General features: G+C 59.6%; 112 protein-coding genes and 1 pseudogene (1 of these 113 cut by a window edge). 51 read left to right on the top strand and 62 right to left on the bottom strand.

Going from position 1 to position 110,200, the window contains the following annotated elements; translation table 11 throughout:
- The 6 genes from FIV39_RS21425 to arcD (FIV39_RS21400) all read right to left on the bottom strand — a co-directional run.
- On the bottom strand, positions 1 to 428 hold the beginning of the coding sequence (locus FIV39_RS21425; RefSeq protein ID WP_090400551.1) for a sigma-54-dependent transcriptional regulator. Its footprint begins 1,081 nt before the window's first position; 428 of the gene's 1,509 nt are visible here — the first part of the coding sequence; the start codon lies at positions 426 to 428; its stop codon lies beyond the left edge, outside the window.
- Positions 429 to 577: 149 nt separating this feature from the next.
- Positions 578 to 940, bottom strand: coding sequence for a DUF5064 family protein (locus tag FIV39_RS21420; protein ID WP_090400550.1), 363 nt, complete (start codon positions 938 to 940; stop codon positions 578 to 580).
- A gap of 18 nt (positions 941 to 958) precedes the next feature.
- Positions 959 to 1,888 carry a carbamate kinase gene (gene arcC / locus FIV39_RS21415; RefSeq protein ID WP_090400549.1) on the bottom strand — a complete coding sequence of 310 codons (930 nt, stop codon included), beginning with the start codon at positions 1,886 to 1,888 and terminating at the stop codon, positions 959 to 961.
- Positions 1,889 to 2,045: 157 nt separating this feature from the next.
- A complete protein-coding gene (locus FIV39_RS21410) occupies positions 2,046 to 3,056 on the bottom strand; it encodes an ornithine carbamoyltransferase (RefSeq protein ID WP_015885593.1) in 1,011 nt (336 codons plus the stop codon).
- A 69-nt stretch (positions 3,057 to 3,125) separates the two neighbouring features.
- The gene (arcA, locus tag FIV39_RS21405; RefSeq protein WP_027605560.1) at positions 3,126 to 4,382 is read right to left on the bottom strand and encodes an arginine deiminase; all 1,257 of its coding nucleotides are present in this window, start codon (positions 4,380 to 4,382) and stop codon (positions 3,126 to 3,128) included.
- Between the two features lie 24 nt (positions 4,383 to 4,406).
- Positions 4,407 to 5,834: an arginine-ornithine antiporter gene (gene arcD / locus FIV39_RS21400; protein ID WP_090400548.1), complete on the bottom strand. Its 1,428-nt coding sequence runs from the start codon at positions 5,832 to 5,834 to the stop codon at positions 4,407 to 4,409.
- Between the two features lie 442 nt (positions 5,835 to 6,276).
- Between arcD (FIV39_RS21400) and arcD (FIV39_RS21395) the strand changes: the two genes are divergently transcribed.
- Positions 6,277 to 7,704 (top strand): arginine-ornithine antiporter, encoded by a 1,428-nt coding sequence (gene arcD, locus FIV39_RS21395; protein WP_090400547.1) that lies wholly within the window; start codon positions 6,277 to 6,279, stop codon positions 7,702 to 7,704.
- 102 nt (positions 7,705 to 7,806) lie between these two features.
- Here arcD (FIV39_RS21395) and FIV39_RS21390 read toward each other — a convergent pair whose 3' ends face one another.
- The 7 genes from FIV39_RS21390 to FIV39_RS21360 all read right to left on the bottom strand — a co-directional run bounded on the left by FIV39_RS21390 (position 7,807) and on the right by FIV39_RS21360 (position 13,352).
- Positions 7,807 to 9,156 (bottom strand): CoA transferase, encoded by a 1,350-nt coding sequence (locus FIV39_RS21390; protein ID WP_090400546.1) that lies wholly within the window; start codon positions 9,154 to 9,156, stop codon positions 7,807 to 7,809.
- A gap of 40 nt (positions 9,157 to 9,196) precedes the next feature.
- Positions 9,197 to 10,540 (bottom strand): sensor histidine kinase, encoded by a 1,344-nt coding sequence (locus tag FIV39_RS21385; RefSeq protein ID WP_090400545.1) that lies wholly within the window; start codon positions 10,538 to 10,540, stop codon positions 9,197 to 9,199.
- A 68-nt stretch (positions 10,541 to 10,608) separates the two neighbouring features.
- Positions 10,609 to 11,073: an LTXXQ domain protein gene (locus tag FIV39_RS21380; protein ID WP_090400544.1), complete on the bottom strand. Its 465-nt coding sequence runs from the start codon at positions 11,071 to 11,073 to the stop codon at positions 10,609 to 10,611.
- Positions 11,074 to 11,255: 182 nt separating this feature from the next.
- Positions 11,256 to 11,933: a response regulator transcription factor gene (locus tag FIV39_RS21375; protein WP_090400543.1), complete on the bottom strand. Its 678-nt coding sequence runs from the start codon at positions 11,931 to 11,933 to the stop codon at positions 11,256 to 11,258.
- A gap of 7 nt (positions 11,934 to 11,940) precedes the next feature.
- A complete protein-coding gene (locus FIV39_RS21370) occupies positions 11,941 to 12,348 on the bottom strand; it encodes a translation initiation factor 2 (RefSeq protein ID WP_090400542.1) in 408 nt (135 codons plus the stop codon).
- Between the two features lie 106 nt (positions 12,349 to 12,454).
- Positions 12,455 to 12,754 (bottom strand): YciI family protein, encoded by a 300-nt coding sequence (locus FIV39_RS21365; protein ID WP_090400541.1) that lies wholly within the window; start codon positions 12,752 to 12,754, stop codon positions 12,455 to 12,457.
- A gap of 1 nt (position 12,755) precedes the next feature.
- Positions 12,756 to 13,352 carry a septation protein A gene (locus tag FIV39_RS21360; protein ID WP_090400540.1) on the bottom strand — a complete coding sequence of 199 codons (597 nt, stop codon included), beginning with the start codon at positions 13,350 to 13,352 and terminating at the stop codon, positions 12,756 to 12,758.
- Between the two features lie 87 nt (positions 13,353 to 13,439).
- On the opposite strand from FIV39_RS21360, the gene FIV39_RS21355 reads away from it, so the two are divergent.
- The 5 genes from FIV39_RS21355 to rluB all read left to right on the top strand — a co-directional run bounded on the left by FIV39_RS21355 (position 13,440) and on the right by rluB (position 18,161).
- Positions 13,440 to 14,303: a PHP domain-containing protein gene (locus FIV39_RS21355; RefSeq protein ID WP_090400539.1), complete on the top strand. Its 864-nt coding sequence runs from the start codon at positions 13,440 to 13,442 to the stop codon at positions 14,301 to 14,303.
- A 13-nt stretch (positions 14,304 to 14,316) separates the two neighbouring features.
- The gene (locus tag FIV39_RS21350) at positions 14,317 to 14,946 is read left to right on the top strand and encodes an L-threonylcarbamoyladenylate synthase (protein WP_090400538.1); all 630 of its coding nucleotides are present in this window, start codon (positions 14,317 to 14,319) and stop codon (positions 14,944 to 14,946) included.
- A gap of 120 nt (positions 14,947 to 15,066) precedes the next feature.
- Complete coding sequence (locus FIV39_RS21345; RefSeq protein ID WP_186731547.1) at positions 15,067 to 15,765, top strand: segregation and condensation protein A; 699 nt, start codon at positions 15,067 to 15,069, stop codon at positions 15,763 to 15,765.
- Positions 15,766 to 15,777: 12 nt separating this feature from the next.
- Complete coding sequence (gene scpB / locus FIV39_RS21340; protein ID WP_090400536.1) at positions 15,778 to 16,710, top strand: SMC-Scp complex subunit ScpB; 933 nt, start codon at positions 15,778 to 15,780, stop codon at positions 16,708 to 16,710.
- Between the two features lie 206 nt (positions 16,711 to 16,916).
- Positions 16,917 to 18,161 carry a 23S rRNA pseudouridine(2605) synthase RluB gene (rluB, locus tag FIV39_RS21335; RefSeq protein ID WP_090400535.1) on the top strand — a complete coding sequence of 415 codons (1,245 nt, stop codon included), beginning with the start codon at positions 16,917 to 16,919 and terminating at the stop codon, positions 18,159 to 18,161.
- Positions 18,162 to 18,267: 106 nt separating this feature from the next.
- Here the strand turns inward: rluB and FIV39_RS21330 are convergent, their stop codons facing one another.
- The 3 genes from FIV39_RS21330 to FIV39_RS33080 form a co-directional block, all read right to left on the bottom strand.
- The gene (locus FIV39_RS21330) at positions 18,268 to 19,227 is read right to left on the bottom strand and encodes a M29 family metallopeptidase (protein ID WP_090400534.1); all 960 of its coding nucleotides are present in this window, start codon (positions 19,225 to 19,227) and stop codon (positions 18,268 to 18,270) included.
- A gap of 73 nt (positions 19,228 to 19,300) precedes the next feature.
- Complete coding sequence (locus tag FIV39_RS33085) at positions 19,301 to 19,438, bottom strand: hypothetical protein (protein ID WP_003175756.1); 138 nt, start codon at positions 19,436 to 19,438, stop codon at positions 19,301 to 19,303.
- Positions 19,439 to 19,552: 114 nt separating this feature from the next.
- On the bottom strand, positions 19,553 to 19,723 hold the full coding sequence (locus FIV39_RS33080) for a hypothetical protein (RefSeq protein WP_159440112.1): 171 nt from the start codon (positions 19,721 to 19,723) through the stop codon (positions 19,553 to 19,555).
- 353 nt (positions 19,724 to 20,076) lie between these two features.
- Between FIV39_RS33080 and FIV39_RS21325 the strand changes: the two genes are divergently transcribed.
- The gene (locus FIV39_RS21325; protein WP_090400533.1) at positions 20,077 to 21,498 is read left to right on the top strand and encodes an amino acid permease; all 1,422 of its coding nucleotides are present in this window, start codon (positions 20,077 to 20,079) and stop codon (positions 21,496 to 21,498) included.
- A 101-nt stretch (positions 21,499 to 21,599) separates the two neighbouring features.
- Here FIV39_RS21325 and FIV39_RS21320 read toward each other — a convergent pair whose 3' ends face one another.
- Positions 21,600 to 22,022, bottom strand: coding sequence for a c-type cytochrome (locus FIV39_RS21320; RefSeq protein WP_090400532.1), 423 nt, complete (start codon positions 22,020 to 22,022; stop codon positions 21,600 to 21,602).
- 377 nt (positions 22,023 to 22,399) lie between these two features.
- Between FIV39_RS21320 and FIV39_RS21310 the strand changes: the two genes are divergently transcribed.
- Positions 22,400 to 23,842 carry a hypothetical protein gene (locus FIV39_RS21310; RefSeq protein WP_090400531.1) on the top strand — a complete coding sequence of 481 codons (1,443 nt, stop codon included), beginning with the start codon at positions 22,400 to 22,402 and terminating at the stop codon, positions 23,840 to 23,842.
- A 93-nt stretch (positions 23,843 to 23,935) separates the two neighbouring features.
- Entirely contained in the window at positions 23,936 to 24,349 is a 414-nt protein-coding gene (gene arfB / locus FIV39_RS21305) for an alternative ribosome rescue aminoacyl-tRNA hydrolase ArfB (RefSeq protein WP_017139168.1), read from the top strand.
- Here the strand turns inward: arfB and FIV39_RS21300 are convergent.
- The 3 genes from FIV39_RS21300 to FIV39_RS21295 all read right to left on the bottom strand — a co-directional run bounded on the left by FIV39_RS21300 (position 24,346) and on the right by FIV39_RS21295 (position 26,496).
- Positions 24,346 to 25,542, bottom strand: a complete 1,197-nt coding sequence (locus FIV39_RS21300; protein WP_090400530.1) for an MFS transporter — start codon at positions 25,540 to 25,542, stop codon at positions 24,346 to 24,348. The genes arfB and FIV39_RS21300 overlap by 4 nt on opposite strands.
- Positions 25,543 to 25,645: 103 nt before the next feature.
- On the bottom strand, positions 25,646 to 25,819 hold the full coding sequence (locus tag FIV39_RS33075; protein ID WP_167361087.1) for a hypothetical protein: 174 nt from the start codon (positions 25,817 to 25,819) through the stop codon (positions 25,646 to 25,648).
- 365 nt (positions 25,820 to 26,184) lie between these two features.
- Positions 26,185 to 26,496 (bottom strand): DUF962 domain-containing protein, encoded by a 312-nt coding sequence (locus tag FIV39_RS21295; RefSeq protein WP_027605580.1) that lies wholly within the window; start codon positions 26,494 to 26,496, stop codon positions 26,185 to 26,187.
- Between the two features lie 162 nt (positions 26,497 to 26,658).
- On the opposite strand from FIV39_RS21295, the gene FIV39_RS21290 reads away from it, so the two are divergent.
- Complete coding sequence (locus tag FIV39_RS21290; RefSeq protein WP_090400529.1) at positions 26,659 to 27,717, top strand: AraC family transcriptional regulator; 1,059 nt, start codon at positions 26,659 to 26,661, stop codon at positions 27,715 to 27,717.
- On the opposite strand, the gene FIV39_RS21285 is transcribed toward FIV39_RS21290, so the two are convergent.
- From FIV39_RS21285 to FIV39_RS21265, 6 genes are all read right to left on the bottom strand, one after another.
- On the bottom strand, positions 27,674 to 29,128 hold the full coding sequence (locus FIV39_RS21285) for a TrkH family potassium uptake protein (protein WP_090400528.1): 1,455 nt from the start codon (positions 29,126 to 29,128) through the stop codon (positions 27,674 to 27,676). The two genes, FIV39_RS21290 and FIV39_RS21285, sit on opposite strands and share 44 nt — an antisense overlap.
- A 234-nt stretch (positions 29,129 to 29,362) precedes the next feature.
- On the bottom strand, positions 29,363 to 30,709 hold the full coding sequence (locus FIV39_RS21280) for an imelysin family protein (RefSeq protein ID WP_090400527.1): 1,347 nt from the start codon (positions 30,707 to 30,709) through the stop codon (positions 29,363 to 29,365).
- 125 nt (positions 30,710 to 30,834) lie between these two features.
- Positions 30,835 to 32,886, bottom strand: coding sequence for a putative bifunctional diguanylate cyclase/phosphodiesterase (locus FIV39_RS21275; RefSeq protein ID WP_090400526.1), 2,052 nt, complete (start codon positions 32,884 to 32,886; stop codon positions 30,835 to 30,837).
- A 236-nt stretch (positions 32,887 to 33,122) separates the two neighbouring features.
- Positions 33,123 to 33,299 (bottom strand): hypothetical protein, encoded by a 177-nt coding sequence (locus tag FIV39_RS33070; protein ID WP_159440111.1) that lies wholly within the window; start codon positions 33,297 to 33,299, stop codon positions 33,123 to 33,125.
- Positions 33,300 to 33,455: 156 nt separating this feature from the next.
- Positions 33,456 to 34,052 carry a superoxide dismutase gene (locus FIV39_RS21270; protein ID WP_090400525.1) on the bottom strand — a complete coding sequence of 199 codons (597 nt, stop codon included), beginning with the start codon at positions 34,050 to 34,052 and terminating at the stop codon, positions 33,456 to 33,458.
- A gap of 178 nt (positions 34,053 to 34,230) precedes the next feature.
- Positions 34,231 to 34,830, bottom strand: a complete 600-nt coding sequence (locus FIV39_RS21265; RefSeq protein WP_090400524.1) for a LysE/ArgO family amino acid transporter — start codon at positions 34,828 to 34,830, stop codon at positions 34,231 to 34,233.
- A gap of 91 nt (positions 34,831 to 34,921) precedes the next feature.
- On the opposite strand from FIV39_RS21265, the gene FIV39_RS21260 reads away from it, so the two are divergent.
- The 10 genes from FIV39_RS21260 to FIV39_RS21215 all read left to right on the top strand — a co-directional run bounded on the left by FIV39_RS21260 (position 34,922) and on the right by FIV39_RS21215 (position 46,092).
- Positions 34,922 to 35,818 carry a LysR family transcriptional regulator ArgP gene (locus FIV39_RS21260; protein ID WP_090400523.1) on the top strand — a complete coding sequence of 299 codons (897 nt, stop codon included), beginning with the start codon at positions 34,922 to 34,924 and terminating at the stop codon, positions 35,816 to 35,818.
- A 97-nt stretch (positions 35,819 to 35,915) separates the two neighbouring features.
- Complete coding sequence (locus FIV39_RS21255) at positions 35,916 to 36,914, top strand: NAD-dependent epimerase/dehydratase family protein (RefSeq protein ID WP_090400522.1); 999 nt, start codon at positions 35,916 to 35,918, stop codon at positions 36,912 to 36,914.
- 127 nt (positions 36,915 to 37,041) lie between these two features.
- Positions 37,042 to 37,887: an ATPase gene (locus FIV39_RS21250; RefSeq protein ID WP_090400521.1), complete on the top strand. Its 846-nt coding sequence runs from the start codon at positions 37,042 to 37,044 to the stop codon at positions 37,885 to 37,887.
- 153 nt (positions 37,888 to 38,040) lie between these two features.
- A complete protein-coding gene (locus FIV39_RS21245; RefSeq protein WP_090400520.1) occupies positions 38,041 to 39,300 on the top strand; it encodes a D-mannose isomerase in 1,260 nt (419 codons plus the stop codon).
- A 104-nt stretch (positions 39,301 to 39,404) separates the two neighbouring features.
- The gene (locus tag FIV39_RS21240; protein WP_090400519.1) at positions 39,405 to 40,691 is read left to right on the top strand and encodes an ABC transporter substrate-binding protein; all 1,287 of its coding nucleotides are present in this window, start codon (positions 39,405 to 39,407) and stop codon (positions 40,689 to 40,691) included.
- Between the two features lie 107 nt (positions 40,692 to 40,798).
- The gene (locus FIV39_RS21235) at positions 40,799 to 41,707 is read left to right on the top strand and encodes a carbohydrate ABC transporter permease (RefSeq protein ID WP_003175732.1); all 909 of its coding nucleotides are present in this window, start codon (positions 40,799 to 40,801) and stop codon (positions 41,705 to 41,707) included.
- Positions 41,700 to 42,545: a carbohydrate ABC transporter permease gene (locus FIV39_RS21230; protein WP_065949393.1), complete on the top strand. Its 846-nt coding sequence runs from the start codon at positions 41,700 to 41,702 to the stop codon at positions 42,543 to 42,545. Before FIV39_RS21235 ends, FIV39_RS21230 begins: the two co-directional genes overlap by 8 nt.
- A gap of 2 nt (positions 42,546 to 42,547) precedes the next feature.
- Positions 42,548 to 43,708 carry an ABC transporter ATP-binding protein gene (locus FIV39_RS21225; protein WP_090400518.1) on the top strand — a complete coding sequence of 387 codons (1,161 nt, stop codon included), beginning with the start codon at positions 42,548 to 42,550 and terminating at the stop codon, positions 43,706 to 43,708.
- An 85-nt stretch (positions 43,709 to 43,793) separates the two neighbouring features.
- Positions 43,794 to 45,143, top strand: a complete 1,350-nt coding sequence (locus FIV39_RS21220; RefSeq protein ID WP_090400517.1) for a carbohydrate porin — start codon at positions 43,794 to 43,796, stop codon at positions 45,141 to 45,143.
- 103 nt (positions 45,144 to 45,246) lie between these two features.
- Positions 45,247 to 46,092 (top strand): D-hexose-6-phosphate mutarotase, encoded by an 846-nt coding sequence (locus tag FIV39_RS21215; RefSeq protein WP_090400516.1) that lies wholly within the window; start codon positions 45,247 to 45,249, stop codon positions 46,090 to 46,092.
- 326 nt (positions 46,093 to 46,418) lie between these two features.
- Here FIV39_RS21215 and FIV39_RS21210 read toward each other — a convergent pair whose 3' ends face one another.
- Positions 46,419 to 47,279 carry a MurR/RpiR family transcriptional regulator gene (locus tag FIV39_RS21210; protein WP_186731546.1) on the bottom strand — a complete coding sequence of 287 codons (861 nt, stop codon included), beginning with the start codon at positions 47,277 to 47,279 and terminating at the stop codon, positions 46,419 to 46,421.
- A 218-nt stretch (positions 47,280 to 47,497) separates the two neighbouring features.
- Between FIV39_RS21210 and zwf the strand changes: the two genes are divergently transcribed.
- The 3 genes from zwf to FIV39_RS21195 are packed head-to-tail and all read left to right on the top strand — an operon-like array spanning position 47,498 to position 50,347.
- Positions 47,498 to 48,964 carry a glucose-6-phosphate dehydrogenase gene (zwf, locus tag FIV39_RS21205; RefSeq protein ID WP_090400514.1) on the top strand — a complete coding sequence of 489 codons (1,467 nt, stop codon included), beginning with the start codon at positions 47,498 to 47,500 and terminating at the stop codon, positions 48,962 to 48,964.
- Positions 48,951 to 49,664, top strand: a complete 714-nt coding sequence (gene pgl / locus FIV39_RS21200) for a 6-phosphogluconolactonase (RefSeq protein WP_090400513.1) — start codon at positions 48,951 to 48,953, stop codon at positions 49,662 to 49,664. Before zwf ends, pgl begins: the two co-directional genes overlap by 14 nt.
- Positions 49,665 to 49,681: 17 nt before the next feature.
- Positions 49,682 to 50,347, top strand: a complete 666-nt coding sequence (locus FIV39_RS21195; RefSeq protein WP_026067364.1) for a bifunctional 4-hydroxy-2-oxoglutarate aldolase/2-dehydro-3-deoxy-phosphogluconate aldolase — start codon at positions 49,682 to 49,684, stop codon at positions 50,345 to 50,347.
- A 79-nt stretch (positions 50,348 to 50,426) separates the two neighbouring features.
- Here the strand turns inward: FIV39_RS21195 and FIV39_RS21190 are convergent, their stop codons facing one another.
- Together FIV39_RS21190 and FIV39_RS21185 are read right to left on the bottom strand one after the other, a co-directional pair.
- Positions 50,427 to 51,626 (bottom strand): aminotransferase class V-fold PLP-dependent enzyme, encoded by a 1,200-nt coding sequence (locus FIV39_RS21190; protein WP_090400512.1) that lies wholly within the window; start codon positions 51,624 to 51,626, stop codon positions 50,427 to 50,429.
- A 10-nt stretch (positions 51,627 to 51,636) separates the two neighbouring features.
- Positions 51,637 to 51,873 carry a DUF3820 family protein gene (locus FIV39_RS21185; RefSeq protein WP_017139191.1) on the bottom strand — a complete coding sequence of 79 codons (237 nt, stop codon included), beginning with the start codon at positions 51,871 to 51,873 and terminating at the stop codon, positions 51,637 to 51,639.
- A gap of 206 nt (positions 51,874 to 52,079) precedes the next feature.
- Here FIV39_RS21185 and FIV39_RS21180 point away from each other — a divergent pair, with 206 nt between their 5' ends.
- On the top strand, positions 52,080 to 52,547 hold the full coding sequence (locus tag FIV39_RS21180; RefSeq protein ID WP_032891010.1) for a ferritin-like domain-containing protein: 468 nt from the start codon (positions 52,080 to 52,082) through the stop codon (positions 52,545 to 52,547).
- 136 nt (positions 52,548 to 52,683) lie between these two features.
- Here the strand turns inward: FIV39_RS21180 and FIV39_RS21175 are convergent, their stop codons facing one another.
- Positions 52,684 to 53,154: a MaoC family dehydratase gene (locus FIV39_RS21175; protein ID WP_003175719.1), complete on the bottom strand. Its 471-nt coding sequence runs from the start codon at positions 53,152 to 53,154 to the stop codon at positions 52,684 to 52,686.
- A gap of 57 nt (positions 53,155 to 53,211) precedes the next feature.
- The gene (locus FIV39_RS21170; protein WP_090400511.1) at positions 53,212 to 54,156 is read right to left on the bottom strand and encodes an alpha/beta hydrolase; all 945 of its coding nucleotides are present in this window, start codon (positions 54,154 to 54,156) and stop codon (positions 53,212 to 53,214) included.
- Between the two features lie 224 nt (positions 54,157 to 54,380).
- Between FIV39_RS21170 and fadD2 the strand changes: the two genes are divergently transcribed.
- A complete protein-coding gene (fadD2, locus tag FIV39_RS21165) occupies positions 54,381 to 56,069 on the top strand; it encodes a long-chain-fatty-acid--CoA ligase FadD2 (protein ID WP_090400510.1) in 1,689 nt (562 codons plus the stop codon).
- A 382-nt stretch (positions 56,070 to 56,451) separates the two neighbouring features.
- Positions 56,452 to 58,143 carry a long-chain-fatty-acid--CoA ligase FadD1 gene (gene fadD1 / locus FIV39_RS21160; protein WP_090400509.1) on the top strand — a complete coding sequence of 564 codons (1,692 nt, stop codon included), beginning with the start codon at positions 56,452 to 56,454 and terminating at the stop codon, positions 58,141 to 58,143.
- Positions 58,144 to 58,195: 52 nt separating this feature from the next.
- Here the strand turns inward: fadD1 and FIV39_RS21155 are convergent, their stop codons facing one another.
- Positions 58,196 to 58,573: a hypothetical protein gene (locus FIV39_RS21155; protein WP_053139955.1), complete on the bottom strand. Its 378-nt coding sequence runs from the start codon at positions 58,571 to 58,573 to the stop codon at positions 58,196 to 58,198.
- 199 nt (positions 58,574 to 58,772) lie between these two features.
- Here FIV39_RS21155 and FIV39_RS21150 point away from each other — a divergent pair, with 199 nt between their 5' ends.
- From FIV39_RS21150 to def, 3 genes are all read left to right on the top strand, one after another.
- Entirely contained in the window at positions 58,773 to 58,958 is a 186-nt protein-coding gene (locus FIV39_RS21150; protein WP_034115689.1) for a CsbD family protein, read from the top strand.
- Positions 58,959 to 59,140: 182 nt separating this feature from the next.
- Positions 59,141 to 60,091 carry a YihY/virulence factor BrkB family protein gene (locus FIV39_RS21145; protein ID WP_090400508.1) on the top strand — a complete coding sequence of 317 codons (951 nt, stop codon included), beginning with the start codon at positions 59,141 to 59,143 and terminating at the stop codon, positions 60,089 to 60,091.
- A gap of 3 nt (positions 60,092 to 60,094) precedes the next feature.
- A complete protein-coding gene (gene def / locus FIV39_RS21140; RefSeq protein WP_090400507.1) occupies positions 60,095 to 60,634 on the top strand; it encodes a peptide deformylase in 540 nt (179 codons plus the stop codon).
- Between the two features lie 78 nt (positions 60,635 to 60,712).
- Here the strand turns inward: def and FIV39_RS21135 are convergent, their stop codons facing one another.
- From FIV39_RS21135 to gstA, 3 genes are all read right to left on the bottom strand, one after another.
- Complete coding sequence (locus FIV39_RS21135) at positions 60,713 to 61,531, bottom strand: class I SAM-dependent methyltransferase (RefSeq protein WP_090409781.1); 819 nt, start codon at positions 61,529 to 61,531, stop codon at positions 60,713 to 60,715.
- Between the two features lie 60 nt (positions 61,532 to 61,591).
- Positions 61,592 to 62,029 carry a GNAT family N-acetyltransferase gene (locus FIV39_RS21130; protein WP_090400506.1) on the bottom strand — a complete coding sequence of 146 codons (438 nt, stop codon included), beginning with the start codon at positions 62,027 to 62,029 and terminating at the stop codon, positions 61,592 to 61,594.
- A 354-nt stretch (positions 62,030 to 62,383) separates the two neighbouring features.
- Entirely contained in the window at positions 62,384 to 62,986 is a 603-nt protein-coding gene (gene gstA / locus FIV39_RS21125; protein ID WP_090400505.1) for a glutathione transferase GstA, read from the bottom strand.
- A 96-nt stretch (positions 62,987 to 63,082) separates the two neighbouring features.
- On the opposite strand from gstA, the gene FIV39_RS21120 reads away from it, so the two are divergent.
- Both FIV39_RS21120 and FIV39_RS21115 read left to right on the top strand, forming a co-directional pair.
- Complete coding sequence (locus tag FIV39_RS21120; protein WP_090400504.1) at positions 63,083 to 63,952, top strand: LysR family transcriptional regulator; 870 nt, start codon at positions 63,083 to 63,085, stop codon at positions 63,950 to 63,952.
- 167 nt (positions 63,953 to 64,119) lie between these two features.
- A pseudogene (locus FIV39_RS21115) lies at positions 64,120 to 65,042 on the top strand (PAS domain-containing protein); the annotation flags it as partial.
- Positions 65,043 to 65,165: 123 nt separating this feature from the next.
- Here FIV39_RS21115 and FIV39_RS21110 read toward each other — a convergent pair.
- The 5 genes from FIV39_RS21110 to FIV39_RS21090 all read right to left on the bottom strand — a co-directional run bounded on the left by FIV39_RS21110 (position 65,166) and on the right by FIV39_RS21090 (position 69,796).
- Positions 65,166 to 65,663: a hypothetical protein gene (locus FIV39_RS21110; protein WP_090400503.1), complete on the bottom strand. Its 498-nt coding sequence runs from the start codon at positions 65,661 to 65,663 to the stop codon at positions 65,166 to 65,168.
- Between the two features lie 133 nt (positions 65,664 to 65,796).
- Positions 65,797 to 67,206, bottom strand: a complete 1,410-nt coding sequence (locus tag FIV39_RS21105) for an MFS transporter (RefSeq protein WP_090400502.1) — start codon at positions 67,204 to 67,206, stop codon at positions 65,797 to 65,799.
- A 12-nt stretch (positions 67,207 to 67,218) separates the two neighbouring features.
- Positions 67,219 to 67,956, bottom strand: coding sequence for an NAD-dependent epimerase/dehydratase family protein (locus FIV39_RS21100; protein ID WP_090400501.1), 738 nt, complete (start codon positions 67,954 to 67,956; stop codon positions 67,219 to 67,221).
- Between the two features lie 102 nt (positions 67,957 to 68,058).
- Positions 68,059 to 68,691, bottom strand: a complete 633-nt coding sequence (locus tag FIV39_RS21095) for a glutathione S-transferase family protein (protein ID WP_090400500.1) — start codon at positions 68,689 to 68,691, stop codon at positions 68,059 to 68,061.
- A gap of 73 nt (positions 68,692 to 68,764) precedes the next feature.
- Positions 68,765 to 69,796 (bottom strand): HTH-type transcriptional regulator GntR, encoded by a 1,032-nt coding sequence (locus tag FIV39_RS21090; RefSeq protein WP_167361141.1) that lies wholly within the window; start codon positions 69,794 to 69,796, stop codon positions 68,765 to 68,767.
- 212 nt (positions 69,797 to 70,008) lie between these two features.
- Here FIV39_RS21090 and FIV39_RS21085 point away from each other — a divergent pair, with 212 nt between their 5' ends.
- Positions 70,009 to 70,542 carry a gluconokinase gene (locus FIV39_RS21085; protein ID WP_090400498.1) on the top strand — a complete coding sequence of 178 codons (534 nt, stop codon included), beginning with the start codon at positions 70,009 to 70,011 and terminating at the stop codon, positions 70,540 to 70,542.
- Between the two features lie 84 nt (positions 70,543 to 70,626).
- A complete protein-coding gene (locus tag FIV39_RS21080) occupies positions 70,627 to 71,979 on the top strand; it encodes a GntP family permease (protein WP_090400497.1) in 1,353 nt (450 codons plus the stop codon).
- Positions 71,980 to 72,075: 96 nt separating this feature from the next.
- Here FIV39_RS21080 and alaC read toward each other — a convergent pair whose 3' ends face one another.
- Complete coding sequence (alaC, locus tag FIV39_RS21075) at positions 72,076 to 73,287, bottom strand: alanine transaminase (protein WP_090400496.1); 1,212 nt, start codon at positions 73,285 to 73,287, stop codon at positions 72,076 to 72,078.
- A gap of 196 nt (positions 73,288 to 73,483) precedes the next feature.
- Between alaC and FIV39_RS21070 the strand changes: the two genes are divergently transcribed.
- Positions 73,484 to 73,963: a GyrI-like domain-containing protein gene (locus tag FIV39_RS21070; protein WP_090400495.1), complete on the top strand. Its 480-nt coding sequence runs from the start codon at positions 73,484 to 73,486 to the stop codon at positions 73,961 to 73,963.
- 147 nt (positions 73,964 to 74,110) lie between these two features.
- Here the strand turns inward: FIV39_RS21070 and FIV39_RS21065 are convergent, their stop codons facing one another.
- Positions 74,111 to 74,638 carry a GNAT family N-acetyltransferase gene (locus tag FIV39_RS21065; protein WP_090400494.1) on the bottom strand — a complete coding sequence of 176 codons (528 nt, stop codon included), beginning with the start codon at positions 74,636 to 74,638 and terminating at the stop codon, positions 74,111 to 74,113.
- 145 nt (positions 74,639 to 74,783) lie between these two features.
- Between FIV39_RS21065 and FIV39_RS21060 the strand changes: the two genes are divergently transcribed.
- The 4 genes from FIV39_RS21060 to FIV39_RS21045 are packed head-to-tail and all read left to right on the top strand — an operon-like array spanning position 74,784 to position 77,320.
- Positions 74,784 to 75,203, top strand: coding sequence for a YybH family protein (locus FIV39_RS21060; RefSeq protein ID WP_090400493.1), 420 nt, complete (start codon positions 74,784 to 74,786; stop codon positions 75,201 to 75,203).
- Positions 75,204 to 75,245: 42 nt separating this feature from the next.
- Positions 75,246 to 75,590, top strand: a complete 345-nt coding sequence (locus FIV39_RS21055) for a YciI family protein (RefSeq protein WP_065939122.1) — start codon at positions 75,246 to 75,248, stop codon at positions 75,588 to 75,590.
- Positions 75,591 to 75,623: 33 nt separating this feature from the next.
- Positions 75,624 to 76,100 carry an SRPBCC family protein gene (locus tag FIV39_RS21050; RefSeq protein ID WP_090400492.1) on the top strand — a complete coding sequence of 159 codons (477 nt, stop codon included), beginning with the start codon at positions 75,624 to 75,626 and terminating at the stop codon, positions 76,098 to 76,100.
- The gene (locus FIV39_RS21045; protein ID WP_090400491.1) at positions 76,097 to 77,320 is read left to right on the top strand and encodes an RNA polymerase sigma factor; all 1,224 of its coding nucleotides are present in this window, start codon (positions 76,097 to 76,099) and stop codon (positions 77,318 to 77,320) included. Before FIV39_RS21050 ends, FIV39_RS21045 begins: the two co-directional genes overlap by 4 nt.
- 123 nt (positions 77,321 to 77,443) lie before the next feature.
- Here FIV39_RS21045 and FIV39_RS21040 read toward each other — a convergent pair whose 3' ends face one another.
- A complete protein-coding gene (locus FIV39_RS21040) occupies positions 77,444 to 78,298 on the bottom strand; it encodes a LysR family transcriptional regulator (protein WP_090400490.1) in 855 nt (284 codons plus the stop codon).
- An 88-nt stretch (positions 78,299 to 78,386) separates the two neighbouring features.
- Between FIV39_RS21040 and FIV39_RS21035 the strand changes: the two genes are divergently transcribed.
- The gene (locus tag FIV39_RS21035) at positions 78,387 to 78,899 is read left to right on the top strand and encodes a multidrug/biocide efflux PACE transporter (RefSeq protein ID WP_090400489.1); all 513 of its coding nucleotides are present in this window, start codon (positions 78,387 to 78,389) and stop codon (positions 78,897 to 78,899) included.
- Here FIV39_RS21035 and FIV39_RS21030 read toward each other — a convergent pair.
- On the bottom strand, positions 78,798 to 79,556 hold the full coding sequence (locus FIV39_RS21030) for an SDR family NAD(P)-dependent oxidoreductase (RefSeq protein WP_090400488.1): 759 nt from the start codon (positions 79,554 to 79,556) through the stop codon (positions 78,798 to 78,800). The genes FIV39_RS21035 and FIV39_RS21030 overlap by 102 nt on opposite strands.
- Positions 79,557 to 79,662: 106 nt before the next feature.
- Between FIV39_RS21030 and FIV39_RS21025 the strand changes: the two genes are divergently transcribed.
- On the top strand, positions 79,663 to 80,559 hold the full coding sequence (locus FIV39_RS21025) for a LysR family transcriptional regulator (RefSeq protein ID WP_090400487.1): 897 nt from the start codon (positions 79,663 to 79,665) through the stop codon (positions 80,557 to 80,559).
- Here the strand turns inward: FIV39_RS21025 and FIV39_RS21020 are convergent.
- The gene (locus tag FIV39_RS21020; protein WP_090400486.1) at positions 80,556 to 81,473 is read right to left on the bottom strand and encodes a LysR family transcriptional regulator; all 918 of its coding nucleotides are present in this window, start codon (positions 81,471 to 81,473) and stop codon (positions 80,556 to 80,558) included. The genes FIV39_RS21025 and FIV39_RS21020 overlap by 4 nt on opposite strands.
- A 104-nt stretch (positions 81,474 to 81,577) precedes the next feature.
- Between FIV39_RS21020 and FIV39_RS21015 the strand changes: the two genes are divergently transcribed.
- Genes FIV39_RS21015 through FIV39_RS21005 form a run of 3 tightly spaced genes read left to right on the top strand, consistent with a single transcriptional unit; the run spans position 81,578 to position 84,241 of the window.
- On the top strand, positions 81,578 to 82,333 hold the full coding sequence (locus FIV39_RS21015; protein ID WP_027605627.1) for a 5-oxoprolinase subunit PxpA: 756 nt from the start codon (positions 81,578 to 81,580) through the stop codon (positions 82,331 to 82,333).
- Positions 82,334 to 82,391: 58 nt separating this feature from the next.
- On the top strand, positions 82,392 to 83,270 hold the full coding sequence (locus FIV39_RS21010; RefSeq protein ID WP_090400485.1) for a 5-oxoprolinase subunit B family protein: 879 nt from the start codon (positions 82,392 to 82,394) through the stop codon (positions 83,268 to 83,270).
- Entirely contained in the window at positions 83,267 to 84,241 is a 975-nt protein-coding gene (locus FIV39_RS21005) for a 5-oxoprolinase subunit C family protein (RefSeq protein ID WP_090400484.1), read from the top strand. The genes FIV39_RS21010 and FIV39_RS21005 overlap by 4 nt, the downstream gene beginning before the upstream one ends.
- A 124-nt stretch (positions 84,242 to 84,365) precedes the next feature.
- Here FIV39_RS21005 and FIV39_RS21000 read toward each other — a convergent pair whose 3' ends face one another.
- From FIV39_RS21000 to FIV39_RS20980, 5 genes are all read right to left on the bottom strand, one after another.
- Positions 84,366 to 85,982: an inorganic phosphate transporter gene (locus FIV39_RS21000; RefSeq protein WP_090400483.1), complete on the bottom strand. Its 1,617-nt coding sequence runs from the start codon at positions 85,980 to 85,982 to the stop codon at positions 84,366 to 84,368.
- 311 nt (positions 85,983 to 86,293) lie between these two features.
- Entirely contained in the window at positions 86,294 to 87,313 is a 1,020-nt protein-coding gene (locus tag FIV39_RS20995; protein WP_146371601.1) for a transporter, read from the bottom strand.
- 100 nt (positions 87,314 to 87,413) lie between these two features.
- Positions 87,414 to 88,586, bottom strand: coding sequence for a GAF domain-containing sensor histidine kinase (locus FIV39_RS20990; RefSeq protein ID WP_090400481.1), 1,173 nt, complete (start codon positions 88,584 to 88,586; stop codon positions 87,414 to 87,416).
- Positions 88,587 to 88,767: 181 nt separating this feature from the next.
- Entirely contained in the window at positions 88,768 to 89,076 is a 309-nt protein-coding gene (locus FIV39_RS20985) for a PepSY domain-containing protein (protein ID WP_053140009.1), read from the bottom strand.
- A 100-nt stretch (positions 89,077 to 89,176) separates the two neighbouring features.
- The gene (locus FIV39_RS20980) at positions 89,177 to 90,304 is read right to left on the bottom strand and encodes a glycerophosphodiester phosphodiesterase family protein (RefSeq protein WP_090400480.1); all 1,128 of its coding nucleotides are present in this window, start codon (positions 90,302 to 90,304) and stop codon (positions 89,177 to 89,179) included.
- A 231-nt stretch (positions 90,305 to 90,535) separates the two neighbouring features.
- Between FIV39_RS20980 and FIV39_RS20975 the strand changes: the two genes are divergently transcribed.
- The gene (locus FIV39_RS20975; RefSeq protein ID WP_027605634.1) at positions 90,536 to 90,859 is read left to right on the top strand and encodes a DUF2025 family protein; all 324 of its coding nucleotides are present in this window, start codon (positions 90,536 to 90,538) and stop codon (positions 90,857 to 90,859) included.
- 217 nt (positions 90,860 to 91,076) lie between these two features.
- Here FIV39_RS20975 and FIV39_RS20970 read toward each other — a convergent pair whose 3' ends face one another.
- Positions 91,077 to 91,400, bottom strand: coding sequence for an antibiotic biosynthesis monooxygenase family protein (locus FIV39_RS20970; RefSeq protein WP_090400479.1), 324 nt, complete (start codon positions 91,398 to 91,400; stop codon positions 91,077 to 91,079).
- Positions 91,397 to 92,104 carry a CTP synthase C-terminal region-related (seleno)protein gene (locus tag FIV39_RS20965; protein WP_090400478.1) on the bottom strand — a complete coding sequence of 236 codons (708 nt, stop codon included), beginning with the start codon at positions 92,102 to 92,104 and terminating at the stop codon, positions 91,397 to 91,399. The genes FIV39_RS20970 and FIV39_RS20965 overlap by 4 nt, the downstream gene beginning before the upstream one ends.
- An 80-nt stretch (positions 92,105 to 92,184) precedes the next feature.
- On the opposite strand from FIV39_RS20965, the gene FIV39_RS20960 reads away from it, so the two are divergent.
- Positions 92,185 to 93,066: a LysR family transcriptional regulator gene (locus FIV39_RS20960; RefSeq protein WP_090400477.1), complete on the top strand. Its 882-nt coding sequence runs from the start codon at positions 92,185 to 92,187 to the stop codon at positions 93,064 to 93,066.
- 30 nt (positions 93,067 to 93,096) lie between these two features.
- Here the strand turns inward: FIV39_RS20960 and FIV39_RS20955 are convergent, their stop codons facing one another.
- From FIV39_RS20955 to FIV39_RS20940, 4 genes are all read right to left on the bottom strand, one after another.
- Complete coding sequence (locus FIV39_RS20955; RefSeq protein ID WP_090400476.1) at positions 93,097 to 93,618, bottom strand: DUF1003 domain-containing protein; 522 nt, start codon at positions 93,616 to 93,618, stop codon at positions 93,097 to 93,099.
- A gap of 84 nt (positions 93,619 to 93,702) precedes the next feature.
- Positions 93,703 to 95,022: a methyl-accepting chemotaxis protein gene (locus tag FIV39_RS34125; protein ID WP_090400475.1), complete on the bottom strand. Its 1,320-nt coding sequence runs from the start codon at positions 95,020 to 95,022 to the stop codon at positions 93,703 to 93,705.
- Positions 95,023 to 95,286: 264 nt separating this feature from the next.
- Positions 95,287 to 96,345, bottom strand: coding sequence for a diguanylate cyclase (locus tag FIV39_RS20945; protein WP_090400474.1), 1,059 nt, complete (start codon positions 96,343 to 96,345; stop codon positions 95,287 to 95,289).
- A gap of 190 nt (positions 96,346 to 96,535) precedes the next feature.
- The gene (locus FIV39_RS20940; protein WP_090400473.1) at positions 96,536 to 97,162 is read right to left on the bottom strand and encodes a TetR/AcrR family transcriptional regulator; all 627 of its coding nucleotides are present in this window, start codon (positions 97,160 to 97,162) and stop codon (positions 96,536 to 96,538) included.
- A 122-nt stretch (positions 97,163 to 97,284) separates the two neighbouring features.
- On the opposite strand from FIV39_RS20940, the gene FIV39_RS20935 reads away from it, so the two are divergent.
- From FIV39_RS20935 to FIV39_RS20920, 4 genes are all read left to right on the top strand, one after another.
- A complete protein-coding gene (locus FIV39_RS20935) occupies positions 97,285 to 98,343 on the top strand; it encodes an MBL fold metallo-hydrolase (protein ID WP_090400472.1) in 1,059 nt (352 codons plus the stop codon).
- Between the two features lie 338 nt (positions 98,344 to 98,681).
- Positions 98,682 to 99,236, top strand: a complete 555-nt coding sequence (locus FIV39_RS20930; protein WP_090400471.1) for a hypothetical protein — start codon at positions 98,682 to 98,684, stop codon at positions 99,234 to 99,236.
- A 100-nt stretch (positions 99,237 to 99,336) separates the two neighbouring features.
- On the top strand, positions 99,337 to 100,836 hold the full coding sequence (locus FIV39_RS20925; RefSeq protein ID WP_146371605.1) for an amidase family protein: 1,500 nt from the start codon (positions 99,337 to 99,339) through the stop codon (positions 100,834 to 100,836).
- 86 nt (positions 100,837 to 100,922) lie between these two features.
- Entirely contained in the window at positions 100,923 to 101,480 is a 558-nt protein-coding gene (locus tag FIV39_RS20920) for an AAA family ATPase (protein WP_090400469.1), read from the top strand.
- Here the strand turns inward: FIV39_RS20920 and FIV39_RS20915 are convergent.
- The 5 genes from FIV39_RS20915 to FIV39_RS20890 form a co-directional block, all read right to left on the bottom strand.
- The gene (locus FIV39_RS20915; RefSeq protein WP_090400468.1) at positions 101,410 to 101,790 is read right to left on the bottom strand and encodes a helix-turn-helix domain-containing protein; all 381 of its coding nucleotides are present in this window, start codon (positions 101,788 to 101,790) and stop codon (positions 101,410 to 101,412) included. The genes FIV39_RS20920 and FIV39_RS20915 overlap by 71 nt on opposite strands.
- A 94-nt stretch (positions 101,791 to 101,884) precedes the next feature.
- On the bottom strand, positions 101,885 to 102,832 hold the full coding sequence (locus tag FIV39_RS20910) for a hypothetical protein (protein WP_090400467.1): 948 nt from the start codon (positions 102,830 to 102,832) through the stop codon (positions 101,885 to 101,887).
- Between the two features lie 487 nt (positions 102,833 to 103,319).
- Positions 103,320 to 103,967 (bottom strand): HAD-IB family hydrolase, encoded by a 648-nt coding sequence (locus FIV39_RS20900; protein ID WP_090400466.1) that lies wholly within the window; start codon positions 103,965 to 103,967, stop codon positions 103,320 to 103,322.
- A gap of 73 nt (positions 103,968 to 104,040) precedes the next feature.
- Positions 104,041 to 104,754 carry an HNH endonuclease gene (locus FIV39_RS20895; protein ID WP_090400465.1) on the bottom strand — a complete coding sequence of 238 codons (714 nt, stop codon included), beginning with the start codon at positions 104,752 to 104,754 and terminating at the stop codon, positions 104,041 to 104,043.
- A 99-nt stretch (positions 104,755 to 104,853) separates the two neighbouring features.
- The gene (locus FIV39_RS20890; protein WP_090400464.1) at positions 104,854 to 105,384 is read right to left on the bottom strand and encodes a BRO-N domain-containing protein; all 531 of its coding nucleotides are present in this window, start codon (positions 105,382 to 105,384) and stop codon (positions 104,854 to 104,856) included.
- Between the two features lie 547 nt (positions 105,385 to 105,931).
- On the opposite strand from FIV39_RS20890, the gene FIV39_RS20885 reads away from it, so the two are divergent.
- A complete protein-coding gene (locus tag FIV39_RS20885; RefSeq protein WP_090400463.1) occupies positions 105,932 to 107,758 on the top strand; it encodes an ATP-dependent nuclease in 1,827 nt (608 codons plus the stop codon).
- 2 nt (positions 107,759 to 107,760) lie between these two features.
- Positions 107,761 to 109,653: an ATP-dependent helicase gene (locus tag FIV39_RS20880; RefSeq protein ID WP_090400462.1), complete on the top strand. Its 1,893-nt coding sequence runs from the start codon at positions 107,761 to 107,763 to the stop codon at positions 109,651 to 109,653.
- An 80-nt stretch (positions 109,654 to 109,733) separates the two neighbouring features.
- On the opposite strand, the gene FIV39_RS20875 is transcribed toward FIV39_RS20880, so the two are convergent.
- A partial coding sequence (locus FIV39_RS20875) for a ribonucleotide-diphosphate reductase subunit beta (RefSeq protein WP_146371599.1) occupies positions 109,734 to 110,200 on the bottom strand: 467 nt, incomplete at its 5' end.

The raw sequence follows: 110,200 nt of genomic DNA, 5'->3' as shown, positions 1-110,200 counted from the left end.
AGGGGCAGGCGAAAGCCCTGTTCCAGCAAGGTGTCCAGCAACGCCGGGTCGTTGAACAGCTCGGTGATGCTTTCCCCCGCCGGTTCGCGCCCGTACAGCGCGATCAGTGCCGGGTTGGCCAGCAGGATCGTGCCCGCGCTGTCCAGCGCCAGCACCGGGTCGGTCATGGCCGCCAGCAGGGCGTCGAGTTGCAGGTGACGGCGTTGGCCAGGGAGGATGTCTACCACCGTCACCGCCTGTACACCGTGCACGCTGAACAGCGCGTCGCGCAGCTCTTCGAGCACCTCGGCGCTCAGCGTCGGGGCGTCGATGTAGACGTTGGGCGGCACCATTTCCACCGCATCCAGGTTGAGATTGCGCCCACCAAGCAAGGCCAGGACTTCCTGGGTAATGCCGACGCGGTCGATGAAGCTGACGTGGATACGCATGGGGCGGTTAGCAATTCTGGAGAGCGGGAGGCGGCAAGTATGCCTTGGAGCGGGGCACAGGTGAAATCTGACAAATAATGGAGATCAAAATGTGGGAGGGGGCAAGCCCCCTCCCACATTTTGCACAGTGTTATGTCAGTGCAAGCGCATTACGCCAAGTGTTCAGGCTTGACCGGGTCGCCGGATTTCACATCCAGTTGATGCCGCACATCCTCGAACATCTGGTCGTACTGCTTGTGCATCGAGCCATTCAACACCGCAATCTTCGGCATCCCATACTTCTGCGCGATGTTCATCGCATGCCGGGCAAAGTCGAATGCCTGGTCCTTGGGTAGAAAGAACTCTTCCTTGAGATCCTTGCCCTGCACCGAGCCGTGCAGCTTGAACAGCATGCCCTTGCCTTCCTTTGGGTCCTGGCTGACTTCGTAATCGATGCACAGGTTGTAGCTGTAGTCGTCCTTGTTAAGGGCGTGACGTTCGACGTGCAGGTGACCGGGTTCAAAGGTGGCCATAGGCGTATCTCCTCTACTTCACAGATAGGTGATGCCAGGTGTTGCCGTGCTGATGCGCGTGCCGGCGCTGCCCTGGACGATGGCTTCGATGTCGGAGAGTGAACCGATCACTGCGGTTTTGCCAGTCTGGCGGGCAAACTCGCAGGCGGCCTGCACCTTGGGGCCCATGGAGCCGGCGGCGAAGCCGAGTTTCTCCATGTCGTCGGGGTGGGCCTGGCCGATGGCTTTCTGGGTCGGCTTGCCGAAGTCGATAAAAGCAGCGTTGACGTCGGTGGCGATCACCAGCAAATCGGCGTCCAGTTGCGAGGCCAGCAACGAGGAGCACAGGTCTTTGTCGATCACCGCTTCGATGCCTTTGAGCTTGCCGTCTTCACCGTACATGGTCGGGATACCGCCACCACCGGCGCAGATCACGATGGCGCTTTTTTCCAGCAGCCACTTGATCGGGCGAATCTCAAAGATGCGTTTGGGCTGTGGGCTGGCCACGACGCGGCGATATTTATCGCCATCCGGGGCGATGGTCCAGCCTTTCTCGGCGGCGAGTTTTTCCGCTTCGGCCTTGGAGTACACCGGGCCGATGGGTTTGGTCGGGTTCTGGAAGGCCGGGTCCTTGGCGTCCACTTCCACCTGGGTGAGCAGGGTGGCGAACGGCACTTCGAAGTCCAGCAGGTTGCCCAGTTCCTGTTCGATGATGTAGCCGATCATGCCTTCGGTTTCGGCACCGAGCACGTCCAGCGGGTACGGCGAAACGCTGGTGTAGGCTGCTGCCTGCAACGACAGCAGGCCGACCTGCGGGCCATTGCCGTGGGCGATGACCAACTCGTTGCCGGCATGGATCTTGGCGATCTGTTCGGTGGCGATGCGGATATTGGCGCGTTGGTTGTCTGCGGTCATGGGTTCACCACGGCGCAGGAGGGCGTTGCCGCCCAGGGCTACGACGATGCGCATAATGCAATCCTTCTATGGGTGTGAACACAGAGGCCAATGTGGGAGGGGGCTTGCTCCCGATAGCGGTATGTCAGGCAACTTATCTGTAGCTGATCCGCCGCCATCGGGGGCAAGTCGAATCGTCGCACCGCCCCTCCCACATTTGACCGTGTAGCCTTTAGATATCCGCGAGTGCCGACACCAGGATCGCCTTGATGGTGTGCATGCGGTTTTCCGCTTGCTCAAAGGCGATGTTGGCCGGCGACTCGAAGACTTCCTCGGTCACTTCCACGCCATTGGCCAGGTTCGGATACCGCGCGGCGATGTCCTTGCCGACTTTGGTTTCGCTGTTATGGAACGCCGGCAGGCAGTGCATGAATTTCACCCGAGGGTTGCCCGAGGCTTTCATCATCTTGGCGTTGACCTGGTACGGCAGCAGTTGCTCGATGCGTTCGTCCCACGCTTCCACCGGTTCACCCATGGACACCCAGATATCGGTGTGGATGAAGTCCACGCCCTTGACTGCTTCCTTCGGGTCTTCGGTGATGGTGATGCGCGCGCCGCTTTCTTCGGCAAACGCCTGGCACTGTTTGATGAAGTCTTCGTGGGGCCACAGGGCTTTCGGCGCGCCGATGCGCACGTCCATGCCGAGCTTGGCGCCGATCATCAGCAGCGAGTTACCCATGTTGTAGCGAGCGTCGCCCAGGTAGGCGTAGCTGATGTCATGCAGCGGCTTGTCGCTGTGCTCGCGCATGGTCAGGGTGTCGGCGATCATTTGGGTCGGGTGGAATTCGGCGGTGAGGCCGTTGAACACCGGCACGCCGGCGAACTTGGCCAGCTCTTCGACGATTTCCTGCTCGAAGCCACGGTACTCAATGGCGTCGAACATGCGGCCGAGGACGCGGGCGGTGTCTTTCATGCTTTCTTTGTGGCCGATCTGCGACGACACCGGGTCGATGTAGGTGACGTGGGCACCCTGGTCGTGGGCTGCCACTTCGAAGGCGCAACGGGTGCGGGTCGAGGTTTTTTCGAAGATCAGCGCGATGTTCTTGCCTTGCAGGTGCGGACGCTCGGTGCCGGTGTATTTGGCGCGCTTGAGGTCGCGGGACAGGTCCAGCAGGTAATTCAGCTCGCGGGTGGTGTGGTGCATCAGCGAGAGCAGGCTGCGGTTGCGCATATTGAAAGCCATGATGGATCTCCTTAGGTTTCGGTTATCCCCTTGGCCACTGCTGGATAAGCAGCGGCCAAGGCCAAAAAATTAATAGTCGATTGGGTCGCGGATGATCGGGCAGGTCATGCAGTGGCCGCCGCCACGGCCACGGCCGAGTTCACCGGCGCTGATGGTGATGACTTCCACGCCGGCCTTGCGCAGCAGGGTGTTGGTATAGGTGTTGCGGTCGTAGCCGATCACTACGCCAGGCTCCACGGCCACCACGTTGTTGCCGTCGTCCCACTGCTCGCGTTCGGCGGCGAAGCTGTTGCCGCCGGTCTCGACCACGCGCAGGGCCTTGAGGTTGAGCGCTGCGGCCACGGTCTCGAGGAAGTTGGTTTTTTCGCGCTGAATGTCGATGCCGTGGGGTTTGCTTTCGTCAGGGCGCAGGGTGAAGGGCACGATCTGGTTGACCACTTCGGGGAAGATGGTCACCAGGTCGCGGTCGCAGAAGCTGAACACGGTGTCGAGGTGCATCGCTGCGCGGGATTTCGGCAGGCCGGCAACGATCACGCGCTCCACGGCTTTGTTCTTGAACAGGTTGCGCGCCAGTTGGCCGATGGCCTGGTGGGACGAACGCTCGCCCATGCCGATCAACACGACGCCATTGCCAATCGGCATGACGTCACCGCCCTCCAGCGTGGCGGCACCGTGTTCCTGGTCGGGGTCGCCGTACCAGATCTGGAAGTCCGCGTTGGTGAACTCGGGGTGGAATTTGTAGATGGCGCTGGCCAGCAGGGTTTCCTGGCGTCGCGCCGGCCAGTACATCGGGTTGAGCGTCACGCCGCCGTAGATCCAGCAGGTGGTGTCGCGGGTGAACTGGGTGTTGGGCAGCGGCGGCAGAATGAAACTGGCGTGGCCGAGGAAGTCGCGGAACATCTCGATGGTCTTGCCACCGAAGCTGCTCGGCAGGTCATCGGCCGACACGCCGCCGATCAGGAACTCGGCGATCTTGCGCGGCTCAAGGCTGCGCAGCCAGGAGCTGACTTCCTCGACCAGGCCCAGGCCCACGGTGTTGGAGGTGATCTTGCGTTCCAGGATCCAGTCCAGGGCCTCGGGGTTCGCAACGATGTCGGTCAGCAGGTTGTGCATTTCCAGCACATCAATATCCCGCTCGCGCATCTTGGTTACGAAGTCGAAATGGTCGCGCTTGGCCTGGGCCACCCACAACACGTCATCGAACAGCAGTTCATCGCAGTTATTCGGGGTCAGCCGTTGGTGGGCCAAACCTGGGGAGCACACCATGACTTTGCGCAGTTTGCCGGCTTCGGAATGAACGCCGTACTTAACTTTTTCCGTGGTCATTACAGATCCTCCAAGGAGCAACAATTACAGAGTCAGGAAGCCGTCGTAGAGGCCATAGGCAGCCACCAGGGCGCCAATGACTACCGCGGCGAAAATCAGCTTCTCGACGTTGGTGAAAATCGGTTTGCCCAGTTCATGCTTGGCCTTGGCGAACAGGATCACGCCGGGGGCATAGAGCAGGGCGGACAACAGCAGGTACTTGGTGCCGCCGGCGTAGAGCAGCCAGACCGCGTAGATCAGCGCAACCGCGCCGATGAACAGGTCTTTCCTGCGTTCCTTGAGGGCGTTTTCGTAGGTTTCGCCGCGCACCGCCAGCAGCAGGGCGTAGGCCGCCGACCACAGGTAAGGCACCAGGATCATCGAGGTGGCGAGGTAGATCAGCGACAGATAGGTACTGGCGGAAAACAGCGTGATCACCAGGAATATCTGGACCATGGCGTTGGTCAGCCACAGGGCGTTGGCCGGCACGTGGTTGGCGTTTTCGCGGCGCAAAAACTCCGGCATGGTGTGGTCCTTGGCGGCGGCGAACATGATCTCCGCACACAGCAGCACCCACGACAGCAGCGCCCCCAGCAACGAGATGATCAAGCCGACGCTGATCAGCACCGCACCCCAGTGGCCCACCACATGTTCCAGCACGGCGGCCATCGATGGGTTCTGCAACTTGGCCAATTCCGGTTGGGTCATGATGCCCAGGGACAGCACGTTCACCAGCATGAGGAACAACAGCACAGTGATAAAACCGATCACGGTGGCCTTGCCGACATCGCTGCGTTTTTCGGCGCGTGCCGAGAATATGCTCGCGCCTTCGATACCGATGAACACCCACACGGTGACCAGCATCATCTTGCGCACTTGGTTCATCACGCTGCCCAGGTCCGGGTTTTTCAGGCCCCAGATGTCAGCGGTGAAGATGTCCAGTTTGAATGCGAACACGGCGATCAACACGAAGAGCACCAGCGGCACCACTTTGGCGACGGTGGTCACCAGGTTGATGAACGCCGCTTCCTTGATCCCGCGCAGCACCAGAAAGTGCACGGCCCACAGCAACACCGACGCGCCGATTACCGCCGCAGGCGTATTGCCTTCGCCGAAGATCGGGAAGAAATAACCGAGGGTGCTGAACAGCAGTACGAAGTAACCGACGTTGCCCAGCCAGGCGCTGATCCAGTAACCCCAGGCAGACGAAAAGCCCATGTAGTCACCGAAGCCGGCCTTGGCGTAGGCGTAGACACCGCCGTCCAGATCAGGTTTGCGGTTGGCCAGGGTCTGGAAGACGAAGGCCAGGGTCAACATGCCCACGGCGGTAATTACCCAACCGATCAATACCGCGCCAACATCGGCACTGGCGGCCATGTTTTGCGGCAGAGAGAAGATCCCGCCGCCAATCATTGAGCCAACGACAAGTGCAACCAGTGCACCCAATCGAAGTTTTCCGGGAGATTCAGACATTGCATAACTCCAATGCAGGAGAAGAGAGACCACAGAATAATTCCGTGCGCTAATCAAACAGCTGACTCAGATCACTTCATTGGCACATTCCATTGTGAATTAATGACTTAAGGGGGAAAGCTGCGAGCAATACCTTCCCCCCGCAAAGTCTCGTTCCAGAGCGATTTCTGCGTTTTTGTTTATTATTTAGTTCGCGGTGTGGACGTTTGAAACTAGACCCTTTTACTGAATGCGCAAGTTTTTCCAAAAGGCGACAATAAATGACTGGGAAACGACAAAATAGTGGCCGTATTTAAATTCTAAATAAGCCTAAACTAGATAAACTGTCATGCCGTTGAGTTATGAGCGGGTGGTTTTATCGCTGTCTTTAATAAACGCTAAACTCGCTGACTTAATGAGTTGAGTTCAGGGTTGTCAGCTCAATTTTTATTTAGGAGTCTGCATGTCTCAACCGGCCCAGAAACTACGGCTTGGCGCCCTGATTGCCCTGGTGGTGGGGTCGATGATCGGCGGCGGGATCTTCTCGCTGCCGCAGAACATGGCCGCGCGTGCGGAGGTGGGCGCGGTGTTGATCGGTTGGGCGATCACAGCCGTGGGTATGCTGACCCTGGCCTTCGTCTTCCAGACCCTGGCCAATCGCAAGCCTGAACTGGATTCCGGGGTGTATGCCTACGCCAAGGCCGGTTTCGGCGACTACATGGGGTTTTCATCGGCCTGGGGCTACTGGATCAGCGCCTGGATGGGCAACGTCGGTTATTTCGTGCTGCTGTTCAGCACCCTGGGCTATTTTTTCCCGGTATTCGGCCAAGGCAACACGCCCGTCGCCATCGGCTGCGCATCGTTGCTGCTATGGGCCGTGCACTTCCTGGTACTGCGCGGGATCAAGGAAGCCGCGTTCATCAACCAGGTCACCACCGTGGCCAAGCTGGTGCCGCTGTTGATGTTCGTGGTCATCGCCGCCGTGGCGTTCAAGGCCGATATCTTCACGGCTGACATCTGGGGCCTGGGCAAGCCGCAATTCGGCAGTGTCGTGGACCAGGTGCGCAACATGATGCTGGTCACGGTGTTTGTGTTTATCGGCATTGAAGGCGCCAGCGTGTATTCGGCGCGCGCCGAGAAGCGCGCGGACGTGGGGCGGGCCACCGTGATCGGTTTTCTCGGCGTACTGGCGCTGCTGGTGTTGGTCAACCTGCTGTCCCTCGGGATCATGAGCCAGCCGGAGCTGGCCCAACTGCAAAACCCGTCCCTGGCCGGTGTGCTCGAGCATATCGTCGGGCCCTGGGGCGCGTTGCTGATCAGTATCGGCCTGGCGGTTTCATTGCTGGGCGCCTTGTTGTCCTGGGCGTTGCTGTGTGCCGAAATCCTCTACGCCACCGCCCACGACAAGACCATGCCGGCCTTCCTCAAGAAGGAAAACGCCAACCAGGTGCCGGTCAACGCCCTATGGCTGACCAACGTAATGATCCAAGTCTTCCTGGTGATCACGCTGTTTTCCCACAGCACCTACACCACGCTGATTTACCTGGCGTCGTCGATGATCCTGGTGCCGTACCTGTGGTCGGCGGCGTATGCCGTGCTGTTGAGCGGGCGCGGTGAAACCTACGAAGGTGCGCACCGTCATCGCATCAAGGACCTGCTGGTGGGGTTGATCGCCCTGGGTTACGCGGTGTGGCTGCTTTACGCCGGGGGGCTGAAATACCTGCTGCTGTCGGCGCTGTTGTATGCGCCGGGCGTGATCCTGTTCGCCCTGGCCAAGCGCGAACAGGGCCAGCCGTTGTTTACCCACGTTGAGAAGGGCATTTTCAGCTGCGTGATCGCCGGTGCAGGGCTGGCGGCGTATGGGTTGTACAGCGGGGTGTTGTCGTTGTGATGGGGTGACGGTACCGGGCTCATCGGGAGCAAGTCCCACATTCTGAATATGTTCACAAATCAAAGTGTGGGAGGGGGCTTGCTCCCGATAGCGGCAGTACAGTCACCATTGAGGCCGGTGCGAGCCCAATTCTCCAGCCGGCAAATCCCATTGCAAGGGTGTGCCACTGATGATTACCGGCGGCAACAGCCTGTGGGCCTGGCCCCAAGCTGTCTGTTCCACCACCAAACCTTGATCCTCCAACTCTTCCGTCCGCAACCCAGGCTGCTCCGGCACTTGGCCTGCCTCCACGAGTAACTTCGCGGTGCGTGCCAACGACAACCGCGACGAGCCGCCACGACCCGATCTCAACCGTTCGCTCAAGGCCTGAATCGCACTGGCCGCCATCAGGTACCCGGTCGCATGATCCAGCGCCTGCAACGGCAGCGGCAGCGGTTTATCCGCGTGTTTCCAGAGCATGCCCGCCTCGGCGATCCCGCTGCTCATCTGCACCAGGCTGTCGAAGCCCCGGCGATTACGCCAAGGGCCGCTCCAGCCGTAGGCGTTGAGGCTGACGTCGATCAGGCCGGGCGCGATGTGTTGCAGTTCCGGGACGGTGTAGCCCAGCTGCTCCAGGGCGTCAGCGCGGTAACCGTGGAACAGGATGTCGGTGTCCTTGAGCAAGCGCTCGAAAATCAGCCGACCTTCGGACGTTTTCAGGTCCAGGCGTGCGCAGCGTTTGCCCAGGGTCATTTCCGGGACCACGCCGGGTTCGTTCCAGGTGGGGGAGTCGATGCGCAGCACATCCGCGCCGAGGCCGGCAAGAAAACGACTGGCCACCGGGCCGGCCAGCACACGGGTCAAATCCAGCACCTTGAGGCCGGCCAGCGGGCGTGCCACCGAGCCGTGCCAAGGTTTATCGGTGGTGGTTTCGAAAGTCTGGCGTTGGACCAAATCCTCGGCGTTCACCGCCAACCCTTGCGGGTGTTGCTGCCAGGCCTGCCATGCACGCATCTGCGCCGCGCAGCCACCTTGGTCGACAATCGCCTGTTCCAGTTCGGCGGCGTTCCACGCCGCGACCTTGCCGGCCATCTCGGCGCGGTCGGCGACCTTGCCCAGCACCCGCTCGGCGGCGGCGCGGTGATGAGGTGCGTTGGTATGCAGGCGAATCCAGCCATCGGCGCTGGCGTAGTCGCCGGCCACCGGGTCCCACAGTGGCGGCACTTGCCAGCCTATCGGGCGGATCGAGGAAGAAAACCAGAAAGAGGCGAGGCGTCGGTCCACGGTCACGCCGGGTAAGCGTCCGGTCATCTCCAGCACAAGCTGGGCGACGGCCTGCCCGGCGGCGCCGATGCTGGTACTGGCCAGTTCGGTGACAGCGTAGGTCGAGGGCAGGGCGCCAGCCTCGGTGAAGGTCAGCGGGGTGTGGGGTAGATCGAGTGCGGCTTGGATGGAAGTCAGCAGGTCAGTCATCAAAGGCCCTCCGTAAGAGAAGGGCCACTATAGAAGATCATCACACCGGCGTGGCAACCCCCGGCTCCAACGGCAGGTCGATACTGGCGATAAAACCACCGTCTGGATGATTGGCCAGGATCAGGCTGCCACCGTGGCGTTCGGCCGCGCGTCGGGCAATCGCCAGGCCCAGGCCGTGGCCTTGGGCCGTCTGGCCGGGCGCGCGGTAGAACGGTTCACCGAGTTGGTTCAGGTGTTCGGCTTCCACACCGGGGCCATGGTCGCGCACGCTGATCAGGATACGTTCGCCGTGGCGCTGTGCATGCAACTCGATCGGTTGCCCCGGCGGGTTGAAGCGTTGGGCATTGCGCAGCAGGTTATCCACAGCCCGTTCGATCATGGTCGGCCAGCCCTTCAGGTGCAGGTCGGGGTCGGTGCGCAGTTGCACCAGTTGGTCCGGAGCGCTGAGCTGTGCATCCTTTTGCAGGGTTTTGAGCAGGGGGATGAGGTCGACGTCTTCGGCGCTGGCATTGTCGGCATCGACGCGGGCCAGTACCAGGATTTCGCTGATCAGGGCTTCCAAACGGTCGCATTCGCGGGTCAGGCGTGGCCAGAGTTTCTCCCGTTCTTCGGCGCTGGCGCGTTCGGCCAGGGCCAGGGCGATGCGCAGGCGCGCAAGGGGCGAGCGCAGTTCGTGGGACACATCGCGCAGTAACTGGCGCTGGCTGCCAATCAGGCTTTGCAGGCGCGCGCCCATGCGGTTGAAGTCGGTGGCCAGTACGCCGAACTCATCGCGGCGGTTAGCCAGTTGCGCCAGGCTGTTTTGCTGGTAGGTGGCCTGGCCGAGGTCATGCACGGCGCCGCGCAGGCGGCTTAGTGGGCGCGTGATGGACAAGGTGACGAACAGGCTGAACAAGGTCAGCACCACCAGGGCAATCGTCAGTGCGCTCAAGGGCCATGTCAGGCTGCTGCGGTGCCACTCGTCCAGCTCCGGGTGCGGGATGCGGTAGATCAACAGGTACGTGTCGCCGGTCTTGTCGCTGGTGTACTCGGCGGTCAGGCGCCGCCAGGGCAGATGGCCTTCCTTGCTGTCGTTCTGCCGGGCTTCAAAGGCGGCGGCGCGGCGAGGGAAGGTGCCGCGCACTACCGGCTCACCGCTTTCGTTGAGCACTTGCACGTCGATGTGGTACTGGCGCTTGCGTTGTTGCAGCAGGTCTTGGGCCGCATCCTCGCCCTGGGCTTCGTAGAGTTGGGTCCACTCTTGCGCCAGGTTATTGAGACCGGGGTGGCGGCTGAGAATCCAGGCATCCTGGTTAAGCATGTGCCCAAGCAGGATCGACAACCCGGCAACCAAGGCGATGGCCAGCCAGAAACTGGCCAGGATGCGCCAGAACAATGAACGCACAGGAAACCCTCAAACAGGAAAAGCCCAGTGGCGGGGGCCACTGGGCTGGGAGCGCTAACGCGGGTGCATTATTGCGCTTTTTGCGGCTGTTGCGCTTTCCAGGCTTGGAATTCCTTCCATTCGGCACGACGCTGTTCTTGCTTCTTGACGATCTCGTCGAACTTCTTCTGTTGGTCAGGCTTGAGCACGGCACGGATGTCGGCCTGGGTTTTCTGCTTGCCGGCGGCGATTTCATCCTGCATGGCTTTCTGGTCGGCGGCTGGCAGTTTGTCCAGGTACTTTTTGACCAGGTCTTTACGAGCGTGCCATTGGTCGCCCATCAGCTTGCCGATTTGCTCGCGCTGTTCGCGGCTCAGGTCCAGTTGGCTGAAGGGGCCGCCTTTGCCGCGCGGACCGTGTTCACCGCCGTGGCCCGGTCCACCCATTATGTGGCCTTCAGGGCCGCCCATCGGGCCTGGGCCTTCAGGCATTGCGGCCATGGCAACGGTCGGCAGGGCGGCGGCGAACATCAAAGCGATAAGGGTCTTGCGCATGGTGATTCTCCTGTCTCTATTCCGGTGAGTCCGGATGTGAGTAGATTACGGAGATCAAGGTCAGCGGCGGTCAGGAGAGGGTAAAGGTTTGGTAAGGGGGGCGGCAGCTGCAAGTTTTTAGCTGGAAGCGGCAAGTAACAGCTTTTCACTTGCCGCTTGTAGCTTGCAACTTATAGCTGCCTCTAGAGGCTGTAATAGTAGCCCCGGCTACGCAACGCCACGATCCGTGGCCGGCCATCCGGGTGCGGGCCGATCTTCTTGCGCAGGTTGCTGACGTGCATGTCCAGGCTGCGATCGTAAAGGGTCAGCTTGCGGCCCAGGGCGATCTGCGCCAGTTCCTGCTTGTCCAGCGGTTCGCCGGGCTGGCGCAATAACGCTTCCAGCAGGCGGCTTTCGGAGACGGTGAGGGTGAATTCCTGTTCATCGATGCTGACCACGCCACGCACCGGGCTGAAGCACAGGTCGCCCAGTTCCAGTTGGCTGGACACGGCGGTCGGGTGGCTGCGGCGTAATACCGCGCGCAGGCGAGCGGTGAGTTCGCGAGGGTCGCAGGGCTTGGCCAGGTAGTCGTCGGCGCCCAGTTCCAGGCCGAGGATGCGGTCCAGTGGTTCGCCCCGCGCCGAGAGCATCAGCACCGGCAACTCCGGGTGGTCGTTGCGCAATTGCTTGAGCAGCTCCAGGCCGCTGCCGTCGGGCAGCATCACGTCGAGCACAACCGCTGCCGGGGCGCTGTCGGCCAAGGCCTTGCGCGCGCTCAAGCCATCGTGGCAGGCGCGCACCTGGAAGCCTTCCTGGCTCAGCCAACTGGTCAGCAGCTCGCAGAGCTCCTGGTCATCATCTATCAGTAACAGCTCGCTCATGACTCACTCAATTTAGCCATTGTCGACGGCGACGGTGCCCACCGCTGGCGAAGATCCCGCACAGCAAGGCGATCAGTGCGACGGCCCCACCGGTGACGAACCATTGTTGTTGCTCGGTCAGCCATCGGGTCAAGGCGACGCCCTGTGAATCTTTGAGTTGCTGGGCCAGGCGTTGGTTCTCTTGGCGAAGGCGACTCAATTGAGCGCTTTCGCGGGCAGCATCCGCGCTCTGCAGTTGCTTGCCCAGTTCTTCACGCTGCCGCTCGCTTTCTTTCAAGCGTTGCTGCAACTCGGTGATCTGGGCGCCGGCACTCAAGGACAGGGGCGTGGAACTGCCGGTGTTCGAGGTTTCTTCAGCGTGGGCCGTAGCCCCGATCATTAACACTGCCAACAGACACAACTGACGTAAGCGCATCGGAACTCCTGATTCCACACGAATATTCAGAATGTTGTCGGCAGGTTACCGAGAATAATGAGCAATTAGGAGTGCGCCGGCCTCAATAGGTTCGGCGCAGCCAGGATCAAGGCAGGACTTGCTTGAAGGGTTTGACCGCCACATCGGCGTAGACACCGGCTGCGACATAGGGATCGGCCTTGGCCCAGGCCTGGGCATCGGCCAGTGACGCAAACTCGGCGACGATCAGGCTACCGGTAAAACCGGCGTCGCCCGGGTCGTTGCTGTCCACGGCCGGGTGCGGGCCGGCCAGCACAATGCGGCCTTCGGCTTGCAGCACCTTCAGGCGCTCCACGTGAGCCGGGCGTACAGACAGGCGTTTTTCCAACGAGTTGGCAACATCGGTGGCAATGATGGCGTAGAGCATGTCAGTCCTCGGTTTTCGGCGTAGTAGGCTCGGTGTCATGCAGGTGGCGCGACAGGTAGATGCCCTGGGCGACCAGGAACAGCACGGTCATGCCCAGGCTGCCGAACACTTTGAAGTCGACCCAGTAGTCCTGGAAGGTAAACGCCACGAACAGGTTGGCGGCGCCGCAGAAGATGAAAAACGCGATCCAGGCCACGTTCAAGCGTGTCCACACCGGTTCCGGCAGGGTCAGCGCGTGGCCCATGATCCGCTTGATCAGCAGGCGATCACCGATGAAGTGGCTGCCGATGAACGCCAGGGCGAACAGCCAGTTCACCACCGGCGCTTTCCATTTAAGGAAGGTTTCGCTGTGGAAGGCCAGGGTCAGGCTGCCGAAGACCAGGCAGGCGACCAGGGTCAGCCACTGGCTTTTTTCCAGTTTGCGCTGGGAAATGAAGATGGCGCCGTAGACCACGACAGAGCTGATGATGAGCACGGCGGTGGCACTGTAGATGCCGCCGAAGGTCAGCTCATGGCCGGCCAGATCGATGACCCTGGGGTCGAGTTTGTAAACGATGAAAAACAGCAACAGCGGGATGAAGTCGATGAATTGTTTCACAGTAAGAGCCAGAAGCTGGATGTGGCGGCATAATAACAAACATCCTTGGTTGCGATAGCGCCAGCTGACTTGAGGTTACACACCCCCGTGAATGTTGATTTGCACTGCCACAGCACGGCCTCCGACGGCGCCCTGGCGCCTGCGGTACTGGTTGCGCGTGCGTTTGAAAAAGGCGTGCGAGTCCTCTCGTTGACCGACCACGACACCCTCGAAGGCCTCGACGAAGCGCGTACAACGGCCCACGCCCTGGGCATGCAGCTGGTCAACGGTGTGGAATTGTCCTGCACCTGGGGCGGCGCCACCATTCATGTGCTCGGCTACGGTTTCGATCAAAAAGCGCCGCCGCTGGTGGAGGCTATCGCGCAATTGCACGATGGCCGCTGGCTGCGGTCCGAAGAAATAAGCCGAAAACTCAGCCTCAAAGGCATGCCTGACGCGCTCGACGGCGCTCGCGCCATCCAGCAGGAGCTGGGCGACAGCGGCAACGCGCCGGCCCGTCCGCACTTTGCCGACTGGATGGTGCGGGAGGGTTTTGTCAAAGACCGCGCCGAAGCCTTTCGCAAATGGCTGGGCGCCGGCAAGTTGGGCGATGTGAAGCAACATTGGCCGACCCTTGAAGACACCGTCGAGACCCTGCGGGCCTCCGGGGCCTGGGTCAGCCTCGCGCATCCCTGGCATTACGATTTCACCCGCAGCAAGCGCCGCAAGCTGATTGGCGACTATATTGGAGCGGGCGGCCACGCGATCGAGGTGGTCAACGGGCATCAACCCGCTGAACAGGTCGGCAGCCTGGCGATCCTTGCCCGCGAATTTGGTCTGCTGGTCAGTGCCGGCAGTGATTTTCATGGCCCTGGCGGCTGGTCCGAGATCGGCGAGTACCGCGCGGTCCCGGAAGATTTGCCGCTGTTGTGGGGGAGATTCAAGCATGACCCCATTATTGCCACCGTCTGAACAGGTAGAACCCGTGAGTCAATTCTTCCAGATTCATCCGGAAAACCCCCAGGCGCGCCTGGTCAAGCAGGCCGTAGAGATCATTCGCGCTGGCGGCGTGGTGATCTATCCAACCGATTCGTCCTACGCCATCGGTTGCCAGATCGGCGACAAGGGCGCAGTCGAACGTGTAAGACGCTTGCGTCAGCTGGATGACAAGCACAACTTCGCGCTGATCTGTAGCGACCTGTCCCAGCTGGGCCTGTTCGCCAAGGTCGACACCGGCACCTTCCGCCTGCTCAAGGCCCACACCCCAGGGCCCTACACCTTTATCCTCAATGCCACGCGTGAAGTGCCGCGCCTGCTGCTGCACCCGAAAAAGCGCACCATCGGCCTGCGGGTGCCGGAGCATCCCATCGCCCTGGCGCTGCTGGCCGAGCTGGGTGAGCCGTTGATGAGCGTGTCGTTGATCATGCCCGGGGAAACCGAGCCGCTCTACGATCCTTACGAAATGAGGCGCCTGCTGGAAAAACATGTCGACCTGATCATCGATGGTGGCTACGGCGGCAACAAGGCGTCCACCGTGATCAACCTGGCCGACGGCGAACCTGAAGTGATTCGTGTCGGTTGCGGCGATCCTGCGCCCTTTATGGCCGAGGCCTGAATGTCAGCTGTGGAAACCGTCGACAGCCAGGCGGGCGCCCAGCAGGAGCTGCCGTTTGCCATGGTGTACGGCCAGGCGGTGCTGGAAATGCCGCTGGACCTGTACATTCCGCCGGACGCCCTGGAAGTCTTCCTTGAGGCTTTCGAGGGGCCGTTGGACTTGCTGCTGTACCTGATCCGCAAACAAAACATCAACATCCTCGACATCCCGGTGGCGGAAATCACCCGCCAGTACATGGGCTATGTCGAGTTGATGCAGTCGGTACGCCTGGAACTGGCTGCCGAGTACCTGGTGATGGCCGCCATGCTTGCCGAGATCAAGTCGCGCATGCTGCTGCCGCGCGCGGAGACGGTCGAGGCCGAAGAGGACGACCCGCGCGCCGAACTGATCCGCCGCCTGCAAGAGTACGAACGCTTCAAGGCCGCCGCCGAAGGCATCGACGGCCTGAGCCGCGTGGGCCGCGACGTGGTGGTCCCCAAGCTCGACGCCCCCGAAGCCCGGGCGCGCAAGCTGCTGCCGGACGTGAGCCTGGAAGAGTTGCTGATGTCCATGGCCGAGGTGCTGCGCCGGGGCGATATGTTCGAACACCACCAGGTCAGCCGCGAGGCCCTGTCCACCCGCGAGCGCATGAGCGATGTGCTCGAACGTCTCAAAGGCGGTGGTTTTGTGCCATTTGTCGAGCTCTTTACGCAGGAAGAAGGGCGCCTGGGGGTGGTGGTGACCTTTATGGCGGTCCTCGAACTGGTCAAGGAATCCTTGGTCGAGCTGGTCCAGAATGAGCCTTTTGCGGCTATCCACGTGCGGGCGCGAGCCGAATAAAGAGCTGAATCGATGAATTTGACTGAACCCCGCGAACTGGCCCCGTTGCTGGAGGCCTTTCTCCTGGCCTCGGGTAAACCGCAATCCCTGGAGCGCCTGTTCGAACTGTTTGAAGAAGCCGAGCGCCCTGAACCGCCGGTGTTCAAGAAGGCGCTGGAAATCCTGCGCAAATCCTGCGACGGCCGCGCCTTTGAACTGCGCGAGGTCGCGTCGGGTTATCGCCTGCAGATCCGTGAGAAGTTTTCCCCGTGGGTCGGGCGCCTCTGGGAAGAGCGCCCGCAGCGCTATTCACGGGCGATGCTGGAAACCATGGCGCTGATTGCCTATCGCCAGCCGATTACCCGCGGTGAAATCGAAGACGTGCGGGGCGTGGCGGTCAACAGCCATATCGTCAAGACGCTGCTGGAGCGTGAGTGGATCCGCATCGTCGGCTACCGCGACGTGCCCGGCAAACCCGCGATGTTCGCCACCACCAAGGTGTTCCTCGACCATTTCAACCTGAAAAACCTCGACGACCTGCCGCCCCTGGCCGAATTGCGCGAGATGGAAGCCGAGCCGGTCCTCGACTTCGACGACGCCCCAGTCCCGGAGAGCTTGCAGGAGCTGGCCGACGCCACGGCCGAGCCGGAAGAACCGAAGGACGAAACCAGTTTCCACACGTTGTTGCTGGAACTGGACGACATGGAACAGGGCATCAAGACCGACTTTGACGACTTGTTGCGTGATGGTGCGGTCGAGCCTGACACCCAGGTGAGCGTTGAACCTGAGCCTGAGGCCGAAGCCGAAGCCGAAGCCGAAGAAGATGTCCTGGGCGTGGCCGAAGCCCGGGAAAAACTCCTGGCCGCCGTCGCCGCCCTCGAACAGCCGCCGCTGAGCGACGAGGAAGACGAAGCCAGGGCATTGGCCGAAGCCATCGAGGCCGAACGCCGCCAGTTCGAAGACTGACGCTATCCCATATGGGTTCATGTGTTGCCCTGGGCACCACCGGTCGGCGGAAAAACCACTGACCTGGCGCTTATCGACTAGTCTCTGATGCGCAACCGGCGCCATGCGCGTATGATTCGCGACCCTTTGCCGACCTATTCGGCCAAAGCCCAGCTTTCAACACTCTTCAGGCCACGCCTGAATCGACCCACCGGGAGGTGCTTAAGATGAACGACAAAGACCAGAACGACAGCCAGGAAATCGGCCCTGCAGGCGAAAAGCTGCAAAAGGTGCTGGCGCGTATCGGCGTGGGCTCGCGCCGCGACGTCGAAGCCTGGATCACCCAGAAGCGCATCAAGGTCAACGGCGTCGAGGCCACCCTGGGCCAGCGCGTCGACCTGCACGACGCAATCACCATTGATGGCAAGGTCATCAAGCGTGAAGAGGCCGCCGAATCGGTGCGCCGCGTGATCATGTACAACAAACCCGATGGCGAGATCTGCACCCGTGACGACCCGGAAGGCCGTCCGACCGTGTTCGACAAGATGCCCAAGCCTAAAGAAGGTCGTTGGATCAACATCGGTCGTCTCGACATCAACACCACCGGCTTGCTGATGTTCACCACCGACGGTGAACTGGCCAACCGCCTGATGCACCCGTCCTACGAGATGGACCGCGAATACGCCGTGCGTGTGCGTGGTGAAGTCGATGACGAGATGATCGAACGCCTCAAGGCCGGCGTGGTGCTGGAAGACGGCCCGGCCAAGTTCACCGACATCAAGCAGGCGCCGGGCGGTGAAGGTTTCAACCACTGGTACCACTGCGTGGTGATGGAAGGTCGTAACCGTGAAGTGCGTCGCCTGTGGGAGTCCCAGGGCTTGGTGGTCAGCCGCCTGAAGCGCGTGCGTTTCGGCCCGGTGTTCCTCAACTCCGACCTGCCGATGGGCCGCTGGCGCGAAATGAGCCAGTACGAAGTCGACATCCTCAGCGCCGAAGTCGGCCTGACGCCGGTCGCCATGCCGCAGATGAACGCCAAGAGCAAAGACAAGCTCGATCGTATGCAGCGTAAGTCGTCGCGCCCTGTGGCCCGTACCGAACGCGTTGCCCGCACCCTGCGCCCGGCGCTGGATGCACCGGCTACCGGCGGGCGTATCTCGCGTCAACCGCACATCGAAGGCGAGCGTCGCCCAACCGCGCCATCGCGTCAGGAAGGCGAGCGTGCTCCACGCACCCCACGCCCAGCCGGTCGTGGCGAAGCGCCAAGCGGTGGTCGCAGCAACCGTGGTGACGCCGGTCGCGGTGCTCCGGCATCCGATCGCCCGGCCGACAGCGCCAACACCAAGCGCCCAGCCAAGCCCGCGCCGAAAAAGCGCCCAGGCTTGAAGTTGGTTGCGGATGAGCCATCGGGCAAGCGCCGTGGCGCACCGGCCGGTTCGGGTCAGCGTCCAGGCTTCGGTCGCAAGAAGCCTTAAGAGCAGCGGTAAGTTTTTAGCTGCAAGCTGTAAGAAAAAGCGCGAGCCCTCACAGGCTGGCGCTTTTTTTTGCTTGAGGCTTGTAGTTTGCGGCTTATAGCTGGCCCTAGAACGCAAATCTCCCATCAAACACCGGTTTGTCATCCAACGCCAACACCCCGCTGGCAAAGATCAGGTCCAGGTGATGACTGCCTTTCTGCCCGCCACCCAAGCCCAGGTGCAAGCCGCAATGGCGCTCCTCGAACCCGGCATTACGCGCATACAGGTCCTTCACCCCTTCATTGGTGCCAATCCCCAGCTCCTCCACCCGGCGGTTGGACGGGTTGGCATTCAGGTATTTGTTGAAGTCATCGGCCAGCCCCGGCACGTCACTGGCCACGCTGCAGATGGTCGAGTTTTCGATCCACAGTTCCAGCGGTGATTGCAGCACGCCGTACTTGCGTGCGAAGGGGATAGTGCTGAGAAAGGTGCCGACAAACCGCACCTGGCCATTGATGGCCTCGCTGTGGGTGGCGATTTCGCCGGGGGCCAGGTCGTGGTTGCCGATGCCGTTGATATTGGTCCACTTCTTGATGCTGCTCATGGGCGCCTGCAGGCGTGAGCCGTGCTTGTCGGTAAAGCTCAGCACTGTGGCTTGGGACATGCGCCGGATCAGCGTGGCATTGAGGTCGGCGATGCGCTGCGGCTCGACGCTGAAGGTGTCGTAAAAATAGTCGCCGTAATCCTTGAATAGCAGCGATTTCTTCCAGTGTTCGGCCATCACACCTTGCAGGGCACGGATAAAGTCCGGGCCTTCGGCGCGTGGGTTGGGCAGGGTGGAGGAATCGTAGAGAAACAGGTACAGGTCGCAGGCTTCGATGGCCTGGGCCAGGCTGTCGCTGTCGGCCAGGTCCAGGCGCTGTACCTGGAAGTTGAAACGGGCGGCGCTGCTCTGGGTGATCGCCTGGGCGATGGCGTCGTAGCGCTCGGTGTGGCCCAGCAGCACGGTGGGGCAGCTCAGGCCGTGGAGGGCCGGGTGGTGCGCGAGGTAGTAGAGAAAGTGTTCAACGGCGCGGGCCTTGTCCATGACGTATGTCCTTGTGTGCCTTGGGTAAGGAGGCAGGTGCCGTGCACAGCACCTGCCGAATACGTGCCGGGTGTCAGAAAGGCCACATCGCCGTGCCGAAAGGCACAACGGCATCGGCTTGCATCATTTCAACGGCGGCCTCGTGGGTCGGCGCTTCAAACCAATCGTCGAGTTGCAGTTCGGTTTCCAGGTCGTTTTCCAGTGCTTGCATGGTGTATCTCCTAGAGGACGTTGTTTGAGAACGGCTTGCCAGCGGGCTTCGCTGGGCAAGTGAAAGAACCTAGGTGAGAGTGTTTCGGAATGCAAAAATTTTATTGACACGGTCTCATTTGGATTTTTTCTTCTGTTTTTTTGCCGGCCTTTTTTCTTCAGGAAATACAGCCCATTGGCATCGCTGATATTGATAATTTTTCCTACCGACAATTTTCCAGAAACTTACAGCTGTAACGCCGATTTTCCATGCTGTAACGATTAATTTACGTGTAGCTCGCGGCATGATTGGCCTCTTTACCGCTGTAAGGAATACCTGACAGATCGTCGCACGCGCTCTGCGGGTACGGCTGCAAGCTGTCGAGCGGTGTACAATGCGCCGCGTTTTACTGTGACCCCCTTGCGTAACCACGCAAAAGGCCAAGACCTCAGGGTTTACCCACCCTGATCACTCCGCCTGGCCACGAGCCCGGCGGGTTCGATTTCGTCACAGATAAAAACAAACAGGTGACGCATGACCGTTAGAAAGACGCTGTACTCCTGGTGCCTGCGCTGGGGTTTGAGCGGCGCTGCTTGAGTCGGTAATTCAAGGCAGCAACCTGCATTCAACATCATCAAACCTTGCGTGAGACCCTTTTCATGAGTGAACCCCATTCCTCTTCAGGCGAGCTGAAACGCGGCCTGAAAAATCGGCATATCCAGTTGATCGCTCTCGGTGGCGCTATCGGCACCGGCCTGTTCCTGGGCTCGGCCGGCGTGCTCAAATCCGCCGGCCCGTCGATGATCCTGGGTTATGCCATCTGCGGCTTCATTGCCTTCATGATCATGCGCCAGCTCGGCGAAATGATCGTCGAAGAGCCGGTCGCCGGTTCCTTCAGCCACTTTGCCCACAAGTACTGGGGCGGTTTCGCCGGCTTCCTGTCGGGCTGGAACTGCTGGATCCTGTACATCCTGGTGGGCATGTCCGAGCTGACAGCCGTCGGCAAATACGTGCACTACTGGTGGCCGGAGATCCCGACCTGGGTCTCGGCGGCGGCGTTCTTCGTGTTGATCAACCTGATCAACCTGGCCAACGTCAAAGTCTTTGGTGAAGCGGAGTTCTGGTTCGCCATCATCAAGGTAGTGGCCATCGTCGGCATGATCGCCCTGGGCAGCTACCTGCTGGTCAGTGGCAGCGGCGGCCCGCAAGCCTCGGTGAGCAACCTGTGGGAGCACGGCGGCTTCTTCCCCCATGGCGTGGGCGGCTTGGTGATGGCCATGGCGATCATCATGTTCTCCTTTGGTGGCCTGGAAATGCTCGGATTCACCGCCGCCGAAGCCGACCAGCCACGCACCGTGATCCCCAAGGCGATCAACCAGGTGATCTACCGCATCCTGATCTTCTACATCGGCGCCCTGGTCGTGCTGTTGTCGCTGACGCCATGGGACAGCCTGCTGGCCACCCTCAACGCCTCCGGCGATGCCTACAGCGGCAGCCCGTTCGTGCAGGTGTTCTCGATGCTGGGCAGCAACACCGCTGCACATATCCTCAACTTCGTGGTGTTGACGGCAGCGTTGTCGGTGTACAACAGCGGCACCTACTGCAACAGCCGCATGCTGCTGGGCATGGCCGAGCAGGGTGATGCGCCCAAGGCGCTGGCCAAGATCGACAAGCGCGGCGTGCCAGTGCGTTCGATCCTCGCCTCGGCGGCGGTCACGCTGGTGGCGGTGCTGATGAACTACTTCATTCCGCAACACGCCCTGGAACTGCTGATGTCCCTGGTCGTGGCCACGTTGGTGATCAACTGGGCGATGATCAGCTTCTCCCACTTCAAGTTCCGCCAGCACATGAACCGCACCGGCCAGGTGCCGCTGTTCAAGGCGCTGTGGTACCCGTACGGCAACTATGTGTGCCTGGCGTTCGTGGTGTTTATCCTGGTGATCATGCTGATGATTCCGGGGATCCGGGTGTCGGTTTATGCGATCCCGGTGTGGGTGGCGTTTATGGCGGTGTGTTACTGGGCCAAGAACAAGCGCAGTGCTGAAGCCGCGTTGAGTGCGGCGAATACCGCGTTGAAGTAAACAGCCTCGCATCAACACAAAGCCCTGCGCCTTGTTGATCCCCGGTCGGGACACAGGGTGAGGGCTTTCAGTCTGTGTTCAGTTCAATACCGCACACCGGATCACCGACTTTTTGAAATAACACCATTCATATAGTGATTTAAATCGCGCAGGTCATTGATGCTCCAAGCGTGCGGCGATAGCTTTACACCGTTCTCTTTCAGCGTTTTTGGAATCAGGTTTCCATTGGGGCGAAGTATTACCGAAGACACAATAACGCCTGGATAATCAGTGAGCCGTCTTTTAAAGGCGGAAGTTGTAAGGTCCGGCGTGGGAGGATTGCTTTTATTCGCCAAAGGCCCTGTTGCCTTGAGATCTGCGCCGTGACACATGGCACATCGTTGTGAATAGAGATTTTTCCCATTGGCATTATCCGCAAAAGCGGGTGCAGCTTGAATGAGCGCTGAAAGCCCTAACAAAGCGAAGAACAGTATTTTAGAGGAAACAGTCAGCGAAGGCGTATTTATAACAGCGGTATGAAGCATGCTAATCCCTTGAGCATTTATAATTTTACGGGTGCACTGCGTACGGTATTTACTTGTGGCCGGCACTTTCGTGGTTGCTTTAGATGATGTCAATGCCGCATCGACTTGAGCGGGGCTGACTTGTCGGGGTGCGGGTTGCGCCTCAATGATGCCAAATTGTTCAAAGGCGCGGTGATTTCCAAAGCCCTGGCGTTGGTGTTGTTGTCTGAGCTGGGCTTGTCTGTTGCCTAAGGTTTTATGATGTTCTTAGGGCAGCGTGCCCGCTTATCACTGCTTTGCATTTATCACCGCAATTCAGAAAACGACTACAGAAAAAAATACTTTACCTGCATTCACTCAACATTGAGATTTCATCTGTTCTTAATGAGGAGTTCGTCATGATCGGAGTGCCACGCCCAGCGCAACAGACTTTGAATATGCCGATGTTTCCCTCAAGCGTCCTTCAGCGCAATAAAGTCGCCGAAAACAGGCAGATAGAGGCCAACGTGGGACGGTTCGCCAGTGAAAGCCCAGCAGCCCATAAAACAATTGATGGTTTGCTTGCCAGCTTGATCAAACTGTCTGCGTTGGTCGAGGGTAATGAGCTCAGGGCCACGGTCAACTTGTTGAGCAGTTACTCTTCGGATCAGCCCCGCTTTGGCGTGATCGGTCAGTTGGGCTCCGGCGGTTTCAACCGTATCCTTGATGAAGCGCGGCAGGGAGGCTCACGTGCTCACCGCTCGGGTGAGGAACCGCTGACATTGCGAGAAAAGGCCACTGCTTTTTTCAACCTAAGCAACTCGGCTTACTTTCGAGAAACCCTGGAGCGCGTTCACGGCTCAAGTGAACTGAAAAAGCGTGTCGCGGAGATTGTTGATGTGCCTTATTTGGAATCCAAGCAATTCGGACCTGCCCGCGGCAGTACTAAAGAGCGTCAATTGCCGGAGCAACTGGCGCTTTATACGTTCAATAATGAAAATACTCAGGATGCCTCGCAGAATCCGCATCTTTATGAATCCACCAAGGATGTAAACGGGCGGGCAGTGCTGAGCAATCCAGCAAAGGCCGGCGCCAGTCTGACCAGAGTACAGAACGACTTCCGTGAAGCTGCTCCGCAGGGCAGCAACGTCTGGGTGTCGGCCGCCGACCTGAAAGCCGACAACCGGTTGAGTTCACGGGAACTTGATTTTGCGCGCCTTAACCCACGCAACCGTGTGGATCGAGATGACGGACAATTTGGCGACCAAGGACCGATCAAAAGCCAGGCGTCCCTGCCGTTGGAGCATACCGTAATCCCCCGGGGTAACGGCTTCGCCGTCTGGCGAGTCAAGCAAGGCACTGGCTTTGCCAAGGACGCGGCGGTGCAGCAAAAACCTGTCGTAGCGGGCCCGTCAGGAACCACCGACCGCTTTATGACGGCTGCCCGGTTGTTGGGCATTGGGCTAGTCAATACGTTGGGGCTTAACCAGCCAAAGGCTGGCGAGTCGAGTGAGCAGGCCGATGTGAGGGCCCAGCGGGAAATGAAAGAGTTGGTACGTTGGATGGCCACTGGTTACCTGGTGGATGACAATCATCACTCCATGGTTGAGGTCAACCTGGGGGCCGCTAACCACGGCCTCCCTGCACAGTGGGGGGATTCGCTCTATCGAGAGCTGTTCTTCGCCCCGATCGCAGCCCACGATTTCACGATTTCCAATTCAGAGGTTATGAATGCTCTGAACAAGCAGCCGTCAGTGAGCACTCATTATGAAAAATTCCGCCATGACTTGCAGGGTGGCGGTCGAGCCAAGGTCATGCCGGACGGGCGGATCATTGGATATCAGGCGCTATGGGCGCCGTAGTTTGCTGAATGTGCTCAGCGTAGATTCCGGTTTACGGCGAGGGCCTTGTTTTGTTCGAGTATGCTGACCGCTCTGAACAACGGACCTGTCCCAATGCTGGTAATTTCCAACAACGTGCACCTGCCCGACGCCGAAATCGAGCTGACCGCCATCCGCGCCCAGGGCGCCGGTGGGCAGAACGTCAACAAGGTGTCGAGTGCGGTGCACCTGCGGTTTGATATTCCGGCGTCGTCGCTGCCGGCGTTCTACAAGGAGCGACTGCTGGCGCTGCGTGACAGTCGTATCACCAGCGAAGGCGTGCTGGTGCTCAAGGCCCAGCAGTACCGGACCCAGGAACAGAACCGCGCGGATGCGCTGGAACGTCTGGTGGAGCTGATCCTCAGCGCCACCAAGGTCGAGAAGAAGCGCCGCCCGACCAAGCCGACCCTGGGCTCGAAAAAGCGCCGCCTGGAATCCAAGACCAAGCGTGGCAGCATCAAGGCAGGGCGCGGCAAGGTCGACTTCTAAGCGTCGCGCGCTTCGCGGGCCTTGGGCGCTTGCCGGTACAGGTAGACACTCAGCAGCAAACCACCGAGGGCGGCGAGGGCGGCAAACAGGAAGATTGACGCAAAGCCGAAACCGGCCGCGACTGCCCCGGCCAACGGCCCGGTAATCCCCAGCGACAGGTCGATAAACAGCGAGTAAGCCCCCACCGCCGAACCACGACTGGAGGCGGGCACCAGGTTGACCGCCTCCACCCCCAGCGCCGGAAATACCAGGGAAAAGCCGAAACCGCTCAACGCCGCGCCGGCCAGGGCCAGGTTGGCATCCGGTGCCAACCACAACAGCAGCAGGCCGAGGATCTCCACCGACAGGCAGGCGATTGCCACGCGAAAGCCGCCGATGCGGTTGATCAAATTGCCGAACAACAGGCGCGCACCGATAAAGCTGGCGCCGAACAGGCTCAATGCCCATACCGCGTTATCCCAGTGCTGGGTGGTGTAATACAGGGTGATAAAGGTGGCGATGGTGCCAAAGCCGATGGAACCCAGGGCCAGCGCGCAGCCGTGGGGCAGGACCCGGCCCAGTACATTCATGAAGGGCAGGCGCACGCCGGCTACGATGGGGGCGGCCACTTTGTTCCAGGCCAGCAACACACCGACTACCGCCAGCAGGATAATGCTGACGCCCATGCTCCACAGTCCGAAATGCCTCACCAGCAGCACGCCCAATGGCGCGCCGACGGCCAGTGCGCCGTAACTGGCAATGCCGTTCCACGAGATGACCTTGGCGGTATTGGCCGCGCCCACCCGGCCGATGCCCCAGCCGATGGCGCCTGAACCCACCAGGCTTTCCGCGCTGCCCAGCACCAATCGGCCGATGAGCAGGCTGGCCAGGCTGACGGCCGGCACGCTTGAAAGCCACGCCGCAAGCAACATGAACACGCCACTCAAGCCGCAGCCCGCCAGGCCGATCAGCACCGCGCGCTTGCTGCCCAGGTTATCGATGATTTTGCCTGCATACGGACGGCTCAACAGCGTGGCCAGGTATTGCACGCTGATCACCAGCCCGGCGATCACCGCGCCATAGCCCAGTTCGCTGTGGACATAGCCTGGCAATACGGCCAGGGGAATGCCGATATTCAGGTAGCCGATAAAAGTGAACAACACGATGGAAACAACTTGCAGCGTGACCGCCATGGGGCGCTGGGTATCTGGCATGGGGAAGGGTCCACTGTCGCAGCAGGTAAAGATAGGCTGCTAATGATACCGGGGCTTGAGCCTGCGCAGGGCGGTAAAACGCAAAAACGTCAGATCAAAGACGTCAGGCTTGAGTGGGGGCGAGTAACTGGGTGGTGACCAGGGCGGCCAAGGCGTTTTCCTGGGTGCCGAAGCGCTTGAGCAACAGGGCTTGTTTATCCGCGCTGAGGCGGTTCCACACTTCGACCATCTGCAGGGCGGTGTCGAGTACGGCGGTGTCCGGGAGGGTGTCTGTCATGGCGGGTACCTCGGGTGATTCAGGCAGTGTGGAAAGCGTTCAAAGGTACGCTTTCCACACGGTCTGGTACGGCGTCAGTCCTGGCGTTTGCTGTCGACTGGTTTTGCTTGTTTGGCCTCAGGCTGCTTATCGCGGGCCTGCTGCGGTGTTGGCTGCTCTGTAGGGTGCAGGCTTGGGAAGGGGAGATTAGGTATCTCGTGCATCGTCGTCGCTCCTCGCAAAGTCTGTTTTTTCAATCGCAGGTGATTCCGCGCTCTCAAAAAGCCTTGGCAGGATACAGCACTGTAAATGACAAAAAGACTTTTATATCGCCGGGTGTACGAACCTTTTATCATTTTCACGCAAGTGACAAGAGGTCACACCGTTCAGAACGGAACCTTGCCCAGGATCATGTCGCGGTACATCACAAAATCCCCCAGCAGGCTGTAGAACGGGTGCTGGAAGGTCGCCGGGCGGTTCTTTTCGAAGAAGAAGTGCCCGATCCAGGCAAAGCTGTAACCGGCAATCGGCACGGCCAACAACAGGCCCAGCGAACCTCTGCCGATGGCATAGGCCAGGATGCCGATCACCAGGGTGGTGCCGATAAAGTGCAGGCGCCGGCAGGTGCTGTTGCCGTGCTCGGTCAGGTAATAAGGGTAAAACTCAGCAAAGCTGTTGAATCGCTTGAGGTTTTCCACTGCGGCCGGCCCTTTGATTGTTGTGCCGCCCAACAGATGTTCGGCGGGGAGCTTATTTGAGTCTAGAGTGATCAGTGGTAACAGCCAGTGACAATAGATGCCACTTTAGTATCCTTGGCTTTCCTGGCTGCCGTTTTGAGCCTGCTTTATTAAGAAGACGCCATGAGCGAACGAACAACTTCTGCAAGCTGGGCCATGGGGATAGTCAAGGCACTGGAAATGGACGGTCTGGATTGCCGCGCCTTGTTCAAGCAGCTGGGCCTGGACTATGCAGCTCTAAGTGACCCCGATGCGCGGTTCCCGCAAGACTCCATGACCCGTCTGTGGCAGCGCGCGGTCGAGTTGTCGGGCAACCCGGCGATTGGCCTGAACATGGGCAAAGTGGTGCGCCCGGCGTCGTTTCATGTGGCCGGTTACGCCTTGATGTCCAGCAATACCCTGGCCGAAGGCTTTATGCGCCTGGTGCGTTACCAACGGATCATCGCCGAAAGCGCCGACTTGAGCTTCCGACTATTACCTGAAGGCTATGCGCTGATTCTGACGGTGCATGGCGATCATCTTCCGCCGACCCGACAAAGCGCCGAAGCTTCCCTGGCCTGTGCATTGGCGCTGTGCGGCTGGCTCACCGGCCGTACCCTGCAACCACGCAAGGTGCTGTTGCAGGGCGATCAGCCGGAAGATCAGGCCCCTTATAAACACGCGTTCCATGCCCCGCTGGAGTTCAATGCGCCGTATGACGCACTGATCTTCGAGCGCGCCGACATGGACGCGCCGTTGCCCACGGCCAACGAGGCCATGGCGTTGTTGCACGATCGATTTGCCGGTGAGTACCTGGCGCGGTTCTCCGAAAGCCGTGTGACCCACAAGGCGCGGCAGGTGCTGTGCCGACTGCTGCCCCAGGGCGAACCCAAGCGCGAAGTGGTGGCCCAGACCCTGCACCTGTCCCAGCGCACCTTGCAGCGGCGTTTGCAGGAAGAAGGCACCAGTTTCCAGACCCTGCTCGACGACACCCGCCGTGAACTGGCCGAGCAATACCTGGCGCAGCCGAGCATGACCCTGTTGGAGATTGCCTACCTGTTGGGCTTTGCCGACCCGAGCAACTTCTTTCGCGCGTTTCGCCGCTGGTTCGATGCCACGCCCGGCGAATACCGGGCGCGGTTGCAGGATGCGTCGACGGTCAGTGACGCCAGAACGCAGGAATGCACAGAACAAAGACTGTGATGATTTCCAGTCGGCCCAACAGCATGCCCAGCGACAGGATCCACTTGGCCGCATCCGGCAGGCTGGCGAAGTTGCCGGCCGGGCCAATGGTTTCCCCCAGGCCCGGGCCGACGCCGGACACGGTGCTGGCGGCGCCGGTAAGTGCGGTCATCCAGTCCAGGCCCAGCAGCGACAAGGCCAGGGCGATGGCGCAGATGGTAATGGCGAAGAAAAACGAAAAGGTCAGGATCGAACGCACGATTTCTTCGTCGAGGCGATGGCCGTTGTACTTCTGCTTGATCACCGCGCGCGGGTGAATCAGCTGGTTCAAGTTGGCCTTGAGCAGGATATAGGCGACCTGGAAACGGAAGATCTTGATCCCGCCCGCCGTGGAGCCCGAACAGCCACCGATGAAGCCCAGGTAGAAGAACAGCATCAGTGAGAAATTGCCCCACAGGCTGTAGTCCCCCAGTGCAAAACCGGTGGTGGTTACTACTGATGTGACGTTCAACGCTACGTGGCGCAGGGCATCCAGCCAATGCAGGTTGGTGGTCCACCAGTACCAGGTGCCGAGCACCAGCCAGGTCACCAGCAACAAACCGAGTAAGCCCTGTACTTGCTGATCCTTGATCAATGCCTTGCGATTGCCGCGCAAGGTGGCGACGTACAGGGTGAACGGCAGGCTGCCGAGGATCATCACCACCACCGCCACCCAGTGCACCGTCGGTTGTTTCCAGTGCGCCAGGGATTCGTCGGAGGTGGAGAACCCTCCGGTGGAAATCGCCGACATTGCGTGGTTGATCGCATCGAACAGGCCCATGCCGGCCCACCAGAATGCCAGGCTGCCGAGGATGGTGATGCCGACGTAGGCCGCCACGATCAGCCGCGCCACCATGTGCGAGCGGGGCATGACTTTTTCCGAGCGGTCCGAGGATTCGGTCTGGAACAGGCGCATGCCACCGATGCGCAGCAGCGGCAGGATCGCCACTGCCATGCCGATAAAGCCGATGCCACCGAGCCAGTGCAGCAGCGAGCGCCACATCAAAATGCCGGGTGACAGGGTGTCCAGGCCGCTCAGCACCGTGGAACCGGTCGCGGTGATGCCGGACATGCTTTCGAAAAACGAGTCGGTGTAGCTGATGTGCTGGGTCAGCAGGAACGGCAGCGCGGCGAACACGCACACCACCACCCAACTGCTGACCGTGAGCAGGTACATGTCTCGCGGACGCAGGTGCACGTGTTCGGGGCGGCCGGGAATCACCAGGGCGAGCCCGGCGACAAAGGTGATCAGGCTGGCCCAGAGGAACGACGGCAGGTCGCTGGTGCGTTCGAAAATCACCAGGGTGGCCATGGGCACGACCATGGCGATCGCGAGTGTGATCAGGAAGATGCCGATGATGAAACCGATGATGCGTAGGGTCGGCAACGCCATGAAGTGAGCTCGAAATGGGCAGAGGCGCCATTCTACCTGGGGTGCAGGGTATGTAAACCGGGCTTTGAAAGCGACGCAAATCAAATGTGGGAGGGGGCTTGCTCCCGATGGCGGTGGGTCAGCAGATACTTTCTTCACTGATAGACCGCCATCGGGAGCAAGCCCCCTCTCACATGGGTTCCGGGGGGTAAAAAAAAGGCGACCCGAAGGTCGCCTCATTCAACTCGGCACTGATCAGAACTCGTGATCAGCGTTATCCGGGTTCAGGTCGCTGATGCCCAGCTTGCCTGCCGCGGCTTCGATCGAACCGGTCTGCTTGACCAGCGAAGCAATGGCGTCGCGCACGATCTGGTTGCCCGCGTCGTTACCGGCCGCGATCAGCTGGTCGTAGTGCTCACCCTTGTTGGCGTGATCAACCATGACCTGGATCTTCGCTTCGGTCGCCGCCAGGTCCGCTTTCAGCGCGGTATCGGCAGCCGGGTCGGCCTTGGCCACCAGGGACGACAGGCTGGCGCCGGTCATTTTGGTGCCGTCGACGCGGGTGTACTCGCCCAGGTAGACGTTACGGATGCCCTTGGCGTCGTAGAAGTGCGAGTAGTGGGTGTTGTCGCTGAAGCAGTCCTGTTCGTCTTCCGGCGAGTTGGCTTCCAGGGAAACCTTCATGCGCTCACCGGCCAGCTCGCCCAAGGACAGGCTGCCCATGCCGAACAGCATTTTGCGCAGGCCGTCGGTGGCAGGTTCTGCCTCGAGGGTGGCGCGGTAGTTGTCTTCGACGTTGGGTTTCCAGTTGCCGACCATTTCCTGCAGGTCGCTGACCAGCAGTTGGGTCACGGCCGTCAGGTAGGCGCGGCGGCGCTCGTTGTGGCCGCCGGTTGCGCCGTCGCCGGTCAGGTAGTCCGACGCAGGGCGGTTGCCGGCGCCAGGGCCGGTGCCGTTCAGGTCCTGGCCCCAGAGCAGGAACTCGATAGCGTGGTAGCCGGTGGCGACGTTGGCCTCGGAACCGCCCAGCTCATTGAGGCTGGCGAGTTTTTCCGGGGTGATGTCCTTCACGTCGACCTTGTCTTCGCCGACCTGAACTTCGGTGTTGGCGATGATGTTGGCGTTAGCGCCTGGGTTACCCAGGGCGTGCTCGTAGGATTTGTCGACGTAGTCGATCAGGCCTTCGTCCAGCGGCCAGGCGTTAACCTGACCTTCCCAGTCATCGATGATGGTGTTGCCGAAGCGGAACACTTCGCTCTGCAGGTACGGAACGCGAGCGGCAACCCAGGCGGCGCGGGCGGCTTTCAGGGTTTCGTCGTTCGGCTTGGCGAGGAAGGCGTCGATTGCGGTTTGCAGGGTTTTTGCGGTGGATTCGGCATCGCTGTACACCGCGAAGACCATGTCGGCGTAATGCGCGACCACGGCCTTGGCGGCCGCTTCGTCGACCTGGCCGGCGGGGGTAGCGGCAGCCGCTGGAGCGGTGGTGCTGGCAGCCGGGGTCGGCGCCTGGTTTGCTGCGGCCTTGTCTTTACCTTCGCCGCAACCGGCGAGAGAAATGGCAATGGCCAGCAGACTGGCGGTGGCCAGGGGCATACGAATCATGGCGAACATCCTGCTTCGGTTGTTGATGGGCGCGCGGGGTCGCGCAAAACTGCGACATAATGCGAAAGATTTGCATTTTGTGTAAAGGGTTATACGCGGGAAATATTCAGTATCGTTTCGCCAGGTCAGAGAATAGCCGCGCTATTGCGCTCGGCCTGTTTCAAAAAAGCCGCCAACTCCCGGGCCTGCAAGGGTTTGCTGTAGTAGTAGCCCTGACCTTCATGGCAGCCCTCGGAGATGATGTAAGCCTCCTGCTCTGCGGTTTCCACGCCTTCAGCGATGACCTGCATGCCCAGGCTTTTGCCCAGTTGGATAATGGCGCGAACGATGGTGGCATCGTCATCGTCGTCCAGCAGGTCCTGGACGAAGCTCTTGTCGATCTTGATCTTGTCCAGCGGCAGGCTTTTCAAATAGCTCAAGGAGGAGTAGCCGGTGCCGAAGTCATCGATGGCGATCAACGCCCCGGAGCGGCGCAGGCTCAACAGGTGTTGGGCGGCGGTGCTGATGTCTTCCATCAGGCCAGTCTCGGTGACTTCCAGTTCCAGGCTGCGCGGCGGCAGGCGGTAGATCTGCATCAGGTTGTTGACCACCCGTGGCAACTCGGTGTGGTGCAGCTGCACGGTGGACAGGTTGACCGCCATGCGCAGTTCGGTGAAGCCCAGGTCATGCCATTCGCGCAATTGTCGGCACGCCTGATCCAGCACCCATTCGCCAATCGGAATAATGGTGCCGTTCTGTTCTGCCAGCGGGATGAACAGGTCGGGCGGTACCAGGCCGTGTTCCGGGTGTTGCCAGCGGATCAGTGCTTCCACGCCCACCACACGCTGGTCGAGATAGCTGATCTGCGGCTGGTAGACCAGGTAGAACTGGTCGCGGCTGAGGGCGTCGCGCAGGTCTTTTTCCAGCTCGCGGCGGCGGCGCATTTCGCTGTCGACGCTGGCGATATAGAACTGATAGCGGTTGCGTGAGCGGCTTTTGGCCAGGGTCATGGTCTGTTCGGCTTTTTGCAGCAGCTTCTCGGTGCTGTCGCCGTCTTCCGGGAACAAGGTGATGCCGATGGTGGCGCGCAGGCGAATTTCCTCGTGGTCGAGGGCGAACTCCGCCTCCAGGTCGTCGAGGATACTTTGCGCCAGTTCGGCCGCTTCATAGGGTTGGTCGATATCGGCCTGTACCAGCGCGAACTGATCGCCCCCGAGGCGGGCGAGGGCGCCGAGGCGGCCGCTGTGGGCGCGCAAACGGTCGGCCAGGGCCAGCAACAATTTGTCGCCGGCCTGGTAGGTGAACTGCTCGTTGACGCTTTTGAAATCGTCCAACCCCACGCATAACACCGCTACGCGGCGCTGGCGGCGGCCGGCGTCGATGAGGATCTTGTCCAGTTGCTCCTGCAGTTTCTGGCGGTTGGGCAGGCCGGTCAGGAAGTCGTATTGGGCCATGCGCAACAGGCTGCTTTCCGCCTCATGGCGCAGGTGCGTATTGCGCTCGATGGATTCGAGCAACTGGTTGGCGGTGTTGATCCATAACCCCAACTCATTGCGCTCGTGGCCCTTGAGTTGCGGGATCTTGTGCTGGCTGGGACGGTCCGGGTTGATCGAGGTGAGATGCTCGATAATCCGCGACAGCGGCTTGGTCAGCAGCCAGTGGTAAACCAGGTACAACACCAGGCCCATGGCCAAGGCGCGTAACACGCCGGAAATGAAGATGATCACCGAACTGACAATAAAGCCCTGGCCATAAGTGGCGGTGTCGAGGGTAATGCTCAGGTCGCCGTAATACTCGCTGTAGGGGCCTTTGCCGACCAATGCAGTGGTGAAGGTGCGTTCCTGGCCAAGAATCAGGTCGGTGAGCCAGCGGCTGGGGGAGTGCTGCAAGGCGCGGCTTTTTTCCGCCAGCATGGTTTCGTTGGGATGGCCGATGGAGGCCATGCGCACCGCCTCGTCCTGGAACAGCCCTTCGATCACCTGCATGCCCATTTCGCGGTCCAGGCTGTAGACGGCCTGGGTCGAGGGGTCGCGAAACATGTCGAGAATGCGCTGGGCATCACCGGCCACGGCCTGACGTGTCTTGTAGGCATCGAAAACGATCTGCGCCACGCTCAGCGCCACGCCCACGATCAACGCCGACAGGAGCACAACCCGTAGCAACTTCACCGACAAGCTGTTCTTGAGTTCCAGCTTCAAAGGGGCATTCCTTGTCTCATGCGGGTGGCCTTCAATATGCCATGAGTATTGGCAATCTGGTGATGGCAGTCAAAGGGACATTGGGGCAAAAGCTCAATTGGCGCTTTGGCTTGACCGGCATGGAGGGGCGCCAACCCAGGTCGGTGCCTGGCAGGCGTGAATAAAGAGTGAGCGTACTGCGCAAATATTGACTGGAACGAAGGCGGAGCAGGCCCGCCTTCTGTCAGGAGGCGATATTAAAAACTAAACGGGCCCAGCGGTTTTAGCGCTTCTCCTGCGACCTTTGTGAGGGCACCTGTAGTACCCATGACGTTGCTTGCCAGATCCGCTGCACCCTTTGCTGCATCCATACCGGTACCAAGAAGCTTCGCTACCATCGGAATTGCACCCGCTACCATCGAAATAGGATTCATCGTAATTCTCCACCGTTAGCTGAGAGGGTTATTCCTCCGGCCACTTGGGTGGTGAATTATTACCGTTGAGTTCCAGTCTTCAGATACTGACCTTTGGGGGAGAGCACCCACAAAAAAGCCCGGCAATCGCCGGGCTCTTTCTACTGCAAGGGTTGCTTAGGCAGTGAAGGTCTTGCCTTCGAACTGCTCAGCCACGAACTTCCAGTTGACCAGGTTCCAGAACGCTTCCACATACTTTGGACGCACGTTGCGGTAGTCGATGTAGTAGGCGTGTTCCCATACGTCGCAGGTCAGCAGCGGGGTGTCGCCGCCGGTCAGCGGGTTGCCGGCGCCGATGGTGCTGGCCAGGGCCAGGGAACCGTCAGCCTTTTTCACCAGCCAGCCCCAACCGGAACCGAAGGTGCCGACGGACGTCTTGGTGAACTCTTCCTTGAACTTGTCGAACGAACCGAACGCAGCGTTGATGGCTTCAGCCAGCGCGCCGGTTGGTTGGCCACCGGCGTTTGGCGCCAGGCAGTTCCAGTAGAAGGTGTGGTTCCAGACCTGAGCGGCGTTGTTGAAGATGCCGCCCGAAGAAGACTTGACGATCTCTTCCAGGGTCTTGCCTTCGAACTCGGTGCCAGGCACCAGGTTGTTCAGGTTCACGACATAGGTGTTGTGGTGCTTGTCGTGGTGGTACTCCAAGGTTTCCTTGGAGATATGCGGCTGCAGGGCATCGTGTGCGTAGGGCAGCGGCGGCAATTCGAAAGCCATGATGATTCTCCTAATCAGGTCAGTTGCGGTGAGCGCAAGGCCGATCACGGGCGGCCAAACAAGCGCCGGGGAGTTTGTACTCTTTGCGGCGCAGGGTCCGGATCATAGCACCGGGGGTGCGGCAAAACCACGCAACAACTGTGTGGGATAGAGGTTCCAGAGCGTTTTGGAATATTCATCAGGCACTGATCAACTGATAGGCCACGCTGAACATCATCACCGCTACCAACAGGTCCAGCAGGCGCCATGTCGCCGGTCGTGCCAGCCACGGCGCCAACCAGGCCGCGCCGAGCGCCAGGGTGGTGAACCACAGGAACGATGCACTTGCGGCCCCAGCCACGTAGGCACCGGGTTCGGTTTGCTGGGCGCCCAGTGAGCCGATCAGCAGCACTGTATCCAAGTAGACATGGGGGTTGAGCAGTGTCACCGCCAAGGCACTGAGCATTACTGCACGCAATGAGCGGGTTTTGAGGCTATCGCCCTGGTCCAGGCTCTGTTTCGAACAGGCCCTGCGCAGCGCGCACGCCCCGTACCACAGCAGGAAGACGGCACCGCCCCAACGCGCCACCGCCAGCAGTATGGGGCTCTGCGCCAGCACCGTTGCCAGACCGAATACCCCAGCCGCGACCAGCAGCGCATCACAGATCACACACAGGGCTGCGACGGGCAGGTGATGCTCACGGCGCAGGCTCTGGGCCAGGACGAACGCATTTTGCGTACCGATTGCCATGATCAGCCCAAGCGCCACCAGCAATCCGTTTATATAGCTTTGCCACATAGATAAAGATCCTCTCAACGATGCTGGTCATTCTCGTGCTCAAGGCTGTATAAGAAAAACCAATATTGCTGATCGCTCATTAGAGAAACTGATGTTCGACTATAAATTGCTTTCCGCCCTCGCGGCGGTGGTGGAACAGGCCGGCTTCGAGCGCGGTGCCCAGGTATTGGGGCTGTCGCAATCGGCGATTTCCCAGCGCATCAAGTTATTGGAAGCACGCATCGGCCAGCCGGTGCTGGTGCGGGTCACGCCGCCTGCGCCCACCGATATTGGTCGGCGCTTGCTTAACCATGTGCAGCAGGTGCGGCTGTTGGAGCGCGACCTGCAAAGCCAGGTGCCGGCGCTGGACGAAGAAGGCATGCCCGAACGCCTGCGTATCGCCCTGAATGCCGACAGCCTCGCCACATGGTGGGCCGAGGCTGTCAGTGACTTTTGTGCCGAGCAGCATCTGCTACTGGATCTGGTGGTAGAGGACCAGACGGTGGGCCTCAAGCGCATGCGCGCCGGCGAGGTGGCCGCCTGCATTTGCGCCAGCGAACGCCCGGTGGCCGGTGCCCGCAGCCTGTTGCTGGGCGCCATGCGGTATCGGGCGCTGGCCAGTCCGGCCTTTATTGCCCGGCATTTCCCCCAAGGTGTGCGCGCCGAGCAACTGGCGCGCACACCGGCGCTGGTGTTTGGTCCGGATGATTTCCTGCAGCATCGCTACCTGGCGTCCTTGGGCGTTGGCGGTGGTTTCGAACACCATTTATGCCCATCGTCCGAAGGCTTTATCCGCCTGGCGGAAGCCGGGCTCGGCTGGGGGCTGGTGCCTGAATTGCAGGTACGCGACCAATTGGAAAAGGGCGTGCTGGTCGAGTTATTGCCAGATAAGCCCATCGATGTGCCGTTGTACTGGCATCATTGGCGCAGTGGCGGGCAGCTGTTGGGCCTGTTGACCGACCATCTGGCCCACGCCTGTGGACAATGGTTGGTGTCGTACGAGCAGTGACGAGCGTCAAGCTGCAAGCTGCAAGAGAAGAGCTTGCAGACGTATTTAACTTGCAGCTTATAGCTTGAGGCTTACAGCTGCATCCGTAGGAGGCACCATGAAAGTTCTGGTCACCGGCGCAAGCGGCTTCATCGGCGGGCGCTTTGCGCGTTTCGCCCTGGAGCAGGGCCTGGACGTGCGGGTCAACGGGCGGCGCGCCGAGGGTGTGGAGCACCTGGTTCGGCGCGGTGCCGAGTTTATCCAGGGTGACCTGAATGACGCCGACCTGGTGCGCGGCCTGTGCCGTGATGTCGAAGCCGTGGTGCACTGCGCCGGTGCTGTTGGGCTGTGGGGGCGTTACCAGGACTTTCACCAAGGCAACGTGCTGGTCACCGAAAACGTTGTTGAAGCCTGCCTTAAACAGCGGGTCGGGCGCCTGGTGCACCTGTCGTCGCCGTCGATCTATTTCGATGGTCGTGATCACCTGGGGCTTACCGAAGAGCAAGTGCCCAAGCGCTTCAAGCACCCCTATGCCGCCACCAAATACCTGGCGGAGCAGAAGGTGTTCGGCGCCCAGGAGTTCGGCCTGGAAGTGCTGGCCCTGCGCCCGCGTTTCGTCACCGGCGCCGGCGACATGAGTATCTTCCCGCGCTTGCTGAAAATGCAGCGCAAGAACCGTCTGGCCATCGTCGGCGACGGCCTGAACAAGGTGGATTTCACCAGCATTCACAACCTTAACGAAGCATTGCTGAGCAGCTTGCTCGCCCCTGGGTCTGCGCTGGGCAAGGCCTATAACATCAGCAACGGCACGCCGGTGCCGGTGTGGGACGTGGTGAACTACGTGATGCGCCAAATGGAGCTGCCCCAGGTGACCCGTTATCGGTCCTACGCCTTGTCCTACAGCGTGGCTGCGTTGAACGAGGCAGTCTGTGCAATGTGGCCCGGACGGCCGGAGCCGTCGTTGTCGCGCCTTGGCATGCAGGTAATGAACAAAGATTTCACCCTCGACATCAGCCGGGCCAGGCATTATCTGGATTACGAGCCCAAGGTCAGCCTGTGGACCGCCCTCGACGAGTTCTGCAGTTGGTGGAAGGCCCAGGATCCCGGGTTCAAATAAGGTCACAACAGGCAACACATCGGGAACCGAATTCCAGCTTCCGGGTCGATCAACGCGATGGAGTTGGGGTTTATACTCCCGTCGCTCGGCTTTCCAGCCAGCTAACTCACCGATTCAGGGTTGATTCATGCGCAACGATGCTAAAGACGATTTCGACAACGTTCCCAGCCTGCGGGCCGACCACGGGGATGACGATGATTTCGAACCTTCCCCGGCCACCTCGGTGCGTTCGCGCAACACGCCCGTGGTCAAGGTCAAGGGGCCCAGCACCGGTCCGTTGTGGGCGTTGATCGGTGCGCTGTTGATCGCCTTCGCCGGCCTGGCCTGGTGGAGCTTCCAGCAGATCTCCCTGATGGGCCAGCAGTTGGTTGCCACCCAGGAAAGCTTTGCGCGCATCAGCGAAGAAGCGGCGGGGCGCCTGCAGGACATTTCCGGCAAGGTCGTAGCCAGTGAGGCCAGCGTGAACAACGGCAGCGAAGCGCTGAAACTGCAGATCAAACAGCTGGAAAACCAGTTGCTGGAACAGGGCAAGCAGCAGCTCGGCGTTGCCGGCCAGGCCACCGAGCTGGACAAGCGCCTGGCACAAATGACGGCTAGCACCACGGAGCTGTCGAGCGCCAATGCCAAGCTGCAAGGCCAGGTGCAAGCCTTGACCGATGCAGTGGCCACCCTGAAGGCGACGCAGGGCGATGCCGGCAAGCGCGATACCGAGATAAAGGAATTGGTCGCTGATGTTGCCGCCTTGAAAAAACAAGGCAACCCGAGCGCAGCCATCGCCCGACTGGAGCAGGATCTCGTGGTACTTAAAAGCGCGCAGGACAGCCAGCCAGCCAACAGCGATGCGCCGACCAATAAAGAGTTCGACGTGTTCCGCATCCAGACCACCCGCAATATCACCACCTTGCAGAGCCAGGTGCAGAACCTGAATCAGCGCCTCAATGCGCCAGCGGCTGTTACGCCGCTCGGCCAGTAATATTCAGGCCTGTGGCAAGCCCGCTCGCCACAGGCCACCTAAGCGGCTTGAATGTCACCGTCTGGTGACATTTCCCATCTCCTTCGTTACTTGCCCCCACCTCGCCCTTGTTTAGACTCCGGGTCATCCCACAAAAAATAATAAGGGCCACCCATGACCACGCAACCACTGCCTGCCAGCAGCTGGCTGAATGCACCTGCCCATCACGCCTGGCTCGCCGCCGAAGGCCAGCGCTTGCTGGCCTTCGCCAAGGCCTCCCGTCTGCCTGAGGGTTTTGGCAACCTCGACGACAAAGGCCAGTTGCCGGTCGATGCCCACGCCGAAACCATGAACACCGCGCGCATGACCCACAGCTTCGCCATGGCCCATGCCATGGGCTTGCCGGGTTATGCCGAGCGGGTGGCGCACGGCGTTGCGGCCCTGAGTGGACCTTTGCGTGATAGCGAACACGGTGGCTGGTTCGCCGCGCCCCAGGCCCTGGACGGCAACACCGGCAAAGCTGCCTACCTGCATGCCTTTGTCGCCCTGGCCGCCAGCTCGGCCGTGGTGGCGGATGCGCCCGGTGCACAAACCCTGCTGAACGACGCTATCCATATCATCGACCAGTTCTTCTGGAGCGAAGAGGAAGGTGTGATGCTCGAGTCCTTCGCCCAGGACTGGAGCGGTGTAGAAGCCTATCGCGGCGCCAACAGCAACATGCACGCCACCGAAGCCTTCCTGGCCCTGGCCGATGTCACTGCTGACACGCGTTGGCTGGACCGCGCCCTGCGCATCGTCGAGCGAGTGATTCATACCCACGCCGCCGCCAATCAGTTCATGGTGATCGAGCATTTCGACGCTCAATGGAAACCCCTGCTCGATTACAACGAAGACAACCCCGCCGATGGCTTTCGCCCTTACGGCATCACCCCTGGACACGGGTTTGAGTGGGCGCGGCTGGTACTGCACCTGGAAGCCGCGCGCCTGCAGGCCGGGCTGGCCACGCCGGACTGGCTGCTGAGCGCCGCCAAGGGCCTGTTCGCCAGCGCCTGCGAATATGCCTGGGCCGTGGATGGTGCCCCCGGCATCGTCTACACCCTGGACTGGAACCACCGCCCGGTCGTGCGCGAGCGTCTGCACTGGACCCACGCTGAAGCCAGCGCCGCTGCCCAGGCCTTGCTCAAACGCACGGGTGAGTTGCATTACGAAACCTGGTACCGGCGCTTCTGGGAGTTTTGCGACACCCATTTCATCGACCGTATCCACGGCAGCTGGCACCACGAAATCAGCCCGCACAACCAGCCCAGCAGCAACATCTGGGGTGGCAAGCCGGACCTGTACCATGCCTGGCAAGCGGTGGTGCTGCCTGCACTGCCCCTGGCACCGAGCATGGCCAGCGCTTTAGCCGCTGGGCGCCATGTCACCAGCTGGTGACATTTGTGCATCCCTTTGTTACCTGCGCTCGAAAAAACCATGTTTAAACTCCGTGCAGCGCAAGCTCTAGACTTGCATGCATAACAACAAGAAAAGGTATTCAGATGAACGCGATTAATCGCCTCGCCGTAGCTATTTCCGTTGCCTCGTTGTTTCCCCTCAGTGCATTTGCCGCCGACTCCAAAGGGACGGTTGAAGTTGTGCATTGGTGGACCTCAGGTGGCGAAAAGGCGGCTGTAGATGTCCTGAAGGCCCAAGTAGAGAAAGACGGCTTCACCTGGAAAGACGGTGCCGTCGCAGGTGGCGGTGGCGCCACTGCCATGACCGTGTTGAAAAGCCGCGCGGTCGCCGGCAACCCGCCAGGCGTTGCCCAGATCAAAGGCCCCGACATCCAGGAATGGGCGTCCACCGGCCTGCTCGACACCGACGTCCTGAAGTCCGTCGCCAAAGACGAAAAATGGGATTCCCTGCTCGACAAGAAAGTCTCCGACACCGTGAAGTACGACGGTGACTACGTCGCCGTACCGGTCAACATCCACCGCGTGAACTGGCTGTGGATCAACCCGGAAGTCTTCAAGAAAGCCGGTATCACCAAGAACCCAACCACCCTCGAAGAATTCTACGCAGCCGGCGACAAGCTCAAGGCCGCGGGCTTCATTCCGCTCGCCCACGGTGGCCAGCCTTGGCAGGACAGTACTGTCTTCGAAGCGGTCGTCCTGTCGGTAATGGGCGCCGATGGCTACAAGAAAGCCCTGGTCGACCTGGATAACGCTGCGCTGACCGGCCCGGAAATGGTCAAGTCCCTGACCGAGCTGAAGAAAGTCGCGACCTATATGGACGTCGACGGCAAAGGCCAGGACTGGAACCTCGAAGCAGGCAAGGTCATCAACGGCAAGGCCGGCATGCAGATCATGGGTGACTGGGCCAAGTCCGAATGGACCGCCGCCAAGAAAGTCGCCGGCAAAGACTACGAGTGCGTAGCTTTCCCGGGCACCGACAAAGCCTTCACCTACAACATCGACTCCCTGGCGGTGTTCAAGCAGAAAGACAAAGGCACTGCCGCTGGCCAGCAGGACATCGCCAAAGTCGTGCTGGGTGAAAACTTCCAGAAGGTGTTCAGCATCAACAAGGGTTCGATCCCGGTTCGTACCGACATGCTCAATGAAATGGACAAGCTCGGCTTCGACTCCTGCGCCCAGACCGCTGCCAAGGACTTCCTGGCTGACGCCAAGACCGGCGGCCTGCAGCCAAGCATGGCGCACAACATGGCCACCACCCTGGCTGTGCAAGGTGCGTTCTTCGATGTCGTGACCAACTACATCAACGACCCGAAAGCCGACCCGGCCGACACCGCCAAGAAACTCGGCGCTGCGATCAAGTCTGCTAAGTAGGAACTAGCTACAAGCTGCAAGTGACGAGCTGCAAGTAGGCGCGGTATGTCTTCACGCTTGTAGCTCGCCGCTTGTAGCTGCCTTCAGCCTTACTATTGGATTTCCCCATGAGTTCTGTTGCTGTGTTCAGCAAAGCCTCGCCGTTCGATGCACTGCAGCGCTGGCTACCCAAGCTGGTGCTGGCGCCCAGCATGTTCATCGTGTTGGTGGGCTTCTACGGCTACATCCTGTGGACGTTTGTGCTCTCGTTCACCACGTCTACGTTCCTGCCGAGCTACAAATGGGCAGGCCTTGCGCAATACGAACGGTTGTTCGACAACGACCGCTGGTGGGTGGCGAGCAAGAACCTGGCGCTTTTCGGCGGGATGTTTATCGGCATCACCTTGGTGATCGGCGTGACGCTGGCGATTTTCCTCGACCAGAAAATCCGTCGCGAAGGCTTTATCCGCACCATTTACCTGTACCCGATGGCGCTCTCGATGATCGTCACCGGTACCGCCTGGAAATGGCTGCTCAACCCGGGCATGGGCCTGGACAAACTCCTGCGTGACTGGGGCTGGGAAGGCTTCCGTCTCGACTGGCTGATCGACCCGGACCGCGTGGTCTATTGCCTGGTGATCGCCGCCGTGTGGCAAGCCTCCGGCTTCATCATGGCGATGTTCCTCGCTGGCCTGCGTGGCGTTGATCAGTCGATCATCCGCGCCGCCCAGATCGACGGCGCGAGCCTGCCGCGCATCTACTGGAGCGTGGTGCTGCCCAGCCTGCGTCCGGTGTTCTTCAGTGCGGTGATGATCCTGGCGCACATTGCGATCAAGAGCTTCGACCTGGTGGCGGCGATGACCGCTGGCGGGCCGGGCTACTCGTCCGATCTGCCTGCGATGTTCATGTACTCGTTCACCTTCAGCCGTGGCCAGATGGGCATGGGCTCGGCCAGTGCAATCCTGATGCTCGGTGCGATCCTCGCGATCATCGTGCCTTACCTCTACTCCGAGCTGAGGACCAAGCGTAATGACTAGTCTCGCTGCCAAACCTGCCATCAGCCTGAGCCGCATCGCGATCTACGCGGTGCTGATCCTTGCGGTGTTGCTGTACCTGGTACCGCTGGTGGTGATGTTGCTCACCAGCTTCAAGACCCCGGAAGACATCAGCACCGGCAACCTGTTGAGCTGGCCGACCGTGGTCAGCGGCATCGGCTGGGTCAAGGCCTGGGACACCGTGGATGGCTACTTCTGGAACTCGATCAAGATCACCGTGCCGGCCGTGCTGATTTCCACCGCCATCGGCGCGTTGAACGGATATGTGCTGTCGTTCTGGCGCTTCCGTGGTTCGCAGTTGTTCTTCGGTCTGCTGTTGTTCGGCTGCTTCCTGCCGTTCCAGACCGTGCTGCTGCCCGCGTCGTTCACCCTCGGCAAGATGGGCCTGGCCAGCACCACCACTGGCCTGGTGTTTGTGCACGTGGTGTACGGCCTGGCGTTCACCACGCTGTTCTTCCGTAACTACTACGTGAGCATTCCGGATGCGCTGATCAAGGCGGCACGCCTGGACGGTGCCGGTTTCTTCACCATCTTCCGTCAGATCATTCTGCCGATGTCCACGCCGATCATCATGGTCTGCCTGATCTGGCAGTTCACCCAGATCTGGAATGACTTCCTGTTCGGTGTGGTGTTCTCCAGTGGCGACTCCCAGCCCATCACGGTGGCGCTGAACAACCTGGTCAACACCAGCACCGGGGCCAAGGAATATAACGTGGATATGGCGGCGGCGATGATCGCCGGGCTGCCGACCCTGCTGGTCTATGTGATCGCAGGCAAGTATTTCGTGCGCGGCCTGACGGCCGGCGCGGTCAAGGGGTAATCATGGCTACGCTTGAACTTCGCAATGTAAACAAGACCTATGGCGCCGGCCTGCCCGACACCTTGAAGAACATCGAACTGTCGATCAAAGAGGGAGAGTTCCTGATCCTGGTCGGCCCTTCGGGTTGCGGTAAGTCAACGCTGATGAACTGCATCGCCGGCCTTGAGACCATCACCGGCGGCGCGATCATGATCGGCGACCAGGACGTCAGTGGCATGAGCCCCAAGGACCGGGACATCGCCATGGTGTTCCAGTCCTACGCGCTGTACCCGACCATGAGCGTGCGCGAGAACATCGAGTTCGGCCTCAAGATCCGCAAGATGCCCCAGGCCGACATCGACGCCGAAGTGGCGCGCGTGGCCAAGTTGCTGCAGATCGAACACCTGCTTAACCGCAAGCCAGGCCAGCTCTCCGGCGGCCAGCAACAGCGCGTGGCCATGGGCCGGGCCCTGGCGCGTCGGCCGAAAATCTACCTGTTCGACGAACCGCTGTCCAACCTCGACGCCAAGCTGCGCGTCGAGATGCGTACCGAAATGAAGCTGATGCACCAGCGCCTGAAAACCACCACGGTCTACGTGACACACGATCAGATCGAAGCGATGACCCTGGGCGATAAAGTGGCGGTGATGAAGGACGGCATCATCCAACAATTCGGCACTCCGAAAGAAATTTACAACGACCCTGCTAACCTATTTGTGGCAAGCTTTATCGGTTCACCACCGATGAACTTCGTTCCTATGCGCCTAAAACGCAAGGACGGGGTGTTGGTGGCGCTGCTCGACAGCGGCCAGGCGCGTTGCGAATTGCCGCTGGGTATGAACGACGCTGGTCTGGAGGACCGTGATGTGATTCTGGGCCTGCGCCCGGAGCAGATCGTGTTGGCGGCGGGTGAGGGTAATGGCTCATCGAGCATACGTGCCGAGGTCCAGGTCACCGAGCCGACCGGCCCGGACACACTGGTGTTTGTGCAGCTCAATGACACCAAGGTCTGCTGCCGTTTGGCGCCTGATGTGGCGCCGCAGGTGGGCGAGACCCTGACCCTGCAATTCGATCCATCCAAGGTACTGCTGTTCGACGCCAACACTGGCGAGCGCCTCGGCACTGCTTCTTCATTGCCCGCACAGGGGCATGTGGACAATGTGGCCCAATTCAAAGGTCGCTGAAGTAGATAAGTTGTTGTTTTAGATGAAAAAAGTAACCCGCGTTAGATAAAAACAGTTTAATAACAATAAAGACGAGGATGTAGGGATGAAAAAGCAACACAACAACACCCGGCTGATCTGCCAACTGTCAGCAGTTGCAGCCCTGGTTTTGTCCGCCAATGCGATGGCGGACGAAGCATTCAGCGCCGATTCCAAATGGATGACCGGCGATTGGGGCGGCGAGCGTACCAAGCTGATCGAGCAAGGTATCGATATCAAGGCTGACTACGTAGGGGAAGTAGGCGCCAACCTGCATGGCGGCTACAACGACGACAAGACTGCCCGTTACGCCGACCAGTTTGGCTTGGGCGTAGCGCTGGACCTGCAAAAGCTGTGGGGCTGGGACAACACCCAGGCCAAGATCCAGTTGACCAACCGTAATGGCCAGAACATCTCCAATGACCGCATTGGCGACCCGCGTGCCGGCACGCTCAGCTCGTCACAAGAGGTGTATGGACGCGGCCACATGGTGCGTCTGACCCAACTGTGGATCCAGCACCAGTTCCTCGACGGCAAGCTGGACGTGAAAGCCGGTTACTTCGGTGAAGGCGAAGACTTCAACACCTTCCCCTGCGAGTTCCAGAACCTGACGTTCTGCGGTTCCCAGGTGGGTAACTGGGCAACCAACATCTGGTACAACTGGCCAGTCATGCAGGCTGCATTGCGTGTGAAGTACAACATCACGCCTGAGCTGTATGCGCAAATCGGTGCCTACAACCAGAACCCATCTCAAACCGAGCATGGCAACGGCTTCAAGCTCAGCGGCAGCGGTACCAAGGGCACCTTATTACCAGTGGAATTGGTCTGGTCGCCGAAGGTCAATGGCCTGCCGGGCGAATACCGTGTGGGTTACTACAAGAGCACGGCCGATGCCAACGACGTTCGTGAGGACGTGAATGGCCAGAACGCCGGTGCTACCGGCGACGCCTTCCGCGTCCGTAGCAGCAAGAGCGGTTACTGGGGCGTCCTGCAACAGCAACTTACTACCCACAATGGCGACGCATCCCGCGGTCTGAACATTGCGGCTAACGTGACCTTTCACGACAAAGACACCAACTTTATCGACAACTACCAGTCGCTGATGTTTGTGTACAAAGGCCCATTTGATGCGCGTCCAAAAGATGACGTCGGCATTGGTTTCGGGCGCATCCATGTCAACGATGATGTGAAGAAAACCGCTGAGTTCGTCAACGCGGCAAATGGCATCAGCGACTATGACAACCCGCTGTACGCGCCACTGCGTACTACCGAGTACAACTACGAAATCAACTATGGCTTCCACGTCACCAACTGGCTGACCGTGCGCCCCAACCTGCAGTACATCACCCACCCAGGTGGTGTTGATCAAGTCGACAACGCCTTGGTTGCCGGTCTGAAAATTCAGTCGGTGTTCTAACGCTGTTGCGATAAGCTCCTTCTCTCTGTGCGCATTTTGCGGGTAGCCATGGCTATCCGCTTTTTTTTGGATGGCACTGTGACGATATTCAGGACCGTGGCACATGCATGAGCAACCGCTGCAACGCTTTTTCAAATCCCTGCGCGAGCGTCCGGTGTTTGCCTGGGAGCGCTTTCAGATGCGCGACGTGTTGGTGATCGACCATCCGCTGTGCCAGGCGGTGTTCAGTCGCCAGGGCGCGCAACTCTTGCATTTTCAACCCCGTGGCCAGAAACCCTGGCTGTGGTGCGCGGCCAAGTGGCCGCAAGTCGGCGCCATCCGTGGCGGCGTGCCGGTGTGCTGGCCTTGGTATGGCCGTCACCCGAGCGAAAACGCCTGGCCGTCCCATGGTTGGGCGCGGTTGATCGACTGGAAACTGCTCGACAGCAGCACCGACCACGACGGCGTGCGCCTGCACTGGCAATTGCAGCTGTGCGACTGGCAGGTCGACCTGCACGCGCACCTGGGCGACACCCTGGAACTGCGCCTTAGCACCGAGCATCAGGACGAGTTGCCGTGCCAGTTGAGCCATGCTTTGCACGCTTACTGGCGTATTGGTCACGTCGATGAGATAGCGCTGTCTGGACTCGACGGCGCACACGGTTACGACCAGCTCAATCGCCAGGCGTGTCAGCAGGAAGGCGAGTTGCGCGTGGACGGCGGGTGCCAGCGGGTGTTCCAGCACGACGGCGAACTGCACCTCAAGGACCACGCCTGGCAGCGCGAACTGTGCATCGACACCGGCGACAGCGCCGATACCGTCGTATGGCATCCCGGCAGCCGGCCGCTGCTGGGCGTGAGCTTCAACGAGGCGTCGGGGTTTGTGTGCGTGGAGTCAGCGATGGCCGGGGCGAGTCTGGCGCCGGGGGAGCGGGCGCATCTCAGTTTGCAGGCGCGGGCTGGGGTTTAGCGGTGTGGTTGATGGCCTCATCGGGGGCTTGCCCCCGATGAGCATAGGTATCTACACAATTTTCAGAGACTGGCGAGTTCCCCTGTGGCGAGCGGGCTTGTCGAATCGTCGCGCCGCCCGCGTTGGGCTGCGAAGCAGCCCCCAAAACCAGCCTCCACAGAGTGTTTGATACACCGCATTCTTCCTTACTGGGGCTGCGAAGCAGCCCAACGCGGGAAAAGCCCGCTCGCCACAACAGCCCTATCTGCCGGGTGTTCAGCGTTGAGCAAAAGTTGTGTAGATACCCATGGCCCGATGAGGCCAGTGAAGCCAACACACAGGCTGGCTTAGTTGAACTCATCCCCAACCGGATACCGGCTGTCATTCAAGCTCTCTTTGATCTTGCGCAAATGCGGCTGGAAATCCACCCCGCGGCGCAAGGTCATGCCGGTGGCCAGCACATCCAGCACGGTCAACTGAATGATCCGTGAGGTCATCGGCATATAGATGTCGGTGTCTTCGGGCAGTGGAATGTTCAGGCTTACGGTACTGGCCTTGGCCAGCGGCGAGTTCTCGGCGGTTACGCCCAGCACGGAGGCGCCGTTTCCCCGCGCGATGCGCGCCACTTCCACCAGCTCGCGGGTGCGTCCGGTGTAGGAAATGATCACGAACAGCTCGCCCGTGTGCGCCACCGACGCAATCATGCGCTGCATCAGCACGTCGGCATGGGCGGTGACCGACAGATTGAAACGGAAGAACTTGTGCAATGCATCCATGGCCACCGGCGCCGAAGCGCCCAGGCCGAAGAAGTGGATTTGCCGCGCCTGGATCAACAGGTCCACGGCCTTGCTGATCAGGGCAGGGTCCAGGGCCTGGCAGGCGGCGTCCAGCGAGGCGATGGCGCTGCCAAAGATCTTCTGGGTGTAGGCCTCGGGGTTATCATCGGCCTCCACGGCGCGGCTGACATACGCTGCGCCACTGGCCAGGCTTTGCGCCAACTGCAATTTAAGTTCAGGGTAACCGCTGACGCCGAACGAACGGCAGAAACGGTTGACCGTCGGTTCACTGACCGAAGCGGCTTGGGCGAGGGCTGCGATAGAGAAGCGGGTCGCCTGCTGCGGGTTGAGCAGGATGACCTCGGCAACTTTTTTCTCGGCCTTGTTCAATTCTTCGAGGCGGTTCCGGATCTGTTCCAGAAGATTTCGCACGCGGTCCATTCAGTCTTTCCTTCGGGCGACGATGCAAATAAGGGTGGCAACCAATCGACGAGTGGCTCTTTGCGGTGGCCTATCCTACTGAGGGTAGCTGAACACCACCACTCGGAATGCGTATTTCGGGAAAATGTTGTGGTTATTACTACATTTTTCCTTGAGTGATGCCTTGAAAAAAGGTATTTGTAGCTTAACTTGATAAAAGAACAAACATCATGCCTTCGATAACCGTAGAACCCTGCACCTTTGCCCTGTTTGGCGCCTTGGGTGATCTGGCGCTGCGCAAGTTATTTCCTGCCCTCTATCAACTTGATGGCGCCGGGCTCCTGCACGACGACACCCGCATCCTGGCCCTGGCCCGGGAAGCCGGCTCCGAGCAGCAACACCTGGCCCATATCGAAAAAGAATTGCGTAAATACGTCGGCAAGGAACTGGACGAGAGCATCGCCCAGCGTTTCCTGGCCCGCCTGACCTATGTACACGTCGACTTCATGAAAGCCGATGACTACGTAGTCCTGGCGGAAAAGGCCGGCAACGAACAACGCCTGATCGCCTACTTTGCCACGCCTGCGTCGGTGTACGGTGCGATCTGCGAGAACCTGTCCAAAGTCGGCCTGGCGGAAAACACCCGCGTCGTGCTGGAAAAACCCATCGGCTCGGACCTGGAATCCTCGCGCAAGGTCAACGATGCCGTGGCGCAGTTTTTCCCGGAAAACCGCACCTACCGCATTGACCACTACTTGGGCAAAGAGACCGTCCAGAACCTGATCGCCCTGCGTTTCGCCAACAGCCTGTTCGAAACCCAGTGGAACCAGAACTACATTTCCCACGTGGAAATCACCGTGGCCGAGCAGGTCGGTATCGAAGGCCGTTGGGGCTATTTCGACAAGGCCGGCCAGCTGCGCGACATGATCCAGAACCACTTGCTGCAGCTGCTTTGCCTGATCGCCATGGACCCGCCGGCCGACCTGTCCGCCGACAGCATCCGTGACGAGAAGGTCAAGGTGCTCAAGGCCCTGGCGCCGATCAGCCCGGATGGCCTTACCACTCAGGTGGTGCGTGGCCAGTACATCGCCGGTTACAGCGCCGGTAAGCCGGTGCCGGGTTACCTGGAAGAAGAAAATTCCAACACCCAGAGCGACACCGAAACCTTCGTCGCCCTGCGCGCCGATATTCGTAACTGGCGTTGGGCCGGGGTGCCGTTCTACCTGCGCACCGGCAAGCGCATGCCGCAGAAGCTGTCGCAGATCGTCATCCACTTCAAGGAACCGTCCCACTACATCTTCGCCCCCGAGCAGCGTTTGCAGATCAGCAACAAGCTGATCATCCGCCTGCAGCCGGACGAAGGTATTTCCTTGCGCGTGATGACCAAGGAGCAGGGCCTGGACAAGGGCATGCAACTGCGCAGCGGGCCACTGCAACTGAATTTTTCCGACACCTACCGCAGCGCGCGTATCCCCGATGCCTACGAGCGTTTGCTGTTGGAAGTGATGCGCGGCAATCAGAACCTGTTTGTTCGCAAAGATGAAATCGAAGCCGCGTGGAAGTGGTGTGACCAGTTGATCGCCGGGTGGAAAAAATCCGGTGATGCACCCAAGCCGTATGCGGCGGGGTCCTGGGGGCCGATGAGCTCTATTGCACTGATCACGCGGGATGGGAGGTCTTGGTATGGCGATATCTGAATTGAAACTGCCTCAGGGTGTTACGGCCCATGAGTACCGCACGCCTGCCTTGTTGGCGGACGGCCTGGCCAACGACGTGGCTGAACAACTGCGGGGGGCTATCAGTGCCCGTGGCGAAGCGACCCTGGTCGTGTCCGGCGGCCGCAGCCCCGTGGCGTTTTTCCAGAACCTGGCCAAGCAAGGCCTGGACTGGTCCAAGGTCACCATCACCCTGGCCGATGAGCGCTGGGTGCCGGTGGAACATGCCGACAGCAATGCTGGCCTGTTGAAGCAGCACCTGTTGCAAGGCCCGGCGGCCAAGGCCAGGTTCCTCAGCCTGTACAGCGCCGCCGCCAACCTTGAAGACGCTGCCGAGCACGCCGATCGCCTGCTGGCCGAGTTGCCAGCCATTGATGTGCTGGTGCTGGGCATGGGCGATGACGGCCACACCGCATCGCTGTTTCCCAACAGTCCGAACCTCGCGCAGGCATTGCAGGCCGACGGTACCCGCCGTTGCTGGCCGATGCTGGCGCCGACCGTACCGCACCAGCGCCTGACCATGAGTCGCGCGTTGCTGGCCACGGCCCACTACACCGTGCTGTCGATTTCCGGCAGTTCGAAGTTGACCACCTTGAGCGCCGCGCTGGCCAGTAACGACGTTGCTGCCATGCCGATTCGCGCGTTTTTGCAACCTACTTTAGAGATTTACTGGTGCCCATGAGCCAAGGATCAGCCGCTATGAAAAGCCCTCAACCGACCGTGTCCATGGCGGATAAAGTTGCCCTGATCGACAGCCTCTGTGCCAAGGCGCGGATCCTGCCGGTGATCACCATCGCCCGCGAACAGGACATCCTGCCGCTGGCCGATGCACTGGCCGCCGGTGGTTTGACCGCCTTGGAAGTGACCCTGCGTTCCGAGTTCGGCCTTAAGGCCATTCAGGTTCTGCGCGAGCAGCGCCCAGAACTGTGCACCGGCGCTGGCACCGTACTCGACCGTCACATGCTCGAAGCGGCGGAAGTCGCCGGTTCGCAATTTATCGTCACTCCCGGCATTACCCGCGACCTGCTGGAAGCCTCGGTACACAGCCCGATCCCGCTGCTGCCAGGCATCAGCAACGCCTCCGGCATCATGGAAGGCTATGGCCTGGGTTACCGCCGCTTCAAGCTGTTCCCGGCTGAAGTCAGCGGCGGCGTTGCTGCCATCAAGGCCTTGGGCGGTCCGTTCGGCGAAGTGAAATTCTGCCCGACCGGCGGCGTTGGCCCGGCCAATATCAAGAGCTACATGGCGTTGAAAAACGTGATGTGCGTGGGTGGTAGCTGGATGCTTGACCCGGAGTGGGTCAAGAACGGCGACTGGGCCCGCATCCAGGAAGTCACCGCGCAGGCGCTGGCGCTGCTGGATTGATCTGATTCACCGAATCGTTGTTGCTGTGCTTAACGGCATTTTTGCGGTGCACTTGGTCGGTGTACCGCTTTTTTTTTGCCTAAAGAACTTCCCCACCCCCCGGGCCGTTGTAGGCCAGTTCGGTAATGGCTTTTGCCAGTAGCTGAATGTCCACCGTAGAGGTGACCAACCCCGGCGTCACCCGAATACAGGTGCCAAACGCCGCGCCAACTCGGGTAGTGGCAAACAAGTCGTAGTCCTTGAGCAACCGATCCACCATCGCTTGCTGGTCCTGCCCCGTAAACTTGAACGCCGTAATCCCGCAATACAGCCGTGGATCATCCGGCGTCAGCACCTCGATGCCCGGTAATGCCCGCACCTGTTTTACCCACACGTCGCGCAAATAGTTCACCCGCGCTCCCTTGGCTGCAGCGCCGCCCATGGCGCGATGTTCTTCAAATACCAGTGGCAAGGTCATCAGTGCCGGAAAGTTGGGGGTGCTGTACGACGTACGCGCACGCACGTCGGTGGCGGGGTAGTGGAACTCGCCCATGTCCGGATCAATGTCCGCCAGGCGTTCGGGGGCGATATAGAGAAACCCCAGGGTCAGCGGCGCGCCGATCCATTTGTGCAGGTTGAACCCGGCGAACTGAATGCCCAGTTCGGCGAGGTTGAACTCGATCTGGCCCAGTGCATGGGCGCCGTCGAGGATCACGTCGATGTCATGCTCACGCGCAGCCTTGGCGATGGCCTCGACAGGCATCACCAGGCCAGTGCGGTGGGTCACATGGGTGAGTACCATCAGCTTGAGGCGCGGGTACTGGGCGAACGTATCGCGATAGGTCTGCAACAGGCTGTCGAAACTGGCCGGGTGAGTGTGGGACAGTTCGATCACTTCCACACCGCGAACCCCCGCCAACCAGCGCATCGCACCTTTGACCGTGTCGTACTCCAGGTCGCTGATCAGCACCTGATCGCCCGGTTGCAGGCAGTTGTAGTTGCGGATCAGCGACTGCAAGGCTTCGGTGGCGTTGCGGGTGAAGGCTACCGATTCGGGGTCGACGTCGATCAGTCCGGCCAGTTGGCGACGGACCGCGACGTTTTCACCTTGCTCGAAGCGCTGGCGCACATACAGCGAGTTGCTGCGGTTGATAAACGCCACGTGTTCCAGGTACTGCGCCTGCACTTCGCGGCTCATACGCCCGAAGTAGCCGTTCTCCAAATTGATCGGGCCGGGTTCCAGCGCATAGCGCTGGGCGATGGCCTGCCAGTGAGGTTCGTTATCAGCATTCCTTGGCATGGCGAGTCTCTTAGTGGCGGGGGGCGGGTTTACCGTGTTTAACGCGCAACGGTTCCAGCAGTTCAGACAAGCCGTTGTGGTCGATTTCCTGCATCAATGCCAGCAACCCGCCCAGCTCGCCGTGGGGAAAGCCTTCGCGGGCGAACCAGTTCAGGTAGGGACCCGGCAGGTCGGCGATGATCCGGCCTTTGTACTTGCCGAAGGGCATTTCGCGGGTGATCAGCAGTTCGAGTTTTTCGGGATTCATGAGCTTCGTGTGCGTGAGGCGAGGTCTTCGAAAATACAGGCATTCTGCATGAAGGCCAAATGACAGATCATGCAAATAACGTACATACAGATGGTTCAAATATTTTTAAGTTATTGAAAATAAACATAAAAGTACTTTCTCAAAACCTGGCACGAGCGCTGCAATCATTAAGACAACCCTTGTTCACCTGCCTAAGGAATTGAAAAATGACTGACATCAACAAAGAATCGATCTCCGTACTCAACGACCTGATCGAGACCAGCATCGACGGCCAGAAAGGTTTCAAGGAATGCGCTGAAGACATCAAGCATCCGGAACTCAAAGCGCTGTTTGCCAAGCGCTCCGCTGACTGCGCCACTGCCGCCGCCGAACTGAAGACCGCCGTGCGTGCCTTGGGCGGTGATCCGGAAGATTCCGGCAGCGTAGCCGGCGCCCTGCACCGTGGCTGGGTCGATGTGAAGTCGATGGTTACCGGTAAAGACGAAGAGGCTGTGCTGAACGAAGCCGAGCGCGGTGAAGACCACGCACTGAAGGCTTACAAGGAAGCCATCGAGAAGATCAACAAGCACAACCTGCTGGGTATTCGTGATCTGGTTGAGCGTCAGTACCACGGCGTACAACGCAATCACGACCAGGTAAAAGCCCTGCGTAACCAGGCTCGCGCTCAGTCGTAAGCCCTGCTGTGTAACAACTGTGGGAGGGGGCTTGCCCCCGATGGCGGAAAATCAGTCGACATTTCGACGACTGATACTCCGCTATCGGGAGCAAGCCCCCTCCTACATTTGTATGGTGTTGGTCTTGAAACCGGACTCAGCCGATGCTGATCGGCGGCAGCTCGGTCAAGGTCACGACCTGCTGTTTGCGTGGCGCGAGGATTTCCGCCTCGCCATCCACTACCAGCTCATCGCGCTGGTTGAACACGCGGGTGGCGATACGTACGCGAAACTTCGGCAGCTTCTCGAGGATTTCCAGACGCACGGTCAGGGTATCGCCGATTTTTACCGGCTTCTGGAAGCTCATCTGCTGGCCGATATAGATAGTCCCCGGCCCAGGCAGCTCGCAGGCGACGGCTGCGCTGATCAGCGCGCCGCTGAACATACCGTGGGCGATACGCTCCTTGAACATGGTCGCCTTGGCGTATTCGGCGTCCAGGTGCACCGGGTTGTGGTCACCGGACATGGCGGCGAACAGCTGGATATCACGCTCTTCGACGGTCTTGCTGTAGCTGGCGGTCTGGCCGACTTCGAGGGCTTCGTAAGGGGTGTTGGTTACCTGGGTCATCTAAGGGTGCATCCTGTGGCTAATCGGTAATTTAACTGTCTGATTTTAAAGGAAAAGCTATTCGCAGCGGGCCGGCCTGCGCAACGTCAGGGCCTGGTCGAGCCAGGTCAGCACATCGGCGGTGACTTCATCGCGATTGGTTTCGTTGAACACTTCGTGACGTGCCTGCGGGTAGATATTCAGTTGCAGGTGCTGGCTGCCGGCCTCACGCAGGGCATGGGCCAGGCTTTTGAGACGCTTGCCCTCACTGACCGGATCACATTCGCCGCCCAGCACCAGGATTGGCAGGCCAGGATCGATCTGGGCGAGATTGGACGCTTTGCTGATTTGCTGCAAGCCGCCGAGCAGGTCGATCCACAGCTGGTTGGTGCAGCGGAAGCCGCAGAGTGGATCGTTGATGTACTTGTCGACTTCATTCGGGTCACGGCTGAGCCAGTCGAACGCGGTGCGATTGGGTTTGAATGCCTTGTTGAACGAGCCGAACGACAGCAACTCGATCAATGCACTGCGCCCACGCATACCCTGGCGCAGACGTTCGGCGCGAGCGATCAGCCGTGCGGCGCGGTACAACGCCACCGGCTGGAAATTCGAACCGCTGAGAATCGCTCCGTGCAGGCTGGCGCTGTGGTGCAGCAGGTAGGCCTGGGCGATATAGCTGCCCATGCTGTGGCCCAGCAAAATGATCGGCAGCCCCGGTTGCTGCTGGCCGATGTGCTGGTTGAGGCTGGCCAGGTCGCCGACCACTTTGTTCCAGCCATCTTTCTCCGCGTAGAGCCCCAGGGTACCTTCGTCGGCGGTGCGGCCGTGACCACGCTGGTCCGGCGCATACACGCCATAGCCGGCACTGCACAAGGCTTTGGCCAGCCGCTCATAGCGCCCGCTGTGTTCTGCCATGCCGTGGGACAGCATGACCACTGCCTTGGCCGGGCCGACGGGCATCCAATGATTGACGTACAGGCGGCTGTGGTCATTCGCGGTCAGCCAGAAGGTGCTGTGGTTCATGGCGGTTCCCTTTCTCAAGGTCTGCTCAAGGTCTGCTCAACGTTGTTGCAGTGTATAGCTCATCTGTCAGGAGGCGGGGTATCTGCCTACGCATCAGGGACAAGATTCATACAATCAATGACGCAATTTGCTGTATTTGCCTGTTTGGCCATAGCTGCTAACGTCCCCCAAGCTCCGCTTTCTATAAAAGCGGCCGGACACCTTCAGGTAAGGGGACAAGAATAATGCAACCTGATTTCTGGAATGACAAACGCGCGGCGGGTGTTCCTAACGACATCGACCTCTCGGCCTACAAGTCGGTAATCGAAGTCTTCGAGCGCTCGTGCAAGGCCTTTGCCGACCGTCCGGCATTCAGCAACATGGGCATCACCCTGACCTACGCCGAGCTTGAGCGCCAGAGTGCGGCGTTCGCCGGCTACCTGCAGCAGCACACCGACCTCAAGCCCGGCGAGCGCATCGCCGTACAGATGCCCAACGTGCTGCACTACCCGATTGCCGTATTCGGCGCATTGCGCGCCGGGCTGATCGTGGTCAACACCAACCCGCTGTACACCCCACGCGAGATGCGCCACCAGTTCAAGGACGCCGGCGTGCGCGCCTTGGTCTACCTCAACCTGTTCGGTTCGCGGGTGCAGGAAGTGTGCACCGACACCGAGATCGACTACCTGATCGAAGCCAGGATGGGCGACTTCATGCCCGCCGCCAGAGGCTGGCTGGTCAACACCGTGGTCGACAAGGTCAAGAAGATGGTCCCGGCCTACCACCTGCCGCGAGCGGTGTCGTTCAAGCGTGCCCTGCGCATGGGCGCGGGCCTGGGGGTGACCCATCATCCGGTGACCCTGGATGACATTGCCGTGCTGCAATACACCGGCGGCACCACCGGCCTGGCCAAGGGGGCGATGCTCACCCATGGCAACCTGGTCGCGAACATGCAGCAGGCGCGCGCGTGCATGTCCCAGGTGGGCGACGACGGCCACCCGTTGATCAAGGAAGGGCAGGAGGTGATGATCGCGCCGCTGCCGCTGTACCACATCTATGCCTTCACCGCGAACTGCATGTGCATGATGGTCTCGGGTAATCACAACGTGCTGATCACCAACCCGCGGGACATCGGCGGGTTTATCAAAGAGCTGAAAAAGTGGCGCTTTACCGGCCTGCTGGGGCTTAACACATTGTTTGTGGCGTTGATGGACCACCCGGAGTTCAAGAACCTGGATTTCTCCCACCTAAAACTCACCAACTCCGGTGGTACGGCACTGATCAAGGCCACGGCCGAACGCTGGCAGCAAATCACCGGCTGCACGATCGGCGAGGGTTATGGCCTGACGGAAACCTCACCGGTGGCCTGCACCAACCCCTACGGCAACAAATCGCGGCTGGGCACGGTGGGTATCCCCGTGCCGGCTACCGCGATGAAAGTGATTGACGATGAGGGCGCCGAACTGCCCTTGGGCGAACGCGGCGAGCTGTGCATCAAGGGCCCGCAGGTGATGAAGGGCTACTGGCAACAACCGGCCGCCACCGCCGAGACCCTGGACGCTGAAGGCTGGCTCAAGACCGGTGACATTGCGGTGATCGATGCCGATGGCTTCGTCAGCATCGTCGATCGCAAGAAGGATTTGATCATCGTCTCGGGTTTCAACGTGTACCCCAATGAGATCGAGGACGTGGTGATGGCCCACCCGGCCGTGGCCAACTGCGCGGTGATCGGCGTGCCGGACGAGCGCACGGGGGAGGCGGTGAAGCTGTTTGTGGTGGCGCGTGCTGAAGGGGTGAGCCTTGAGGAACTGAAGGCGTACTGCAAGACCAACTTCACGGGGTACAAGGTGCCCAAGCACATTGTGTTGCGTGACTCGCTGCCGATGACGCCGGTAGGGAAGATCCTGCGACGAGAGTTGCGCGACATCGCTTGATATGAAATGAGATTGAAGTGTGGGAGGGGGCTTGCCCCCGATGGCGGTATATCAGTCACCAAATGTGTTGGCTGAACCACTGCTATCGGGGGCAAGCCCCCTCCCACATTGTTATTTATTGCTTTAGAAGCCGCATTCCAGAGCCTGCCACAGGTCTATAGAATTTTTGCTCTAAAAGTGACTGCTGGATATTCTTGAGTCACGTTTATGACTGTAGGGCCCTCTTTTGGCTCTAGTCGGCCCTTGGCAAAGCTGCTACTCTCGGCGCGCTTTGTGACGTCTAGGCCTGCTTGAAAGCGCCAGATTCACCTAAAAAAACATACACCAATAATAATCGCATCAAATGCGATGATGAATTCGCGTCGCTGAGGAGTGGGCTTCCATGAACGAAGACTTTTGGAAGGATAAGTACCCCGCCGGGATTGCTGCAGAAATCAATCCAGACGAGTATCCGAATATTCAGGCGGTACTGAAACAGTCCTGCCAGCGCTTCGCTAACAAACCGGCTTTCAGCAACCTGGGCAAGACAATCACCTACGGTGAATTGTACGAATTGTCCGGCGCCTTTGCCGCGTACCTGCAACAGCATACCGACTTGAAGCCCGGCGATCGAATCGCCGTGCAGTTGCCCAACGTCCTGCAATACCCGGTCGCCGTGTTCGGCGCTATCCGTGCCGGCCTGATCGTGGTCAACACCAACCCGCTGTACACCGCGCGGGAAATGGAACACCAATTCAACGACTCCGGTGCCAAGGCACTGGTCTGCCTGGCCAACATGGCTCATCTGGCGGAAAAGGTCGTGCCCAAGACCGCCGTCAAGCATGTGATCGTCACCGAAGTTGCCGACCTGTTGCCGCCGCTCAAGCGCCTGCTGATCAACAGCGTCATCAAGTACGTGAAGAAAATGGTCCCGGCCTATCACTTGCCCAAGGCGATCAAGTTCAACGACGTACTCGCCAAGGGCCATGGCCAAGCGGTCAACGAAGTCAGCCCAGCCAGCAGCGACGTGGCCGTGTTGCAATACACCGGTGGCACGACTGGCGTGGCCAAGGGCGCGATGCTCACCCACCGCAACCTCGTCGCCAATATGCTGCAATGCAAGGCGCTGATGGGCTCCAACCTCAATGAAGGTTGCGAGATCCTGATCACGCCGCTGCCGCTGTACCACATCTATGCGTTCACCTTTCACTGCATGGCGATGATGCTGATCGGCAACCACAACATCCTGATCAGCAACCCGCGTGACCTGCCGGCGATGGTCAAGGAACTGTCGAAGTGGAAGTTCAGCGGCTTTGTCGGCCTGAACACCCTGTTCGTGGCGCTGTGCAACAACGAAGCGTTCCGCAAGCTGGACTTCTCCGCGCTGAAGGTCACCCTGTCGGGCGGCATGGCCCTGCAACTGGCGGCGGCCGAGCGTTGGAAAGCCGTGACCGGTTGCGGCATCTGCGAAGGCTACGGCATGACCGAAACCAGCCCGGTGGCCACGGTGAACCCCATCCAGCATATCCAGATCGGTACCATCGGCATTCCGGTGCCGTCGACCGTGTGCAAGGTCATCACCGACGACGGCGTCGAGCTGGCCTTGGGTGAAGTGGGTGAGCTGTGCGTCAAGGGCCCGCAGGTGATGAAGGGCTACTGGCAGCGCGAAGACGCGACCGCCGAGATGCTCGACAGCGAAGGCTGGCTGAAGACCGGCGACATTGCGATCATCCAGCCGGATGGTTACATGCGCATCGTCGACCGCAAGAAGGACATGATCCTGGTCTCCGGTTTCAACGTTTACCCCAACGAACTTGAAGACGTGCTGGCAGGCTTGCCCGGCGTGCTGCAATGCGCGGCCATCGGTGTGCCGGATGAAAAGTCCGGGGAACACATCAAGCTCTTTATCGTGGTCAAGCCGGGCGCCACCCTGACCAAGGAGCAGGTGATGGAGCATATGCGCGCCAATGTCACCGGCTACAAAGTGCCAAAGGCCGTGGAGTTCCGCGATGCGTTGCCGACCACCAACGTGGGCAAGATCCTGCGCCGCGAATTGCGCGATGAAGAGCTGAAGAAACTCGGCCTGAAAAAGTAACGCAATCCAAATGTGGGAGGAGGCTTGCCCCTCCCACCTTTAAATCCGGTGCTTACAGGGCGAACTGCGCGAAGCTGACACCCGCACCCGCCGGGCGCACATCCTTCAAGAACGAATCCTTATCCGCACTCAGCTCCAGGGTAATCTCCGGTTTGCGCTTGCCCGCATTGCGCACCACCAGCCCTTCGAGTTTTTCACGCAGGAACACGGTCGGCACCTTCAGGTGCAGCAGTTGGTCGGTCTCGGCGTTGTGCATCAACAGGTGAATCCACTCGTACTGGCCCACGGCAATACGACCCACTGGCAGGTCAAACCACCAGATGTTGCGTTTGCGGTCCAGGTCGGTGAAGTGGCAGTTGTTGACGCCGAGTACGGCACCGCCCAGTTCTTGGTTTCTGCGGGCGATGGCCTGTGCTTTATTGAGTTTCATAACCTTCCTACGGGATCTGTTATTCAGCGTTAGAGCCTGAATGTGCCGGGCATTCTCGGGGGTTGGCTGCAAAACATAAAGCCAAACCTGCGGCTGGCGATGAAATGCTCGCTGAAAAATAATTGAAACTCTGCCGAACGGCCTCGGGTCAATCTCTAGGTAATGACCGAAATCCTTGATTGTTCCCAGGAGACATACCATGAGTAGCACATCGGATAAGGCAAAAGGCTTGGCGAATGAAGCCGTCGGCAATATCAAGCAGGGCGTCGGCAAAGTGACTGGCAACGACAAGCTGCGTGCTGAAGGCGTTATTCAGGAAAAGAAAGGCGAAGTTCAAAAAGCGGTGGGCGATACCAAGGACGCGGTCAAGAAAGCGACCAAATAGTCCCGACCCGGCTGACGGCAATTGCGCAGTCTTGCGGCCATCCACGGATGGCCGTTTTTATGTCATGTGTTGCAACTAAAGTTGCGGAATTGTTTCAAAGTCGCCAAATGGGCTACTTTGATGTAGAAAACGGCCCCTGAGTCGCCCACGAACTCACCCTCTTTGCGGCGAAAGGAGACGCTATGATCTTTCCGGTTCTCGATGGTCTCAAGCTGCACAAGGTGCTGGTGCGCACCGTCAAGGAATTCGTCGATGACGAGATGTCCACCTACGCCTCGGCACTGGCCTACCAGATGCTGTTCTCGTTGTTTCCCTTCCTGCTGTTCCTTATCGCCCTGATCGGTTTCCTGCACCTGCCGGACTTTTTCACCTGGCTGCGCCTGCAGTCGGAGCTGGTGTTGCCGCCCCAGGCCCTGGAGCAGGTCAACCCGGTGATCGACCAGCTGCAGCAATCCAAGGGTGGTTTGCTCTCGGTGGGTATCGTGATTGCCCTGTGGACCGCCTCCGCTGGCGTGCGCCTGATGATGAGCGCCATGAACGCCGCGTACGACGTAGTGGAAGGCCGGCCGATCTGGAAGCGTTTTCCGTTGTCGATTTTCTACACCATCGGCATCGCCGGCATGCTGCTGGCCGCCGCCGCGCTGATGGTGCTCGGCCCACAAGTGATGGAATGGCTGGCCGGCCAGATCGGCATGCAGGAGTTCGTGGTCACCCTGTGGACCATCGTGCGATGGCCGCTGATCGTGATCCTGCTGATGTTTGCCGTGGCCCTCATGTATTACGTGATGCCCGACGTCGAGCAGAAATTCCGCTTCATCACGCCAGGCTCCGTGCTCGCGGTGGTGGTGTGGATCGTGGCTTCCCTGGGCTTCGGCTACTACGTCAAGACCTTCGCGGACTATAACGCCATGTATGGCAGCATCGGTGCGATCATCGTGCTGCTCCTGTACTTCTACATTTCCGCCGCCGTGCTGTTGCTCGGAGCGGAGATGAATGCCGTGATCGAGCACATGTCGGCCGAAGGCAAGGAACCAGGCGCAAAGGATTTTGATGAGCCTGCGCCCGCGCACGAAAAACAACACGTCTCCGGCCTCGGCCGCGACCATTCCAAACCCACTACCGACGAAGCCTGATCGATGATCCGTGAAATCCTGAAAATGGGCGATGAGCGCCTGCTGCGTGTCGCCCCGCCGGTGCCGCCGGAAATGTTCGACAGCCCCGAGCTGTGGCAATTGATCGACGACATGTTCCAGACCATGGAGCACGTGGGCGGCGTCGGCCTGGCTGCGCCGCAGATTGGCGTCGACCTGCAACTGGTGATCTTTGGTTTCGAAGCCAGCGAGCGCTACCCGGATGCGCCGCCGGTGGCGCAGACCATCCTGATCAACCCATTGATCACGCCGCTCAGCCCGGTGTTGGAAGAAGGCTATGAAGGCTGCCTGTCGGTGCCCGGCCTGCGTGGCGCGGTGGACCGTTACCAGCAGATTCGCTACGAGGGTTTTGATCCGAAGGGCGAGCCGATCGTACGTTTCGCCGATGGCTTCCACGCGCGGGTGGTGCAGCATGAATGCGATCACCTGATCGGCCGGCTGTACCCTTCGCGGATTACCGACTTCAGCAAGTTCGGGTTCATTGACGTGATGTTTCCCGACATGGACCCTGCTGCTGACGAGTAATCTTGCTGGCACACTACAAGTCGAAAATGTGGGAGGGCGCCTGCCCCCTCCCACATTTGATTTGTATTTGAGGCCGGGTTATTTGGCCGGTTTGACGAACCGCAACGTCATCCGGTCCGACTCGCCAATCGCCACATACTTCGCCTTATCCTGCTCCCCCAACTTCAGCGTCGGCGGCAACGTCCACACGCCAGCGGGATAATCCTTGGTGTCCTTCGGGTTGGCGTTGACCTCACTCTGGCCAGCCAGCTTGAACCCCGCATCGGTCGCCAGTTTCACCACCTGGGCGGTGGTCAGGTAACCGCTGTCCTTGATCGCTTCCAGATCGGCCCCGTCCTTGGCCCGGTGATCTTCCACACCCAGCACGCCACCCGGTTTCAACACCTTGTAGAACGCGCTGAACGTGGCCTTGGCCGTATCGGCCAGCACCCAGTTATGCACATTGCGGAAGGTCAGCACGGCATCCGCCGACGCAGGTTTGCCGAACACCGGTGCCTTGGGATCGAACTCGACCACGTCTGCCTTGGCATAGCGCGTCGGGTCGGCGGCGAATTTCTTTTTCAGGTTCTCTTCCGACGTGCGCGCATAGGCGCTGCTGCTCGGCGCTTGCACGGCGGCGATGTAATGCCCGTGATCCTTGAGCAACGGCGAGAGCAGTTCGCTGTACCAACCGCCACCAGGGGTGATCTCGATCACGGTCTGCCTGGGAGACAAGCCAAAAAATGCCAAGGTCTGCTGCGGGTGGCGATAGCCGTCTCGGGCGCTGTTGGCCGGGTCGCGCCAATTGCCAGCCAACACGCTGGCGTATTGCTGGGCGCTGATCGGCGCGTCAGCGGCCTGACTGAAAGTGGGAACGAAGAGGGCGGTAAGGGACAGAGCTGCAAAGGTCGCTTTCATGATCATCCGAAAAATGGGCCACTGTGTCGCCGAGGCTAGCATGGGGCCCCCACCGGGCGATCACACATTATCCGAGGACGACCGCACTAAACGATCTAAGCCCATCGCGATCATCGGCTTGTTACGTTTGTAGCGCACCAGTCGTTCGCTGAGGGATTGAGGCAACACCGTGTCTTGCGTAAAGCCCATGCGCTGATACAACCCCTCCAGGTCTGGATGGCACAGCAGCCACAGCGTGCCTTGTACATCGGCCGCCGCCGCACCGATCAATCGCCCCGCCAACCCCTGGCCGCGATACGCCGGGTCGACAAACACGCCGGTCAACCACTGCCCGCCGACCACAGGCGTCACGCACAACCCGGCGACAATCTCGCTGTCGCGCGCTACCCACAAGCGCCCGCCCTTGAGCGCCTTCATCGGTGAACCGTGGCGGCGATAAAACTTGTTCAGCAACGGCCACAGCGGCTCTGCCAGCGGTTCGATGTGCAGTTCGGGCATGGTGTTTTGGGCAACATAATCAAGGGCCTGGGATTATAAGCGCCTTCTGTGCGGCAATAGGTGGTATACCCACTGTTACATCCCCTGTAAGTGGAGCATGCATCATGGCCAAAGGTATGGATTCAAAGAAAGCCGCGAAGAAGAAACCGGCAAAGACTGCCGATGAAAAACGCGCCGACAAGAAAGCCAAGAAAACCGAGACAGGCCTGTTCGGTCACTGAGTTACACGCTTAGAACCAAACGATCTGCAAGATTTTCCCGCGTCACGGCACAGGGCAGGAAATACCTGCTCTGAGTTGCCGATGCCTAACAACTCACGGCGTCGGCGGTTCCTGCACTCCGTTGCATTTCAGCTCATGGGTTTTCGGCGGCCAACGCGGCGATGGCCGCAGGGCGCTCGCCTACCCGCTGCATAAACGCCACCAGCGCCGGCCACTGCTGCAGATCAATCTGGTGAAACGCCGCCCAGCGCAGCACCACAAACAAGTACGCATCCGCCACCGAATACTCCCCGCCCAACAGGTAATCCTGGCTCTGCAGCGGCTGCACCAGTACTGCCAAACGCTTGCACAACGTGGCCAGGAACATCGCCCGCACGTCGCCCTGGATCGCACCGTTGAAGAACACCGCCAGGCCTCCATGAATTTCCGTGGCAATAAAATTCAGCCATTCCTGCAAGCGCACGCGCGCCCAGCTGCCATTGGCCGGGGCCAGGCCTGCTGCGGGTCTCAGGTCGGCCAGGTATTGCAGGATCGCGCTGGCTTCGGTCAGCACCTGGCCGTTATCCAGTTGCAGCGCTGCGACGTAGCCCTTGGGGTTGATCTGCAGGTAGTCCTGGCCATCGGCGGTGGTTTTGGCCTGGTTGTGGACTCGTACCAACTCAAACGGCAACGCCAATTCGCGCAGCACGATATGCGGCGCGAGGGAACAGGCGTTAGGCGAAAAATACAGCTTCATCGTGGGCAACTCCGTAGGATTTGCGCCAGTCTCACTGGCGTGGCACCGTGCGTAAAATTAAACCTTCAGACCCCTGCCATAAGGACAGCGACTGCCATGATGAACCTGATGCACTGGCGCCTGCTGGTGGCTGTGGCCGATCAGGGCAGCATTACCGCTGCCGCCGAATGCGTGGGCATGACCCAATCCGCCGCCAGCCAGGCCATGGCCGGCATGGAGGCAACCCTGGGCGCGCAACTGTTTACCCGTGAACCGCGCAAGACCTTGCCCACTGCCCTGGGGTTGAGTGTGATCGAGCAGGCAAGGGTGATGCTGGGTGCGTTGCAGACCATTCGCAGCACTGTGGATGAAGCACGCCCGATGCTGCGTGGAAGTCTTCGTATCGCCAGTTTCCCCAGGGTGTTGGCAACGTTTCTGACACCGCTGTTGCAACGTTTCCATCAGTTGTACCCCGGCATCGAGGTCACCACCCTGGATGTCACCGACAACGAAGTACTCACCCTGCTTGATGCAGACCTGATCGACCTGGGCGTGGTGCTCAACCCCAGGCCCGAGTGTAACGCCACGGTGTTGGGACGGGACTTGTGGTTGGCGGTGCTGCCCGCGAACCATACGTTGGCGCAACGCTCGGTCGATGCCACGGTGTCGCTTGAGGAATTGCTCGCACAACCCTTCGTCCTCGCCACCGGTGGTTGCACTGCCAATGCCCGTAGCCTGGGAGCCGCGGCGGGGCTGAGCCTGAGCGATATCCGCGTGGAAGTGCGCGAATGGAACAGCGCGTTCAGCCTGGTGCGTGAGGGCGTCGGCGTCACGCTGGTGCCGGAAATGGCCCTGCCGGTCCAACGTAATGGCCTGCGCGTAATGCCGTTGACGGTGCCGCTGCACCGCGAGTTTGCCTTGGTCTGTTCACCCACCCGTCCCCCTTCGGCCGCCGCCAGTGCCTTGCTGAAAATGCTGGCTGACTAGTGGCCTTGCATCGCGTCAAGCCCTGTCTATGCTCACTCAGAACCGTTGATGACGCTCGGGAAATAAGGCGTTTTGGACAGTGGTTCCCACAGAGCTCTGCCTGCAGTATCCACTTTATGAATGGAATGCGCCCCGCCAGGCGCCGGTAACTTAAGGGTGATCCGAGCATGTTCAATCTTCATCACAAAGCCGACCTGCTTGAAATCCAGCGTTTTTCCTGTGCACTCACCGAATCCAACGCCAAGCTCGCCGCCATCAGCCGCTCCATGGCGATGATCGAGTTCGACCCCGATGGCGTGATACTCGATGCCAACGACAACTTCTGCAAAGCCATGGGCTACAGCGCCGAGGAGATTCGCGGCAAACATCACCGCATTTTTTGCGACGAGGCCTACACCCGCACCGATGCCTACGCGAAGTTGTGGCACGACCTGGCACGGGGCGAGGCCCTGAGCGGCACGTTCATGCGGTTGAACAGGCACGGCCAGGAAGTGTGGCTTGAAGCCAGCTACATGCCGGTACTGGACAGCGATAACCACGTACACAGAGTGATCAAGGTGGCGTCGGATATTTCCGCGCGGGTGCACCATGAGTACGAGAACCAGAGCCTGATTGACGCCATCGGCCGCTCCATGGCGGTGATCGAGTTCACGCCTCAGGGCCAGATCCTTAACGCCAACGAAAACTTCCTCAAGACCGTGCAGTACTCCCTGGGCGAAATCGTCGGCCAGCACCACAGCATGTTTTGCCATCGCGGCGAAGTGGAATCGCCGTCCTACAAGGCGTTCTGGGCTTCCCTCAGCCGTGGCGAATTCCACTCACACCGCTTTGAGCGCAAAAACAAATACGGTCAGACGCTGTTTCTGGAAGCCTCCTACAACCCTATCTTCGATACCAATGGGCGCCTGTACAAAGTGGTGAAATTCGCCAGTGACATCACTGACCAGGTCACCACCCTGTGCACCGCCGCCGATTCGGCCCACGCCACCTCGGTACAAAATGACGCCTGCGCGCGCAAGGGGGCGGGGTGGTGCAACAAACCGTGGAGATCATCGAAGAAATTTCCCACAACCTGAACCAGGCCGCGCTACCGGAACAGTAGTCCTGCACTGCTGCCAGTTTTACTTGCTCTGTGTACTTACCCATGACACCCCCAAAGGTTGTGTCCAACCTTTGGGGGTCAGTTCACAAAGCCTGGGAACGATCGTGTGGTTTAGATCGCAGCCAGGGTTTCTTTCACGGTCTGCGCCTGCGGGTCAGTGGTCTTCGCTGCTACCTGCTGCTCTTGCTGCTGCTTCAAGCGCTCAGCCACTTGCTTGGAAATGGCGTCCTGCTTTTCCAGGGACATGTTCTGCACATCGGCTTCGGTCAAACCCTGTTCTTTGAGCAATTGCTCGCGAATGCGCTCGGCCGGGGTCTTGCTCATGTAGTCGGTGAACTCCGAGCGCGCACCCGAGGTAGCACTGGTCGCCGACGCGTCGGTGCTCGATGTGCTGGCTTGCAACTGCACGCGGGTTTTGGCGAAGGCTTCATCAATACGGTCGCTCGCCTTGTCCAGATCCTTCTGCGCGGCCGGCAAGGTCACGCTTTGCTGCGCCGCTTGCAGGGCACCGCTGTATAGCGTGCTGGCGGCGGCGTTGGCAGGGTCCATGTCGGGACGCGTGATCTTTTGAAGGGTCGACACGGCTTGGGTGTTGTTGTTAACCAGCATGATCGGTCACCTGGGAAAATGTTCGGTGCCATAGCTTGAGCAAATAACATGCCGGGTCCATTAACCCCGCTTTTACTGGCTTTGGCCTGGCCGCCGCGGCAAATATTGTCCCGCAGGCGGCCAACCGTTGCCGTCAATGGGCGATATTTTCCAGGGCCAGGTTGCGCGTACGCGGGCCGAACCAACTGATGGTGATCATCACGATCAGCATGCTGCTGGCAATAAACGCCAACACGCCCGGTGTGCCCAGGTGTTCGAGGATAAAACCGATCAACAGGCTGCTGAACACGGTAGACAAGCGGCTGAACGAATAGCAGAACCCCACCGCCCGCGCACGGATATTGGTCGGGAACAGCTCGCTCTGGTAGGAGTGGTAACTGAAGCTCAGCCAGGCGTTGCAGAAGGTGATCATCACCCCGCAGATCACCAGCCCCACCGCCGTGGACTGCAACGCGAACAGGCTGCCGAAGATCACCGCACCCATGGCGGAGCCGACGATCTGCCATTTGTTTTCAAAGCGGTTGGCGACTTTCACGAACAGCAGCGGCCCCAGCGGGTAGGCGAGGGTGATGATAAAGGCGTACAGCAAGCTGTGGGTCACGCTGACGCTCTGGCCCGAGAGCAACGCCGGCAGCCAGTTGCCGAAACCAAAAAAGCCGATGGCCTGGAACACATGGAACACAATCAGCATCAACGCGCGGCGGCGATACGGAGGTTGCCAGATGTCGGCAAACCGGCCGCTGCCTTGCACGCTGACCGCTTCGGGCTCGGGTTCATCCAGCGGTTTGCCGTGGTCTTTCCGGCAGCGCGCCTCAAGGTTGTCCATGATCGTACCGGCTTCTTCGAAGCGACCCTTTTGCGCCAGCCAACGCGGTGATTCCGGCAGGCGCTTGCGCAGTTGCCAGATAAACAGCGCAAACACCGCACTGCTCAGCACCACCCAACGCCAGCCCGAGACCCCGAACGGCGCCTGAGGCACCAGCCACCACGACATCAACGCCACGGCCGGTACGGACAGAAACTGGATGAAAAACGCAAAGGCAAACGCCGAACTGCGCATGCGCTTGGGCACCAGTTCAGACAGATAGGCGTCGATGGTTACCAACTCAATGCCCAAGCCGATACCCACCAGGAAGCGCATGCCGATGATGCCCAGCGCCGACGTCTGAATGCCCATCAACACCGTGGCGACGGTGTACCAGATCAAGGCAAAGGTGAAGATCGCCCGGCGCCCGAAGCGGTCGGCGATGGGGCTGAGGAGGCTGGCGCCGAGGAACAGGCCGAGGAAGGTCGCCGAGGCGAATGCCGCCTGGTCCGAAAAGCCAAACACGCCCTCGCTGCCGGTGTGGAAAATCCCGTCACTGATCAGGCCGGGGCTGATGTAGGCGGTCTGGAACAAGTCATACAGCTCGAAAAAACCGCCGATCGACAGCAGCGCCACCAGGCGCCAGACCGTGGCGACGGCGGGCAGGCGGTCGATACGCGCGCTGATATGGGCAGCGCGGATCGGGTCGATGCCGTCTGTAGCGGGGAGTGCAGGCATGGCGGGAAAAACTCAGTCAGTGATGGGGATATTGAAGGTCTGAAATGCATCGTCCAGCGGATGGTAACCCAGCACCCGCGTGGTTTCGCTCAGGTCCAGGCGCTTGAAACGGTTATTGGAAATGCCGTGGGCGATCAGGTGCTTCACGCCGACGGCTTCCACCGAGCGTTGCAGCAACTGCACGGCATCGCGCGGGCTGAGCCAGGCGCTGAGGTCGCGGGCGTTGTTCAGGTCGTGGGTTTCAACGAATTCAAACGCGCCGATGCGCAGGGCTATCGTCGACAGCGGGGTTTTTGCCGCGTAGTAGCCGCACAGTGCTTCGCCGTAGCATTTGCTCACGCCATACAGGTTGGCCGGCATCACCGGCATGCCTGGGGTGATCTGCCGGTCTACCGGATAGCCTTCGATGGTTTGCGCGCTGCTGGCGAACACCAGGCGGTGCACACCCGCAGCCACGGAGGCCTCAAACAGGTAGGTGGTGGCGAGGATATTGTTGGGCAGCAGTTCGTCGAACGAGGCGCTGGCGTGGGGGATGCCCGACAGGTGCACGATCACGTCGATACCTTCGAGCAGGCTGGCGAGGCTGGCTTTGTCGCTGAGGTCTGCGTGTACGAAGCGGTGTTCGTCCAGGTCGAAATCCGGCGCGATGCGGTCGGTGAGGGTGAAACGGTAGCGGTCTTTCGAGGCGTCGAAAAACGTCTTGCCGATTCTGCCGCACGCGCCGGTGAGCAGTACGTTGAGTCCTTTCATATACCCTCCGGTTAGCTACAAGTCAGGAGCTTCAAGCCTCAAGTTAAGCTGCCTTTTTCTTGCGGCTTGCGACTTGCGGCTCAAAGCTTGCTGCTGCTTTTATCAGTTATGCCCGTCGAGGGCGAAGAGCTGGAAGCCCTGGTGCTGGCCTAGGCGCTGGTAGTAGGCGGCAATGGCGGGGTAGGCCGGGCGTTCCATCGGCGTCATCTGCCAGCGGTGCACCGAGAGGCCGATGAGGATGTCGGCGAGGGTGAATTCATCGCCGGCAACAAAGGCGCCGGTCCTGGCCAGTTGTTGCTCGAGGATGCCCATCTTGTCATTCCAGAGCTGCACGGCGGCGGCAATCTGCGCCGCGTCCAGGCCGTCCGGGTTATTGCGTACGAGGGCGGTGAACGCATCGCCCCAGGCGCGGTTGAGTTCGACGGCTTGCCAGTCGATCCACTGCTCGACCCGGGCCCGGGGTGCGGGCTCGACCGGTAGCAGGTCATTGCGTTGATAGAGGTTCACGAGGTAGCGGCAGATGGTGTTGGATTCCCACAGGACGCCGTGGTCGTCGATCAGCACCGGTATCTGCGCGTTGGGGTTCAGGGCGAGGAACTCGGCGGACTGGGTGGGCTTGAAGCCGATGCCCCAGTCTTCGCGCACGTAGTCGATGCCCAGTTCCTGACAGGTCCAGAGCACTTTGCGCACGTTGATGGAGGACGTGCGGCCCAAGATTTTCAGTGAGTGTGCCATGGTGCTTTCCTTGCGGTGGAGAACAGCCAATCTAACAGGGGCCAAGCGGGCATGGTTAAAAATGTGGGAGGGACTACGTGCTTTCCCGCACCTGCAACTCAAACCCCATATCCACCACCGGCTTGGCGATCTTGTTGCCCGCCATGATCGTCAGCAAATGCTCCGCCGCCCGCCGCCCGATCGCTTCCCTGGGCGTGCTGATGCTGCTCAGGCGCGGCACCATGAAGGACGACGCCGGCAAGTCATTGAAGCCCAGTACCGCGACACGTTCCGGCACGTTGATACCGTGGCGCATGGCTTCCAGCAGCGCGCCCTGGGCCAGGTCGTCGTTGCCGAAGAAGATCGCATCCACATCCGGATGGGCGGCCAGCAGTTGCAGGAACAGCTCGCCGCCCAGGCCCACCGAGGAGGGGCGTGGTGTCAGCAGTTCCAGCGCCGGATCGTACAGGCCGGCCTGTTGCAACGCCCGACGGAAACCTTCGCCACGCAGCAAGGTGCGTTGGTCCAGTTGCGCGCCGATATACGCCAGGCGCTTGCGCCCACGGGAGATCAAATGTGCGGCGGCCGTTTCACCCGCCGCCAACTGCGAGAAACCGACGCAGTTCACGCCGGCATTGGGGTCGAGGTCCATCATGTACACACACGGCACATTGCTGGCCTCGACCATCCGTCGGGCGCTTTCGGTGCGATCGAAGCCGGTCAGCAGCAACCCGCGTGGCTGGTAGGCCATGTAGTTGCGCAGCAGGTTTTCTTCTTCGTCGCGTGAATAGTGGGAGTTGCCGATCAGCACTTCAAAGCCCTTGGGCCGCAGCACCTGATGAATGGCTTCGAGGGTTTCGATAAACAGCAGGTTGGACAACGACGGCACCAATACCACCACCGAATGGCTCTGGGCCGAGGCCAGCGCGCGGGCGGCGGGGTTGACCACGTAGTTGAGTTCGGCAGCGGCGTGCTGGACTTTTTCCACCAGTTCGATGGCGACGGTGCTGATGCCGCGCAGCGCGCGGGAGGCGGTAATCGGGCTGACGCCGGCCAGGCGGGCGACTTCATTGAGGGTAGGGCGACCGGTGGTGCGGGTATTTTTATCGTTCTTAGAGGTCATCAGGCGGCTTGCCAAACAAAAATCGAGGCACTAAGGTAGCGCTGTCTCCAAAAGGCTGCAAATTATTGAACTTTGGGTTGCCTGATCCGGTTCAAATGATTGGAGCGGATGCACGCGTCACTCCATAAAAATGACAAGACGGCGCGGGAAAAGCCTGTTTTTGCACTCGCCTTACGGCGTGCAAAGGTAGCGCTATCTGCGTCTTGAGGTGTTCGATGAGTCAACCTGTTACCGCCCTGGTCATCATGGGTGTTGCCGGCTGTGGCAAGACCAGCGTCAGCGAGGCCCTGTGCCGCCTGAACGGTGCCACCGCCATTGAAGGCGACAGCTTCCACCCCGCCGCGAACATCGAAAAGATGAGCGCCGGCCACCCCCTCAACGACGACGACCGCGCCGGCTGGCTCGACATCCTGTGCGATGAACTGCGCCGTTCGCTCAAAGCCGGTGAACATCCGGTACTCACCTGCTCCGCGCTGAAAAAGAAATACCGCGACCACCTGCGCGAAGCCGCGCCGGGCCTGGGCTTTGTATTCCTGGAGCTGACCCGCGAAGTCGCCGCCGACCGCGTGTCCCATCGCCCCGGCCATTTCATGCCGGCCAGCCTCATTGACAGCCAGTTCGCCACCCTTGAATCGCCCAAGGGCGAGTCGCTGACCCTGGCCCTTAATGCCAGCGAAGACAGCGTCGAGGAACTGGCCGAGCAGACCAACGCCTGGTGGCTGAAACACGGTTTTGAACCATCCAACTAATTTTTTGCCGGAAAAGATAGCGCTATCCCCGGCAGGAAATTCAACACCCGCTTTAATAACAACAACAAACAGGAGAGACCCCCCATGTTTGGCATGTCCCACGAGTCGTACCTGCTGCTAGATGCAGTAGTCACTATCATCGGGTTGATCGTTCTGATCACCAAGTTCAAGGTTCACCCGTTCATCGCACTGATCATCGCGGCAGGCTTTCTCGGCCTGACCTCGGGCATGCCGGTGGACAAGATCATCAAGGCGTTCCAGGACGGTTTCGGCGGGGTGCTCGGCTTTGTCGGCATCATCCTCGCGCTGGGCACGATGCTCGGCAAGATGATGGCCGAATCCGGCGGTGCCGATCAGATCGCCCAGACCCTGATCCGCGCCTTCGGCAAGGACAAGGTCCAGTGGGCCATGATGTTCGCCGCGTTCCTGGTGGGCATTCCGCTGTTCTTCGAGATCGGCTTTGTGCTGCTGATCCCGCTGGTGTTTATCGTCGCGCGCCGTACCGGCGTGTCGCTGATCAAGATCGGCATCCCGTTGCTCGCCGGCCTGTCGGCAGTCCATGGCCTGGTGCCGCCGCACCCAGGCCCGCTGCTGGCCATCGGTGTGTTTGGCGCCGACATCGGCAAGACCATCCTCTACGGCCTGATCGTCGCGCTGCCGACGGCCATCATCGCTGGCCCGATCTTCGGTACGTTTATCGCCAAGTACATCCCGGGCAACCCGTCCCAGGAACTGGTCGACCAACTGGCCCGCGAGCCTGAGAACAAAAACCTGCCGAGCTTCAGTATCACCCTGGTCACCGTGCTGTTGCCGGTGTTCCTGATGCTGCTCAAAACCTTCGCCGACATCGCCTTTGCCGAAGGCAACGTGGTGCGCAACTGGATGGATATGATCGGTCACCCGATCACCGCCTTGCTGCTGGCGTTGCTGCTGTCGCTGTACACCTTTGGCAGTCGCCAGGGCATCCATTCCAAGCAGATCCTCAAACTGCTCGACGCCAGCCTTGCGCCGACCGCCGCGATCATCCTGATCATCGGTGCCGGTGGTGGCTTCAAGCAGATGCTGGTGACCAGCGGCGTGGGTGACGTGATCGGCCATATGGCGGTGAACGCACAGATCAACCCGATCCTGCTGGCGTGGCTGGTGGCAGCGGTGATTCGTGTAGCGACCGGTTCGGCCACCGTGGCGACCATTACCGGCGCGGGCATCGTAGTGCCGGTGGTGGGGATGATTCCCGGAGTTAACCGTGAGCTGCTGGTGTTGGCGACGGGGGCGGGTTCGTTGATCCTGTCTCACGTCAACGATGCGGGGTTCTGGCTGGTGAAGCAGTACTTCAACATGACCGTGGCCGAGACCTTCAAGACCTGGACGGCGATGGAGACCATCCTGTCCATTGTGGCGTTGATCTTTATCATGTTGCTGTCGTTGGTGGTGTAACCGACACACCAGCAGCAAGGGTGAAAACCCAATGCAAATGTGGGAGGGGGCTTGCCCCCTCCCACATTTTGACCACATTTGTTCAGGTGGATCGGGTCAGGTTTTAGCGACCAGCCCATCCGCCCGGAACATCCCGCGAATCCCGCGCACCGCCTGGCGAATCCGGTCCTGGTTCTCGATCAGCGCAAAGCGCACATGATCATCCCCATACTCGCCAAACCCAATCCCCGGCGACACACAGACCTTCGCTTCCAGCAGCAGCTTCTTGGCAAATTCCAGCGAACCCATGGCGGCATACGCTTCGGGGATCTTCGCCCAGACGTACATCGACGCCTTGGGGTTCTCCACCATCCAGCCCAGCTCATGCAGGCCCTTGACCAGCACATTGCGGCGCTGGCGGTACTGCTCGGCGATGTCCTTCACGCACTGCTGGTCGCCTTCGAGTGCAGCAATCGCGGCGACTTGCAGCGGAGTGAACGTGCCATAGTCGTGGTAGCTCTTGATCCGCGCCAGGGCGTTGACCAGTTCCGGGTTGCCCACCATGAAACCGATGCGCCAGCCGGCCATGTTGTAGCTCTTGGACAGGGTGAAAAACTCCACCGCAATGTCCTTGGCGCCCGGCACCTGCATGATCGACGGGGCTTTCCAGCCGTCGTAGACGATGTCGGCGTAGGCCAGGTCATGCACCACCAGCACGTCATACTGCTTGGCCAGGGCGATCACCCGTTCGAAGAAGTCCAGCTCCACGCACTGCGCGGTCGGGTTGGACGGGAAGCCGAGGATCATCATCTTCGGCTTGGGGATCGAGCCGCGAATCGCCCGTTCCAGCTCGGCGAAGAAGTCCACGCCAGGAATCAGCGGTACCGAACGCACCTGGGCGCCGGCAATCACGGCACCGTAGATATGAATCGGGTAGCTCGGGTTGGGTACCAGCACGGTGTCGCCCTGGTCCAGGGTAGCCAGCATCAAATGCGCCAGGCCTTCCTTGGAACCGATGGTCACGATGGCTTCGGTCTCGGGGTCGATGTCCACTTCGTAGCGGTCTTTGTACCAGCGCGAAATCGCGCGGCGCAGACGCGGAATGCCTTTGGAGGTGGAGTAGCCGTGGGTGTCTTCACGCTGGGCGACGGTGACCATTTTCTCCACGATATGGGGAGGCGTGGCGCCGTCGGGGTTACCCATGCTCAAGTCGATGATGTCTTCGCCGCGCCGACGCGCAGCCATCTTCAGCTCGGCAGTGATATTGAAAACATAAGGGGGGAGTCGATCTATGCGCGCAAAGCGGCGCGGCGAACCTTGGTCGGCCATTGTTGCCTCGAGAGTACGTAAGCGCCCGGAACCGTCCGAGCGACGTCGGCCACTGCGGTGGCCTGCGGGGCAGACAATACGGCCGGTGATGGCCAGTTGTCCAGATGCGTAGGAAAATTTTCTGCATGGAGTACGGCACAGTTATGCCCCTATACTCGATACGGGTTTGTTCCCTCATAAGAAGGAGACTGTTCAGATGGATCAGCAGACAAAACAACCGTTAGAGCCACGCATGGAAGACGGCAAGGCCCTGGTGATCGCCGGGGTGCAAGGGCGATATGCAAAGGCCACTGTGGGCGATATTCCCAAGCTGTGGGGCGTGTTTGACGACAGCGTAAGACACATCAAAAAGCGCGTCGGCGGTGTGAGCTACGGCGTTTGCCATAACCCCAGCCACGGTGAATTCGATTACATGGCGGGGGTGGAAGTGCCGTCCAAAGGCGATGTGCCGAGCAACTTCGAGTCCGTCGAACTGCCCGCGCACCACTACGCCGTGTTCCCGCACTACGGGCCGGTGCAGGCACTGGAGCAGACCTACGAGCGGATCATGTTCGAGTGGCTGCCGCACTCGGGCTACAAGGTGGCGGGGGCGGATTTCGAGCGCTACAGCGCGGATTTTGATGGGAAGAAGGGGCTGGGGACGGTGGAGATCTGGTTGCCTGTGGAACCCAAGTAACCACTGGCTGAACACGTCCCTCTGTGGCGAGCGGGCTTGTCCCGCGTTGGGCTGCGCAGCGGCCCCAAAACCTACCGCTGCGGTTCACCCGGAAGAATGCGGCAGCGCTGAATAGGGCTGCTGCGCAGCCCCTCGGCAGAGCCATGGTTAAGACGCATGGCGCGAACTTGGCTGTCGGGTTGCTGAGCGATCCAACACCCACCTCAACCTCCGCTCATACCCAACCCGGCCCTTATACGCCTCCCCGCTGTCCACCCATCCAGCGCCCAGATACAACCCCATCGCGGCCACATTGTGCGTGTCCACCGACAACTCCAGCGCCTTGATCCGCGGCCACGCCCGCATCGCTGCAGCCGGCAGTGCCTGCAAACACGCCTTGCCGAACCCACGCCCTTGCTGATGTCGATCCACCTGCAACGCATGCAGCGTCGCGCTGTGTTCGTCGGCCCAGTGGGGCAGGCACGGCGGGCGTTTGAGCAGGAGGAAAGCCACCGGAATGTCGTCGGCCAGCAGCGCAAAGCCTTTGACGCCGGGGCTGGGCTTGGCAAGGAGCGAATTGAGGGCGCAATACATGTCGCCGGAAAACGGCAACTGTTCAGGGTGAACTTCGATGGCGCCGACTTGCTGTTGTTGCACAGCATTCAGCGTCTCGTAGGCGACAAGACGGGTTTGCATCGGCGTGTCCGAACAGTTGCATAGAAGGGCGCAGTCTAGCGGTTTTGTGCGGGGTGAAATTATTTTTCAACGGGCTGTCGATTTGCCCAAAGGCCGTTCGACTAAGGGTGTCTTCCGTGATTTTCCAACCCGAAGGAGTATCGCCATGAGTACCGCAATCAACACCCTGATCGAACAATGGAAGCACGCCGTGCTTTCGCGGAATATCGATAAGATTGTCAGCTATTACGCCGACGATATCGTCTCGTTCGACGCCGTGACCGCCCTGCAATTCAAGGGCAAGGCGGCCTACCGTGCGCACTGGGAAGCCTGCATGGAGCACTGCCCCGGTCCGGGCATTTTCGAGTTCCACGAACTGCGTATCGTCGAGTCCCAGGACAGCGCATTTGCCCACTGGCTGGCCCACTGCGGCGGTGCCGGGCCGGACGGTGAAGTGAAGGCCTGCTGGATGCGTGTGACTGCCGGTTATCAACGTTTTAACGGCGACTGGAAGGTGGTGCATGAGCATTGGTCGGCACCGTTCGACATGGCAAGCGGCACGGCACTGTTCGACCTGAAACCTTGAGCGCCGCGAACTATAGTCAATAGTCCGAAAACGGAGACGCACATGAAATACCTCTGCCTGATCTACAGCAACGAGCAGGTGCTGCACACCTCGCCGGACAGCCCCGCAGACCCGGAGTGCCTTGCCTACGCGCAGTCCATCCAAAAAAGCGGGCGGATGCTCGCCGCTGAGCCGCTGGAGTCGGTGACCACCGCCACCACGGTGCGCATGCGCAACGGCAAGCTGTCGATCACCGACGGGCCGTTTGCCGAAACCAAGGAACAGCTCGCCGGGTTCTACCTGATCGAGGCGCGGGACTTGAACGAAGCGATCCAGGTGGCCGGCGGTATCCCGGCCGCCCGGGTCGGCAGTGTGGAAGTACGCCCCGTGCGTGAATTGAATCTCTGACGACAACAAACATAAAACTCAGGAGGTTTACCCATGAAGACGCAACCCGCCGAATTTGAACTGTCCATCAGCCGCTTGATCGATGCGCCCCGCAGACGTGTATTCCGCGCCTGGACCGAGCCGGCCTTGCTGCAACAATGGTGGGGCCCCCACGGCATGACCACCCCCGAGTGCGAAATGAACCTGTGGGTCGGTGGCCTGTTTCGCACCCTGATGCGCGCGCCGGATGGCAGCGAGTACCCGACCCAAGGGGTGTTCCTGGAAATCGATGCACCCAATCGCCTGGTGTTTACCGATGCCTTCATGCCGGGGTGGATCCCCTCCGGCAAGCCGTTCATGAGCGCCGAAGTCACCTTTGAGGAGCAAGACGGCAAAACCCTCTACACCGCTCGCGCCATGCACTGGAGCGCTGAAGACAAACAGGCCCACGAAGCCATGGGTTTTCACGACGGCTGGGGCCAGAGCCTGGACCGCCTGGTGACGCTGGTGACCCAGGGCATGCGCGATTGACGCCTCCCATCGAGGCGATCTACCGCAGTGAGTCGCGGCGCGTCCTCGCCACCCTGATCCGCCTGCTGGGGGATTTCGACCTCGCCGAAGAAGCCTTGCACGAGGCGTTCTTCGTCGCGGTCGAGCGTTGGCCGCAAGAGGGTGTGCCGGACAACCCACGGGCCTGGCTGGTGTCGACCGGGCGCTTCAAGGCCATCGACCGCTTACGCCGCCAGGCTCGTTTTACCCCGTTATTGCAGGCGCAGGCTGACGCACTGGAAGCCGCTGACTGGAGCGTTGAGGACGTGGAAGACGACCGCCTGCGCCTGATCTTCACCTGCTGCCACCCAGCGCTGGCGGCCGACGCCCAGGCGGCGCTGACCTTGCGTGAGATCTGTGACCTCACCACCGAAGAAATCGCCCGCGCCTTTCTGGCCTCCCCGGCGACCATCGCCCAGCGTATCGTGCGTGCCAAGGGCAAGATTCGCGAGGCCAAAATCCCTTATCAAGTGCCGTCACTGGCCGAGCTGCCCGAGCGCCTCGACAGCGTGCTGCGCGTGATTTACCTGGTCTTCAACGAAGGCTATTCGGCGTCCATGGGGGCGGACCTCACGCGCGAGGAACTGACCCACGAAGCCATTCGCCTCGGCCGCCTGCTCCTGGAATTGCTGCCGGAGCCGGAAGTCATGGGCTTGCTGGCACTGATGCTGTTGCATGAATCCCGCCGCGCGGCGCGCACTTCGGCCAGCGGCGAACTGGTGTTGTTGGATGAACAGGATCGTTCGTTGTGGGATGCGTGCTTGATGGCTGAAGGTTGCGCGCTGGTGGAACAGGCACTGACCCAGCGGGGTTTTGGCCCGTATTGCCTGCAAGCGGCGATTGCAGCGGTGCATGCCGAGGCACCCAGCGCCGGGGAAACGGATTGGCCGCAGATTATCGGGCTCTACGATGTGCTGCTCAGGGCCGTGCCGTCGCCGGTGATCGAGTTGAACCGCGCCGTGGCGGTGGCCATGCGCGAGGGGCAGCTGGCGGGGTTGCAGTTGGTGGAAGGCATTCTGGCGCGCGGGGAATTGCTGGATTACCACTTGGCGCATTCGGCGCGGGGCGAGTTTTGCCGGCAGTTGGGGCGCATGGACGAGGCTCGGACAGCCTACGAAAAAGCCCTGTCGCTGACCCAGCAAATCCCGGAAAAACGCTTCCTCAAACACCGCCTGGCCGAACTCAACTCCCCCAAGCAATGAAGATCAAAAATGTGGGAGGGGGCTTGCCCCCGATAGCAGGGTGTCAGTCGCTGCATTGGGTGACTGGCCCACCGTCATCGGGGGCAAGCCCCCTCCCACATTAATCTCAATTGTCTGAAAAAATCACTCCAGCATCTTCCCCAACAACCAACTCCCCGCCGGCCCTGGCGGATGGTGCCGGGACCACAGTGCATCCACGGCCACCGAGCGCGGCCAACCGCGTGCCTTGAGTTCGACCAGTTGCCCGCCACCAAAGCGTTCCACCAGCCAGCGCGGAATCGGTGCCCAGCCGAAACCCAACTGCGCCATCTCCAACAGCATCAGGTAACTGGGGGCCGACCAGACGCGGCCGTTGGCACGGGTTTCGTTCGGGTTGATGATACTTGCCAGGCGCAATTCGCGGTGCTGTTGCAGGGTGTGTGCAGTGAGGGTATCGAGGCCCGCCAGCGGGTGTTTCGGTGACACGAACAGGGCGATTTCGGTGCGCTCGTCCACGGGCGCGCGGGTCAGGTCCGGCGGATATTCTTCCTGGTGTTCAATAAACGCAATCTGCGCTCGGCCGCTTTGGACCAGGGCGATCAGGTCTTCGCATTCGGCGATCAGGCATTCCAGCTCAAGGTCCGGGTAGCGCTGTTCAAACGCGCTGAGGGCGACCTCGAAACGGTCGGACTGGTAGGTATCCGACATGGCGATACTCAGCTTCGGCTCCAACCCCTGGGCCAACTGACTCGCCGCCAATTCCAGCCGACTGCTGGCCTCCAGCACCTGCTCGGCCCGTTGCAACAACACATGGCCCGCAGGTGTCAGCGTCGGCTTACGGCTGCTGCGATCAAACAGCACCACATCCAAGTCAATCTCCAGGCTCGACACGGCAGCGCTGACGGTTGACTGGCTCTTGCCGAGCTTGCGCGCCGCCGCCGAAAACGAGCCTTGGGTGGCCGCCTGCACAAATGCCTGCAGCACTTCGTTAGAGGCCATGACTATCGCCTTGATCGATGGTTATTGGTTATGAAGTATCGAGTCAAAGGCTAATGATGGCAATCATCGTCACTCACGGAGCCGGGTCATGAACCCTACCAAGTCGATTACTGAACGTGTTTGCCAGGCCATTGGTTTCGAAGCCCTGGCGTTGTTGATCTGCACCCCGTTGCTGGCGTGGATCATGGACAAGCCTGCCCTGGAGATGGGCATGGTCACCTTGGCGATCAGCCTGTTGGCGCTGACCTGGAACGTGATTTTCAACGGCCTGTTCGACCGCCTCAAGGCGCGCCTGCAACTGGCCAACAACAGTTGGACCCGAGTGCTGCATGCCTTGCTGTTTGAAGGGGGGTTGATCCTGGTGTGTGTGCCGCTGATTGCCGCCTGGCTGAACATCAGCCTGGTGCAGGCGTTTATCCTCGACATAGGCGTACTGCTGTTTTTCCTGCCGTACACCTATGTGTATCACTGGAGTTATGACGTGCTGCGCGACAAGTTCCTACAGAAACATGCCGCCCGACGCCTCGATACGCTGGCCGGTGATCCACTGGCTACCGTCGGCGAGCAGGCTGGCAATGGCCCCGCCAATATCATCCGGTAACCCGGCGCGGCCCAAGGCGGTATTGCTGGCGACCATGGCGTTGAGGCTGGCGTTGTCGCGCACGGCACCGCCGCCGAAGTCGGTTTCAATCGCGCCGGGTGCCAGGATGTTAACGCTGATGCCACGGCTGCCCAGCTCTTTGGCCTGGTAGCGGGTCAGCACTTCCATCGCGCCTTTCATCGCGGCGTACGCGGCGTAGCCAGGCAGGCTGAAGCGCGCCAGGCCACTGGAAATATTGAGGATGCGCCCACCGTCGCGGATCAACGGCAACAGCTTTTGGGTCAGGAAAAACGGGCCCTTGAATTGGATCGCCACCAACTGATCGAACTGCGCTTCGGTGGTCTCGGCGAAGCTGGCGTGAATGCCGATACCGGCATTGTTGACCAGAAAATCGAAGTGCTCCTGTGCGAAAACATCCTTGAGCACGCCAGCAACATCGTCGACGAAATCAGCGAACGTCGCACTCTGGCTTACGTCCAGTTTCAGCATCGCGGCACGGCCGCCGAGTTGTTCGATCTGTGCGACCAATGCCTGCGCTTCATCGGCCTTGCTGTGGTAAGTGCCAATGATGTCGACACCTTGTGCCGCCAGGTGCAGTGCAGTGTTTTTGCCCAGGCCACGGCTGGCGCCGGTGATCAATGCGATTTTACGGGTCATGGTGAGTTCCTCGGTGAGTGAGCGTGGGAAGCAGTGTATTTGTCCGGCCATAACGTGATAAACAGCGCTATACCGGAATCACTGGCCGAATAAGGCGAACAATCCCATGAATAAACTGGAGCTGTTGCGCACCTTTGTGCGCGTCACCGAGCTGTCGAGTTTCACCGGCGCCGGCGAGAGTCTGGGCCTGCCGCGCTCCACCGTGTCCGAGCATGTGCAGGCGCTGGAAGAATTGCTTGGTGCACGCCTGTTGCAGCGCACCACGCGCAAGGTGCAGGCGACCCAGGACGGCCGCGTGCTGTATGAGCGCAGCAAGGATTTGCTCGCACACATGGAGGAATTGGAGGGGCTGTTTCGCCAGGACGAAGCGCAACTCGCCGGGCGGATTCGGGTGGACATGCCCAACGTGATGGCGCGGGACTTGATCCTGCCGCGTCTGCCGCAGTTCATGGACGCGCACCCGCTGATCGAGTTGGAGATCAGCACCACCGACCGCCAGGTCGACCTGCTCGCCGAAGGCTTCGATTGCGTGCTGCGCGTCGGCGCGCAGCCGGACCAGAGCGTGGTGGCGCGGCTGCTGTGCAGCATGCCGATGATCAACTGCGCGAGCGCCACCTACCTGCAACGCTACGGCGTGCCGCAGACACTGGCCGACCTGGCCGACCACCACCTGGTGCATTACGTGCGGCCGTTGGGTTCACGCTCGGCGGGGTTTGAATACGTGCAGGGCAACAAGGTGCTGCGCATCCCCATGGCCGGGCGGGTCACGGTCAACAGCACCGATGGCTACAAGTCTGCCTGCCTGGGTGGTTTCGGGATTATTCAGGTGCCGGCCCTGGGCATGGGCGACGAGTTGGCGAGCGGTGAACTGGTGGCGGTCCTGCCGGACTATCCGGCACCGCCGCTGGATGTGTCCCTGCTCTACGCCGGGCAGCGGCATCTACCGCTGCGGGTGCGGGTGTTCATGGACTGGCTGGCGGCCATCCTGCATTCGCAGCTTTAACGCCGCGCCGACAGCTGTTGCGGCGCCAGGAAGGCGTCGTGGAAGTAATCGCGAAACGCCTGCATCGCCGGGGTAAAGGCGCGCTCGCGATGCCAGGCCAGGCCGACGCTCATGGGCGTGACGGGATCGGTGACGGTCAGGGTTTCGATGCGCTTGCCTTCCAGCGACCAGGGCCGGTGCACCAGGTCCGACAGGATCGCCACGCCGCTGCCATTGGCGACCATGCTGCGCACCGCCTCTACCGAACTGGTGCGCAGCCGCACCTTGGGCGTCTGCCCGGCCTGTTCCCAGTAACGCATGGCGCTGTGTTCGGCCTCATCGACGGTGAGCAGGATGTACGGCTCCTGCGCCACATCCGCCAGGCTCACCGCACCGCGCTCGCACAATGGGTGATGGCTGGGCAGCCATAAACGGCGCTCCGAGTTGAACAGGATTTCCGAGACGATCGCCGGGTGAGTGAGGTTGGCGGTGAGGACCACGGCCATGTCGAACTGGCCATCGAGCAAGCCCTGTTCGATGGCCTGGCGCTCCTGCTCGAACACCTCGAGGGTCACATCCGGGTGCCAGTGTTCCATGCGCTGCAGGTGGTGCGGCAGGAAGTAACCCAGCACCGTGTAGCTGGCCGCCAGGCGCAGCACGCCGCTGGCGCGGTAGTCGGGCAACGGGCTGTTCAGCGCGTCGTCGACACTGCGCGCAATCACATAGGCGCGGTTGAGAAAATGCCGCCCGGCATCGGTCAGGTTCATGCCCTGGGCCGAGCGCACGAACAGCTGCACGCCAAGCAGGGCTTCCAGCTCCTTGATCGCCGTGGTCACGGCAGACTGGGAGATGTTCAGGTGAATCGCCGCCTGGGAAATCTGGCCGATTTCGGCGGTGGCGACGAAGTAGCGGATTTGGCGCAAGGTCAGGGACATGGCTTTATCTGATTTTCAGAAGATAGGCCATCTGATAATAGATCTTCCCAAGGGGTCAAGCCGCAGCCTACTTTCCAGTATCACCTTTTGGCGGAGCGTCCCCGATGCAGGCAGTGGATTTCAATTCAGACATGGGCGAAGGCTTCGGCCCCTGGACCATCGGCGATGGCGTCGACGCAGAGCTGATGGCCTATATCAGCTCGGCCAATATCGCCACCGGCTTCCATGCCGGCGACCCCGGCACCATGCGCCGCACCGTCGCGCGCGCCAAGCAATTGGGGGTGGCCATCGGCGCACACCCGGGCTTTCGCGACCTAGTGGGCTTTGGTCGTCGGCATATCCATGCACCGGCCCAGGAGCTGGTCGACGACATGCTCTACCAGCTGGGCGCGCTGCGTGAAATCGCCCGCGCCCAGGGCATGACGCTGCAACATATCAAGCCTCACGGCGCGCTCTACATGCACCTGGCCCGCGACGAAGAAGCCGCGCGCCTGCTGGTACAAAACCTGCAAATCATCGAGCCGACACTGTTGCTGTACTGCATGCCCAACTCGGTGATCTGGCGCGTGGCCAAGGAACTCGGGCAGCCGGTGGTGCGCGAATTTTATGCCGACCGTGAGTACGATCTGACCGGCTCCATCGTGTTTACCCGCAACGTACGCGCGCTGGACCCGGCCACGGTCGCGGCCCGCGTCCTACGTGCGTGTCAGACGGGGCTGGTGCGTACCGTAGAAGGCGAAGACCTGTTTATTGAATTCGACTCCATCTGCCTGCACAGCGACACCCCCGGCGCCCTGGAGCTGGTGGAAGCCACCCGTGAAGCCCTGGACCAGGCGGGCATCACAGTCAAAACACCCTAATAAGATCGAACGTTCACTTTTTGCCTGCCTTTCTATAACGATTCCAAGAGGAACAGACATGGCTGAAACGTCCCCCATCCGCTACAGCTTCGGTGGTGATGAGCACCTGTTTGCCGAAGTCAGCGAGAGCATGTCCCTGGAGGCTTTTTTCAAGGGCATGGCCGTGACCCGTGCCGTGGAGCGCCTGGCGCTGGAAGGCGTGCTGGATGTGTGCCTGGCCAATGCATCGTTCCAGATTCGCTTCGACCCCGACCGCATCGCGCCCCATGTGCTGCTCGACGCCGTGCAAAGCGCCGAAGCCCAGGCCGTGGCCGAGCGCACCCTGCACACACGCATCATCGAAATCCCGGTGCTCTATAACGATCCCTGGACCCATGAAACGCTGATGCGATTTCGCGACCGCCATCAAGACCCCAGCGCCACCGACCTGGAATACGCCGCGCGTATCAATGGCCTGGCCGATGTTGACGCGTTTATCGCCGCTCACAGTGGCGCGCCGTGGTTTGTCTCGATGGTCGGCTTTGTCGCGGGCTTGCCGTTCATGTTCCAGATGGTCGAGCGCGAGCGGCAGTTGCAGGTGCCCAAGTACCTGCGCCCGCGCACCGACACGCCGAAACTGACCCTCGGCCATGGCGGCTGCTTCGGCTGCATCTACTCGGTGCGCGGCGCCGGCGGCTACCAGATGTTCGGCGTGACCCCGGCGCCGATCTACGACCCGGCGCAGCAGTTGGCCTACCTCAAGGCGCATATGGTGTTCTTCCGGCCGGGTGACATCGTGCAATTCAAACCCATCAACCGGGACGCCTACGACCTGGCGGTTGCCGAGGTGGAGGCAGGACGTTTCGACCTGCGCATTCGTCCGGTGGAATTTTCCCTCGATGCGTTTCTCGCCGACCCCATCGGCTATCCGAAAGCCCTGCAGGAGGCGCTGGCATGATCAAGGTCCTCAAACCCGGCCTCGCCACCTCTGTGCAGGACCTGGGCCGCGAAGGTTATTACCACCTGGGCATTCCGCCATCGGGTGCGTTGGACCAATACGCCTTGAGCGCGGCCAACCATCTGGTGGGTAACCCCATGGGCGCGGCGGGCCTGGAATGCACATTGATCGGGCCCGAACTGGAGTTTCAACGAGATGCCTTGGTCGCGCTCAGCGGTGCGTTGATGTCGCCGCGCCTGGACGGTGAAGTGGTGCATCAGGACACCGCGTTCCAGGTGCGTGCCGGGCAGGTGCTGCGTTTCGAATTTCCCAAGGCCGGCGCCCGCACTTACCTCGCCGTCGCCGGTGGCATTGACGTGCCGTTGGTGCTCGGCAGTCGCTCCACTTACACCCTCGGTGCACTCGGTGGTTTCCACGGGCGACGCTTGCAGGAGGGCGATGAATTGCCCATCGGCGACGCCAGCGGTCTGGGCCGTGCGGGCAACAGTTTGCCGATGGCGTTGCGCCGCTCGGTGGGCGGCGATGTCACATTGCGCGTGGTGCCAGGGCTGTATTACGAGCGATTGACAGCGGGCGCCAAGAGCAGCTTTTTTGCCGAACCGTGGACAGTCGGCTCCGAGGCGGACCGCATCGGCTATCGCTTCAAGGGCGGCAGTGCACTGAGTTTTCAACCGCGTGAGCAACCGTTCGGCGCGGGGTCGGATCCGTCGAATATCGTCGACAGTTGCTACCCGATTGGCTCGATCCAGGTACCGGCCGGGCTGGAGCCGATTGTGCTGCATCGCGATGCGGTATCCGGCGGTGGCTACGCGATGATCGGCACGGTGATCAGTGCCGACCTGGACTTGATCGGGCAGATGCAGCCGAACCAGCGGGCGGGGTTTGTGGCGGTGACCCTGGAAGAGGCGCTGGAGGCGCGGCGGGTGTACAAGAAACGCCTGAAAGCTATGGCCGGGTTGTTCACTCGCTGACACACAGCCATTCAAACTGTGGGAGGGGGCTTGCCCCCGATGACGGTGTGTCAGCTACAGATTGGCTGACTGGACCACCGCCATCGGGAGCAAGCCCCCTCCCACAGTTTCAATCCAGGTTGTGTCAGAACAGTTTGGTGAACAGCCAGTACAGGCTACCGGATAGCACAATTGCCGCCGGCAAGGTGAGCACCCACGCCATCAGCAGATTGCGGATGGTCCGCATCTGCAACCCACCCCCATTGGCCACCATGGTCCCCGCCACACCCGACGACAACACATGGGTGGTCGACACCGGCAGCCCGAACATATCCGCTGCGCCAATGGTCAGCATTGCCACGGTCTCGGCCGAGGCGCCCTGGGCGTAAGTCAGGTGGGTCTTGCCGATCTTCTCGCCCACGGTGACCACGATGCGCTTCCAACCGACCATGGTGCCCAGCCCGAGGGCGATGGCCACGACGATCTTCACCCACAGCGGAATAAACCGCGTGGCATTGTCGATCTGTTGCTTGAACAGTTGCAGCTTGCCTTGGGTGTCGGCGTCGAAATTGCCGACCTTGCCCTTGTCCATCAAGCGAATGGTTTCGCTGGTCAGGTACATGTCGTTACGCACGTTGCCCACGGCTTCGGCGGGGACTTTGGCCAGGGAACCATAACCTTTGACTTCGTCACCGATCTGGCCGGCGAGGGCGGCGAGGGCAGGGATCAACTCAGGCGTCGCTTCCTTGGTGCTCACATAGGTCGAGAGGATCGGTCGCGGGTCGCCCGGCAATACCTGCGGCGCGCTTTTTGCCAGGGCCACCTGGGTTACTTCGGCCACGGCGGCGAACTGCAATGACTGCTCGGCCGGCATGGTGCGGTTCAGCGCATAGGCCATCGGCAGCGTACCGACCAGGATCAGCATGATCAGGCCCATGCCTTTTTGCCCATCGTTGGAGCCGTGGGCGAAAGACACGCCGGTGCAGGTGACGATCAGCATGCCGCGAATCCACCACGGCGGCGGGGTGTCGCCTTTGGGCGCCTTGTACAACGCGCGATTTTTCACGAAGGCGCGCAAGGCCAGCAACAGCAAGGCGGCAAAGGCGAAGCCGATCAACGGCGAGAGCAGCAGGGCATAACCGATCTTGATCGCCTGGCTCCAGTCCACGCCGCTGGTGCCGTCACGGCCGTGCATCAAGGCATTGGCCACGCCGACGCCGATGATCGAACCGATCAGGGTGTGGGACGAGGAGGCCGGCAACCCCAGCCACCAGGTGCCGAGGTTCCACAGGATCGCGGCGATCAGCAAGGCGAAGATCATCGCGAAGCCGGCCGATGAACCCACCTGCAAAATCAGCTCCACCGGCAGCAAGGCAATGATGCCGAACGCCACCGCGCCGCTGGACAGCAGCACACCGAGGAAGTTGAAAAAGCCCGACCACACCACCGCAAACTGCGGCGGCAGCGAGTTGGTGTAGATCACCGTGGCGACGGCGTTGGCGGTGTCGTGGAAGCCATTGACGAACTCGAAACCCAGGGCGATCAACAGTGCCACACCCAGCAGCAGGAACGGTGTCAACGTGGTGGGCTGGGCGCCTATTTCGTGCATGTCGTGCATGAGGCTGTAGGCGGTAAACAACAGGCCCATGGCAAGTACGGCGAAAAAAACGATCACTGTCACCAGGCCAGGTTTTTTGTCCAGGCGCGGTTTTGAATCGGCGGAGGATGAGTGCGTGGAGGCAGTCAGGGAAGGGGTAGCCATGCCGAGGCATCCGTATTGGGAGGATGCCGTTCATGTTCATTGCAGAATGTTACAGCGATGCTGCCGCAGGTCATTGTTTAGGTAATCGGGTGTGCCGCTGGTCTACAAAACACTAGAGAGACCAAGGGTCTACACCACTTTTCAGGCTGGTTTTGGGGCTGCTTCGCAGCCCAACGCGGGACAAGCCCGCTCGCCACAACAGCCCTATCTGCCTGGCGTTCGGCGGTGAGCCAACGGTGTGTAGATAACTATGGCTATCGGGGGCTATCGGGGGGCTATCGGGGGCAAGCCCTTCCCAAAATTATTGCATTTCAATTTGAAAACTTGCGAAACGCCCAACGCCCGGCAATCAGCGTGAAAGTCGCGACCAGCGCCACCAAAATCCAGAACCCCTCCGGGTCCTGGGAAAGCGGCACACCGCCTACGTTCATGCCGAAAAAACCGGCAATGATGTTGATCGGCAACGCCAACACGGTCACCACGGTGAGGGTGAACAACGTTCGGTTAGTTTGCTCGTTGAGGTTGGCGGCGATCTCTTCCTGCAGCAGCTTGATCCGTTCGCCCAGCGCCGTGAGGTCGTTGATGATCAGCGCAAACTCCTCGGTGGATTTGCGCAACTCCTTCACGTCTTCCTTTTGCAGCCATTGCGGCGGGCGGTTGAGCAGGCGCAGCAGCGAGCCCGGCTCCAGCGCGAGCAGGCGTTGCAGGCGCACCAGCACCCGGCGCGCCGCGCCCAGTTCCGCGCGGTTGGTGGACAAGCGCGAGGACAGCAACTGGTCTTCGATATGGTCGACGCTGATGCTGGTCTTGCGCACGATCTGCGTCAGCACTTCACCCTGGTCACGCAGCAGGTGCACCAGCAGCTCCAGCGGTGAGCGAAAGTGTTCGCCGGCCTTCACCGACGAGCGCAACTTGTCCACCGAGTGCAAGGGTTGCAGGCGTGCGCTGATCAACAGCCGGCTGCGGGTGCACACCCACAGCGTGGAAATGTCCGACGAGACCATGCTGCTGAAGTTGAACACCACGTCGTTGACCACCGCCAGCAAGGCTGAGTCGACGTGTTCGATACGCGTGGAGCGCGAACCTTCGTGCAGGGCCTCGAAGAATTCTTCGGGCAAATCCAGGTTTGCCTGCATCCACCGCTCGCAGGCAGCGTGGGCCAGGTTCAGGTGCAGCCACAGGAACTCTTCCGGATCGGCGGGTTGCTGCAAGGCCTGGAGCGCGGTGGCCGAATCAATCTGTTCACCCTTTTCACCGGGGCGAAAACGAAAACCGTAAAGCAAGCCAAACAGATCGGAATCCTGGTGGCTGTGGTCGAGGCTGTGGTTCATGGAGGCTCGCAGAGAAAGCGCCTGTAGGATGTTTCACAGGTTCGCGTAGGCGAATCATTGCAAGGCGGTATGACGATTTTGTGACAGTTTGAAAGCGCGCTCAGTGGACGTCCAGCGTAAAGGTGAAGTGCGTGCCCGCCAGCTCGTCGGACGACACGTTGAGTTGCCCGCCATGGGCATCGGCGATCTGCTTGACGATATACAGCCCCAGGCCCAGGCCGGCCTGCGGTTTGTCGGTGACAGGACGTGAATAGGGCTGGAACAGCCGGAGCAAGGCTTGTGCGTCGATCTGCCCGGGGTTTTTCACCGATAGTTTGAACTGGCTGTGTTCGACCTGCGCGCGAACCTCCACCGGGCCGTCATGGCTGCCGTGGTGGATGGCATTGGCGACCAGATTGGAGAGCAACTGCGCCAGGCGGTCACGGTCACCTTTCACCTGTTGGAGGTCGCCGATGGCCGCATGGATCTCTCGCTGCGGATGCACGCTCTGCACCTCCGACACCACATGTTGCAACGCCGCCTGCAAACCCTGGCAATCGCCGATGTTCAGTGGGATGCCGCTGCCCATGCGCCCCCTGGCGAAATCCAGCACGTCTTCCACCAACTGCGCAGCGCGCCGGCCGCTGGTGAGGATATGCCGCACGAGGGTGTCGGTGGCCGGGTCCGGGTGCTTGCGCAGCAGCCGTTCGGCCGCGACGTTAATCGCAAACAGCGGGTTGCGCAGGTCATGGCCGAGTACGGCGATAAACTGCTCTCGCAGTTCGGCGGTGCTGCGTTCTTCCTGCAATTGCGCCTGGGTATGCTGCGCGGCTTCTTCGGCTTCGATCTGTAGCGACAACACCCGTGCAAACGACTCCATGGTCGACTGGATTGCGCTGCTGCGCAGCATGGCGGGGTTGGGGTCCAAGGCGCAGATCGTGCCGAAAAAACGCCCGTCGGTGCGGAACACCGGCACCGAAATATAGCTTTCGAAGTGGTACAGGCGCGGCGTGTGGTGGTCGTGGTAGAGCGGGTCTTCACTGGCCTTGTCGATCACCACGGACACGTGGGAGCCGCGAATTTCGTGGCAGATCGTGGTGGTCAGGTCCAGCTCGCCACCGACGCCGAGGCCGAAGTCCAGTTGGTCGAGTACGGCGCAGGCGGTCCAGGTGTCCTCGGTCACCCGCGCCACGGCGGCAAAGCGCAGCCCGGTCATGTCGCTGATGACTTGGAGCATCGCGGGTACGGCACTGATTCGGCCAATGGTGGCGATGTCGGCGGCTTTTTGCCCCATGCAACAGTCTCGCAAAGTGGTGAGCCAGAGGCTCAGGTTGATGCCTGGGATTTTAGCGGCCTTGTGCGGTGCCGGTGTAATTTCATTCACAAAATGACGTTTTTTCCTACGCGCGGTTAGCGAGCGCGCATAAAAAAACCGCGCCACCCGGAGGTGGCGCGGTTTCAGGTGATGGGGTCACTCAGGTGTCGAGTTTGTCTTCCAGCACGGCGCCGGTCTTGGCGTCGAGCTTGACTTCAAACTTCTTGCCGGCAGTGTCGGTCAGCTCAACTTCGTAGACCAGCACGCCACTGTTGTTGTGGTCCAGTTCGGTGTCGTTGATCGTGGCACCGGCGTGTTTGGCCACGGCGGCGGCGTTGAGCTTGTCGAACGGCATCACGGCACCGGACTTGAGCAGACCTTCAATATGGTCCGGACGAACATCGGCCTGGGCCAGGCCGGCGGTCAGGGTCAGGGCGGTGGCAGCGAACAGGGCAGTCAGGGTTTTCATGGTGTGTGTCCTTCTTCGGTGAGCTGTTTAAGTGGCGCCAGATTAACCGGCGCAACTTAACTCATCCTTAATGGCGCACTGACACCAATGCCCGACGCTCTCAGTACTTATAGTCGTTCAGCAGGTCTTGCACGCTGGACGACGGCCAGCGCTTGTAGAACTTCAACAGTTCGGCGGCGCGGTTGGTGAAGATACCGTCGACGCCGGCCTTCATCACTTTGTCGAAGTCGACCGGCTCATCCACGGTGTAGACGTGCACCAGCAGGCCCTTGTCGTGGGTCAGCTTGTTCATTTCAGGCTTGACCAGGTCGGTGTAGCTCTGGTCGCCATGGTCGGTCAGCTCAGCCGACGGGCCGGTGCCGATGGCGCCGAGGCTCTTGGCCTCGTCGACCCACTTTTCGAACTCGGCGGCGTCTTTCGGCTCTTGCTTGGCGTAGTAGGCGGCCTTGGTGGTTTCGCCGGATTCGGCGAAGGTCTGCGTGGATTTAGGCTCGATGCTGCCTGGGCCAACCCATAACAGCAGGATCTTCGGGGTGTTTGGCATTTCTTTTTGCAGCTCTTTCAAGCTGTCTTTTTCAAACGTCTGCAGCACCACGCGGCCCTTGCCCTGGCCGACGCCGGTGTTGCTCTTGCCCAGCTTGGAGCCGGCGGAGCTGAGCCAGCCTTTATCCAGCAGCTTGTTTTTCAGGTCGGCTTCGATGCCCGGGAATTGCTTGGGCTCCTTGGTTTCGATGTACAGGCCGGGTTTGTGCTGCGGGTTGCCTTCGGCGATCTTGATGATGTCGTCCAGGCTCAGGATCTTCAGGCCAACGAAGCCTGGACGCGCACGGTCCGGGTAGGCGGCGTTGAACCAGCTGCCGGCATCGAGGGTTTGCAGTTCTTTCCAGGTGAACTCGTTGGCCGGGGCGTCTTTGCGCTCGGGGAACTTGGTAGCCACGTCGGTGGTGCGCTGCAGGTTGTTGTCGTGCAGGGCGAACAGTACGCCGTCCTTGCTGCGCTGCAGGTCCATTTCCAGGTAATCGGCACCCAGGTCGCGCGCGACCTTGTAGGCGGCGGCGGTGGATTCCGGCGCGTCGTAGGAGGCGCCACGGTGAGCGATCACGGCGGGGTAGGGAATGCCTTCGTTTGTCGCCAATTCGGCCGGGCTGATCGGTTCGGCAGCCTGTGCCTGGCCAAGGCCAAGCGCCAGGGCGAGCAGCAGGGCGCTCTTGGAAAACGTGACAGGCATATGCGAAGTCCTTTCGTGGAGGTAGCTTTGAGAGGCCTCCTTTTTAACAATTGATTGCGAAAGGCGCTATCACCAAACCGACATTAACGTGCGCACGTGCCAATTTTCTCGGTTTTTTTGCGCTGCATTGCAGTACTCTTGCGCGCAGCCGCCCCGCTAGAGGACGGTACTTTCCGCCACGCGTGTAAACCATCTTTCCAGTCCCTGTGGGACTTTTCAGTGAGGTTTACCATGCGCATCACCTCCGAGCTTATCTGCCAGGCCGCCGACCAACTCCACGGTTTTGTTGGCCTCAACCGCAAGACTGGCCAGTACATCGTGCGTTTCAGCGAAGACTCCTTCGGCATGGACGTGGCCGACGACGGCATCATCCCCACCGCTGAATTTGTCTGGCTGCCGGCCCCCGAGCAGACCATGACCCTGTCCCGCGAGCGTATCCAGTTGCTGCTCGACCAGAATATCGACGACCGCATCAACATCAGCGAGCCGCTGCGCGTGTATATGAAGCGAGTGGAGATTCCACAGATCAGCGCGCTGCGCAGTCTGGTGAGCTAGACGGCATCGGCGGTAAGCGAGCCTTGCGTGGCAGGCTGGTTTTCTGTGGCGAGCGGGCTTGCCCCGCGTTGGGCTGCGAAGCAGCCCCAATTCAGTTAACGCGGTTCTCCAGACTAACCGCAGCGTCTGGTTCAGGGGCCGCTTCGCGCCCCAACGCGGGGCAAGCCCGCTCGCCACAACAGGCCCGCTCGCCACAGAGAGCCGGGCGATACGAAGGTTACTGGCCCTGGAATGCGTAGGCCCGTTCCACCTTGCACACCCGTGTCTGAAACGCCGAGTACCAGGTGGCGCGTCCTTGTTCACGCACCGCCCGATGCTCGGCCTGCTGCTTCCAGGCCAGGATCGCGGCCTCGCTGCTCCAGTACGACACGGTAATCCCCAGGCCATCCTCCCGCGCCGATTCCACTCCGAGAAACCCCGGTTGTTCGTGCGCCAGCTCCAACATGCGGGCGGCGGCCTGGCCGTAGCCTTGATCGCCGTCGGTGCGCAATGAGCTGAAAATCACGGCGTAGTAGGGTGGGGCGGGTGTCTTGGCGATCATGCGCACTGCTCCTGGCAAGCCTTGAGCAGGGCAATCGCCAAAGGCGGCGTGATGCCCTTGAGGGCGGCGCGTTCAGGCTGGAACAGCGTGGCGACGAAGAACGGATGGTCGAGCAACTCGACCGCGCGCAGATCGCCGGCCGCATCATGCCCGCTGGGAATCATCTCGCGTTCGAGCAGGGCATCGGCGAATTCGGGGTTTATGCCGTAGCGGCAGCGATAGCCTTCCTCGATTTCAACACGGCCGTAGGCCTCGGCGATGCGCGTGTAGGGCGTCAAACGCAGGCTGTCGGTGGCGTCAACCAGGGCGCAGCTCAGGGGGGTGATCACCGCGCGTTCAGCGTCCGGCGCCAGTTCGCCATGTTCGGCATCGGCCCAGCCCAGCACGTTGCGGGCGTATTCCAGTACCGCGTGTTGAAAACCGCCGCAAGTGCCGAGGAAAGGTCGCCGTTGTTCGCGGGCAAAACGGATCGCCCGCAATGCACCGTCGCTGTCGCGGTAGGGGCTGGCGGGCACGCACCAGAAACCGTCGAAGCCGTGCAGTTCTGTGGTGGGCGTGAGGGTATCGGTGTCCAGCCATTGCAGATGAACCTGCACGCCGAGGGTTTCGGCGGCCCGTTGCAGCGCGACGGGAATGGCCTGGTGCGCGATGACATCGGGGTTGTAATCGCCGATCAGGGCGAGGTGCAAGGTGGTGGCTTTCATCGTGTGCGTCCTATGGCTTGTGGTGTCCTGATACGCACTATAGATTGGCGCGCACGCAATCAATATTGGCGTTTACCCACATGCTCAATGCAGCCACGCACTATCAAATCGATTACCCCGACCTGTCGCTGATCCTCGCCCTGGTGCGTGGCGGCACCCTGGCGCGGGCGGCGGCATTGTTGCGGGTGGATGTGTCCACGGTGTTCCGCGCGGTGCGGCGGCTGGAGGCCGCATTGGGCCAGACGTTGTTTGAAAAAAGCCGCGCCGGCTACCTGCCCACCAGCCTGGCCAGCAACCTCGCGCAGCAGGCCGAACGTGCCGAACAAGCGCTGGAAGCGGCGCGCATCGGCGTCGAGCAGGGCGGCGAGGTGATCAGCGGCACGGTGCGCCTCACCTGTACCGACTCGGTGCTGCAAGGGCTGTTGCTGCCGGCGCTGGCGCAGTTCATGCCGGAGTACCCGGCGCTGACCCTGGAACTGAGCACTTCCAATGATTTCGCCAACCTCAGCCGCCGCGATGCCGACATTGCCCTGCGCCTGACCAAGGCACCGCCGGAGCACCTTGTCGGCCGTTGCCTGGGGGCCGTGGCGTATCAGGTGTGCGCCAATCCCACCTATGCGCGCCTACACGCCGGGTGCTCACTGGCGGACCTGGCCTGGATCGCGCCGGACGACTTCCTGCCCGATCACCCGACGGTGGCCTGGCGCCGCGAACACCTGCCTGGGGTGCGCCCCAGTTATCGCTGCAACAGCATGTTGTCGGTCACCGAACTGGTGCGGGCTGGGTTGGGCGTGGCGGCGCTGCCGGATTTTCTGCTGGATGAAGGCCTGCAACCCCTGGGCCCCGCATTGGCAGGGCACGACACGGCGTTATGGTTGCTGACACGTCCCGATTGCCGGGCATTGCGCTCGGTGGTGACGCTGTTTGATGAGTTGGGGCGGCATGTGCAGATGAAACCCTGACACCGCCCCTCCCACAATGGATACACGCAGTTACTGGGGTTTTCTTACGTAGTGCTCATGCATTTCGCACGTCAGGGTTTCGATGTGTTCGGTCAGTTGCTTGGTCATTTCCGTCAGTCGGGTGTTCTGCTCCAGCAATTCCAGCAGCTGTTTGGTGGTTTGCGCGGCCTGGGCCTGGCGTTCGGAATTGGCGATGGCCAGTGCTTCACGGTGTTGTGCATCGGCGTCGGACTGGGCTTTGTCGCGGGCCGCCTGGCGCGTCTGGGCCAGCAGGATCAGTGGCGCGGCATAGGCTGATTGCAGGCTGAACGCCAGGTTGAGCAGGATGAACGGGTACACGTCGAAGTGGGTGATGCCGGTTACGTTAAGCACCACCCACAAGATCACGATCGCGGTTTGCGCACCGAGGAAGGTCGGCGTACCAAAGAAGCGCGCAAAGGCCTCGGCCTTGAGGGCAAAGGTGTCATTGCCAAAGGTCGGCGCCAGGTGGGCGTGGCGTCGGTGAAAGCGCAGGTGATCGACGGGGGGAGATTCGGGCTTGTCGGGTGTCATGGTGGGCTCGGGTCATCAACGTTAAGACAGTGAATCACTATAGCCTCGGCGACCTGTCTTACACATGAATAACCCGGAGCCTACTTAGTGGACGCCACGCTCATTGGCAAACGCGCTCACCGCGTGCACCGCCTCGCTGGTGCCTTCGCGAATCTGCAGGATCACCGTACCGGCCTGGTTGGCCAGCTCCACGCCCTGGGCGGCGCGGTCGCGGGTCGCGTCCATGCTGTCGATGGCTTGGCGGGTTTCAGCCTGGATCACCGCGATCATGCTGGAAATCTCCGTGGTGGAACCGCTGGTGCGCGCCGCCAACTGTCGTACTTCATCGGCCACCACGGCAAAACCACGGCCTTGTTCACCTGCGCGCGCCGCTTCGATAGCAGCATTGAGTGCCAGCAGGTTGGTCTGGTCGGCAATGCCGCGAATGGTGTTGACGATGGTGGTGATCTGTTGCGAACGCTCGCCCAGCTTGGCGATCAGTTGCGAGGAACTGTCGATGTCCGAGGAGATTTCACGCATGCCGCTGGCTGTTTTCTGGATCACATCGGCGCCTTTTTCCGCCATGTCCTGGGTATGCAGGGACAGGTGATAGGCTTGGGCGGCGCTTTGCGCGTCAGCGGCATGTTGTTGCACGCGCGCGGTGATGTCCGAGGCGAACTTCACCACTTTGCACAGGCGCCCGCTGGCGTCGTACACCGGGTTGTAGCTGGCTTCGAGCCACACGGGCCGGCCGTTTTTATCCACGCGTTCGAATTGGCCGCTGAACAGTTCGCCCTGGTTCAGGCGCCGCCAGAAGTCACTGTAGGCTGAACTCGCGGCAGTCTCTGGGGGGCAGAACAGGCGGTGATGCTGGCCCTGAACCTGCGCCAGGCTGTAGCCCATGCGCTGCAGGAAGTTGGCGTTGGCGGTGATGATCGTGCCGTCGAGATTGAACTCGATGACGGCCATTGCCCGGCCGATGGCTTCCAACTTGGCGTTGGCCTCGCTTTCGGCCTGCAGGCGCGGGGTGACGTCCAGGGCGTACTTCACCACTTTGATCACACGGCCCTCGTCGTCACGCACTGGGGTGTAGCTGGCTTCCAGCCACACCGACTGACCGTTGCTGGCCACCCGTTCAAAAGTACCTGACTGGAATTGACCTTTTTGCAGGTTGGACCACAGCTGCATGTACTCGGCGCTCCGGGCGAAAGCGGGCGTACAGAACATCCGGTGGGATTGGCCTTCGATCTGCTCGGCGCGGTAGCCCAGCGTGTTGAGGAAGTTGTCATTGGCGCGCAGCACGAGGCCTTGCGGATCAAATTCGATCACCGCCATGGAGCGCTCGATTGCGTCCAGCAGGCTGGCCTGGTGAGCCACGGTGTGTTTCAGGGTATTGATGGTTTTTTTATGGGCGTTGAATAGCATGTTCGGGTGCTCGGGCAAGCATGCGTCTGGGAGTGTCCATGTATGTGCGCCTGCCCCCGTAAGGCATTCGCCGTACGGTTGACGTGCTCATTGTCAGCCTCCTTGTGCTGACAGCGGGGGTGGAACAACGGGTTAAGAGTGATCAGCCTGACAAGAAGTTCGCCCCAGGAGCAGGACCATTTTTGGGTAGGCGACCAGTGGAGGCTTTATGCTATCGCCCAGGGCGTTGGACGGAAGATTCAGACGAGGTGTCGTGGGGCGATTTCAGGCGGAACAGGCGATCCGGTCGTCACTGACATTGACTCGATTACGCCCGGTGTCCTTGGCTGCATAGAGCGCTCGGTCAGCTGCGTTCAGCCACATGGCCGCGTCGGTGAAGCGGGGCTGGAAGTCCGCCAAACCGATGCTCAGGCTGACGCGCAGTTCCGGTATTTGCGGGGGGCGGTAATCGCCGAATGTTTCGCGCATCTGCTCCATGATCTTGGCCGCTTGCTCCAGAGGCATTTGCGGAAGAATCACACAGAACTCATCGCCCCCGTAACGCCCGGCCAAGTCGTTTTCCCGCAGGTTGCGCCGCAGTTCCAGGCTCAGTTGCCGCAGCACCGTGTCGCCGACAATGTGGCCATGGGTATCGTTGATCTGCTTGAAGTGATCAATATCGATCAACGCGATGGTGGCGTGGCTTTGCTGCTGCTGGCACTTGTGGAACTTGAGGTGCAGCAGGTCTTTCCACGAGCCGTGGTTGAGCAGGCCGGTGAGGCTGTCGGTGCGACTCAGGGCACTGAGGGCGCGTTTATGTTCCGACAGCTTGATCGCCAGTTGATAACAAACCATGCCGATGGCCATGGGGTATAGGGTCAGCATGGGCAGGCAGGTGTAGACCTGCAGCAGGCTGACCTCGGGGTTGAACTTGATACCGAACAGCGCCCACGCCACGCCGACCCCCAGCCCTTGTGCGAGCAAGCCGCGCAGGAACAGGCGCCTGCCGCCGGCGGCGACGTTGTTCATGGTCATCATCGATAGGATGGTCACGGCCGTCAGCGGCGTGAACTGTGCGGCGGCTGCCCAGAACCCGCCGAATACCGAGTCATACAGGAAGTTGCGCTGTTCCGCCTGGTAAGGGAACTGCGAGCGGGTCGACAACTGGTAGGCCAGATGCGCCCAGGCAAACCCATTAAGCAGCAACAACGCCCAGACCCAGCCCGGCATGGCGAGTGGGTACAAGGCGCCGGTGACGCTGATGCTGCCGACACCCAGGCCGATGATCCGTGGCTGATAAATACGCCTGGCAAATGAGAGCCCTTTGCCTCGTCTGTTTTCCATAAATTCCTGGTTGAGCTGTTTTTCACATATGCGACGGCGCGGATCGGCTGGATCAACCGTTGATCGGATAAGACCTGTGAATATTGTCAGTTATTCGCGTGGGAATAATCAGTGGCCTTCCAGGCCATTTGCGCAAAACAGAGGGCGAATGCGTCAAAAGCGACCAGGAATGTCGCTCCTGCAATGCTTTCTACCGGGCGAGGGGGGCGCGGACTTCGTAGCCGGCAAGGAACAGGTCGATGGCTGACTCAATGACGTTGGCCTGTTGGGTGGCGTCGAGGGTGGGCTGGCCAAGGGTAATCTGCGGCCAGAACGCGAAGGCCTTGAGCAGGCTTTGGATCTGGTGGGCGGCAAACGCCGGGTCGGTGCAGGAGAGGCGGCCGTCTTCCTGGGCGGCGCGTACCCACTGGGTAAAGCCTTCTTCGCGCTGGCTCAGGCGGTTGACCATGTCTTGCGCGCGTTCCGGCGAATGGATGGTGGCGGCGATGGCCACCCGTGCCAGGTCGAGGAAGTTGGCGTCCGCCATCATCTTCATCTTCGCTTCCAGCAACCCGCGCAATTGTTCGCGCAGGGGGCGCTCGCGGGTGTAGCTGACGTCGAGTTGCGCAACGCTGCTGGCCCAGAGCTGATGGAGGATTTCGGCGAACAATTCTTCCTTGCTGGGGAAATGGTTGTACACCGTGCGCTTTGAAACCCCGGCGGTGGCGGCGATCTTGTCCATGCTGGTGACCTCGAAACCGTTGGCCCGAAACTCGGCGATAGCCGCTGCTACGATGGCTTCGCGTTTGCGGTCGGTGAGGCGTTGAGGGGCAGTCATGGGTGCGTTCGGCTCTGGAAGGGAAATTACACCGGGTAGTTTACTTGCTGCGGATTTTGTTGCAATCTTGAAACTACACTGTGCAGTGTAACTTATGAGCGGACCGTAGGAGTCACTCGGTAATGGCCACGATCTCAACCCGCCTCAAGTCTTCGCCTGCGGCGCCCAAGCCTGCCGAGCAGGACCTGGGGAGCTTCAGCAACGACGCCCCCGTACAGCACGGTGGCTTTGGCAAGACCTTGCGTATCTTCTGGAACATGCTGTTCAACAAGCCACGCAGTACGCGGCCGGTGGGGCAGATCCCGGTGCAACCGCTGACCCGCGAGCAGTTGCTGGCGGCGCCTGATCACAGCGTGTTCCGCCTGGGGCATTCCACCGTGTTGCTGAAAATGCGCGGCAAGTTCTGGCTGACCGACCCGGTGTTCGCCGAGCGCGCTTCGCCGTTCAGTTGGGCTGGCCCCAAGCGTTTCCATCAGCCGCCTATCAGTCTTGAAGAGCTGCCGCCCCTGGAGGCGGTGATTCTTTCCCACAACCACTACGACCATCTTGACCGTAAGGCTGTCGTGCAACTGGCCGACAAGACCCGTTACTTTCTCGCGCCGCTGGGCGTGGGCGACATTCTGGTCAAGTGGGGTGTCGACGCCAGCAAGGTGCGGCAACTGGATTGGTGGCAGGGCACCGAGGTAGATGGCATTCGCTTTGTCGCCACGCCGGCGCAGCACTTTTCCGGGCGTGGCCTGTTTGATGCCAACCAGACCCTATGGTGTTCCTGGGTGATGATCGACGGCGCGCGGCGGATCTTTTTCAGCGGTGACACCGGCTATTTCGACGGCTTTAAACGCATCGGCGAACAGTACGGCCCGTTCGATCTGACGTTGATGGAAACCGGCGCTTACAACGTTGACTGGCCCCATGTGCATATGCAACCGGAGCAAACCCTGCAAGCACATATCGACCTTAAGGGCCGTTGGCTGCTGCCGATCCATAACGGCACGTTCGACCTGGCGTTCCACGCCTGGCACGAACCTTTTGACCGGATCATGGCGCTGGCGTGGGAGCGCAATGTGTCGATCACCACACCGCCGATGGGCCAGGCGTTCAGTTTGAACCAGCCGGAGCGTGGATATGCATGGTGGCTGGAGGTGGAAATCCAATGTGCGCAAGAGCACCTTGTGAGCTGATGGCGCAGAGGCGCCGGAAAAGGAGTTTTCAAGCTGTTTCAGGTCTACGACAGGCCTCGGCGAGGATGCGATGATCCCTGGACAATAATTTCGGGGGGCGCGTTCTGATGGACAACAAATGCAGAAAGTTTTCGCGGGTGAATGCTGTTTGCCTGGTGGGCCAGCCGCTGTCTCCGCTCTTGGATATGACCGGTCTGGCGCCTGCGTGTCCCCGTCCTTCCGCCGATCAAGCGCCTCCCCGCAGTATCGCGTTTGATGTCGATCCCCACCCTCAAATCCACCCCAAGGGTGGGGTCCTGATCCCCGGGTATAACGTACCGGCACTGCCCATTAAACCCATGCGTGATCCCTCGTTGACGCTGATTGCCTTGAGCGGCATCGACCCAGAGGGCCCGGTGATGGTGGAGGTGCCGCTGGTGCAGAGCAACAGCACCTTTACCGCCATGCAAGCGTTGGCCGGCACGCGCGTGGGGTATGCCGACCGATATGGACGTGGCGATGGTCACGAACCGATTGAACACCGTGCGCCTTTCATGCGAGCGCTGGACGTTCTGCGCCGTGCCGGGGCGCAGCTGTTACCCGTGCCGGCGCAACGTGTCGACGACACCCTCACGTTCAACCTGCGCACTCATAATGAAATCGATGAACTTGTGAATGAGCACCGGCTGGATGCCCTGGTATCCGATAGTCAAAGTGCTGCGTTCCATGGTGCGTGCTGGAGTGGTTACCCGAGATTTGCCGAGGCGCTCGATGGCGGCGCGACATTGTGGTTCTACGGTGCGCGATGGTCGAAGGAATCGTTGGCGGCGCTGGCACAGGGGTATCGCAATGCTTGTTGCCTGGAGAATGCACAGCATGGGCTACCTGGGGTGTTGAACAATCCTACGCGTTGAATTGCCGACGTCTTGCTGGCGGGGGGGAGGGAAGTTTTTAGACTGGCGCCCGGCTCAACGGTGGTCCTTCGTCATTTCTTACTCTTCCCCGAGGTGGTTCATGTTTGGTATTGGTTATGGTGTGAATAGGGCTGTTAGTCACGCGGCGTCTTGGATGGAGTTGACTGCCGACACCTCCAAACCGGTTCCGCCGGGAACGGAACGTGCCAGTGTTCGCGAGCTCAGTGAACAGATGGCCAGGCCTGGCGGGCTCACATCGGAAGATCTGGTCATCTTCCTGCAGGAGCGCATCCGTAAACGCGACCCGGCATTAAACGCCATTATCGAACTCAACCCTCAAGCGCTGGAGATTGCTCGCGAGCTGGATCGCGAACGCGCCAGCGGCACGGTCCGGGGGGCGCTGCACGGCATTCCCGTGCTCCTCAAGGACAACATCGAAACGGGCGACACCCAGCAAACCAGCGCAGGCGCCTTTGGATTGGTGGGGGCAGCTGCGATCAAGGACGCGTTTATCGTCGAACGCCTGCGCCAGCAGGGCGCAGTGATCCTGGGTAAAACCAACCTGACCGAACTGGCTGGCTTTCGTGGCGGCCCCGACGGTTTCAGCCACCGGGGCGGGCAGACGCTCAACCCTCATCAAGCGGATGCACAGGTGGGAGGATCAAGCTCGGGCTCGGCCGTAGCGGTCGCCGCTGGTTTGGCGCCCTTGGCCGTCGGCACCGAAACCAATGGTTCGATCATCGTCCCGGCGGCGTTTAACGGGGTGGTCGGTTTCAAACCCAGCGTGGGCTTGTTGAGCCGCAGCGGCATCATTCCTGCCAGCCATCGACAGGACACGCCAGGGCCGATGACGCGTTCGGTGTTTGATGCCGCGTTGTTGCTCAACGCCATGTCGGGCAGCGACCCTCAGGATTCAGCCAATGTGGATGCCCCCCAAGGCATCGACTACACCGCGTTGCTCAAGCCTGGCGCCTTGAGGGATAAACGTATTGGTTATCCCGCGACCTTTTTCGCGGATGGCGAAAACCTGCCGGTGGACAATAGCCCTCAATTTCAAAAAACGCTTGAGGTGCTTCGCGCACAAGGCGCAGTGCTGGTACCGGTGAACGTGCGGCTGGCGGATGCATCGCGCTATGGTGAGCTGTTGTTTGCTGATGTGAAGAGTGAGTTGAATGATTACCTGGGCAAGCGCGCTGGGTTGCCGGTCAAGTCAGTTTCCGAGTTGATCGCGTTCAATGAAAAGCGCGATGGCAGCGACACCGACCACCAGCCGCTGCTCAAGGAAATCGATGCATCCACCTTGACATCCGAGGAGCGCAAGCCGCTATGGAATGAGCTTATCCAGGATTTTCGCAGCACAGTGGATGAGCTGATTGACGGGGAAAAGCTTGATGCCGTGGTGTCGGACTTTGAAACGAACAGCTATTTCGCAGTTGCAGCGGCCGGTTATCCTGGGATCTCGGTACCTTCCGGCAAAGATGAACGCGGCCTGCCGACCAGCGCCTATTTTTTTGGTGCCCGTTGGGCCGAACCTACACTGCTGGCCGTTGCCCATGGCTACGAGGAGGCCGCGAAGGCAGGTTCCAGAAGCGGGCGTTGAATTAACAGGCGGTTGTTGGCGTTGGCGTGTACAAACTCAAGGGCTGACGCCTTCAACAGATACACTCAATGTCATGGAGGGAAGCCATGGCCTATAGAATTCATATCCTCGGTGCTGCGGGGTCGGGCACCAGCACTCTGGGCAGGGCCTTGGCAGAAAGTCTGAACGTCGCTTACTTCGACACCGACTACTTCTACTGGCAGCAAACCGACGCCCCTTTCACCGTTGCCCGGCCCAAGGATGAACGCATCCGCCTGCTGCAGGAACAGACCGCCGGCCTGGAAGGCTGGGTGCTGTCCGGTTCACTGTGCGGCTGGGGCGACCCCATGATCGCGCAGTTCACCCACGTGGTGTTCCTGCGCCTCGACCCGCAAGTGCGCCTGCATCGCCTGCGCATGAGGGAAGTGCAACGCTACGGTGATGAAATCCTGGAAGGTGGCAGTCGCCACGAAAACAGCGTCGCCTTCCTGGCTTGGGCCGCTCGTTACGACAACGGCAACCACAGCCTACGCAGCCTGCGTCGGCATGAAACCTGGTTGGTGCCACTGACCTGTCCGGTGATTCGCTTGGACTCTACACACCATTCGGTTGGGGTGTTGGTGAATCAATTGATGCCGCTGTTGAGCCCATCAGCCGCGAAATAATCGTGTGTGCGGCAGGTTCGGCGGGGGCGGTGTCAAACCGCCGCACACTCATGCCCCACCCCGGCGCAAACCCCGGAAAAAACACCAGCCCTTGCGCCTCCAATCGAAACGCCAATGCCAGGCGGGTTTCATCACCCACGTCGCCCAGGCTTTCAAACTGTTGGATGGCATCCACCGTCACACCCGCCTGGCGGGCCAGCTCTTCGCGGCTCCAGCCCAGCATCGCGCGGGCCTGTACGCTGTGTTTGGCGGTGAATTGGTGCAGGACGATCTGCTGTTCTACGAAAGAGCTCATTGCCAGAGAGGACATGGGGTTTCTCCAGGGTTCGACGGGGGAGGGCAAATTATACTGTGTTTTTGTACAGTTGTTTTGACCGCTCATCAACTGGATTTTTATCGACCCACTATTCCAACCCTGGCGCCTCACGAATAATCAGGTGATCCAGGTTCTCGATATTTGCGCTGAACACCCCGAACGTCTGCTCGGGGGTTTTCTTGCTGGGCACCTGTTTCAACTCCGGCGTGACCCCGTAGAAGAAGCAATACAACGCCCGCTCACTGTCCACCGCCGCCTTGATTTGCTCCAGGAACGCCTTGCGCTTGCGGTAGTTCTCAATGAGCTTTTTGCTCAGATAGACATTGACCGAGTAGGGTTTCTTATCGAGCCACACCTTCTTTTCGAAGTCGATGCGAAAGCTGCTGGTGTAGTCCTTGATCGCTTTGATCTTGCCCCAGTAGATCAGGCCCTTGTTGTCTTGCAGGTATTCGATCTTCTTGAAAAACGTCGAGTAAGTCGCGGTGTGCTCGCCGATCTTCAACGGCATGCTTTTGAGCTTTTCCTTGTCGTCGATGTTCGACACATAGCACTCGACCGGGTGGGCGAACACGCTGGTCTTGTCCGGGGTGGTGTCGCTCGAACTGACAGATTCGCCGCTGCGGGTTGAAGGTATTTTCGCTGAATCTTGTGGGACCAACCCTTCGGTGCCGACCACTGCGGTTTTACGCTCGTACGTACGGCGGGTGAGGACAAATTCCGATGGGAAATTGTCCTCACGCTCATCGCCGTTTTCGCCCTCTGCGCTCTTGTGGAGACTGGCATAGCGGCAGCCGTCGATATGCCGGGTGCTCGGCGTGTTTTTGAAATGCGGGGTGCGTTGGTAGTTGACGTTCTTGGCGTTAAACGTGCTCAGCACATTGCCTGCTTCGAAGGCAGCGCGACAGGCATCGTTGGGGCAGAGAAAACTGTCCTTGTCGGAGTCGAAGGTGTTGGTTTCGTCGAAATTCAGGTCTCGCACGTCATAGATCGACAGCTTGTCATCGAGACTCAGGCTGTAGGCCGTGTCGAATTTCATGGGGCTCGGGTCCGTGAGATGAATAGCGGGATACTACGCAAATATCAGCCGTTACGGAGGGCAAAATGTAGCCGGCTTGATCGACGATAACCGGTGTTCAATCCCCGTTATGAGCTCTAAGCGTGGCGTTCGTCGGGTGGTTGCCATAGAACTATGCAATAGAGCATCCTCGGGCTGTCATTTCTCCCAGCCATTCCCTACCCCGTGGGGCGAGAGTTGATCATCTCGCCGAGTTGATGCACGGGGCTGAAATAAGCCAATTCGTAGATAAAAATAATCGAGCCGTGGAAGACTTTACTTCCCGGCTCGATGTCGTTCATTACGACGACAAGGCTGCATTTCACTACGGTTCGATACGTTCAGAACTGGAAAAGAAGGGCACGCCAATCGGCGTTAATGATCTTCATATCAAACCGTAGGAGCTGTCGGGCCCCAGCGAGGCTGCGATGGGATCACTCGGTCCCCTCGCCAACCCCGCCCCCCCGCATCACCGCTGCAACCGAGCCCGCTTTTTCTTCTTCGCATGAAAATGCCGAAAATGCGCGTCCTGCGCCGCCGCCAACAACTCCCGATCCCCACGCGTATCGCCCCAGGCCCGCAGCCGATACTCCCCCAGGTCTCCATACACCGCCTCGAGCCGCAGCACCTTATTCTCACACCGACAATTATTCCCGGTGAGCTTGCCGGTCAACACCCCGTCGACCACCTCAAGCTCAGTGCCAATCAACTTGATCCCAAGCCGATCGGCAAACGGCTGCAACACCAACGCCGGCGACGCCGAACACAGCGTCACCACCGCCCCCGAGCCCAACTCCTGCTCCACCGACAACACCCCGGCCGGGCGCATCAACCGCGCCCAATTGCGCTGGCAATACTCCTCGGCCTTCTGCTGCACCCACGCCTTCTCCACCCCGGTCATAAAGGTGCGGATCAACTGCGCCTTCAACTCATCCCGACTGATCTGCCGCATCAAAAAGCGCAACCCAGGCACCGCCAGCTTGACCATCCGGCCATAAAACTCGCCGGTGCCAAAGGCAAACTTGAGGAAGGGCACGAAACTGTCGTGGTGGGTCAGGGTACCGTCGAAGTCAAAGACGGAAAGTACTTTGGCGTCTACGGGGCCGGCTTCGAGCATGTCTGGGTTCACGGGTTGGCCTCGGTCCTATCTAGTATTTTTTTGAGTGTGCATCAGGTGTGACCTCAGGAGTTTACTCCCGTGCCAATCTTCCGATCTTGGCGTAAAGCCCCTCGGTGAAAGCCTCCCGATCACTCGACCGGTGACAACGCTGATGGCAATTGGGGCACAAGGCTACAGCATTGGTGATGCGATCCGAACCCTTCTGGGCCAGGTGCTTGACGTGATGTACTTCAAGAAATGGCTGGCCGTCGACCTCAAACGGCGCGTTAGAGCCGCAGCCTTCGCAGATGCCCTCGGCCTCTTTCAGTACCCAGGCGCGTACCTTTGGGTCGCGAACAAAAGCGATGCTGACGGTCGAGACCTTCTGCGGCTGGGCAATGCCGTCCGGTAGCTGAGTGAAAGGTTGCTGCTGCAGTTTGGATGCGCGGCGGATAAGCGTTTGCTCGTCTGCTGTTTGGGCGGCGTCTTCGGATTCGAATACACCCTGTGCGGCAAGCGCTTGGCGGATGCGTTGTTCGACGCCTGCGCCCACGTTCTTCGCAGGCTTATAGCCTTCGATGCGGTCCCAGCCCATACGCACAAGCACGGTGGAGATATTTTGCATGCGGAACTCGATGGAGCCCTTTGCACGGCCTGCCACCGGTCCTTCGCGCAGGAGGCGGTTTTCGAGGGCTTTATTGAACGGTTGGCCGTTCTTTTCCCAGGCCAACATCTTTAAGTACGCCTCGACCGCAGCTGCCAGCTCCGCGTCGCTCCAGTCCGTGTTGTCTTTCGTAATATCCATACAGCCGCCGAGGGTAGAAAGCCCTCGGACGATACTGAGTAGCCATTATTGCGTCTACGAAATTTCCTACGCATTGGTAGGATTCGGCGGTCGTCCGCCTTAGTAGATTCGCGGCTTCATTCGGAAAGGTTGAGTGACCTTGCGCCACCACGGAGTCTTTGCCGACTCTTTCCGGTAGGTTCGATTGACCAACAGATAGGGCATGTCTCGAAGGCGAATCCAGCCTTCATCCTGCCAATGCAGCAGGTTCAATGACATCTCTGGCCAGTCCAACATGCTCAACAGCGGCCGCTCCACTGTTCGCGGCTGACGCTCGTCACGCAAAGTCGGGACGACTTCATGAGTAAGCCAGCTACGCAGTAGGCGATTCCCTGGTGTGTAGTGATAGACCAGCAACGCATAAGCGCCGGATTCGCTAATCATCAGCATTTCTTCTGGCTGACCGTGAAATAGCAGTTTTACGGTTTTACGTTGGTCTTCATCGAGCTTACGAGTCGTTCGTTCATCCAGGTACCACCCCATCAAACGCCCAAGGTCGCGAGCGCAGAACCATGGTTGGTTTTCCAGAAGGAGGGCGTGTAAAGGGAGGTTTTGACGGGTAAAGACGGTAGGAACGGACGAGTCATGCATGACACACCTCCGAGTCGGAGCGTGTTTTAGAAATGGTGCTGGGGCGAATGATCTTTGTGAGGAGTGCAAGGTATCCAGGCATTTCCGTTACCTCTGGTTGCTTTCTTAGGGCATTCGTTATAGGTGTCGGGAGCTAAGAAACCCACCAGAGACGGGCCGGACATATTCCCCTTTCGGGTCTTGTATTCGCCCACTCCCGACATAACGAGGATTTTTCACAGGCGTAGAGAAACCGCTGGCGAAAAAAAGCCGCATGGCTGTCGGGTGCGGAGGACCGCTCTGGTTTGAGTTTCTTAGGCTCGAAAATGAGGGTAAGAGGAATACTTTCCCAGGTCAATACCGCAGAAATTGCTATTAGTAACTAATATTGCCTCAGTGGTCTCATTGTAGTGAACGATTTTTACAAAATACAGTTGCGAAAAAAATACAGGAGTGATATTGCGGAGTGGTGTTGTGGTTTGCAGTTCTTGAAGGAAGCTTTGTCGATTTTAAGTTGTTTTTAAGATAATTAAAGATGTGTCGATTATTTTTGGGGGGGGGAGGAAATATGGAGATTTTGATAGATGTTATTCGTATCGCTGGATTTAGAGGGGTAAGTCAGTTAGAAATATATCTTCCAAGAGTGACAGTATTAATAGGTGCTAATAACTCGGGTAAGACTTCTGTAATTAAAGCTTTGCAGTTGGCCTTAGGCGACTATTCAAGGTTTTTATCAGAAGAGGATTTTTTTATCTCTGCTTCGCAGGAACGATCAACGGAAATAAAAATCGATATAAGGGTTGTTCCAGTTGTTGAGGAAGGTAAAAGGGTAGGAGCTTTTTCTGCTCAGTGGGTTGATTATTTTGCTGACAGTATTCAGTCAGATGTGAGCGGAAATCAATTTGTAGCTTTACGAACGACCTGCAGGCCCAACCTAATTAAGGGCGGCTTCGATACGGTTAGGTGTACTCTCGATAAATGGGTTGAGTACTCGGATTGGAAAAACGTAAAGATTAAAGAGAATAAATTTGTCGGGAGATGGCAGAATATTCCTCTTATACCTATTGATGCGCAGAGAGATATACACTTTGAGTTAAGGGATAAAACCTCATTCGTGGGTAAAGTGCTTTCAAGTGTTACTTATGATTCGCGGGATATTGAATTGCTGGAAGGACTAATAAAGAGCGCTAATGACGAAGCGGTTAAAAAAAGCTCAGCTCTTCAAAGCCTAAAGGAAAATCTTGAACTTTTAAGCAAGTCGTTCCATGGAGTCGGCTGCGCCGAAATTACTCCTCTACCCAAAAAAATACGTGATTTATCAAAGTACTTTTCGATTAGCTTTGGTGAAAGCAGCGATAGCTCATTTTCAATGGAGTATCACGGCATGGGGACGCGAAGCTGGGCGTCTATGCTGACGGTGAAGTCATTTTTAGATATAGCGGCAAAAAAATATAAGGAAGAAGAGCAACCATTTTTTCCAGTTCTTGCAGCAGAAGAACCCGAGGCGCATTTACATCCCAGCGCTCAGAAAACCTTGTATGGTCAGCTGGCGTCTACAAGAGGGCAAGTAATAATCAGCACTCACTCTCCATACTTAGCTGCAATGGCCGAGCAAGATGGGCTTAGGTGTATTCGTAGAACTGGCGATACCATTTCGGTCGGTTTTATTAGTGAAAATAGCGAGCCGGAAGATCGTAGGCGCCTGCATCGGGAGGTAATTCACTCCCGCGGAGAGATATTATTTTCCAAAGCTTTGGTTCTGTGTGAGGGCGAAACAGAAGAGCAAGCGTTACCTATACTATTTAGAGCCTATTTTGGCTGCGAACCTTTTGTGCTTGGAGTTAATTTCATTGGTGTGGGAGGCTCAGGTAAGAAATATTTGCCATTCTTTCAGTTTGCCAAAAATTTCTTCATACCTTGTTTTGTTTTTAGCGATGGTGAGGTTGAAACACTAAAAACTTTGAAAAAAAATTATGAAATTGTGTTTGGTGAAGTGGATGTCAATAATTCGCCATATTTGACTGTGCTTGATAATAGTGACTTTGAAGGCTATTTGTTGAGTAGCGGTTATCGTGACTTAGCAATAGAGACCATCGCCGAGTTAGACGGCGTCGACGCATTGTCGAATTGGATGAAGACTAGAGATGGGTCTGTATCTGGGCGAGTAAAAACAGCTTTACCACCATGCGAAGCTTGCAATCAGCCTATTTTTGCCAATCAGGTTAGAGATTATAAGGTCGAGCAGGGTGAGAATATGGCAATAATTGAAATTTTTGACTCTAGCAAACCTAAATATGCACCTGTCTTTGCTGAAAAAATTTCTACATTGGAAGTCGGTAAATTCCCTGCTAAAGTAGTTGAACTTTTCGAGAAAATTAAAAAGGGAGCCTTTTAGTTATGAACCTATCAGCGCAGCAGATGGCTGTTGTCAACGCTCCTATTGGCGAAGCTATTCAGGTGCTTGCTTCTGCGGGTTCGGGTAAAACGCGTGTGATTTCTGAGCGTATCCGCCATATATTAAATTCTAATAAAAGAGACAGAGTTATAGCACTGACTTTTACGAATAAAGCTGCTGAGGAAATGAATTCTCGCCTGGAGGATATCGATGATGTTGGTGAAAGATGCTGGATTGGTACAATTCATTCAGTGGCGCAGCGCGTACTGAATCAATACGGGCATACCATTGGGCTCCCGCAAGAACTTCAGATTTATGAACGAGATGAGGATAGGAAAGCTGTCTTCTTACAGTCACTCCGGGATGCTGGAATAGATCTAAAAGCAATGTTCGAAGGGAGTGGTGGAACAGCTAGAGTTGATAGTTCTCGAGTGGTACAAAACTATATGGAGCAGTTTTCTATAATAAAGCGTGGGCTTCTAGGTGAGGAGGAAATCAAAGATAAGTACTCAGGCGAACTTGGATTTTGGGAGATTTACACTGCCTATCAAGATGCGTTGCTGCAAAGTGGTGGTATAGATTTTGATGATATATTGGTTTATGCGCATAAGGTCCTTCTAGATCAGCCTTGGTGTGGGGATATTTATAGAACTAGATATAAACATATTTGTGTTGATGAAGCTCAGGATTTAAACAAAGCTCAGTACGAATTTATAAAGGTTCTGTGTGGAGATAAAGCTAGAAGTTTATTTATGGTTGGTGACCCCAATCAGATGATTTATGGTTTTAATGGGTCGTCTCATAAGTATCTATGTGAGAATTTTGTTAATGAGTTTTCTCCATTGATATTTTCATTGACTCAAAACTTCAGAAGTTCTCGGTCAGTTATTGAATTGGCAAATAAATTAAAGCCTGGATCCCAGGATGTCACAAGTTTTGCTCTGGTTGGATATAAAGAGATTCGAGCTTTACAAGATGAAGAACAAGAGGCGGATTGGGTATGTCAAAGTATTAAAGGTTTTCTGGATTTAAAAATTCACCCTGAAATTGAGGGGGATATTGCTTTGGATAAAATGGTGATTATTGGGCGTAATCGATTTGTTTTCGGGGCGTTAGAGCGAAAATTGTTGGAACTTAACATACCGTTTTCATTGCGACGGGGTGAGCGTTTGGCTGAGCCAGACTCGACTTTTGGTCGGGTTTTGGATTTGGCAATTCGGATACGTATTAACCCTAAAGATTGGGTCGATGGTAAAAAACTGTGTGGAGCTTTGAAAATTAGTTTTCCAGTCACTTGGGGAGACTCCGATTTATTGATGTCTTTTTCAAGGCTTGCAAAGACGTCAAGTATACCTTTTCCTACGCTGCAATCTGAGCTACTCGAATATGTTCATAATCTAGATCTGGAAGAGCCTAACTTTCTAAAGCTATTTGCCTATTTTAATTCTGTGCTTAAGAGTCTGGGTCCGAAAGATACTAGTGAGAGAGACGAAGAGCTAGAGTTGTCATTGCGTGAGTTGGCAGAGTTCCAAAGATCATGGTCTGTTTTCAAGCGGAAGGGGCTAGGTGGGAGTTTGGCTGCTTTTAGGAATGCTATGGCTTTGGGGCAGCTTATTGAGGATTTTGATCCAAAAGGGCTTACCTTGAGTACAGTGCATACAATGAAGGGGCTCGAAAAGGATATAGTCTTTTTGATCGGTATGTGTGAAGGCGTGTTTCCTGACTATCGTGCGAAGTCATCTTTGCAAATTAATGAAGAAAGAAATAACGCTTTTGTTGCAGTAACTCGCGCACGTCGCTGGATCTATATTACTTATCCGAAGATGAGAAAGATGCCCTGGGGAGATACTAAGTATCAACATCCTTCACGGTTTTTGAATGAAATGATGCTATGAGTTTTTAGAATTAAGTTTTAGTTAAAGCAAAGCCCTGAGTTATCAGAGCTTTGCTTTAGGGGGATATTTGGTAATTAAAATCAATCCCAGCTCAACGCCCCACCCGTCTGATACTCAATAACCCGAGTCTCAAAGAAATTCTTCTCTTTCTTCAAATCCATAATCTCGCTCATCCAAGGGAACGGGTTAGTCGTCCCCGGATACTCTTCCTTCAAGCCAATCTGCGACAGGCGACGGTTAGCGATGAACTTGAGGTAATCCTCCATCATCGCCGCATTCATCCCCAACACCCCGCGCGGCATGGTATCCCGCGCGTATTCAATCTCCAGCTGAGTCCCTTGCAGGATCATCTGGGTCGCTTCTTCCTTCATCTCGGCATCCCACAAATGTGGGTTTTCGATTTTGATCTGGTTGATCACGTCGATACCGAAGTTCAGGTGCATCGATTCATCGCGCAGGATGTACTGGAACTGCTCGGCCACGCCGGTCATTTTGTTGCGGCGGCCCATGGACAGGATCTGGGTGAAGCCGCAGTAGAAGAAGATGC

Source organism: Pseudomonas grimontii (genome assembly GCF_007858185.1).
GTDB lineage: Bacteria > Pseudomonadota > Gammaproteobacteria > Pseudomonadales > Pseudomonadaceae > Aquipseudomonas > Aquipseudomonas grimontii.
The sequence above is the reverse complement of the archived record's forward strand: the minus strand, read 5'-3'. Positions and strand labels throughout refer to the sequence as shown.

What these genes read in the sequence shown, in the direction of transcription:
- FIV39_RS21290 (WP_090400529.1), top strand. Translation starts at nt 26,659, where the DNA reads ATGAGCGAACGAACAACTTCTGCAAGCTGGGCCATGGGGATAGTCAAG.
- FIV39_RS21145 (WP_090400508.1), top strand. Translation starts at nt 59,141, where the DNA reads ATGATCTTTCCGGTTCTCGATGGTCTCAAGCTGCACAAGGTGCTGGTG.
- FIV39_RS20880 (WP_090400462.1), top strand. Translation starts at nt 107,761, where the DNA reads ATGAACCTATCAGCGCAGCAGATGGCTGTTGTCAACGCTCCTATTGGC.
- FIV39_RS21255 (WP_090400522.1), top strand. Translation starts at nt 35,916, where the DNA reads ATGAAAGTTCTGGTCACCGGCGCAAGCGGCTTCATCGGCGGGCGCTTT.
- FIV39_RS20995 (WP_146371601.1), bottom strand. Translation starts at nt 87,313, where the DNA reads ATGAACCACAGCCTCGACCACAGCCACCAGGATTCCGATCTGTTTGGC.
- FIV39_RS20965 (WP_090400478.1), bottom strand. Translation starts at nt 92,104, where the DNA reads ATGAAAGCCACCACCTTGCACCTCGCCCTGATCGGCGATTACAACCCC.
- FIV39_RS21250 (WP_090400521.1), top strand. Translation starts at nt 37,042, where the DNA reads ATGCGCAACGATGCTAAAGACGATTTCGACAACGTTCCCAGCCTGCGG.
- FIV39_RS21110 (WP_090400503.1), bottom strand. Translation starts at nt 65,663, where the DNA reads ATGCTGGTTAACAACAACACCCAAGCCGTGTCGACCCTTCAAAAGATC.
- FIV39_RS21005 (WP_090400484.1), top strand. Translation starts at nt 83,267, where the DNA reads ATGATCAAGGTCCTCAAACCCGGCCTCGCCACCTCTGTGCAGGACCTG.
- FIV39_RS21120 (WP_090400504.1), top strand. Translation starts at nt 63,083, where the DNA reads ATGATGAACCTGATGCACTGGCGCCTGCTGGTGGCTGTGGCCGATCAG.
- FIV39_RS21235 (WP_003175732.1), top strand. Translation starts at nt 40,799, where the DNA reads ATGAGTTCTGTTGCTGTGTTCAGCAAAGCCTCGCCGTTCGATGCACTG.
- FIV39_RS21370 (WP_090400542.1), bottom strand. Translation starts at nt 12,348, where the DNA reads ATGCGCTTACGTCAGTTGTGTCTGTTGGCAGTGTTAATGATCGGGGCT.
- FIV39_RS20920 (WP_090400469.1), top strand. Translation starts at nt 100,923, where the DNA reads ATGGCCTATAGAATTCATATCCTCGGTGCTGCGGGGTCGGGCACCAGC.
- FIV39_RS20910 (WP_090400467.1), bottom strand. Translation starts at nt 102,832, where the DNA reads ATGAAATTCGACACGGCCTACAGCCTGAGTCTCGATGACAAGCTGTCG.
- def (WP_090400507.1), top strand. Translation starts at nt 60,095, where the DNA reads ATGATCCGTGAAATCCTGAAAATGGGCGATGAGCGCCTGCTGCGTGTC.
- FIV39_RS21100 (WP_090400501.1), bottom strand. Translation starts at nt 67,956, where the DNA reads ATGAAAGGACTCAACGTACTGCTCACCGGCGCGTGCGGCAGAATCGGC.
- zwf (WP_090400514.1), top strand. Translation starts at nt 47,498, where the DNA reads ATGCCTTCGATAACCGTAGAACCCTGCACCTTTGCCCTGTTTGGCGCC.
- FIV39_RS20945 (WP_090400474.1), bottom strand. Translation starts at nt 96,345, where the DNA reads ATGGAAAACAGACGAGGCAAAGGGCTCTCATTTGCCAGGCGTATTTAT.
- FIV39_RS21095 (WP_090400500.1), bottom strand. Translation starts at nt 68,691, where the DNA reads ATGGCACACTCACTGAAAATCTTGGGCCGCACGTCCTCCATCAACGTG.
- arcD (WP_090400547.1), top strand. Translation starts at nt 6,277, where the DNA reads ATGTCTCAACCGGCCCAGAAACTACGGCTTGGCGCCCTGATTGCCCTG.
- FIV39_RS20885 (WP_090400463.1), top strand. Translation starts at nt 105,932, where the DNA reads ATGGAGATTTTGATAGATGTTATTCGTATCGCTGGATTTAGAGGGGTA.
- FIV39_RS21410 (WP_015885593.1), bottom strand. Translation starts at nt 3,056, where the DNA reads ATGGCTTTCAATATGCGCAACCGCAGCCTGCTCTCGCTGATGCACCAC.
- FIV39_RS21085 (WP_090400498.1), top strand. Translation starts at nt 70,009, where the DNA reads ATGAGTCAACCTGTTACCGCCCTGGTCATCATGGGTGTTGCCGGCTGT.
- FIV39_RS21080 (WP_090400497.1), top strand. Translation starts at nt 70,627, where the DNA reads ATGTTTGGCATGTCCCACGAGTCGTACCTGCTGCTAGATGCAGTAGTC.
- FIV39_RS20895 (WP_090400465.1), bottom strand. Translation starts at nt 104,754, where the DNA reads ATGGATATTACGAAAGACAACACGGACTGGAGCGACGCGGAGCTGGCA.
- FIV39_RS21245 (WP_090400520.1), top strand. Translation starts at nt 38,041, where the DNA reads ATGACCACGCAACCACTGCCTGCCAGCAGCTGGCTGAATGCACCTGCC.
- FIV39_RS33075 (WP_167361087.1), bottom strand. Translation starts at nt 25,819, where the DNA reads ATGACAGACACCCTCCCGGACACCGCCGTACTCGACACCGCCCTGCAG.
- fadD2 (WP_090400510.1), top strand. Translation starts at nt 54,381, where the DNA reads ATGCAACCTGATTTCTGGAATGACAAACGCGCGGCGGGTGTTCCTAAC.
- FIV39_RS21270 (WP_090400525.1), bottom strand. Translation starts at nt 34,052, where the DNA reads ATGGCTTTCGAATTGCCGCCGCTGCCCTACGCACACGATGCCCTGCAG.
- FIV39_RS21390 (WP_090400546.1), bottom strand. Translation starts at nt 9,156, where the DNA reads ATGACTGACCTGCTGACTTCCATCCAAGCCGCACTCGATCTACCCCAC.
- FIV39_RS21225 (WP_090400518.1), top strand. Translation starts at nt 42,548, where the DNA reads ATGGCTACGCTTGAACTTCGCAATGTAAACAAGACCTATGGCGCCGGC.
- FIV39_RS21150 (WP_034115689.1), top strand. Translation starts at nt 58,773, where the DNA reads ATGAGTAGCACATCGGATAAGGCAAAAGGCTTGGCGAATGAAGCCGTC.
- FIV39_RS21105 (WP_090400502.1), bottom strand. Translation starts at nt 67,206, where the DNA reads ATGCCTGCACTCCCCGCTACAGACGGCATCGACCCGATCCGCGCTGCC.
- FIV39_RS20935 (WP_090400472.1), top strand. Translation starts at nt 97,285, where the DNA reads ATGGCCACGATCTCAACCCGCCTCAAGTCTTCGCCTGCGGCGCCCAAG.
- FIV39_RS21065 (WP_090400494.1), bottom strand. Translation starts at nt 74,638, where the DNA reads ATGCAAACCCGTCTTGTCGCCTACGAGACGCTGAATGCTGTGCAACAA.
- arfB (WP_017139168.1), top strand. Translation starts at nt 23,936, where the DNA reads ATGCTGGTAATTTCCAACAACGTGCACCTGCCCGACGCCGAAATCGAG.
- FIV39_RS21300 (WP_090400530.1), bottom strand. Translation starts at nt 25,542, where the DNA reads ATGCCAGATACCCAGCGCCCCATGGCGGTCACGCTGCAAGTTGTTTCC.
- FIV39_RS33080 (WP_159440112.1), bottom strand. Translation starts at nt 19,723, where the DNA reads ATGCCGCGAGCTACACGTAAATTAATCGTTACAGCATGGAAAATCGGC.
- arcC (WP_090400549.1), bottom strand. Translation starts at nt 1,888, where the DNA reads ATGCGCATCGTCGTAGCCCTGGGCGGCAACGCCCTCCTGCGCCGTGGT.
- FIV39_RS21365 (WP_090400541.1), bottom strand. Translation starts at nt 12,754, where the DNA reads ATGCTCTACGCCATCATTGCCACCGATGTTGCCAACTCGTTGGAAAAA.
- FIV39_RS21170 (WP_090400511.1), bottom strand. Translation starts at nt 54,156, where the DNA reads ATGAACCACAGCACCTTCTGGCTGACCGCGAATGACCACAGCCGCCTG.
- FIV39_RS21215 (WP_090400516.1), top strand. Translation starts at nt 45,247, where the DNA reads ATGCATGAGCAACCGCTGCAACGCTTTTTCAAATCCCTGCGCGAGCGT.
- FIV39_RS21135 (WP_090409781.1), bottom strand. Translation starts at nt 61,531, where the DNA reads ATGAAAGCGACCTTTGCAGCTCTGTCCCTTACCGCCCTCTTCGTTCCC.
- FIV39_RS20990 (WP_090400481.1), bottom strand. Translation starts at nt 88,586, where the DNA reads ATGGGGCAAAAAGCCGCCGACATCGCCACCATTGGCCGAATCAGTGCC.
- arcD (WP_090400548.1), bottom strand. Translation starts at nt 5,834, where the DNA reads ATGTCTGAATCTCCCGGAAAACTTCGATTGGGTGCACTGGTTGCACTT.
- FIV39_RS21420 (WP_090400550.1), bottom strand. Translation starts at nt 940, where the DNA reads ATGGCCACCTTTGAACCCGGTCACCTGCACGTCGAACGTCACGCCCTT.
- FIV39_RS21285 (WP_090400528.1), bottom strand. Translation starts at nt 29,128, where the DNA reads ATGGCGTTGCCGACCCTACGCATCATCGGTTTCATCATCGGCATCTTC.
- fadD1 (WP_090400509.1), top strand. Translation starts at nt 56,452, where the DNA reads ATGAACGAAGACTTTTGGAAGGATAAGTACCCCGCCGGGATTGCTGCA.
- FIV39_RS21050 (WP_090400492.1), top strand. Translation starts at nt 75,624, where the DNA reads ATGAAGACGCAACCCGCCGAATTTGAACTGTCCATCAGCCGCTTGATC.
- gstA (WP_090400505.1), bottom strand. Translation starts at nt 62,986, where the DNA reads ATGAAGCTGTATTTTTCGCCTAACGCCTGTTCCCTCGCGCCGCATATC.
- FIV39_RS21020 (WP_090400486.1), bottom strand. Translation starts at nt 81,473, where the DNA reads ATGTCCCTGACCTTGCGCCAAATCCGCTACTTCGTCGCCACCGCCGAA.
- FIV39_RS20930 (WP_090400471.1), top strand. Translation starts at nt 98,682, where the DNA reads ATGCGTGATCCCTCGTTGACGCTGATTGCCTTGAGCGGCATCGACCCA.
- FIV39_RS21000 (WP_090400483.1), bottom strand. Translation starts at nt 85,982, where the DNA reads ATGGCTACCCCTTCCCTGACTGCCTCCACGCACTCATCCTCCGCCGAT.
- pgl (WP_090400513.1), top strand. Translation starts at nt 48,951, where the DNA reads ATGGCGATATCTGAATTGAAACTGCCTCAGGGTGTTACGGCCCATGAG.
- FIV39_RS20975 (WP_027605634.1), top strand. Translation starts at nt 90,536, where the DNA reads ATGCGCATCACCTCCGAGCTTATCTGCCAGGCCGCCGACCAACTCCAC.
- FIV39_RS20985 (WP_053140009.1), bottom strand. Translation starts at nt 89,076, where the DNA reads ATGAAAACCCTGACTGCCCTGTTCGCTGCCACCGCCCTGACCCTGACC.
- FIV39_RS21190 (WP_090400512.1), bottom strand. Translation starts at nt 51,626, where the DNA reads ATGCCAAGGAATGCTGATAACGAACCTCACTGGCAGGCCATCGCCCAG.
- alaC (WP_090400496.1), bottom strand. Translation starts at nt 73,287, where the DNA reads ATGGCCGACCAAGGTTCGCCGCGCCGCTTTGCGCGCATAGATCGACTC.
- FIV39_RS21030 (WP_090400488.1), bottom strand. Translation starts at nt 79,556, where the DNA reads ATGACCCGTAAAATCGCATTGATCACCGGCGCCAGCCGTGGCCTGGGC.
- FIV39_RS21010 (WP_090400485.1), top strand. Translation starts at nt 82,392, where the DNA reads ATGGCTGAAACGTCCCCCATCCGCTACAGCTTCGGTGGTGATGAGCAC.
- FIV39_RS20970 (WP_090400479.1), bottom strand. Translation starts at nt 91,400, where the DNA reads ATGATCGCCAAGACACCCGCCCCACCCTACTACGCCGTGATTTTCAGC.
- FIV39_RS21330 (WP_090400534.1), bottom strand. Translation starts at nt 19,227, where the DNA reads ATGGACAAGGCCCGCGCCGTTGAACACTTTCTCTACTACCTCGCGCAC.
- FIV39_RS20960 (WP_090400477.1), top strand. Translation starts at nt 92,185, where the DNA reads ATGCTCAATGCAGCCACGCACTATCAAATCGATTACCCCGACCTGTCG.
- FIV39_RS21055 (WP_065939122.1), top strand. Translation starts at nt 75,246, where the DNA reads ATGAAATACCTCTGCCTGATCTACAGCAACGAGCAGGTGCTGCACACC.
- rluB (WP_090400535.1), top strand. Translation starts at nt 16,917, where the DNA reads ATGAACGACAAAGACCAGAACGACAGCCAGGAAATCGGCCCTGCAGGC.
- FIV39_RS20940 (WP_090400473.1), bottom strand. Translation starts at nt 97,162, where the DNA reads ATGACTGCCCCTCAACGCCTCACCGACCGCAAACGCGAAGCCATCGTA.
- FIV39_RS21040 (WP_090400490.1), bottom strand. Translation starts at nt 78,298, where the DNA reads ATGGCCTCTAACGAAGTGCTGCAGGCATTTGTGCAGGCGGCCACCCAA.
- FIV39_RS21265 (WP_090400524.1), bottom strand. Translation starts at nt 34,830, where the DNA reads ATGTGGCAAAGCTATATAAACGGATTGCTGGTGGCGCTTGGGCTGATC.
- FIV39_RS20980 (WP_090400480.1), bottom strand. Translation starts at nt 90,304, where the DNA reads ATGCCTGTCACGTTTTCCAAGAGCGCCCTGCTGCTCGCCCTGGCGCTT.
- FIV39_RS21195 (WP_026067364.1), top strand. Translation starts at nt 49,682, where the DNA reads ATGAAAAGCCCTCAACCGACCGTGTCCATGGCGGATAAAGTTGCCCTG.
- FIV39_RS21155 (WP_053139955.1), bottom strand. Translation starts at nt 58,573, where the DNA reads ATGAAACTCAATAAAGCACAGGCCATCGCCCGCAGAAACCAAGAACTG.
- FIV39_RS33085 (WP_003175756.1), bottom strand. Translation starts at nt 19,438, where the DNA reads ATGCAAGCACTGGAAAACGACCTGGAAACCGAACTGCAACTCGACGAT.
- FIV39_RS21180 (WP_032891010.1), top strand. Translation starts at nt 52,080, where the DNA reads ATGACTGACATCAACAAAGAATCGATCTCCGTACTCAACGACCTGATC.
- FIV39_RS21035 (WP_090400489.1), top strand. Translation starts at nt 78,387, where the DNA reads ATGAACCCTACCAAGTCGATTACTGAACGTGTTTGCCAGGCCATTGGT.
- FIV39_RS21320 (WP_090400532.1), bottom strand. Translation starts at nt 22,022, where the DNA reads ATGCTTCATACCGCTGTTATAAATACGCCTTCGCTGACTGTTTCCTCT.
- FIV39_RS20955 (WP_090400476.1), bottom strand. Translation starts at nt 93,618, where the DNA reads ATGACACCCGACAAGCCCGAATCTCCCCCCGTCGATCACCTGCGCTTT.
- FIV39_RS21380 (WP_090400544.1), bottom strand. Translation starts at nt 11,073, where the DNA reads ATGCGCAAGACCCTTATCGCTTTGATGTTCGCCGCCGCCCTGCCGACC.
- FIV39_RS21130 (WP_090400506.1), bottom strand. Translation starts at nt 62,029, where the DNA reads ATGCCCGAACTGCACATCGAACCGCTGGCAGAGCCGCTGTGGCCGTTG.
- FIV39_RS21310 (WP_090400531.1), top strand. Translation starts at nt 22,400, where the DNA reads ATGATCGGAGTGCCACGCCCAGCGCAACAGACTTTGAATATGCCGATG.
- FIV39_RS21015 (WP_027605627.1), top strand. Translation starts at nt 81,578, where the DNA reads ATGCAGGCAGTGGATTTCAATTCAGACATGGGCGAAGGCTTCGGCCCC.
- FIV39_RS21175 (WP_003175719.1), bottom strand. Translation starts at nt 53,154, where the DNA reads ATGACCCAGGTAACCAACACCCCTTACGAAGCCCTCGAAGTCGGCCAG.
- FIV39_RS21230 (WP_065949393.1), top strand. Translation starts at nt 41,700, where the DNA reads ATGACTAGTCTCGCTGCCAAACCTGCCATCAGCCTGAGCCGCATCGCG.
- FIV39_RS21060 (WP_090400493.1), top strand. Translation starts at nt 74,784, where the DNA reads ATGAGTACCGCAATCAACACCCTGATCGAACAATGGAAGCACGCCGTG.
- FIV39_RS20925 (WP_146371605.1), top strand. Translation starts at nt 99,337, where the DNA reads ATGTTTGGTATTGGTTATGGTGTGAATAGGGCTGTTAGTCACGCGGCG.
- FIV39_RS20890 (WP_090400464.1), bottom strand. Translation starts at nt 105,384, where the DNA reads ATGCATGACTCGTCCGTTCCTACCGTCTTTACCCGTCAAAACCTCCCT.
- FIV39_RS20915 (WP_090400468.1), bottom strand. Translation starts at nt 101,790, where the DNA reads ATGTCCTCTCTGGCAATGAGCTCTTTCGTAGAACAGCAGATCGTCCTG.
- arcA (WP_027605560.1), bottom strand. Translation starts at nt 4,382, where the DNA reads ATGACCACGGAAAAAGTTAAGTACGGCGTTCATTCCGAAGCCGGCAAA.
- FIV39_RS21240 (WP_090400519.1), top strand. Translation starts at nt 39,405, where the DNA reads ATGAACGCGATTAATCGCCTCGCCGTAGCTATTTCCGTTGCCTCGTTG.
- FIV39_RS21260 (WP_090400523.1), top strand. Translation starts at nt 34,922, where the DNA reads ATGTTCGACTATAAATTGCTTTCCGCCCTCGCGGCGGTGGTGGAACAG.
- FIV39_RS21070 (WP_090400495.1), top strand. Translation starts at nt 73,484, where the DNA reads ATGGATCAGCAGACAAAACAACCGTTAGAGCCACGCATGGAAGACGGC.
- FIV39_RS21280 (WP_090400527.1), bottom strand. Translation starts at nt 30,709, where the DNA reads ATGATTCGTATGCCCCTGGCCACCGCCAGTCTGCTGGCCATTGCCATT.
- FIV39_RS21375 (WP_090400543.1), bottom strand. Translation starts at nt 11,933, where the DNA reads ATGAGCGAGCTGTTACTGATAGATGATGACCAGGAGCTCTGCGAGCTG.
- FIV39_RS21325 (WP_090400533.1), top strand. Translation starts at nt 20,077, where the DNA reads ATGAGTGAACCCCATTCCTCTTCAGGCGAGCTGAAACGCGGCCTGAAA.
- scpB (WP_090400536.1), top strand. Translation starts at nt 15,778, where the DNA reads ATGAATTTGACTGAACCCCGCGAACTGGCCCCGTTGCTGGAGGCCTTT.
- FIV39_RS21220 (WP_090400517.1), top strand. Translation starts at nt 43,794, where the DNA reads ATGAAAAAGCAACACAACAACACCCGGCTGATCTGCCAACTGTCAGCA.
- FIV39_RS33070 (WP_159440111.1), bottom strand. Translation starts at nt 33,299, where the DNA reads ATGAATCCTATTTCGATGGTAGCGGGTGCAATTCCGATGGTAGCGAAG.
- FIV39_RS34125 (WP_090400475.1), bottom strand. Translation starts at nt 95,022, where the DNA reads ATGCTATTCAACGCCCATAAAAAAACCATCAATACCCTGAAACACACC.
- FIV39_RS21025 (WP_090400487.1), top strand. Translation starts at nt 79,663, where the DNA reads ATGAATAAACTGGAGCTGTTGCGCACCTTTGTGCGCGTCACCGAGCTG.
- FIV39_RS21185 (WP_017139191.1), bottom strand. Translation starts at nt 51,873, where the DNA reads ATGAATCCCGAAAAACTCGAACTGCTGATCACCCGCGAAATGCCCTTC.
- FIV39_RS20900 (WP_090400466.1), bottom strand. Translation starts at nt 103,967, where the DNA reads ATGCTCGAAGCCGGCCCCGTAGACGCCAAAGTACTTTCCGTCTTTGAC.